The sequence below is a fragment of the Caulobacter sp. GW821-FHT09B08 genome, assembly GCF_059418225.1.
Window position 1 is genome coordinate 439,199 of record NZ_JBWKPL010000003.1, and the last position, 111,570, is coordinate 550,768.

A 111,570-nucleotide genomic window follows, 5' to 3' on the forward strand; every position below is an offset into this window, starting at 1 on the left:
GCGAGATGACCGAGCACCTGGCCGACCTGGGCCACACCCGCATCGGCTTCATCGCTGGCGACCAACGCTACGGCGCCAGCCAGGCGCGGCGCGAGGGCTATGTGGCGGCCATGGCGGCGCGCGGCCTGAGGGTCGACAAGGCCTGGATCCGCCAGGGCGACTTCACCTTCGAGTCCGGCCACAAGGCCGCCAAGGCCCTGTTGGCGCTCAAGGAGCCGCCGACGGCGATCTTCGCCAGCTCCGACGAGATGGCCGTGGGCGTTCTGGCCGCCATGGCCGAGGCCGACCTCTCCGCCCCCGGCGACATCTCGGTGGCCGGCTTCGACGACAGCCCCGTCTCGCGCCTCAGCCGCCCCCAGCTGACCACCGTCCGCCAGCCGCTGGTGGAGATGTCGACCCTGGCCGCCAAGATGCTGATCGACGGCGTGGCCCGGCACGTGGCGACCGAGCGCCGTGCGCCGAGGGACGAGCTGCTGCCGTTCAGTCTGATCCAACGGGCCTCGACGGCGCCGCCGCCCGGGGCATGAGCCGGGCGGCATAGCGGCGCGCCGGATCCAGGCCGCTTGCCAGACTAGGTGTTATAGTTATATATAACACCAGAGCAGCAATCCTGGTCAGCTCACGCCTCGAACGGTGGTCAGTCGCCGCTGGGGCGTCTATCCGGTGGAACGATGGATCCAGAATGGAACGACAGCCAGCCGATCTACCGCCAGATCCGCGACCGGGTGGTCGCCATGGTGCTTGAGGGCGTGCTCGCGGAAGGCGATCCGCTGCCGTCGGTCCGCGCCGTGGCGGCAGAGACGCGCGTCAACCACCTGACCGTGATGAAGGCCTATCAGCAGCTGGTCGACGAGGATCTGGTCGAGAAGCGGCGCGGCCTGGGCATGTTCGTGCGGACCGGCGCGCGCGAGGCGCTGCTGCGGGACGAGCGACGCCGGTTCCTGGACGAGCAATGGCCGGAAATCCGCGCCACGATCGTGCGCCTGGGCCTGGCGCGCGATCTGCTGGGCGGGGAGGACTGAAGCGATGTCCTGTCTGGAAATTCGCGGCCTGCGCAAGGCCTACGGCGCCACCCAAGCGCTGGACGGCGTCGACCTTCGCCTGGAGAAGGGCCGCATCCTCGGCCTGGTCGGTCCCAACGGCGCGGGCAAGAGCACGGCGCTGCAGGCCATCCTGGGACTGACCCGCTGCGAGGGCGAGATCCGCGTCCTGGGCCTCGATCCCTGGACGCAACGCGGACAGCTGATGGAGGACGTCGCCTTCGTCGCCGACGTCGCCGTGCTGCCGCGCTGGATGAAGGTCGGCCAGGTTCTCGACTACACCGCCGGGGTGCATCCCCGCTTCGACCGGGCCAAGGCGGAGGCGTTCCTCGCCAGGACGACGATCCAGACCGGAAGCCGCATCCGCGCCCTCTCCAAGGGCATGGTCGTCCAGCTGCATCTGGCGCTGGCCATGGCCATCGACGCACGCCTCCTGGTGCTGGACGAACCCACGCTGGGGCTGGACGTGCTCTATCGCAAGGCGTTCTACCACTCCCTGCTGACGGACTATTTCGACCACGACCGCACGATCGTGATTTCGACCCACGAACTGGACGAGATCCAGCACGTGCTGACCGACGTGGCCTTCGTCGACCGTGGCCGGGTGGTGCTGGACGTCAGCCTCGAGGACTTCGAGACCCGCTATGTCGAGGCCCTGATCGACCCCGCGCGGCTGGACGAGGCCCGATCCCTGGGACCGATCCACGAGCAGGCGGCCTTCGGGCGGACGGCGCTGATCTATGCCGACGTCGACCGCGCCCGCCTCGCCGGTCTCGGCGAGGTCCGCACGCCGAGCCTCTCGGACGTGTTCGCCGCCGTGATCGGCGCCGGGAGGCCGGCATGAACGCGTCCCTGAAAGCCAGAGCCCGGGTCTTCTACTGGCTGGTGCGCCGCGAGTTGTGGGAGCATCCGTCGCTGTGGATCGCCCCGTCGGCGGTGGTCGGCGCCGTCCTGCTGGGCTTCCTCGTCACCTTGCCGGGACTGCCGAACGCGGTGCGCACGGGCGGAGGGGTCGCCATGCCCTACAGCCTGGCGGCCTTCGCGACCCTGGCCACGGCCTTCGTCGTCGCCGGCCTCTATTGCCTGGCGGCCCTGCACGGCGAGCGACGCGATCGCAGCCTGCTGTTCTGGAAGTCGATGCCCGTGTCGGATTCCACGACCGTCGCGGCCAAGGCCTTCGTGCCCCTGGTGGCGGCGCCCGTGACCGCCCTGGTCGTCGCCCTGGCCGCGCAGGTGCTGATGCTCGCCATATCGACCCTCGTCCTGGCGGTGGCGGGCGTCGGCCCCGCCCCGCTGTGGGCCAGGGTCGACCTGCCCGACATGCTGGCGAACCTGTCCTATGGCCTCCTGACCCTGACCCTGTGGTACGCGCCGCTCTTCGGTCTGCTGCTGATGATCTCGGCCTGGGCGCGGCGCACGCCGATCCTCTGGGCCTTCACGCCTCCAGTGGTGCTGTGCGTGCTCGAGCGGGTGCTCGGCTCGACCCGCATTTTCGATTTCCTGCGACACCGCCTCTACGGCGGATTCTCGGAGGCCTTCAGCGGCCAGGGCGACGACTACGCCGCCGACCCCGCCAAGTATCTGGCGAGCCCCCAGCTCTGGATCGGCCTGGGGGTGGCCGTCGCCTGCCTCGTCGCGGCGGCGCGCCTGCGCCGGTTCCGCGAACCGATCTGAACCCACACTCGACCTAGCTGGACCAACCCAAACCTTCGGAGAGGAAGGTCATGACCTCGCTCGCCTATACCTCTGAGACAAACGCCCGCGCGACCGGCGACGGCGCGCTGAACGGCGCCGCCCGCTTCTGGCTGATCGCGACCATCGTCGGACAGGGCCTGTTCCTGTTTTACATCCTGGCCTTCTACCTCCCGTCGATCATCTCGGGGAACTACGAGACCTGGAACCACAAGGCCATGGTGATGAAGGCCTATGTGCCGGGCGACACGGCGGGGAACTTCGCCTTCGCCGTCCACGTGATGATGGCCGCCGTGGTCACCTTCGGCGGCGTCCTGCAGCTTGTGCCGTGGATCCGCGCCAAGGTCCCGGCCGTGCACCGCTGGATAGGCCGGGCGTTCCTGACCACCTGCATCGTCGCCAGCGTCATGGGGCTCTGGATGACCTGGATCCGGCTCGACCCCACCGAAGAGCTCAACAACACGCTGTCCATCAGCTTCGACGGCGTCCTGATCATAAGCTTCTCGGCCCTGGCCTGGCGCATGGCCGCCAAGCGGGACTTCGCCGCCCACCGGCGCTGGGCGATGCGGGCCTTCATAGTCGCCAACGGCGTATGGTTCCTGCGCGTCGGCATCTCGGCCTACGGCATGTTTCACAAGCTGAGCGGCGCCGGGCCGCGCATCGGGGCGGTGTACGACGTCTGGAGCTGGGGCTGCTATCTGGCGCCCCTGCTGATCCTGGAGCTGTTCATGCTGGCCAAGGCGAAGGGCGGCCCGGCGGTCCGCACGAGCGTGGCGGCGGTGCTCGTCCTGGCGACCCTGATCATGTGCGCCGGAATCTTGGCGTCCTGGATGGGCATGTTCGCCCCGACGCTGGCGCGGTTACAGACGGGCTGACCGCCCCTACCCCCGCACGAAGATGTTGCGCAGCCACTGCGACCCGGCCTTGGCCGCCACGCCCCAGTCCTCGCCGTCGTCGGGGGTGTCGGGCTTGTAGCCCCAGGGGTTGAAGACCTTCAGGCGATTGACCTTGAAGGCGGCGACCTGGCGGGTGACCAGGGTCAGGCCGTGTTCCAGGGCCGTGGCGGCCAGCAGGGCGTCGCGGGGGTCGGTCAGGGCAACGCGCGTGCGGGCGCGGACCACGGCGGCGTCGATGGGCAGGATGCGGCCCTCGAAGGCGGCGGCGACCTGTTTATCGAGCCAGGCGCGCAGGGCCGCGCCGGACGCCTTGTCGCGGCGCTCGGCCTGGGCGGCGGCCGTCTCCAGCTCCAGCAGGGTCAAGGCCGAGACGAACAGCCCGGCCTTGGGCGCACCGGCGGCCCAGGCGGCCAGGCCCGGATCGGTGGCGCCCGCCTTGGCGTTGCGCAGTTCGAAGACGATGTCGGTGTCGAGCAGGTACATCAGCCGCGCCGGTTCAGAAGCGTCGGTTCTGGGGGCTGTCCCAGGCCTCGTCCGACCGCGCCTGGGCGAGGTCGGCGGCGACGGGCGCGGCGATGGCCAGCAGGTCGACGATGGTCTCGGCCTGGCCGGTCAGCTTGCGCCAGGCCTCGATGCTCATCAGCACGTGGGTGGCCTTGCCCCGGTCGGTGACGAACACCGGCTCGATCCGCGCGGCGCGCTTGGCCTGGCTGACATCCTGGTTGAAGTCGCGACTCGTGATGACCTTCATTGCGCCTACATACCTACAATGACAAGGTTGTCTTGTAGGTACGTTACTACATTGTGTCGTTCCAGCAACAGGAAATAAGCCAGCAAAAACAATCTTCTGCCGAAACCCTCCGAAAACGGATTTTCGCTTGCGCCCTCAGACGCGTTCTGCGCGGCTTGAGCTCAACGGCGACCAACGCCGACGAAGATTCAACAAGGGGGGACACACGTGTCCGATATCATTGACAGCCTTGTCAGCACCGTGGCCGGCGTGCTCGGCCCGCACGGTCCGGCGACCAAGGCCGCCGCGCACAGCTATGCGCCGGGCGATTTCAGCATCCACTTCTTCCTGCAGCTGGCCGTGATCCTGCTGGCCTGCCGCGTGGTGGGCTGGCTGGGCAAGAAGCTGCTGGCCCAGCCCCAGGTGGTGGGCGAGATGATCGCCGGCGTGATCCTGGGCCCGTCCCTGCTGGGCCTGCTGTTCCCCGACTTCCAGCTGGCGCTGTTCCCCAAGGAGACCAAGAGCGTGCTCTACGCCGGCGCCCAGCTGGGCGTGGGCCTCTACATGTTCCTCGTCGGCACCAGCTTCCAGGCCGGCCACTTCAAGGCCAAGGCCAAGAGCGCCATGAGCGTGTCGTTCGCCGGCATCGCCGCGCCGTTCCTGATCGCGGCCATCATCACGCCCTTCCTGCTGAAGGTGCCGGGCCTGTTCGCCCCGACCATCAGCCAGGGCAACGCCACCCTGTTCATGGGCGCCTGCATCGCCCTGACCGCCTTCCCGATGCTGGCGCGGATCATCAACGAGCGGGGCCTCGCCAAGACCTCGCTAGGCACGCTGTCGCTGACCGCCGGCGCCTTCGACGACGCGGTGTCGTGGTGCGTGCTGGCCCTGGTGCTGGCCACCTTCGGCGGCGGCCCCGGCGTGGCGGTCCTGGCCATCGGCGGCGGCCTGGCCTGGGTGGCGTTCGTCACGATCCTCGGTCCCAAGATCCTGGCCCCGCTGGGCCGCATGGTCGAGCGCGACGGCGAGATGAGCCACACGGTGCTGGCCTTCGTTCTGCTGGCCTTCTGCCTCTCGGCCTTCCTGATGGACGCCGTCGGAATCCACGCCATCTTCGGCGGCTTCATCCTGGGCGTGGTCATGCCGCGCGGCCTGCTGGTCGAGGAGCTGAAGAAGAAGGTCGAGCCGGTCGCGGTGGTCCTGCTGCTGCCGATGTTCTTCACCTATTCGGGCCTGAACACCCGGATGGACATGGTCAACTCGCCCACCCTGCTGCTGATCGCCCTGGGCATCCTGGCCTGCTCGATCCTGGCCAAGTGGGGCGCCTGCTACGCCGCCGCCCGCTTCACCGGCGAGAACCATGCCACCGCCATGGGCATCGGCGCCCTGATGAACTCGCGCGGCCTGATGGAGTTGATCATCATCAACATCGGCCTGCAGAAGGGCATCATCGGCCCGACCCTGTTCTCGATGCTGGTGCTGATGGCCATCGTCACCACGGTCATGGCTAGCCCGCTGTTCGAGGTGGTCTACGGCAAGAAGGCCCGCGAGACGGGCGAACTGGACGCCGTTGACGGCGCGATCGCCAAGGCCGCCTGATCCAGCCTCAAAAGTCGCTTCCCTGGGCCCTCGCTCTCCTGCCGGAGCGGGGGCCTTTCTTTTAGGCCTGCTCCAACGTCCGGTCGAAGCCGAAGCTGTTGATCTGGGCGATCAGGTCGCGGTGGCTGGGCAGGTCCTGGGTGGCGCGGTCGCCGAAGGTCTTGATCTTGGCGAACAGCTTGTCGGCGGCGGCCACGTCCGGGAACTCGCTGCGGCCCGGCGACAGGTCGGTTTTGAAGCCCATGCCGTACAGGATGTACTGGTAGTTGAAGAAGGCGAAGGTCTCCAGGTCCAGGATAAAGTCGTAGCGGGTGGGCGGACGCCAGCGCCATTGCTCCAGCAGATCGGTCAGGCGCTCCGGGATCGAAGCCGGGTCGGCGTTGGCCCGCCAGAACGGTTCGGTCCGCTGGCTCAGGCAGTAGTGCAGCTTCAGGAAGGTGATGATGTTGTCGTAGCGGGCCGTCATCAGCTCGTTGAAGCGGAAGGCCGGGGCGCTGATCGGACCGTTGTGCGGGAAGAGCTCGGCGATGATGGCCACCGCCGCCTCGATCAGCACCACGCCCGTCGATTCCAGAGGCTCCAGGAAGCCGGCCGACAGGCCCACGGCGACGCAGTTCTTCACCCACTGCTTGGTGCGGTAGCCGGCGTCGAAGGCCAGGGCGCGGGGCGCGATATCCGCCCCCTCCCCCACATAGCCGCGCAGGATCGCCTCGGCGCGGTCGTCGCTCATGTGGTCGCTGGAATAGACGCAGCCGACGCCGCGCGCGCCGGCAAGGCCGATGTCCCAGGTCCAGCCGGCCTCGTGGGCGGTGGCGACGGTGAAGCTCTGGATCGGCGCGTCCGGGCGGTCGTAGGGAATCTTGCAGGCCAGGGCCCGGTCGGCGAACAGGATCGACCGCGCCGACTTGAACGGGGCCTTCAGGGCCTGGCCGATCAGCTCGGCCCGGAAGCCCGTGCAGTCGATATAGAGGTCGGCGTCCAGCCGCCCGTGCTCCTGCGAGATCACGTGGTCGATGGCGCCGGTCTCGTCCAGCTTCACGCCCGTCAGCAGGCCCTGCAGGTGGCGCACGCCCAGCTCCACCGCGCGCTCGGCCAGCACCTGGGCCAGCTTGGCGGCGTCGAAGTGGTAGGCGTAGTTCAGCGGGCCGGAGAAGTTGCCCTCGTGCGAGCGCTTGGGCGCGCGCTGGGCGTCGGCGACCCGGGCCTGGATGGTCATGGCCTCGGCGAAGGGGGCGCGGGTCTTCTCGTCCTGCAGCAGCCAGTAGGGCGCCAGCGACGCGCCGTCGGTCGAGAACGGCGCCTCGAACGGGTGGAAGTACTGGTGATGCTTGCCGTCCTCGGGCGCGCGGGCCCAGTCGACGAAGCGGATGCCCTGCTTGAAGGTGGCCGAGGTGGCGCGGATGAACCGGGCCTCGTCGATCCCCAGGAACTGCAGGGTGGTGCGGATGGTCGGGAAGGTCGCCTCGCCCACGCCGATGATGCCGACGTCGGGCGACTCCAGAAGCGTGATCTCCAGATGCGCCTGCTCGGCGATCCGCAGCGACTTGGCCAGATAGGCGGCCGTCAGCCACCCGGCCGTGCCGCCCCCGACGATCAGGATTCTACGTCTGCGATCCATGCGCCCTTGATAGCGCGCCCCGCCCCGAAAGCGGAAAGCAAAGTTACCGGCCCAAACCTATCGACCAGGACGCGCGAAGGCGGCCACGCGGGCGCGGGCCTCGTGCACCGGATGGCCCGCCGCCGCCGAACCCGTGCGGAAGCCGCTGACGTGGTTGGAGAGATCGGCGGCCTCGGCGCGCAGGGCGTGGGTGGCCTGGGCCGACTGCTGCACCATGGCGCTGTTGCGCTGGGTCACCTGGTCCAGCTGGGTCACGGCCACATTGACCTGGCCCAGGGCCGCGGCCTGCTCGTTGGCCGAGGCGGCGATTTCGTCGACCAGGCTGTCGATGGCGCCCACCTTCTGGACGATGCCGCGCAGGGCCTCGCCCGTCCGGCCCACCAGGTCGACGCCCTCGCCCACCTGGCGGCTGGAGTCGGCGATCAGGGTCTTGATCTCCTTGGCCGCGTCGGCCGAGCGTTGGGCCAAGGCCCGCACCTCTTGGGCCACCACCGCGAAGCCTCGGCCGGCGTCGCCGGCGCGAGCCGCTTCGACGCCTGCGTTCAGGGCCAGGAGGTTGGTCTGGAAGGCGATCTCGTCGATGACGCCCAGGATCTGCGAGACCCGGGCCGACGAGCTTTCGATCTGGGTCATGGCCTCGGCGGCGCGGGTGACCACCTCGCCCGAGGCCTTGGCGTCGGCGGCCGCCTCGCCCACCTGGGCCGAGACCTGACGGGCGCTCTTGGCGGTGCGGTCGACCGTGGCGGTCAGTTCTTCGACGGCTGCGGCGGTCTGCTGCAGGGTCGAGGCCTGCTGCTCGGTGCGCTCGGCCATGTCGTCGGCGGCGCGGGCGATGTCGTCCGTGCCGGAGCGGATGCTGAAGGCCCCGCGCGACACCGCGTTCATGGCCTTGTCCAGGGCCGTGGCGGCGTTGTCGAAATCGATCTTCAGGCTCTCGAACTCGGGCGCGAGGACGCCCTCGACGCGGGCCGACAGGTCGCCCGAGGCCAGCTTGGACAGGGCCACGCCCAGGGCCGCGACGGCGGCGGCCTGCTGCTGCTCGGACGCCTGGCGCTCGGCCTCCAGCCGGTCGCGCTCGTCCATCAGCACCTTGAAATAGGCCGAGACGGCCAGGTCCATGTCCAGGAACACCGCCTTGGTCAGGGCCGCCACCTGGTCGGCCGCCGCCTCGTCGGCCTTGCCGGCGAACAGGCCGCTCTTGGCCTTCTTGCCCAGCACCGCGTGGATCAGCTTGTCCAGCACCAGGGCGTAGCCGCCGATCGACCAGCGCGGCTCCAGGCCCGCCCGGGCGTTGGACTGGCCGATGCGCTCGACCGCCGCCAGATAGTCGGCGCCGTGATCGCCCGAGAACATCCGCCGCCAATGGGCGATCTGGCGCACCTGGGCGCTTTCCCCGCGTCCGCCCGAGAACAGGCCGCGCGTCTCGGCGAAGTTGCGAAGCTGCTCGTAGAAGCTCTCCAGCGCCGAGGGCGCCGCCTCGTCCAGCACCGGCTTGGCCGCCTGAAGCGCCGTCCGGGATCGATGGTCGAACCGCATGAAGCTCAGACGTTGGTCGAGCTGGTGGTTGATGCTCATGCGACGCCCCCGAGTCACTGTTCTGTTCTTAGGGCGATAGGCGTGACGGGAATTCATTAACCACGATTTAAGCGGGGCTGTTTGAGGGAGAGACTGTGGAAATCTTCCCTCTCCCCTTGCGGGAGAGGGTGGCCCGCGAAGCGGGTCGGGTGAGGAGTCGAAGGCAGGAACAGCCGCTTCAGCGGCAAGTTCTGGACGCCACGCCGACAGGTTTATCGACCCCTCATCCGTCGGCTTTGCCGACACCTTCTCCCGCAAGGGGAGAAGGAAAATCTACGCCGTCCAGCGATACCGCCAGGTCTCCGAGATCGCCTGCTCGCCCCGCACCAGCCGCAGCGACAGGTCCACGTCCGCTCCGGCCGGCTTCAGACCGAAGGCGGCGCGGGCCGCCGCTTCATCGGGATAGGGCGACAGGTCCTTCCAGGCGATGGTCCCGCCGTCGGCCGTGACCTCCAGCGACACCCCGTCCAGCCCCTCGGCCAGGGCGCCGCCCTGCAGGTCGACGGTGAAAAGGCGCAGGCCCGCTTGCGCATCGGCGCCGGTGCGGGTGCGGAACACCCGCGCGTCGGGGCTGGCGAACCGCTCCTGGCCCCAATAGAGGCGATAGCGCAGGTCGACCCGCGAACCCGCCGTCCACGGCGCCTCGGGCCGCCAGAAGATGGCGATGTTGTCGTCGGTTTCCTTGGTGGTGGCCAGTTCGGCCAGGTGCACCGCCCCCTTGCCCCAGCCGTCCAGCGGCTCGACCCAGAGGCTGGGCCGCAGGTCGTAGCGGGCCTGCAGGTCGCCGAAGTCCTCCAGCGCCCGGGCGCGCTGGACCAGGCCGAAGCCCTTGGGGTTCTCGTCCGGGAAGTTGGAAAGACGGTGGGCCTTGGGGTTCTGCAGGACGCGCCACAGGTGCTGGCCCTGCCCCGTCCAGATCGCCAGGCCGTCGCTGTCGTGGACGGCGGTGCGGAAGTCCTGGACCGGCGAGGGATCGGCCACGCTGAACAGGAACATGCTGCTCATCGCCGCCACGCCCGCCTTCGGCATCGACTGGCGCGGGAAGACGCTGGCGGTGACGTCGAACACCACGTCGTCGCCCGGCCGGATCGCGAAGCTGTAGACGCCCGTGCAGCTCACGCTATCCATCAGGGCGTGGACGGTCACCGCCTCGCCGCCGATGTCCGGCCGCTCCAGCCAGAACGCAACGAAGTCGGGGAACTCCTCGTTCGGCTCGCCCGCCCCGATGCCCAGGCCGCGCGCCGACAGGCCGTAGCGCTGACCGCGCCCCAGGCTGCGGAAATAGCTGGCGCCCTGGAACACGGCGATCTCGTCCATCTTGTCCGGATCGTTCAACGGCCACAGCAGGCGGAAGCCCGAAAAGCCGTTCCAGTCCTTGGCCACGTCGGCGTGCTCGCCGGGGATCTCGAACATGGCCGGGTCGAAGGCGATGGGCCGCGCCAGACCGCCGGCCACCTCGAAGATCGGCAGCGGGCGCGGATAGAGCCAGGCGGGCGGGAAGAACTCGGCCCGGAACGGCGGCTGGCGGTCCTTCCACAGGTCGGCCTCGCGCCGGAAGCGGATGCGGAAATAGTCGTCGTAGGACAGGCCCGTGATGGTGGGCGGGGCCGGCGGCTTGGCGAAGGGCGCGGCGGCCAGGGCGCGGGCCTTGTCGCGCAGCAGCTCGACGGAAAACGGCTGGGCGGCGTCGTCGGCAGCCTGGGCGGCGGGGCCTTGGGCGGCCGCCAGACGGGGCGCGAGCGCCAGGATCGCCGACAGCGACAGCTTGCCGAGCGCCGCGCGCCGGTTCACGGAACTGGAAAACATGCGCGCCTTTTAGAACGATCGGTTGTGCGAACGCCAGGGAACGCAGCCTGGGCGACATCGCTCCCGACCATTCGCCTCGATCTGGGCGATTGAACGGCGCGCCCCGTCTCTTTGCGAACAGAGGCCTCTTCGCAGACAAAAGGTTCTATCGGCGCGCCTCTGAAGTAGGCTCGTATCCGGACGGAGTCGTTCGCGGTCCGGATCAATGGCGCTAACATGGCGCTTGGGCTGGCGCGGCCGGGCGACGCCGAATATGTCTGACGGAAACAAGCTGCGCCTTGATGCGTTGCAGCTTGGATCGGGCCTGAGTTGGGGCTGGGAACGTCGGGAACAGGGACCAGCAAGGCTTAGATGGGCGCTCCGGCTGATTTCATCTTCCACGATCACGGCAAGCACCGCGTCGCCGTGCTTTCCGGGGAATGGACCGCGCGCGGCCTGGTCGACGCCGGCGAGCGCCTGGTCGCGGCCATGGACGGCTCGGACGCCGTCGACCTGGACCTGACCGACATCACCCGCTGCGACACCGCCGGGGCCTACGCCATCATCCGCGCCGCCGACGGCCGGGTGAGCGCCGGCAAGATCAAGGCCAACCAGCGCACCCTGCGCCTGCTGCAACTGGTCGGCGACGCCATCCAGGTCGAGCCCGAGGCCGCCCCGCCGCAGAAAGGCTTCCAGGCCCTGCTGGAGCGCATCGGCCGGGGCGTCTACGGCTTGGGCGACGACCTCTACAGCACCATGGCGTTCCTGGGTCACCTGCTGGTGGCCATCGGACGCTGCATCGCCAAGCCCAGCCGCATCCGCTGGGCGCCGGTGGTGTCGCTGGCCGAGCGGGCGGGCCTGGACGCCATTCCGATCGTGGCCACCACCACCTTCTTCATCGGCGCGGTCGTGGCCCTGCTGGGCGCCAACCTGCTGACCCAGTTCGGGGCCCAGGTGTTCGCCGTCGAGCTGATCGGCATCTCGGTGCTGCGCGAATTCAACATCCTGATCACCGCCATCCTGCTGGCCGGCCGCTCGGCCTCCAGCTTCGCCGCCGAGATCGGCTCGATGAAGATGAACCAGGAAATCGACGCCATGCAGGTGATGGGCGTCGATCCCTACGAGGCCCTGGTGCTGCCGCGCTTCGCCGCCATGCTGATCACCATCCCGCTGCTGACCTTCGTGGCCACCCTGGCGGGCCTGGCGGGCGGCATGCTGGTGACCTGGGTGGTGCTGGACCTGTCGCCGACCTTCTTCCTGCAGCGCATGCAGGACTCCGTCGGCGCCCAGCACCTGTGGATCGGCATGTCCAAGGCCCCGGTCATGGCCATGGTCATCGCCGCCATCGGCTGCCGCCAGGGCATGGAGGTGGGCAACGACGTGGAGTCCCTGGGCCGCCGGGTCACCGCCGCCGTGGTCCACGCCATCTTCGCCATCATCGCCATCGATGCCGTGTTCGCCCTGATCTACATGGAGCTGAACGTATGACGGCCTCGTCCACGGATATCGTCGGCGCGGCCACCGTCGAGGCCGACGCCCCCTCCACCGCCGAAGCCCCGCCGATCCGGGTCACGGGCCTGGTCTCGCGGTTCGGCGACAACGTCATCCACAATGACCTGGACCTGACCGTCAATCGCGGCGAGGTGTTGGGCGTGGTGGGCGGCTCGGGCGCCGGCAAGTCGGTGCTGCTCAACACCATCATCGGCCTGAAGATTCCCGACGGCGGCAGCGTCAAGCTGTTCGGCCAGGACATGGCCGACGCCTCGCGCACGCGCTGGAGCGTGATCGAGCGCCGCTGGGGCGTGCTGTTCCAGCAGGGCGCGCTGTTCTCGAACCTGACCGTGCGCGAGAACGTCGCCGCGCCGTTGCACGAGCACACGCGCCTGTCCAAGCGCGAGATCGATCATCTGGCCGACCTGAAGATCGCCCTGGTCGGCCTGCCCGCCCGGGCCGGTAACCTCAAGCCCGCCGAGCTGTCGGGCGGCATGCGCAAGCGCGCCGGTCTGGCCCGGGCCCTGGCCATGGACCCCGAACTGCTGTTCCTGGACGAGCCCACGGCGGGCCTGGACCCCATCAGCGCCGCGGCCTTCGACACCCTGATCAAGGACCTGTCCGACAGCCTGGACCTGACGGTGTTCATGATCACCCACGACCTGGACACCCTCTACGAGATCACCGACCGGATCGCGGTGATCGCCGACAAGCACGTGGTGGCCACCGGCTCGGTCTCCGAGCTGGAAAAGAACGACCACCCCTGGATCCAGGAATACTTCATGGGACCGCGCGGTCGCGCGGCGGCCGGGCAGTCCAAGCCCAAGCCGGCACCGAGGACGAGCTGAGATGGAAAGAAACGCCAACTACGCCCTGGTCGGTGCGGCGACCCTGATCCTGTTCATGGGTCTGGTGGTCTTCGGCGTCTGGCTGGCCAAGCTCAGCTTCAGCCAGGAGTACGACCTCTACGACGTGCTGTTCGTCGGCCCCGTGCGCGGCCTGTCGGACGGCGGCGAGGTGCACTTCAACGGCATCAAGGTGGGCGAGGTCACCAAGATCGCGCTCGACAAGTCCGACCCCAACCGCGTGATCGCCCGCGTGCGCGTCACCTCGGACGTGCCGATCAAGACCGACAGCTTCGCCACCCTGGAGCCGCAGGGCATCACGGGCGTGAACTACGTGCAGATCACCGCCGGCGCCCCGTCCAAGCCGCTGCTGAAGACCACCGTGCACGGCGGCGAGGTGCCGGTGATCCGCAGCCAGCGCAGCGCCCTGTCCGACCTCCTGGAAGGCGGCGGCACGGTGCTGACCCGCACCATCGAGGCTCTGGACCGCGTCAATCGCGTGCTGTCGGACGACAATATCAAGACCTTCAGCGCCTCGATCAGCGACGTGCAGTCGGTCACCGCCGAACTGCGCGAGCGCAAGGAGATCATCGCCGACGCCCAGAAGGCCCTGCAGAGCATCGAGGCCACCTCGACCCGCATCGGCGAGCTGTCGGACTCGGTCAACGGCCTGGCCAACGGCGACGCCAAGCGCACCCTGAAGAACCTGGGCGACGCCGCCGACGAGCTGAAGGCCACCGCCAAGGACGTGCGCGGCATGGTCGGCAAGCTGGAAGGCCCGACCAGCGACTTCGCCACCACCGGCCTGCCGCAGCTGTCGTCGGCCGTCGTCACCCTGCAGTCGGCCGCCGAGTCCCTGGACCGGCTGGTCAGCGAAGTCGAACAGAACCCGCGCGCCCTCGTGGGCAAGGCGCCGGCCAAGGAACTGGAGGTCAAGCCGTGAGCCTGTTGCGCACCACCCTGCGAACGCTGGGCGTCGCCGCCGCCGCGGTCGCCCTCACCGGCTGCATCAGCCTGTTCCCCAAATCGAACCCGGCGGGCCTCTACCGCTTCGGCCACGACGCGCTGGAGCAGTCGACCCCGGCCGCCGAGAAGAGCTTCGGGATCTACAAGACGCCCACCGTCTTCACCCGCGCGGCGATGAGCGACCGGCTGCTGTCGGTGACCAACGGCGAGGCGGCCTATATCGCCGACGCCCGCTGGGTGTCGCCGGCCATCGTGCTGTTCGACGAGGCCGTGGCCCGGGCCTTCGAGAGCGGCGGCAGCAAGGCCCGCCTGGTGACGCGCGGCGAGGCGGCCAAGGCCGTCGCCGCCCTGCGCCTGGAGGTCCGCTCGTTCGAGACCGACTATGTGAACGGCCCCAAGGCCGCGCCCGAGGTGCTGGTCGAGATCCGCGCGGTCGTCACCCGCAGCAACGACCGCGCCCTCCTGGGCGACAAGGTGTTCGTGGCCCGCGTGAAGACCTCCGAGAACCGCCTCTCGGCCATCGTCCCCGCCTACGACAAGGCTGTCGGTCAGGCGCTGTCGGAGATCGTCACGTGGGTCAGCGAGATCGGGGCCAAGGAGCCGAAGGCTTAAGGCCCCTCCCCGCTACGCCAGATAGGTCTTCCGCAGCTTCGCGATGGACTTGTCGGTCAGGCCGAAGCGGGCCTTGGCCAGGGCCACCGGGCCGCCGAACTTGGCGTCGATGGCCGCCAGGGCCTGACGCATGACGGCGGGGTCCGAACCCATGATCACGTCCAGCACCTCGGGCGGCATGCGGGCGAAGGCCTGCATCTGCTGAGGCGTCATGCCGGCGGTCGGGGCCCCGACCTTGGCCATCTGCGCGCGGTAGTAGGACGGCGGGGTGTAGACCTGGGTCAGGGCGTAGTCGGCGATCACCGTCTCGCGCGGCACGCCCAGCACCGACAGGATCAGGGCCGCGCCCATGCCCGTGCGGTCCTTGCCGGCGCTGCAGTTGAGGGCCAGCGGCCCCTCGTTGGCCACCAGGCGCGCGAAGAGGTCGGTGTAGTGCGGCGTCAGCATGTCGAGGAACTGGACGTAGGACTCGGCGAACACGTCCACGGCCTGGGCCTTGGTGGTCGCGCCGGCCAGCTTGGCCATCGAGGCGTTCATGTCGTAGTCGAAGGCCACGACCTTGGCCTTGCCGTTGGCCAGGTACGGCGTCGGCTCCCCGGCCCGTTCGTGCGGGTTGCGCAGGTCGCAGATCGTCTTGATCCCCAGGGCCGACAGATAGTCGAAGTCGGCGCTGGTCAGGCCGCTCATCACGCCCGAACGATAGATCTTGCCCCAGGCCACCTGGCGCCCGCCGGCCCCGCGATAGCCGCCGATGTCCCGGAAGTTGCGGCCGCCTTCCAGCGGCAGCAGGCGCTCGGCGACGCGCGTCTGGCGCCCGCCCTTCTCGGCCAGCAGGAAATAGGGGCGCGGCGTGACGGCGGCCGGCAGTTCGACGGCCCCGCCCACCACGTTGAGGCTGGCCGGCTTCAGGCCCCGGGCCGTGGCGGCGGGGTTGGACGACACATAGACCGAGGTCGGCTTGGCCTTGCCGTTCCACTCCAGGCGCACGGCCTGGGGCGAGACGCGCGTGGCGGTCCCGTCCAGCGGCGCGGCGGCGGCGGCGAAGGCGGCCGAGGCCACGGCGGCGGCGCCGGTGGCGACGCCGGCCAGCAGGAACTTACGACGGTCCATGATCTTGCTCCGAAAAGACGGACCGGGCGGCCTCCCCGCCACCCGATCCAGGTTGCAGGGGTTAGAATTTGACGTTCAGTTCGAAACCGTAGGTGCGCGGCTCGTTGTAGATGCCGTAGTAGCCAAGCACCCCGCCGTTGGCCCGCATGAAGGCGTGGGCCTCGTTGAGCAGGTTGCGCGACCACAGCGACAGCTGCAGCGCCGGACCGTCTTGCGTGGCCCGGATGTCGGTCAGGGCCAGGCGGCCATTCACGATGAAGCTGTCGTCGCTGAGCGTGTTGTCGGTGGTGTTGGCGTACTGGCCGTCGGCATAGGAGCCGTCCAGGTGGGCCCGGAAGGTGGCCCCGAAAGCCGGACGCTCGTAGTCGGCCGCGATGCTGTAGGCGTTCTTCGGCGTGAAGATCGGATAGATCGGCACATAGGCGCCGGTGAACGGGTTGAAGGCCTTGGACAGCTTGGTGTCGGTGTAGGCGTAGCTGCCCGACAGGGTCAGGCCCTCGACCGGCGTCAGGGCGAAGTCGGCCTCGAAGCCCTTGGTCTTGCCCGTGGCGGCGTTGGTGGTCTCCAGCGTGCCGCGGTTGTTGTTGAGCACGATGGTGTTGAAGTCGACCTGCACGTCCTTGAGGTCGCCCGAATAGGCGGCGACGTTCAGGCGGGCCCGGCGATCCCAGAACTCGGTCTTGGCGCCGACCTCGTACATCGAGACCTTCTCGGGATCGAAGGCGCGATAGGTCAGCGAACGCGAGTTGGCGCCGCCGGCCTTGTAGCCGGTGCTCCAGCGGCCATAGACGTTGACGTTGGGCGCCACCGCATAGGCCACGGTCACCAACGGGTCGAAGTGGCTCCACGACTCGTCCAGCGGGACGATGCCGGTGATCTTGTTGTTGTTGGCGTCGAAATAGACCGGCAGGGCGCCGTTGACGACCGTCAGGCCCCCCTTCCGCTCGTCCTTGGTCAGGCGGCCGCCCAGCGTCACGTGCAGGGCGTCGTCCAGGATCGGCGGGGTCCACACCGCTTGGCCGAACGCGCCGTAGCTGGTGGTCTGGGCGTGGCTGACGCGGTCGAACGGCACGGCGTTCAGGTTCAGCGACAGGGTGGTGTAGCCTGTGCCCGTGGCGTTCCACTGCAGGCTGTTGGGCGTCTGGGCGTTGTCGTTGACGTTTTCACGGAAGTAGAAGGCGCCGACCACGTAGTCGAGCCGCTCGGTCTTGCCGATAGCCTGGAATTCCTGGCTGAACTGGTCCTGCCAGGTGTTGGCGATGCTGTAGCGGGCGAAGGTGGCGTTGGGCGCGAACACGCCCAGGATGACGCCCGAATTGTCGTACTGGCCCTGCTTGAGGTCGCGGTACGAGGTGATGGACTTCAGCTCCAGGCCGTCGGCCACCTTCCAGTTCAGGTTCAGGCGGTGGCCCCAGGTGAAGCCCTCGCTCATGCGCAGCGGCACGCCGATCCGGGCCTCGCTGGCGCGGTCGGGCTGCGGCGGCGCGATCGGGGCGGTGGGATAGAGGCCCTTGCTCAGCAGCTGCACCAGGTACGGCGTGCTGGCGTCGTAGGAGTCGTCGAAGGCGTAGCTGGCGCTGAAGTCGTCGGTCGGACGCCACAGGGCTTCCACCTGGAAGCCGCGCTTGTCGTAGGCGTTGAAGTCCGGCTGGCCGCTGGTGGTCGGGTTCTTGGCCGTGCCGTCCCGCTTGCTCAGCAGGGCGTCGACCTTGACGCTGACATTGTGGAATTCCGGCAGGTTGATGTGGCTCTCGGCCTTGTAGGCATTGTAGTTGCCGTAGCCGAGCGTGGTGTTGACGCCGAACTCGCCGGTCGGGGCCTTGGTGACGATGCTGATCGCGCCGCCTTCGGTGTTGCGGCCGAACAGCGTGCCTTGCGGGCCCTTCAGCACCTCGATGCGCTCGACGTCGTACAGCGCCGAGCCCAGGCCCTGGGCGCGGCCCAGATAGACGCCGTTGATATAGACGCCGACGGCCTGGTCGCGGGCCGGCTGGTTGGCGTCGCCCGACGAGCCGATGCCGCGCATGCCGATGGTCAGGGCCGACTTGCGCGAGAAGAACGGCGCCACGCGCAGCGACGGGATCGTGCCGTCGCCCAGGTCTTCGATCGACTGGACGTGACGGGCCTTCAGGGCCTCGGCGTCCAAGGCCGAGATGGCGATGGGGGTATCCTGCAGGTTGGTCGTGCGCTTCTGGGCGGTGACCACCACCTCGGCCAGAGCGAAGGCGCCGTCGGCTTCCGGAGCCGCCGTCGTGTCCGCCAGAGCTGCGTCCGGAGCCGCCTTGGCCCAGGCCTGCCCGCTCACGGCCAGGATCGCCGCGCTGGCCAGCAGGCCGGCCCGCAGCGCCGTGTTGTGAATTCGCCGTCCCATAAGACACCCCAAAACTTTGCCGCTGCCCCTCGCAGCCGATGGGGTGGGTGCCTAAGCTCGGCGCGTGACCTTAGAACGAATGTTATGTTGCAATCCTGTGAAGCTCGCCGTTCTCCGACATCGGGCTTGCGCCGGTCGCCGCCGCTGCGGAGAATGCAGGATGGTTGTACGCCCGCCTTCGGCGACCTTCACGTCAAATATGTCGCAAACCCCGCAGTCGGGCGATGAAGATCGCCGTGTCGATCGCCTGGTCCTGGCCGCCGCCCAGCAGATTTCCGAGCACGGATTCGCCGGAACCTCGGCCCGCTCGGTGGCGGCCGCAGCCGGAGCGTCACCCAGCGCGATCAACTACAACTTCGGCAACATAGAACGTTTGTTACTAGCGGCGCTGGAGCACGGCGTCCGTCAGACGGCCGAGCGGCTCGAGACCTGGGAAGGCGAGATCGCCGCCCTGCCCGCCACGCCGGACGGCGCGGCCCGGGCGCTGGACCACGTGCTGACCGCCTGGACCCGCGACGCCCGCCCCCTGGCCCTGCTCTATCAAGAGGCCCTGGCCGTCAGCCCCGGCCAAGGTCCGGCGGCGGACTGGACCCGGCTGTGGCGCGACTTCTGGGTGCGCGCCGCCGCGACCTTCGGGCTGAACGAGATCGACGGGCGGCTGATGCACGCCTTCTTCGAGTCCGAGGCCCTGTTCCATCTGTCGGCCTGGTCGCCGGCCCTGGAGCGGGCGGCGTTCGGCGAGATGATCGACTATTTCGCCGCCGTCTGGCTGGGCGCGCCGGTCCGCCCCGACGGCGGGGCCTTCATCACGGCCGAGCGCGCCGCCGGCGCCCGCCCCCACGGCTCGGTCGCGCCCTCGGCCATGCGCATCGCCGAGGCCGCCGCCGAGGTGGTCCAGACGCGCGGCCTGGCCGGCCTGACCCACCGCGCGGTCGCCACCGCCGCCGGCGTGACAACCGGCTCGGTCACCCACCACTTCCGCAAGATCGAGGACCTGGTCGCCGGCGCGATCCGAGGCCAGGTGGCCGAACTCCAGGCCGAGGCCGAGACGGGTCCGGGCGCTCCGCCGCCCAACGACATCCTGACCATTCCCCGCCTGTTCGAGGGCACGCGCGAGCACGCCACGGCCGACGATCTCTCCGGCCCGATCATCCGCCGCCGCCACCTGTTCCTGGCCGCCCTGCGCCGCCCGGAGCTGGCGGGGGCGGCGGCGGTGATCCGCTTCTCGCTGGGCGGCACGGTGCGCGACTCGCTGCGCCAGCTGTTCGCCATCCCGCCCGAAGCCATGCCCCTGCGCGCGGGCCTGCTCTCGCGCCTGTTGTCCGCCATCTGGTTCGCCGGCGCGGCCGACGAGAATCCCCGCGCCGCCCGAGAGCGCCTGGCCGACGCGATCCAGGACCGGTTCATCGCGAGCTTGGAGCCGCTGTAACGCACCCCATCATCCGTCATCCCGGGCCTTGTGCCCGGGACCCCTGGTTCAGCTTTCACGTGAAGTGCATTGGCGCGCCAGCGCGCCACTCTTCCGCACCTGCGGCGGACAGAGGGGTCCCGGGCACAAGGCCCGGGATGACGAGGATTTAGGTGAGTTAGAGCGCCGAAAGCGGCTCGCTCACCTCGCCGTAGCCCGCGTCGGGCTGGATGCGCAGCGACGGGCCGTCGACCCAGGGCTCGACGGTGACCAGCGGCCGGGCGCGGGCCGTTTCGATGGCCGCTTCGGCGTCGGCGCTTTCGGCCAGCAGTTGCAGGTTCATCCGCGTGGGGAAGATCACCTTGCGCTCTCCCGACGCCGCCAGGGCCAAGGCGTCGGCGGGCGCGATCCATTCGGCGTCGACCGCCTCGTGACCGTCGCAGACCGCCAGCTGGGCCGAGGGGGCGTGGGCGACGTAGAACCAGGTGTCGAACCGCTTGGTCATCAAGGGCGGGGTGATCCAGCGGGCGAAGAGGGTCAGGGCCGCAAGGTCCAGCTTCAGCCCCAGCTCGCGGACCACGTCCAGGAAGGCCACGCGGTCCTCGGCCACGGCGGCGCGCACGTCGATGGCCGCCTCGCCGGCATAGACCGCGCCGGTCGCGTCGCGAGCCAGCAGCACCCCGGCCTCCTCGTAGGCCTCGCGAATGGCGGCGATGCGCAGGGGCGCGCCGTCGTCGCCGACGCTCTCCCAACCCGTGGCGTGGTCGACCCAGGTCGGATCGTGGTCGCCCGCATGGCTCTTGCCGCCCGGAAACACCAGGGCGCCGGCCGCGAAGTCGATCTGATGGTGGCGCTTGACCATCAGCACCTCGAAGGCGGGCTGGTCACGCAACAGCAGTATGGTGGCGGCGGGCCTGATCGGCTCTTCTGGACGCTCTGACATCGCACGAGCTTGGCGCCGGACGGCGCGATTGCCCAGAGGGATCGAACGGGCGTTCGGCGCCCTACCCCGCCTCGGCGATCCGGTTCTGCGACGTCAGGCGATCCACCCGGTCCAGCAGATAGTCGGTGTCCTCGCGCGACACCGCCGTCGAGGAGGTGAGGAAGCGCTGGATCATGTGCTCCTGGAAGCGCTCGCGGTCGCCGGGACGGCCGTCGTATTCCAGGGCGTGAAAGGCGTCGACGCCGGCGCGGAAGGCCGGCTGCAGGCGCGCCGGCAGGCCGGCCCGCTCGCAGATCGCCTTGAGGCCCAGGCTGCCGGCGTCGTGGATCATCAGCCAGGTGCGGTGATGCGGCACGCCGGCCAGCTCGGCCACGCCCCACTCGAAGAAGGTCATGTGGCCGTGGGCGAGAGCCCGCAGCAGCAGCGACGGCGTCAGGCGCTGGACGCTGTGCAGGTGGGCGACGAAGGCCTTGGCGTCGGCGGTGCGGCCGGCCTGGTCGATCAGGTCGATGGTGGCCCGTTCCTTGGTGTCCAGGATCAGGTCCAGGGTCCGCTCCGCCGACAGCGGGTGGGTGGCCAGGATGTGCTCGCGCAGCTGGTCGCCGACCATGTCGATCAGACGCTCGGTCACCGACAGCGGCAGGGCCGAGCGATAGGCCACCGCGCTCAGCACCTTTTCGGACTTGGCGAAGCGATCCAACGCCTTCTGCAGGGCGGTGTCGGCCATGCGCGCGTTGTCGTTGGCGCAGACGGCGGCGACCACGTCTTCCGAGCCCTGGTCGACCAGCAGGGTGGCGATCTTGGCCGACAGCTTGGGCCGCTTGGCCACGGCCATCTGGCGCACCGGCCCGCCCAGGCGGACGATCTCGGCCAGGTCGGCGTCGCTGAACACCGGCGAGAAGCTGATCACCGGCAGCGACACGCTCTCCACGTCGCGGGCCAGCTTGTTGGCGATATCGGGCGGCAGGACCGGCGAATTGCGCAGGGTCACGGCCATGGCGCGACGGACCAGCTCGGCGGCGTCGGCGGCCATCACGCGGAGGATGTCGCCGGCCAGGGCTCGCTGCTCGTCGTCGAGCTCGGCGCGGTCGATGGTGCGGCACAGCTTATGGGCGGCCAGCGCGCGCTCGTCGGGCGTGGCGCCCTTCACCAGCATGCGGATGTCGTGTTCGGTCAGCGCGGCGCGGGTGGTGGCCATGGTTCTCTCCATCCCCCCTTGGATGGCGTGGAATCGGATCATCCCTTGTTAGGCTTAACGATTGTTTTCCCCACAAACAGGCGGGGATTAACGATAAGCCGTAACCGGGCGCAAACCGTGATCCCCTAGGGTTTCGGCTCACCAGCCGAGGAATCGCCTCCTTGTTCGCCGAGCGCCGAGAAAACACCCCCGCGGACAGCGGCGCCGAGGCCCGTCTGGCGCTCGACGCCCAGCAGGCGCTGCTGCCCTATGCCCTCGCCGTCTTCGCCGTCAGCCTGCCGATCTATGTGTGGGCAAGCTCTTTCGCGGAAAACGCCGGCTGGATGGCGATCAGCTTCGCGGTGTTCGCGATCAACTGGGGCGCCTTCTACGGGGTGGTGGCCTGGCTGCGCGGCGAGGCCGCTCAGGACCTCTCCCGCCGGGCGCGGGTGCAGGTGATGTCGGGCCTGCTGTGGGCCGTGGCGGTGTGCCAAATGGCCGCGTTCGCCGACGGCTCGGGCGGGGTGCGCGAGACGCTGCTGCTGCTTTCGGCCGGCGCCGCCGTGGTCTGCATCTTCTTCTCGGCGCCGTGCCTGCTGGCCCTGCTGGTGACCGCGCCCGTGGCGGCGGCGGGTCCGCTGTACCTGCTGTTCTCGCATCCGCAGAGCGAGCCGGCCGGCGCCATGGCGTTCGGCGGCGTCTCCCTGGCCATGGCCCTGTCGCTGGTGCTGAACCGCATGCTGCGTCGCCAGCACGGCCTGGCCCTGGCCCACGAGGCCCTGCTGGAAGAGCGCCTGGGCGTGCTGGAGGCCGCCGAGCGCGCCGCCCGCTCCAAGTCCGACATCGTCGCCACTCTCAGCCATGAGATCCGCAACGGCCTGACCGGCGTGACCCACGTCCTGGCCGCCGCCGCCGGCAAGGGCGGACGCGCCGCCCCGTCGCGCGAGCAGCTGAACGCCGCCCTCGACGCCGCCCAGGACCTGGTCGCGGTGCTGAACGCCACCCTGGACTCCGAGACCGCCGAGAGCGGCCGCCTGGCGGTCGAGACGGTGGCCTTCGAGCCTGTCCGCCTGGTCCGCGACCTGGTCCTGCTGGACCGCCCCCACGCCGTGGCCAAGGGGCTGGAGCTGGTGGTCCACGTCGAGCCCGACCTGGAGCATCGCCAGCTGGGCGCGGCCATGGGCGACGCCCTGCGCACCCGCCAGATTGTCGCCAACCTGGTGGGCAATGCGGTCAAGTACACCGTGCGCGGCCGCATCGAGGTGCGGGTCGAGCGCCGCGAGGGCCTGATCGCCATCGAGGTGGCCGACACCGGCCCCGGCCTGTCGGCGGCCGAGATGGACCAGGCGTTCCAGGCCTTCCAGCGCGTCGAGCGCACCGGGGCGGGCGTCAACGGCGCGGGCCTGGGCCTGTCACTGTCGCGCCAGCTGGCCAAGCTGATGGGCGGGGCCCTGGACGCCTCCAGCGCCGTGGGCGTGGGCAGCTGCTTCACCCTGACCCTGCCGTTCGACGAGAACGCCCTGTGCGCCTTCGAGCCGGTCGGCGGCGAGGCCCCCGCCCCCGTCGAGGCCGCCGGCGCCCCGCCGCGCAACCTGCGCATCCTGATCGCCGAGGACGACGCCCTGAACGCGGCCATGCTGCGGGCCATTCTCGAGCAGCTGGGCCACCAGGTGGTCCACGCCCAGAACGGCCGCCGCGCCCTGGACCTGGCCCGCATCTGCGACTTCGACCTGGTGATGCTGGACGGCCGCATGCCGGTGCTGGACGGCCCGCAGACCGCCGCGGCCCTGCGCGCCCTGGATGGCGCCAACCGCGAGGTGGCGATCATCGCGGTGATCGGCGGCGACGCCGACGAGGCCCGCGAGTGCCTGGACGCCGGCGCCGACACCGTGCTGCGCAAGCCCGTCAGCGTCGCCGCCGTGGCCCGCGCCGTGGCCGACGCCGCCACGCTGGATCGCAAGAGCCTTAACGGCCAGGCGGCCGTCGCTTAAGGCGCTTCCCAACAGACGTTTAAATCGTCCACACTCCCCGCAACGAGAAAAGCGGGAGGACGGCATGCTGCGCGATCTGCGGGTCATCGAGCTGGCCACCTATATCGCCGCCCCCGGCGCGGCCGGGATCATGGCCGACTGGGGCGCCGACGTGATCAAGATCGAGTCGCCCGACGGCGACCCGGTGCGCGGCTTCTTCGACACCCTGGGCTCGGACCAGGCGGCCAATCCGATCTTCGAGCTGGACAACCGGGGCAAGCGCTCGGTCGCCTTGGACATCCGCAGCCCGGCCGGGCGCGAAGCCGTGCTGGACCTCGTGCGCACCGCCGACGTCTTCCTGACCAATGTCCGCCCCGCCGGCCTGGCGCGGGCGGGGCTGGACCACGAGAGCCTCAAGGCCGTCAATCCGCGTCTGGTCTATTGCAGCGTCACCGGCTACGGCCTGGAGGGCCCCGACGCCGACCGACCGGGCATGGACATCGCCGCCTTCTGGTCGCGGGCCGGGGTGGGGGCGATCACCGGCCTGAAGGGCGCGGAGCCCTGGCCGATCCGCACGGGCATGGGCGACCACGTCACCTCGCTGGCGACGGTGTCGGCGATCCTGGCGGCGGTGCACGAACGCCACCGCACGGGCGTGGGGCGGCTGGTGGAGACGTCGCTACTGCGCACCGGCGTCTACGCCATCGGGGCCGACATGGCCGTGCAGCTGCGGTTCGGCAAGCTGGCCTCCACCCGCGGCCGGCGCGAGGCGATCCAGCCCCTGGCCAACTTCTTCCAGACCCGGGACGGCCGCTGGATCTGTCTGCTGGCCCGCCAGGGGGCCACCGACTGGGCGCGGATCGCCGCCGCCGCCGGCCGGCCCGAGTTGGTCGAGGACCCGCGCTTTTCGAGCGCCCGCCTGCGCCGCGAGAACGGCCCGGCCCTGGTCGACATCCTGGACGAGGCCTTCGCGGCCATGGACTACGAGACGGCCAAGGCGGCGCTGGACGCCGGCGACATCACCTGGGCGCCCTGGCAGACGCCCCGCGACCTGGTCGCCGACCCGCAGGCCACGGCCGCCGGCTGCTTCGTGGACACCCCGGACGGCCACGGCGGAACCTTCAAGGCGCCGGGCGGACCCGCTCGGTTCCCGGGCGCGGAGGACGGCCCGCGCGGCCCGGCGCCGAAGCTGGGCGAGCACACGGCGGCTGTGCTGGAAGAAATCGGCTGGTCGGCGGAGAAGATCGCCGCGCTCGGGTAGCGCCTACCGCTTGGTCTTGTCGTTGGCGTCCGACAGCACGCGCAGCATCTCGGCCGAGAACATCGAGCTGGCCATGCGCTGGGTCGAGGAGCCGCCGCCCGAGCCGCCCATGCCGAAGCCGCTGGTGTCGACGTCCTGCGAGCCGCGCAGGATCAGATTGACCAGCGCCTCCTGCTGCTGGATCCGCTCCAGCCGCCGGCCGGAGGCGTACTGCATGAAGCCCGTATCGACCTGCGGCGCGGCCTGGGGCGCGGTGTCGGGAACCGCGTCGCCGCCGCCGCCCGTCTTGGTCAGGTTGGCGTAGACCTCGCTGACCGTGGCGGCGCGGCCGTTGCGATAGAAGATCGTGCGGTTGGCGGCGGCCGCGTCGGGGAACATGGCCGCGGCGCTGGCGCCGGGCTGGCTGTTGACGGCCTCGATCAGCCGGGCCGAACCCTGGGGACCCAGGAAATGGGCGGCGTAGAGCTCGCCGGCCGTGGGCGAGCGTCCCACCCGGCCGCGCAGATAGGAGGCGTGGTCGCTGGCCAGCTCGCCGGCCATCAGCGAGGCGGCGTGCGGGTCCAGCTTCAGGCCCAGCACGGCCTTGCGGGCCTCGTCGCCCGTGACCCGGTAACGGCCGTCCGAGCCCTGCTGGATCAGGTCGGCATAGCGGGCGTAGCCGTACTTGGCGCCGTGCTTCTTCAGCGTCGACAGCCAGGTCTGGTCCACGAACTGGAACAGGCCCGAGGCCGAGGACGTGCCGGCCTTGGCGTTGGGATTGTAGCCGCTCTCGCGCTTGGCGGTGCCCATCAGGAACGAGAAATCGACCCCCGTCGCGCTGGAGGCGCGCTGGATCGCCGACTCGACGACGCTGCGAAGGGAAGTGACGGTGGCCATGCGCGGAAGGTGAACGCGCATGGTTAATCGCGCCTTAACCACCCGGCAAAACTTGCCTGTGTCGGGGTGTCGCAGTTACGGATGTAAAAATTCTACGTCCGTAATATTTACAAACGTAATTCTCCGTGAAAAGCTCTGGTCATCGGCTCCCCTTCTCTCTCCCGGGGCCGACGCAAGGAGGTCGCCATGACTGCGTACGAAGGCTCGATCGGTTCCTACATCCCCGGCGTCGACACGCCCCGGGCCAAGCCGTCCAAGGCCCTGGTCGCGGCGCTGATCATCGTCTCGGCCGGCCATGCGGGCCTGTTCGCCTACCTGGCCTATCAGAAGTGGGTGGCCCCGCCAGTGGGCGACTACGAGGAGCCGCGGAAGATCCAACTCGATCCGTGGAAGGATCCGGAGCCCCCGCCGCCGAAGGCGGACGAGCCGCCTCCCCCGCCCCGGGCGCTATCCAACCCGCCCCAGACCCACAAGACGCCGATCCCGCAGATCCCGCAGGAGCCGTCGCCGTTCCAGCCCAACGAGGACGCGCCTCCCACGCGGCCGGGGCCGGTCACCGCCGAGCCGCTGCCGCCCCAGACCGGCGTCGTGGCCCCGCAGCCCGAGCCGCCCAAGGTGGTCACCCGTCCCAACTGGCTGAAGAAGCCGGGGGCCTCGGAGTTCAGCCGCTTCTACCCCGAAAGCGCCATGCGGCGGGGCGTGGGGGGCATGGCCACCCTGAACTGCACGGTGGCCGCCAACGGCTCGATCCAGGCCTGCAGCGTGCTGGACGAGACCCCGTCGGAGGAAGGGTTCGGCAAGGCGGCCCTGAAGCTGTCGCGGTTCTTCCGGATGAGCCCGCAGATGGAGAACGGCCAGGCCGTCGACGGCGCCAGCGTGCGCATCCCGATCCGCTTCAACGCGGCCGAAGGTTAGGAGACGTGTCCACACCGGTCGGGCGGCATGAAGCCCGGCCAGTGGTCTCATCGGTCGCGATGGAGCCGTCCCTCGCCGCGCCTTCCGGCGGCGGGGGACGGTCTTTTCGAACGAGGCCTAAGCAGCGCTCTTCCTGGCGGCGCCACGCCCCTGAAACACGCCCCGCAGGCCGATGGCGATGGGGATCAGCCAATAGGCCATGCCTGGCAGCCACGGCGCCCGGGCCATCGGGGCGAAGGTCAGCAGGACCGAGGCCAGGCCGGCGGCCGCGACGATCAGCCAGATCTCGAAGCTGGACCGGATCGACGCCAGGTCGTCCGACGCGACGCCCAGAACCTGCGGCCGGCGCAGGGCCTGCAGGAACAGGGTCGCGAACAGCCCCGCCAAGACGGTGAACCCCACGCCGTAGATGCGGAAGAGGTCGCGCAGGTCGCTCAAGGTGCGGATCACCTCCGCGCCCGACAGCCGCCCGCCCGAGATCCAGACGAAGCCGGACTCGATCAGCATCCGCAGCGGGAAGACGTAGATCAGCACCGTGAACACGATGGCCAGGGCGTTCAGGGTCGACAGCGTGTCGCGGCGCGGCACGTGGCGGCCGAACTCGCGATAGGCCATCCAGAACATCACCACCAGGGTGAAGGCGCCCAGCGAGGCCGGGATGCGCCCCAGCGCCCGCCAGAGGTCCTGAAGCGTGGCCGTCTGCTCGGCGCTGGCGATGATCAGCAGGGTGACGGCGAAGGCGAACGCCGCATCGACGAAGGCGTCCAGCCGCTTGCCTGTCTCGAAGTCCGGATCGCCCCTGTCCCTATCGCCCTTGTCCGTCATCTGCGCCCCCACGGTGACTGGACGGGGAGCATGCGGAGGTAGGCGGAGCTTGTCGAGCCTGTTGGGACCTTCTCCTCACCCGTGAAACGGGGGAGGTGGATCGGCGCGCAGCGACGAGACGGAGGGGGCGTCCGGCCGCCACACGACGCCCCCTCCGTCACGATGCGTATCCGCATCGCGCCACCTCCCCCGCCTTGCGGGTGAGGAGAACAGACGCTCCATCCCGAGCGGATAGTGAAGGAACTCCAGCGATTTCAATTGCTTGAATTTTCTCGACCGAACTTATCCCCACTCTCCAGACCGGCCGTATCCTGTACTCACCTCGACGCGGGAAAGGGCGCATGGCCAGCGACCGATGCGGCGGCGGGGGGTGATCGAGCGGGAAGCTCTGTCGACGGTCTTCTTCGGAGGACAACCTTGCGTCTCTGGTGCCGGTCGGGCCTCGAAAATAAACGACGTGACGTGAAGGGTCGATTGAGCAGCAGGCGAGCGGACGACGCTCGCGGTCCGGGATCAGGCGCGTTGGCCTGACCCGCCCGTCGCAGGCGCCGAGGCGTGGCTCCAACAGGGCCTAGCGTTTAGGGCTTGCGGATAACGGTCGCGCGGAGCGCTCTGGGCTTCGTCGAAACGGTATTCTTTTTCAAACTCCGGACGTCGTCCGGCGCTCCGCGTCCCTTTCCATCACCTCACAGCCGCTGGCGTGGGAGCGCACCCACTTGCCCCCTACGGACCGCTTCGCGGTCTGTCTTCCCCCGTAGGGGGAAGAGCCACGCGCTTTCGGCTCCGCCCCCTACGGGGGCGGACAGACCGCGAAGCGGTCAGGTGGGGGCAAGTGAGCGCCCACAAAGTTCCGTGAAAGGCCCCTCAATAGCTCTTCGGCAGGCCCAGCACCCGCTCGGCGATGAAGTTCAGGATCATCTCGCGGCTGATCGGCGCGATGCGGGCGATCATCGCCTCGCGGAAATAGCGCTCGACGTCGTATTCCTTGGCGTAGCCCATGCCGCCGTGGGCCAGCACCGAGGCCTCGCAGGCGTGGAAGCCGGCCTCGGCGCCCAGGTACTTGGCGGCGTTGGCCTCGGCCCCGCAGTCCTGGCCGGCGTCGTAGAGGGCCGCGGCCTTGAAGGCCAGCAGGTTGGCCGCTTCCAGCTCGGCCCACGACTTGGCCAGCGGATGGGCCACGCCCTGGTTCTGGCCGATGGGCCGGCCGAACACGATCCGCTCCTTAGCGTAGGTCGCCGCCTTGGCCAGGGCCGCCCGCCCCAGGCCGATGGCCTCGGCCGCGAACAGCACCCGCTCGGGATTGAGGCCGTGCAGCAGGTAGGAAAAGCCCTTGCCCGCCTCGCCCACCAGGTCCTCGTCCGGCACGAACAGGTCCTCGATGAAGAGCATGTTACACTCGACGGCCTTGCGCCCCATCTTGGGGATCGGCTTGGCCTCGATCTGGGCGCTGTCGGTGTAGAACAGGCTCAGCCCCTGGGTCGGCTTGGCGCACTGGTCCTTGGGGGTGGTGCGGGCGATGATCAGGATCTTGTTGGCGCGCTGGGCGCCGGTCGTCCAGATCTTGCGGCCGTTCAAGCGGTAGCCACCCTCGACCTTGTCGGCCCGGGTCTCGAGACTGGAGGTGTCCAGGCCCGAATTGGGCTCGGTCACGGCGAAGCACATCTTGTCCTGGCCCGAGATCAGGCGCGGCAGGTGCTTCTGGCGCTGCTCGTCCGTGCCGAACTTCACGATCGGCATGGGGCCGAAGATGTTGAGGTGGATGGCGCTGGCGCCCGAGAAGCCCGCGCCCGACTGGGCCACGGTCTGCATCATGATCGCCGCCTCGGTCAGGCCCAGGCCCGCCCCGCCGACGCTCTCGGGCATGGCCACGCCCAGCCAGCCGCCTTCGGCGATGGCGGCCACGAAGGCTTCGGGGAAGATCCCGGTCTCGTCGGTGCGCCGCCAATATTCATCGTCGAAGCCGGCGCACAGCTTGGCGATCCCGTCGCGGATGGCTTCCTGTTCCTCGGTCAGACCCAATCCGCTCATCCGCCCCTGCCCTGCTGTCGTTACGGCTCAGGTCCTCGAGAAGCGTCTCGCGTCCAGCGAAGCGGCGTCCGGGCCTGGGTTATCACCCTTCAGATACGACGCGACCAGACCGGCCACAAGCGGGGCCTGCAGCCAGCCGTTGCGCCGCGCGCCCGTCGCCAGCATCACGCCGGGCGTCGTGCTCCAGCCGACCAGCGGCAGGCCGTCGGCCGTGGTGGCCCGCACGCCGACCTCGGTGGTCAGCACCGCGTCCGCCAGCGCCGGCCGCAGGCGGATCGCCGCCGCCCGCAGGCCCTCGGTCGCCGAAGGATCGATCTCCAGGTCGTCGCGGCCTGTCTCCATGGTCGCGCCGATGGCGGGGCTGGCCCCTGGGCAGATATAGACCCCCTGCCCGCGAATGACCGGACCGGCGGCCGGTCCCCGGTCGGCCCGCAGGATCTGGCCCTTGACCGGGTCCAGGGCGATCAGTTCCGGGGCGAAGGCCGTCGCATCGGCCGCGCCCGTGGCCAGGACGACGGCGGAAAAGGCAGGCAGATCTTCCAGCGTGAAGGCGCGGGGCTCCAGGCGGCCTCCCAAGGCCTTCGCGGCGGCGCGCAGGGCGGCCAGGGCCGGTCGCGCTTCGATTCGCCAGTCCTCGGCGCTGAACAGGGCCTCGCCCTGGCGTTCGAAGGGAACGCCCAGGGCCTCCAGCCGCGCTGCGATCGCCTCTCGCCACGCGGCCTCGCCCTCGATCCTCAGGCCTTCGCGCAGGATGGGCAGGTCGAGGCCCTCGGCGAAGGCCGGCCACAGGTCGCGGGCCCGGCGCAGCAAGGCCAGGTGCGAGGCCGAAACGGGGTCGAACAGGGTCTCGGCCACCGGGGCCAGCATGCCCGCCGCCACGCCCGAGGCGTTGTCGCCCAGGGGCCGGGGATCGAACACCGTGACGTCCAGGCCGGCGCGCGCCAAACCCAGCGCCACGGCCGATCCGATCGCGCCGGCGCCGGCCACCGCCACCCGCGCGCGCAGCTTCGTCTCCATGGGGCGCACACACCCTCGCTCGCGCCAAACGTCAAGCCCGCCTGGACAATTTGCCGACGGGGCGGATGTGTCAGAGGCGTGACTAAGGCGACCGCATGGGTTTATCCTGTCTTAACCAAGCTGAACCGCACGCCCTGCCCCGCCATGCGGGCGCGCTCGCGGGAGGAACATGAAGCGGATGACCGAAAAACTGCCCGCCGACGTGGCTCACCCGGTCGATCTCTATGTCGGGGCCCGCCTTCGGATCCGCCGCAAGGTTCTGGGCCTCAGCCAGACCCAGCTCGCCGACGCCCTGGGCATCACCTTCCAGCAGATCCAGAAGTACGAACGAGGCGCCAATCGCATCAGCGCTTCCAAGCTGTACGAGGCCGCGCGCCTGCTGCAGTCGCCGGTGTCCTACTTCTTCGAGGGCCTGGACGAGACCGCTCAGAGCGGCGTCGACGACGGCTTCGCCCAGCGCATGACCCAGTTCGTGGCCACGCCGGAGGGGCTGGAGCTGGCGGGCCTGTTCCCGCGCCTGGACGACCGCCGCCTGCGCCGGCGGGTGGTCGATCTGGTCAAGGCCATGGTCGACGAGGAACCGGGCGCCGCGGCGACCTAAGGTCCCGCCTGGAGCCCGGGCGTCCGTCCGCGCGTTCCGTCAGGTCCCGGCCTTGGCCACCGCCTTCGGACCTTCATGCTGCCCCTGCTGGCCCTCTTCCTGATCTGCGTCGTGGTCACGCCCTCGGCCGGCGAGGCCCTGCGCGAGCGTCATCGCGCCGCCCAGAGGCGCAAGCGGATCGAGGCCTTCCTGCGCGACAGCCCCGTCGCCGACTATCATTTCGACTGATCGACCCAGGAGGCTCCGGCCGGGCGGGCCAGCGGCGCCGTGCCGCACCTTGGGGACCTTTCGCGAAACAGCGTTCGAGCGCAGAATCCACGCCAGGGAGCAGAGGCGGCCACGGCCGCCCGTCAGTCCGGGAGCGTAGAGGTGACAGCGTCTTCGAGGGCGGCCACGGGCCGTGTTCGATATTGGTGGCAGGCCCATCCGATGGCCGGCCTGACCGTGGGCTGGATCGCCATCGCCCTGGTCGCCTGGCGCCTCTGGGCCGCCTTCTCCGGACCCCACGCCTAGCCTCGGGGTCCCACCTTTCGCGCAACGAAAAAGCCCGGAGCGAGAGCCCCGGGCTTTTCGGTCTTCGACGATGGTACCACCTCTCGGGCTCGAACCGAGGACCTCTAGATCCACAATCTAGCGCTCTAACCAACTGAGCTAAGGCGGCGTATCGCGAGGCAGTGTCTTTAGTCGGACGCGCCCGCCGGATCAAGCGCCGAAACGGGGCATTCACACGAAAACGCCCCGAAGCCGTGAAGCTTCGGGGCGCTCGTTTCCTGGCGGGTCTCGCGTTCCCTAGCGGGGAACGTTGAAGACCAGCGGCACGGTGACCTGACCGCCTTCCACCGGAGCGCCGTCAAGCGTCTTCGGCTTCATGCGGAACAGCCGCGACATCTTCAGAGCAGCGTCCCCGAAGCCGTAGTCGGCCGGGTTCTCCGAAACCACCGAGCAGTTCTCGAGAGAACCCTTGGCGGTGACGGTGCACTGGATCGTCGCCCGACCGTTGACTTCCATCCGCTGCGCCCGATCCGGGAAGTAGCGGGCGAGGTCTTCGCCGGTCGGCTTACGCAGCCAGTCGGGACGCGTCACGACCGACGCGCGGACCGGCGGGTTCGTCGGAACCGGCGGCACGTTCGAGATCACCGGCGGCGCCGTTTGCTCGACCCGTTCCTTCACAGGCGGGATCGGCAGCGGCGGCGGCGGAGTCACGTCCGGCGGCGGAGCGATCGGCGGCCTCGGCTGCACCACCGCCGGAGGCGGAGGCGGAGCGTTGGTCGGCGGCGGCGGCGGGGGCGGAGGAGGCGGCGGCGGCGGCGGGGGCGGCGGAGGCAGCTCCACGTCCACGGCGTCGTCGTGATACTCCTTCATCACCGCTTCGAACTTCTGCTTCGCCAGATACGCGAACAAAGCAGCGTGTACGCCGACGACAACGAGCGTCGCGATACCGAAGGCGCCGAGGCCCTTCTTCTTTCGCGGGCCTTCCGAGGTGAGCGGGTCGTAGTGGCGATGCTCAGGCGCTTGTTGTTCAGCCATGCATCACCCCTAGCTGTTCTGATCCTTGCCGATGAGCGCCACGCTGTAGAAGCCGTTGTCCTGGAGGGTGTTCATCACCTCCATGAAGGCCCCGTAGCGCGTCTTTTCGTCGGCGCGGATATAGATGCGCTCCTTGGTGGGATCGCGACGACCGATATTCTTCGTAAGGTCCGCACCCATCTCGTCGACCGTAGTAGGGTCGTCGCCAATGAAGACCTTTCCAGAAGCCTTGATCGAAATGTAGATCGGCTTTGGCGGGCTCGTCGACGGTTTAGCGACCGCCGGCGGCAGGTTGACTTCGACCGACACGGAGGCGAGCGGAGCCGCCACCATGAAGATGATCAGGAGGACCAGCATGACGTCCACGAAGGGCGTGACGTTGATCTCACTGTTCTGCTCGACGTTAAACCTGTCGCCCCCACCGCCTGAGAGTTTGGCGGCCATCGGTCTTACGCCCCTTTGTCGAGCTGGCGCGAAATGGCGTTCATCAGTTCAGCGACGAAGCCCTCCGAGCGCGTGCCGTAGCCGGAGATGCGGGTCTGGAAGAAGTTGTAGAAGATAACGGCCGGGATAGCGGCGAACAGACCGATACCGGTGGCGAGCAGCGCCTCGGCGATGCCGGGGGCGACGACGGCCAGGTTGGTCGTGTTGGTGTTGGCGATGCCGATGAACGAGGTCATGATCCCGTAAACCGTACCGAACAGACCGATGAACGGACCGGCCGAGCCGACCGAGGCCAGGAACACCATGCCGCCCGACAGGCGCTTAACCAGCGAGGCTTGCACCGCGTTGATGGCGTAGGTGGCGCGCGACAGGGTCGAGTCGCGGTGTTCGCCGCCGACGGCCAGGCCGGCTTGGCGCGACAGTTCGACTTCTTGGGCGGCCGCGGCGGCCATGTCGGCCATCGGGTTGCCTTCGAATTCTTCCGACGAGCCGATGCGGGCGATGTCGGCGATCGAGCGAGCGCCGCGGAAGGCTTCCAGGAACTTGTCCGACTGCTTGTTCAGGGCACCGAACTCGAACAGCTTGGTGATCAGCAGGACCCACGAGAAGACCGAGGCCAGGATCAGGCCGATCATCACGACCTTAACCACCATCTGAGCCGACATGAACATGCCGATCGGGGTCAGGGAGTGGGACTTCATCTTCTCGGTCGCGGCGACGCCGGCGTCGAGCGGCTCTTCGGCCGGAGCGGCGGCGGGAGCCGGCGTGGCGGCCGGAGCGGCGGCTTCGGTGGTGGCCGGCGCAGGAGCAGCAGCGTCCTGGGCGAAGGCCGGGGCGCTCGCCATCAGCGCAACGGCGCCGACGAGAGCGATGAGGGGGGTTTTCCGTTTAATGTCGAGCATCTGTCGCCAGTTCCTGATTGGTCTAGCACGTTTGGACCGAGGGTCGTCGCGCGAGAGCGTCTCCACCCTAATTGAATAGCCTGCGGTCCACCGATCGCTCGGACGTCCCACAAACCCGCTTCGCAGCGCTCGACCCGTTACGCCCCCCAAGTCAGGCTCATGCCCGGCAAGAAGGATCGTTTCGAAGCGCGTGTGACCGCCTCCTCTTTCGAGGTGGCGATCTTACCGCAATGTTAGAATTGCGGCAGGGGTCCTTTGGCAACCCCTTTTCGTACCGTCAAGGGGTGACGGAGGGCATAAATTCACCGCCGCCTCGATGCCCCCCGCGCCCTTGCCGCACCGCACAAATGATAAATCAGGATTTGAAGGCGGTTTTTCCCTATCAAAGGGAATATGAATGTTGCGGCGCAACATGTCGACAAAACACCGGTCTCGAACACAGGACCCCGACGAGCATCCTGGCAAAGCGCAATCTAACCGCGAAATGAACGCCCTGAAGATCTGGCCTGTGCGATCCACGCTAGCTCGCTGGACCGGTTTCAAGAGCGCTTTTCTTGTCCCAGCCCCCTTCAATCCGGGGTTTTGAGGCAAGAATTGATCCTGTCGGTCAACGGGACCGAGTTCCCGCGCCGGACCGCCCGCGCTCTCGGTCGGCGAGATGCCCGGCCCGGCGCCGGAGTCGGATGCACCGTCGTATCCGTCGAAGCGGCCTGTCGCCTCGCCCCCTTCTTCGGACAGCCGACCTCCGACGCTCCGGCGGCCGGCTTCCGACAGGGCTCCGACGCTAAAATTTCACGGCTGCCCTGAGAGGGACGCCACTGATCAAAGCTGCGGCGCCGGAAGGCGCCTGACCTCTAAGACCCTAGTCGCCCACGACCGCCTGGGAGGGCGCCGTCTGGGCGATGAGCGGCCGCCCGTCGCGCTCGTGGGCCAGCAGGCCGGCGGTCAGGATTCCACCGGCGATCAGATAGGCGAGCCACAGGGCGATCGTCCTGACCTCCGCACGCGGATTCGGCGGACGCTTGGCGTCATGCCGGTCGAAATCGTTCTCGCCCCCGAACATCATTGGATCGGCCCCCCGGCTTCGAAGGCCAAGCTTTCGTCCGGCGGCGCGAGAGTCAACGCCAAACTCCCCACTTGGTGGAGCCGGATCGTTTTACCGCGAGGATGATGCGGACGAGCCAGAGAATGACCGCGCCGCGACCGCGACCGGGGTTCGAAGTAAGCCGTTTTCGATGTGAGGAAGTGGTGCCTGGGGGCGGATTCGAACCACCGACACGCGGATTTTCAATCCGCTGCTCTACCAACTGAGCTACCCAGGCCCTGGGCCTAAAGAGCGGTGGAAACCGCTCCGGCGCCCGCCCGACGGCGGGGAGCCGCGTCTATAGGGGAGGCTAAAAACGAAGTCCAGCCCCTCTTGAAACGATCTCGAACTATTCGCGCCCGAAGTCTGTGGACGGCGGATTTTCCTCGTCATCGTCGGCGCCGGGCACCACGTAGCGATCCGAGAGCCAGCGGTTCAGGTCGATGTCGGCGCAGCGCTTGGAGCAGAAGGGCTTGAAGGCCGGCTCCGTCGGTTTCTTGCAGATCGGGCAGGCGCTCATGAGGACGCGACCTCCAGGCGGTCGTTGGGCCAGTCGGCGACGACGGCCAGGGTGAATCGGCGGCCGATCTTGTCGGCCAGGGCCTGGTCGAGGGCCGCGAAGGCCTCGGCCACGGCGGGCGAGCAGCGGCCGGCCAGACGCCCCCCGGGATCGGCCCTGCCCTCGCGCTCGAAGGCCCGGACCAGCCGCAGAGCGCCGGCGCGAGCCGACAGAGCGCCCGACTCGTCCAGCAGACGGTCGAGAATTGGCTTGGCCCGGCGCGGCACGACCATCTCCAGCGCCCCGAACTTGCTGATCGCCCCGATTCCCACGCCGGGATTGTCGATGGCGAAGGCGTTGCGGGCGGCCGTGGTCAGGGCCGGGCCATCGTGGCCGCGCCCGACCAGGTCGAACACCACCAGCCCGGCCAGCCCCTTCAGGCGCAGGACCCGGGCGGCCGTCGTGAAGGCGGCCATGTTGGCGGCGCGGGCGGCCTTCTTGGAATCACCCTCGCGGGCGCCGAGATCGACATCCACGGCCACGAGGGCCCGGGTCGCCTCGATGCTGACGTCGCCGCCGCCCGGCAGGGCGAAGACCGTGGCCAGGGCCTCGGCCTCGGCGGCCTCGACCATCTCCAGGGCGCCCAGACCCTGAGTCGGCGAACCGGACTTCACCCAGAGGCGCAGCAGCTCCTCCAGGGTCGGGGCATGGGCCAGCACGCGGGGCTCGCCCTCGGCGGGGCCGACATAGCGGGCCACGCCCGACTTGCCGCACCGCGAGGGTTGGCGAATCTCGATCTCGACCACCTGGCCCTCGACCAGCTTGGGCATGTCGGGCTTGAGCGCCAGCAGGAGGTCCGCCCCACCCGGCAAAGCGACGAAGGCGGAGTTGAAGGCGCGCTCGATCTTCTTGACCCGGGCCACACCGCGAACGCCCTCGGCGTCCAGCGGATCGTCCCCGTCCCAGCGAGCGACCAGACGCTCGGGGCGACCGTCCAGGGTGACGACCCCGACGGTCTCGCCGATGCCGGTATAGAGGTAGGCGCGGCGCTCGCTCATTCTGGTTTCTTCCAGCCCAGGCCCGTCAGCAGGTTCATCGTCTCGTAGAGCGGCAGGCCCACCACCGAGGTGTAGGAGCCATGCAGGTCGACGATGAAGCCGCCCGCCATGCCCTGCACGCCGTAGCCGCCGGCCTTGCCGCTCCATTCGCCGCCGGCCAGGTAGTCGGCCTGCTCGGCGTCGGACAGATGCTTGAACTGCACGCGGGTCTCGACCAGACGCGAAGCCTCGCGGCCGTCCGGCGCGATCAGGGCCACGCCGGTCAGGACCTTGTGGTTGCGGCCCGACAGCAGCTTGAGGCAGCGGGCGGCCTGCTCTTGCGTCTCGGCCTTGGGCAGGATGCGTCGGCCCACGGCCACCACCGTATCGGCGGCCAGGACCAGGCAGCCGGGCGAGCGGGGCGCGACCGCCCTCGCCTTCTCGACCGCCAGACGCAGAGCATGACGCCGCGGGGTTTCGTCCCGCAGCGGCGTTTCATCGATATCGGCTGGATCGACCCGATCCGGGACGACGCCGACCTGCGCCAGCAGGTCCAGGCGCCGGGGGCTCGCGCTGGCCAGGACCAGCGGCGCGCGCTGGACGACCATTCGCCAGCCCTACTTGAAGCGGTAGGTGATGCGGCCCTTGGTCAGGTCGTAGGGCGTCATTTCCACGAGCACCTTGTCGCCGGCCAGCACGCGGATGCGGTTCTTGCGCATCTTGCCGGCGGTGTGGGCGATGATCTCGTGATCGTTTTCCAGCGTCACGCGAAAGGTCGCGTTCGGCAGCAGTTCGCTGACCGTACCGGGAAACTCGAGCAGTTCTTCCTTAGCCATCAGGCCTCTCAAAACGGGTTACGCCATGCCGGTAAAGCCCCCGCGACGATTGAGTCGGGAGGGCCAGCGCGGCTGCGAGGCGGGGCTTATAGCGCATTCACCCCCCGAACGTCGATGGCGCGCCGAAACGTTGTCGAATCGCCGTGGCCAAGGCGTCACGCACCTCGCGGTAGGCCGCCAACATGGCGTCGCGCGAGCCGTCCGCAAGGGTGGGGTCGTGGGTCGGCCAATATTCGATGTCGGTGGCGCGGTCGCGGGCCAGCTCGACGGCCCGGTGCTGGGCCTCGGGGGTCAGGGAGATGACCACGTCGAAGCTGTCGTCCTCCAGCTGGGCGAAGCTCTTGGGCTTGTGTGTGGTGACGTCCAGGCCCAGCTCGTCCATCACCACGGCCACGAACGGGTCGACGCCGTCGTCGGAGGGGTCCGGCTTCAGCCCGCACGAATCGACGAAGGCCCGGGTGCCGTAGAAGTGCTTAAACAGCGCCTCGGCCATCGGCGAGCGCACCCGGTTGTAGTTGCAGGCGAACAGCACCGCGTCCGGAAGCACCGACAAGGCCCCTACCCCCGCCAGTGCAGCGCGCAGATCAGGGTGAACAGCCGGCGGGCGGTGTCGAGGTCGGTCTTCACCTTGCCCTCCAACCGCTCGCGCAGGAGGTTGGAGCCGTCGTTGTGCAGCCCCCGCCGGCCCATGTCCAAGGCCTCGATCTGCTGGGGCGAGGAGTTGCGGATCGCCGAATAGTAGCTGTCGCAGATCATGAAGTAGTCCTTGATCACCCCCCGGAAGGGCGACAAGGACAAAAGGTGCCGGCGCTCATAGTTCGGCCCGGCGATATCGAAGGCCAGGCGGTTCTCGATCAGCGACAGCTTCAGCTCATAGGGTCCGCCCGACGCCTCGACCGGCTCGAAATAGTTGCCGTCCAGCAGGTCGAAGATCGCCACCTGCCGCTCCTGCTCCTGGTCCCGCGAGGCGGCGGCCAGACTATCCTCGTCGATGAGGATGGACTTGAGGAACTGGGAGGACTTCGGATCGGACATCGTCGGGAGATTTGCCCCTTAAGGCTTGGTTGGCAATCGAATGGATGCGGAGAGCGCGTGGGCCGGCAGGCCCTCGGCCTCGGCCAGGGCGACGGTGTGCGGCCCCAGGATCGCGAACGAGGCCGCGTCGCACTTCACGATCGAGGTGCGCTTGAGGAAGTCGTAGATCGACAGGCCCGACTGGAAGCGCGCCGCGCGGCTGGTGGGCAGCACGTGGTTGGAGCCGGCCACGTAGTCGCCGATGGCTTCCGGGGTTAGGCGGCCCAGGAAGATCGCCCCGGCGTGGCGCACGCGATCGGCCAGGCGCTCGGGCTCGTCGAGAGCGAACTCGACGTGCTCGGGCGCTAGCAGGTCCACGAGGCGCGGGCTCTCGTCCAGGGGGCAGAGGATGATCGCCCCGTGGTCGCGCCACGACAGGGCCGCGTCCTCGCCGGTGGCCAGGGTCTTCAGCCGGGCGTCGACCGCGTCGGAGACGGCCTGGGCGAAGGCCTCGTCGTCGGTGATCAGGATCGACTGGGCGGCCGGGTCATGCTCGGCCTGGCTCAGCAGGTCGGCGGCGATCCAGTCGGGATCGTTGTTCCTGTCGGCCACCACGACGATCTCGGACGGACCGGCCAGGGCGTCGATGCCGACCACGCCGTAGAGACGGCGCTTGGCGGCGGTGACATAGGCGTTGCCGGGGCCGACGATCTTGTCGACCGGCTGGATCGGCCCGGCGCCGTAGGCCAGGGCGGCCACGGCCTGGGCCCCGCCGATGCGCCAGATCTCGGTGACCCCGGCCTCCTTGGCGGCGGCCAGCACCGCCGGCTGCAGCTTGCCGGGCGGGGTGACCATGGCGATGCGGTCGACCCCGGCCACCTGGGCGGGCACGGCGTTCATCAGCACGGTCGAAGGATAGGCCGCCCGGCCGCCGGGCACATAGACGCCCACGGCTTCCAACGGCGTCCAGCGCCAGCCCAGCGAGACGCCGGCCTCGTCGATCCAGCTCTGGTCCTGCGGCTTCTGGCGAGCGTGGAAGGCGCGGATGCGGGCGGCGGCGAAGGCGATGGCCTCGCGGACCTCGGCCGAGCATTCGGCGGCGCCGGCCGCGATCTCCTCGGCGGTGACGCGGATGGTGTCCTCGGTCAGGTCCACCCGGTCGAAGCGGCTGGTGAAGCTGAGCACGGCGGCCAGGCCGTCGGTCCTGACGGCGTCCAGCACGTTGCGCGCGGCCGCGTCCACGTCCTCCGGCGCGCCCCGGCGCTCGTCGAGGAAGGCCTTGAAGGCGGCGGGGAAAGACGGGTCGGAAACGTTGAAGCGGCGCATGCGGCCTAGATGCGGGTTTTTGGACAAGACACAAGAGGTTTGGTGCGGCGACTGCTTGCCCCCTACGGACCGCTTCGCGGTCGTCTTCCCCCATAGGGGGAAGAGGTGCGATAGCGCGGCGTCCTCCGCCCCCTCCGGGGGCGGACAGACCGCGAAGCGGTTAGGTGGGGGCAAGGGAGTGCGATCCCACGCCAGCGGCTGTGAGAAATGGGAAGGGTGCGAAGCGCCCGGGCCTCGCCCGGATGATTTGCAGTTATGTGTACCGTTTCGACGAAGTCCGTGCGCTTCGCGTGGACCGTTTTCCAGAAGCCTTCGGATCGCGGATTTTTAACCCGCTCCGATGGAGGCCCCCGACGGGCGGGATACTGGCTGCATCCCGGACCGCAGAGGCGATTTCAGCCCCTGCCTGTCGCGCATCGTCTTTCGGCCCCGTGGGGGTGCTCCCCTCGTCCGGCCGGCCCGCCGCGAACCCAATCCAAGGCTCCGACACGCCGACCGGCCCGAAAGGCCCCACGCAACCGGCCAACGGACGCTTCCCGCTCGACCACCCCTGAAAGCCGTTCGGTCGCCGGCCGGACGCCCTTCCCATGCTTTCAGGTGACATCAGGATACGGCCGGTCCGACACCCTGCTGGGAATAAAGATTTAGCGTAGTGATTTCAGTGGATTGCCCCCCCACCAAGCCGGGGACATGCACTTGTGCGTGTCCCCATCAGCATCCCGAACGCCTCAAGAAACCAAACACGGCGAGGCGGTTGGGGACACGCACAAGCGCATGTCCCCGGCCCTGGCCGCGCCTCCACCCACGATAAAAACGCGCGAGGTTGTCGACAAACCCGCCCCTCGTTCGTCATCCAGATACGACCCACCGCCCGGAGCCGCCCGATGAGCCCGACCATCACCGCCTTCGAACGATCCCCCGACCGGGGCCGGGGCCTGGCCCGCGACATGCGGGTGCGCTGGGCGCTCGAGGAGGTCGGCCGACCCTACGATGTGCGGCTGGTCTCGTTCGCCGCCATGAAAGAGCCCCCGCACCTGGCGCTGCACCCGTTCGGCCAGATCCCGACCTACGAGGACGGCGACCTGGTGCTGTTCGAGTCCGGCGCCATCGTCCTGCATATCGCCCAGAACCATCCGGGCCTGCTGCCCGACGAGGCCGCGGCACAGGCCCGGGCGATCTCCTGGATATTCGCGGCGGTGGACACGGTCGAGCCGCCGATCTTCGAGTTCAGCCTGGCGGGCGTACTGGAGCGCGACAAGCCCTGGTTCGAAGAGCGACAGGCCATGCTGGAGGACCGTGTCCGAGGCCGGCTGGACCAGCTTTCCGCTCGCTTGGGTGACGCCGACTGGCTGGACGGCGCCTTTAGCGCCGGCGACCTGATAATGGTGACGGTGCTGCGCCGGCTGGGCGCCTCGGGGCTGCTGGGCGCCTATCCGACCCTGGCGGCCTATATCGCCCGAGCCGAGGCCCGCCCCGCCTACCAGCGCGCCTTCGCCGACCAACTGGCGGTGTTCACGAAGGCTGAAAACCCTCTCTCATAGAGAGAGGGAGGGGCCCACCGCGCAGCGGTGGGAGGGTGAGAGGTTTCACCGCTGGCCGGAAAGGCTCTGCGGCCACCGCAGGGGACATGCTCTCACGGCAGTGCCTCGCAGACTGATCGACGACCGTGGGGTGAGTGCGTGTCCCCACCTTCGGCCACAACGCTTCCAAGCTCGGCGGACGACTTTGGGGACACGCACTCACATCGAACGCTCTGCGAACCACCGCTCGCCTTGCCGTGAGAGCATGTCCCCTGAACAGCCGTGACCCATCCTGAGAGTTTGTTACCTCTCACCCTCCCATGGCTTCGCCATGGGCCCCTCCCTCTCTCAAAGAGAGAGGGATTTGGCGGCCCCGCCCCCGACCCGCATCGCCGTCACATAGACCGCCGCCGCGATCGCCGCTCCGACGAACCAGGCGTAGTCGTAGAGCCCCGTCCATGGCGCGCCGATCCCCGCCGCCGAGGGCAGGCCGGCCGCCTTCAGGAAGCCCGGCAGGTTGGGCGCGACGCCGATCAGGAAGGCCGCCACGGCCGCCAGGTTCCAGCCCTTGAAATAGGTGTAGCGCCCCGTCCGGTCGTACAGGGCCGCGACGTCCAGCCGGGCGCGACGCAGCAGCCAGTAGTCGGCGATCAGGATACCGGCCACCGGCCCCAGCAGGGCGCCGTAACCGGTCAGCCAGACGAAGATGTAGCCCTGGGTGCTCTCCAGCAGCTTCCACGGCATGATCAGCACGCCGATCCCAGCCGTGATCCAGCCGCCCGTGCGATAGCTGATCCTGGACGGCCACAGGGCCGAGAAGTCGTAGGCCGGCCCCACCAGATTGGCGGCGATGTTGCACGAGACGGTGTCGAGGCTGATGATCAACAGGCCCACCAGCACCGCGATCCCGCCGATGTTGCCCGACAGGGCCACCGGGTCCCACACCGGCTTGCCGTAGATCAGCACCGTGGCCGAGGTGACGATGACACTCATGGTGGCCAGCAGAGCCATCGGCCCGGGCAGGCCTATCGCCTGACCCACGATCTGGTCGCGCTGGGTGCGGGCGAAGCGCGTGAAGTCCGGGATGTTCAACGCCAGGGTCGCCCAGTAGCCGGTCATGGCGGTGACGGCGGGGCCGAAGTCCTTCCAGAACCGGCCGGCCTTGGCGCCGCCAGGGTCGTAGGCGCTGGGCTCGTGCAGGATCGGGCCGATGCCGCCGGCCTTGCTGAGCGCCCACCAGACCAGCAGGCCGCAGACGATCACCTTCACCGGCGCGGTCCAGGTCTCCAGCTTGCGCACCGTCTCCAGGCCCTTGGTGACGAACAGCAGCTGGATCGCCCAGAAGGCGGCGAACGACAGCAGCTGGCCCACCCCGATGCCCAGCACCGGCACCATCGGCCCGACCAGGCTCTTGCCCACCATCACGCCCAGCAGGGTCAGCAGAGCCCCGCCGCCGATCCAGGTCTGGATGCCGTACCAGCCGCACGCCACGATGGCTCGGGCCAGGGCCGGCGCCCGCGCGCCGCGCCAGCCGAACGAGGCCCGGGCCAGCACCGCATAGGGCACGCCCCACTTGGCCCCCGCATGGCCGATCAGCAGCATCGGGACCAGCACGATCAGATTGCCGGCCAGCACGGCCCACACCGCCTGCCCCGCCGACATCCCCTGCTCGATCAGGCCCGCGGCCAGCATGTAGGCGGGCACGGCGATGACCATGCCCAGCCACAGGGCCGCGAAGTGCCGCGCCTTCCAGGTGCGCTGCTCGGCCGTGGTCGGCGCGAGGTCGGGATTCCAGAGGGTGCTGTCGGCTCGGTCGTTCATCTCGCCCCCGCGATGCGTCGTGGGCGGACCATCGACCAGCGTTCGGCGGAGGTCACGCGGAAACTTCGCCCTCGCGCCCCGGTCGGTGAATCGCCTTAATCCCTGGCGTGTCAGGGGGACCGGTCATGAAAGAACTCGTCGCATCCGTCCGTAGCGGCTTCACCGGCCTGCTGCGGTTTTCAGGGCGGGACACCGCCAAGCGCTTCTGGCCCTATGCCGGCCTGGTGATCGCCCTGTTCTTCCTGGCCACGTTCGCGATCATGGCCCCGACCATGATGTCGAGCTTCGCCAAGATGCAGGCCTTCGCGGTCGCCCATCCCGACCAGGCCACCGTCACCCAGGGTCCGGGCTCCTACTCGATCGAGATCCATGGCGATCACCCCGAGCTGATGCCCGACCTGACGCCCTTCTTCGCGGTGCTGCGGGCCAGCTGCGCGGTGGCGGTCGCGCTGCTGGCGGCGGCCGTCACGCGGCGACTGCACGACCGGGGCCGGCGCGGCTGGTGGGGCCTGCCGCCGCTGGTCTTCCTGACGACCGGGATGATCCTGTTCCCGCCTCTCTTCCAGACGATGATGCGGCAAAGCGACGTTGCGCCGGAAACGCTGGCGATGTTCGGCCTGATGTTCGTCAACAACCTGCTGTACCTGGCCTCGCTGGGGCTGCTGGTCTTCCTGCTGGCGGGCGCGAGCCAGCCGGGCGAGAACCGCTTCGGCCCGCCCGCGCCCTGAGCGGTTCAGCCCATCCCGGCATAGGCCAGGGTCGCGAGCCCGGCCCCGAACACCAGGACCATGGCCACGATGCCCACGCGGCCCCACTGGATGCAGGGGCCGGCATGCCGAAGCTCGGCGGACTCGGGCTTGTTGATGTCGCACTTGTTGAAGAACACAGGACGCGCACGGACGCGCGTCGCGAACACGGCGTCAGCCATGGCGATAGTCTCCCTAACGAACCCGCCTCTCTGACGGAGGCGTACAGTCAGGGTTAACACGAAAACTCGCCCAACGGGCGAATTTCGGAGCGTTTTCGGTCGGAAATCGACTCAAAAATCGCGTTTTCGACGCCAAAAACTGTCAAAGACGTCGAAAAACGCGAGATTTTCGAAAATCGGCTATTTGACGATGCCGTCCACCGTCTGCCGCGTGACGGCATGATAGAGCGGCCGGGTCGTGGCGTAGAGGTCCTTGGCGATGGGCTGGCCCCACTCGCCCTGGGCCATCAGGTCCTTGAACAGCGGGGCCACGAACTTGCGGCGGCCCTGCTCGGTCAGGAAGGCCTTCAGCGACGGCACGGCCGGGTCGTAGCGGTTGGCCACGGCCAGTTCCAGCCAGACGAAGCGGATCTCGCTGTTGCCCTGGGCCGACAGGCCGAAGGCGGCGTCCAGCTCGGCCAGGCGCTCGGCCGACAGCTGGCGCGGCAGGCTGGCGACGAAGCGGGTGCGCTCGGGCGTGCTCCAGGCCTTCCACTTGGCCAGCGGCGCTGCGCCGCCCTTGGCGTAGGCGGCGGCCAGGGCGTCCACCGCCGGGAAGGCGGCCGACTTCACGTGGACGGCGTTGTCGGGCAGGCCCACGTCATAGACCCACTTGTCGATGCCGATCTCGGCTTCCAGCTTGGGATCGCCCTTGATCAGATTGGCCCGCAGATCGGCGACGAAGCCGGCCGTGGTCTGGCTCTGGAAGGCGTGGCGGGCGAAGTAGTCCTTGAGGTAAGCGTCCCAGCGCTCGCGGCCGACGGCCTTCTCGATGGTGCGCAGGAAGGTCGCGCCCTTCTGATAGGCGATGTCGGTCATGCCGTCGTCGGGATCGCGGCCGGTCAGGTCCAGATGCAGGCGGGTGTCGGCGCCGGTGGGACCGCCGGCGTCCTTGATGGCGTCCTGCAGGTCGCTCCAGCCCAGGTCCGCCAGCATGTCGGCGCGGGCCTTGCCGTAGAGCTTCTCCATGATCCGGTTTTCGAAATAGTCGGTGAAACCCTCGTTCAGCCAGAAGTCGGACCAGGTGGCGTTGTTGACGAGGTTGCCCGACCAGGAGTGGGCCAGTTCGTGCGCCACCAGGCTGACCAGCGAGCGGTCGCCGGCGATGATGGTGGGCGTGGCGAAGGTCAGGCGCGGGTTCTCCATGCCGCCGAACGGGAACGACGGCGGCAGCACCAGCAGGTCGTAGCGGCCCCAGGCATAGGGGCCGTAGAGGCTCTCGGCCGCCTCGACCATCTTCTCGACATCGACCAGCTCGTTGGCGGTCTTCTTCATCACCGACGGCTCGGTATAGACGCCGGTGCGCTTGCCCAGGGGCGTGAAGGTCAGGTCGCCGATGGCGATGGCGATCAGGTACGAGGCAACCGGCTTGTCCATCTTGAACCGATAGGCGCGGCCGCCGCCGGCCACGGGCTCGCCGTCCGGGGTCAGCATCTCGGCGCTCATCACGGCCTTCAGCCCCTCGGGCGCGACGATGCGGGCGGTCCAGGTCTGGCGAATGCCGGGGCTGTCCTGGGTGGGAATCCAGCTGCGGTTGAGGATCGCCTCGCCCTGGCTGAACAGGTACGGCTTGACCTTGCCCGCCGTCTGCGAAGGCGTCAGCCATTGCAGGGCCGCGCCGCCGGGCGCGCTGTCATAGCTGACCACGATGCGGCGGGCGCCGTTGAGGGTGACTGTCAGGGGCGCGCCCAGGTGCGGGTCGCTGGCGCCCAGGGTCCACGGCAGGGCCGCGCCCTTGTCGTCCGTGATCGACTTGATCACCAGGCCCTTGCTGTCGAGCACCACCTCTTTCGCGTCCGGCGCGGCGGCGATGTCGAGGGCGGCCGTGCCGGTCATCTTCTGGCCGGCGAAGTCGGCGGTCAGGTCCAGGTCCACGTGGGTCACGCGGGCCACCAGCGGCTGGGCGTAGGAGTGGATGTCGCGCGCCTCGGGCGTGGCCAGGATGGCGGGCAGCGGCGGAGTCGTCTGGGCCAGGACGGGCGCGGCGGCGGTCGACAGCAGAAGCGCCAGCAGGGCGGCGCGGGTGGTGGTCTTCAGGGACATGGACCGGTTCCGTGTTCGCAAAAAGCGTTGGGTCCGTCTTAGCCCAGCGCGAGACGCGGTCCACCCTCAACTGTCATCCCGGACGCAGCGAAGCGAAGATCCGGGACCGACCCGAAGCGCCGAGTTCCAAGTCGGTCCCGGATCGGCGCGCTGCGCGCTTGTCCGGGATGACAGTCCTTGGGGCTGCTTAAATGTAGTCCAGCAGGCTGGTCCCGCCGGTGTTCACGCTGCCGTCGCTGTTGAACAGCGAGTTGAGCTTCTCCGACAGGTTCTGCATGGCCACCATCTTGTCGTAGAGGGCCGGGGTCCAGCCGGCGGCCTGGCGTTCCTCGTCGCTCATGGCGGCGTACTGGGTGATCAGGCTCTTGCCGAAGGCCGAGCTGTCCGCCCCCTGGGTGCTCTTGTAGGCGTTGGAGACGCTGTCGCGGTTGCGGGCCTTCACCTCGGTGGCGGCCTGGGCGATCTCGTGCTCGGAGAACTGGCCGCCCTTGTTCAGGGCCACGGCGGCCAGGGAGCGGTCGTCGAACTTGGAAAAGTCGATGGTCCCGTCGTCGGGGCCGGTGGCCATGCCCTCCCCGGTCGCCGAGGCGTACTGCTTGTCGAGCACCGAGCGGACGTCGGAGGCCACGGCGGCGATGTCGCGCGTGCGCGGGCTGGCCACCACCCCGCCGGTGTCTTTCAGGTAGGCCGCGACCGGGTCGCCGTCGATGCCCGTGGGCTGAACGCCGGGCTTGTCGGTGGCCTGCTTGAGACCCTCGGTCAGGGCGGCCTTGTCCTTGGACCACTGGGCCATGGCCTTCTCTTCCGGCCCGGCGGCCTCGAGATTGGCCAGGGCCGCCTTGTAGAGCCCGGCATAGTCGCCGGTCACCCGCATGGCCGAGGCCGAGGCCGACAGCGAGGCGTCGCGGTTGGCCTTCATCTGCAGGGTGGCGACCACCTGCTCCTCGATGGAGAACTTGCCGCCCCTGTTGCTGGCGATGGCGTAGAGGCTGCGGCGATCCAGGCCCGAGACGTCGATGGTCGCCTTGCCATCCTTCAGGGCGCTGGAGGCCTTGGCGTCCGACAGCAGCTTGTCGAGGCTGGAGCGGGCCGAGGCGACCACCGCGTCGGTGGTGCGGTTATCGGTCTGGGCCGCCAGCGCCGCCTGGGCCTCGGCCGACAGGGTGACGTTGACGCTGGCGCTGGTGGTCGCGGCGGCGCTCGCCGACTGGCCATAGGCGTTGGTCGCCGTCGCGGCCGACGTCGCCTGGGACGAGGCGGTGTTGAGCAGGGCGTAGGCGGTCGAACCGTAGCCGGTGACGCTGCTGACCATGGCGGACCTTTCTGCCCGCCGCGAAAGATTGGGAATCGCGACGGCGGTGAAACACGCCGCAACCAAGCCGCATCATGGTTAATCCGCGATTAACCATGATGTCGCCTCTCCGTCTCAGACCGCGTCGGCCGCGTTTTCCTCCCAGGCGAAATCGTAGAACACCCGCAGCACGTTGCCGTCGGGATCGTGCGCCAGGAACTCGTAGAGCTTGTAGGGCTGGGCCTGCGGAGGCTGGACGATCCTGGCCCCAGCCGCCGACCATTCGGCGTGCAGCGCATCGACCTCGGCGCGGCCGTCGAGATTGATCCACAACGCCAGCGGCCCCTGGTTTCCCAGGGCCGACCGGTAGTCGGCGTTGGCCATGAACAGCCGGCTGTCCCCGCGCGAGACGCAGGCCAGGCCGATGTCGTCGGCGGACCAGTCGACGGAAAAGCCCAGCCGGTCGCGATAATAGGCCAGGCCCACGTCCAGGTCGGACACGGGGATCTCCGGGCAGGCTGCCGGGAACCGCATCGCCGCGCCCCCTCAGGCCAGGGCGCTGACCTGGATCACCGGCTGGATGGTGGTGAAGTTGGCCACATCGGCCCGGATCTCCTCGCCGCGCGGGCCGCCCATGCTGGCGCCCAGGGCCTCGGGGCTTTCGAAGGTCAGGTGGGCCATGGCCACGAACGGCGCGGGGCCGCCGTCGGCCGCCGACAGGCCGTGGAACACCTTCACGTCCTTCAGGCCGGTGGCGCCGAAGGCGTCCTTGACCATCGGAATGTGGGTGGCGTCGTAATAGGCCTGGTCGAAACTGGCGCCGGCCGTGGCCGGATAGAGCACGCTGACAACAACCATGTCGCCCTCCCTGGGATGCGGCCTCGCCGATCGCGCGCCGTCTTTCCGACAGTTAAGCACGCCGAGGGCCGTCCGCCACGCGTGACGCGACGGCGCCTCAGCCCGCTTTGGGCCGACGCCGCAACAGCCGCCCCAGGAAGCCCAGGTCGACCGCGTTCAGCGCCTCGGCCCACAGCGCGCCGGCCAGATCGGGGTCCAGGTGATGGTCGCGAGGATCGGGGTTGCGGTAGATCGGGGCGATGACGCCCGTGGCGCCGTCGATCATCCGACCGGTGACATCGACGAACGGCAGCTTCCGGCCCGCGGCGGCGGCCTTCAGCCGGGTGTTGTAGGCCAGGGTCAGGTCGGTGCGCTGGCGCAGGCTGGTCGTGACCTCGCGCCGGGCGTTGGCCACCTCGCCCCAGTCCTGGCCGTCCCGGATGGTCGGCAGGGTCGCGCCCGTGATCACGACCTTCGCATAGCCGCCGGCCAGCAGTTCATCGACGAAGGCGAAATAGGCGGCGATGGATTGGTCGAGCTGGACCTCGATGCTCTCGCCGTACTTCTGGGCCCGGTACCAGATCACGAAGCCGCAATCGACCTCGCCCAGATGGATCACCGGCGTCACCCCGGGCGAGACCGGCAGCAGCGCGGCGCGATAGGCGCCGATCGCGTCGGTCAGCGAATTGGGGTTGCGCAGCCCCACCGCCGTCGCGCCGCCCACCTCGGTGAACAGGCAGGGCCGGTCGATCAGCCCCTTCTCGGACGCTTGCCGAAAGGCGTTGACGTGGCTGTCGCCGACGATGTGCCAGAGCCGCATGCCCACCCCGGACGCCCGGCCGCTACGCCTCGTGCCCCGGCCGGCGCGGGGTGGACCAGCCGTCGGAGACGTCGGCCAGGATCACGTCCAGGCAGTCGACGGTCACCTTGAGGTCGCCGCCGCCCGCGAAGGTAAGCAGCACCGCGCCGCCCGGCGCCTCGCCCGGCTCGAAAGCCACCGACAGCAGCTCGACCACCGCGTTCTTGGCGTCGCGGCGCAGCTTGCGGGCCTGGACGCCGGTGACGTCGCCCAGCTGCAGGGCCGAACGGATGCGCTCTCCGCCCTTCTTCTGGACGCCCTTCTCCCAGCGGAAGCGGTTGCAGGCCAGGGTCAGGGTGCGCGCCGAGGCGTCCCAGCGGATGTCGCCGATCTTGGCGACCGCGTCCTGCAAGGCGGCCGAGATCACCGCCAGGTCGTCGGCGTCCTGGGCCAGCAGCTTCAGGGCAGGCGCGTCAGTCATGCTCGGGCTCGCTCTCGGCCTCGCCCTTGATCCGGCGCACCTGGGCCCCGCAGGCGCCCAGCTTCTCTTCCAGCCGTTCGAAGCCGCGATCCAGGTGGTAGATGCGGCTGACCGTGGTCTCGCCGCGCGCCACCAAGCCCGCGATCACCAGGCTGACCGAGGCGCGCAGGTCGGTGGCCATGACCTCCGCCCCTTCAAGACGTTCCACGCCCCGCACCACGGCCTCGCCGCCCGACACCGAGATGTCGGCGCCCAGGCGCATCAGCTCCGGGGCGTGCATGAAGCGGTTCTCGAAGATGGTCTCGCGGATCCGGCTCTCGCCCTTGGCCGTGGTCATCAGGGCCATGAACTGAGCCTGCAGGTCGGTGGCGAAGCCCGGATAGGGCTGGGTCTCGACGTCCACGGCGTTCAGGCGCGTGCCGTTACGCTTGATGATCACGCCGTCCTCGGTGCGGACCACGCCGGCGCCGGCCTCTTCCAGCTTGACCAGCAGGCTGTCGATCAGTTCGGGACGAGCGCGGGTCAGCTGGACCTCGCCGCCGGCCATGGCCGCGGCCACGGCGTAGGTGCCCATCTCGATCCGGTCAGGGATCACCGAGTGCGTCGCGCCGTGCAGCTTGGCCACGCCCGTGATGGTGATGGTCGGGGTGCCCGCCCCTTCCACCTTGGCGCCCATGGCGTTCAGGCAGATCTGCAGGTCCAGCAGTTCGGGCTCGCAGGCGGCGTTGTGGATGTGGGTGACGCCGTCGGCCAGCACGGCGGCCAGCATGGCGTGCTCGGTGGCGCCCACCGAGACGAACGGGAAGGTGATCTCCGCGCCCTTCAGGCCGCGCGGGGCCTGGGCGTAGACATAGCCTTCGTGCAGGTCGATCTTGGCGCCCAGGGCCTCCAGGGCCTGCAGGTGCAGGTCGACGGGACGCGCGCCGATGGTGCAGCCGCCGGGCAGGCTGACCTTGGCCTGGCCGGTGCGGGCGATCAGCGGGCCCAGCACGTTGAACGAGGCGCGCATCTGGCGGACCAGGTCATAGGGCGCGAAGCCGCTGGTGATCTCGGCCGCGTGCAGCACGGTCTCCGAACCATCCGGCCCCTCGCGCTCGTCGACGTTCGCGCCCAGGCGCGTCAGCAGCTTGCCCAGGAACTTGGTGTCGGCCAGGCGCGGCATGTTGGTCAGGCGCAGCGGCTGATCGGTCAGCAGGCTGGCCGCCATCAGCTTGATGGCCGAGTTCTTGGCGCCGCTCACCGGGATGACCCCGTTCAGCTGCGCGCCGCCGGTGATGGCGATACGATCCAATGAAAGTCCCTCGTCGCCCGGCTGGGGGAATGTCGCCGCGCGGTCATATGTGAAGGGGCGGTTCTAGCGGTTGCAAGAGCCCGCGCAAGGGCTTGCACGGATTCCTCACGGCTCCTGCTCAGTCCCCCGCTCAGTCCGAAGAGGATTCGTCGGTCTGGGCGGGCGATTCCGTCTTGGACGCCGCGGCGGGGGCGGCTTTCCTACGGCGGAGATTGGTTCTCAGCGCCTGGGCAAGTCGCGCTTCGCGCTCGGCTTTTTCGTTTGTGGGCTTGGGGTTCCGGCTCATCTTTCCACAGGTGAAAGCGGTGCGACGTTCGGTCAAGACGATTTTGGCTTTGCCAACCGCGTTTGGTTCGCTATACGCCCCCTCCTCGTCGCCGCCGTAGCTCAGTGGTAGAGCGCATCCTTGGTAAGGCTGAGGTCGGCAGTTCAATCCTGCCCGGCGGCACCACGGGGACCCAGGCTTCCAAAAGGCCTGGGTCCCCGCCAGTTTCCTGGCAGACGAGACTTCCCCAAATCCCATACTTCCAAGCTCAAGCGTCCTTGCGCCTGCTCAGCAGCGCCGCGCCCAGCAGGGCCGAGGCCAGAGACCCCAGCAGCACGCCGATCTTGGTCTCCTCCATCAGGCTCGGATCGTCGAAGGCCAGGCCGCCGATGAACAGGCTCATGGTGAAGCCGATCCCGCACAGCACCGCCACGCCGTAGAGCTGGAACAGCGACGCCCCGCGCGGCGCCCGCGCCCAGCCCAGCCGGATCAGGCTCCAGGCGACGCCGAAGACGCCCAACTGCTTGCCCAGGAACAGGCCCAGGGCCACGCCCAGGGTCACCGGATGGGCCAGGGTCGCAAGGCCGATCCCCGCGAACGACAGGCCGGCGTTGGCGAAGCCGAAGATCGGCGTCACCCCCAGGGCGACAGGCTTGTGCAGGGCGTGCTCCAGCCGATGCAGCGGCGAACGGCCGTCGGGCCGCAGGGGAATGGTCAGGGCCAGGGCCACCCCGGCCAGGGTGGCGTGGATCCCCGACTTCAGCACCAGGAACCACAGCACGACGCCTAGCAGCAGATAGGGCCACAGCGCCGCGACCTTCAGGCGGTTCAGGGCGACCAGGACCAGCAGCACCCCGCCCGCCCCGGCCAGGGCCGCCATGTGCAGCTGGTCGGTATAGAAGAGCGCGATGATCACGATGGCCGCCAGGTCGTCCATGATGGCGATGGCCGTCAGAAACACCTTCAGCGAGGCCGGGACGCGCGGTCCCAGCAAGGTCAGCACCCCCAGGGCGAAGGCGATGTCGGTGGCCGACGGGATCGCCCAGCCGGCGACGCTGGCCGGATGCTTCAGATTGAAGGCCAGATAGATCGCCGCCGGCAGGATCACCCCGCCCAGCGCCGCCGCGCCCGGCAGGATCACGTCGGCGGCGCGCGACAGCTGGCCCTGCAGGACCTCGCGCTTGATCTCCAGCCCCACCAGCAGGAAGAACAGGGCCATCAGGCCGTCGTTGATCCAGTGCAGGACGCTCTCGTCCAGACGCACGGGTCCCAGGGCGAAGCCCAGATGCCGGTCCAACGCGGCGAAATAGGCCGGCGCCAGCGGGGAATTGGCCACGACCAGGGCCAGGGCGGCGGCGGCCATCAAGGCGTAGCCGCCCGAGGCCTCGTGCGTGATGAAGGCGCGCAGCGCCGTGTTCGAAGTCCTGACGAATTTGCCCAGCATCGGTCCCTGCCTTCCGAAGGCGAGGGACGGGCTTGGCGGATCAAACGCGATCGACGCGACCCGCCACGAGCACATCCCTCGAGATGTTTCGTGGCGCCAGGTTATCGACGGACGCCGGACTGGATTCGCCGGGCGGCGCCAGCCTGGTCGCTGAGCGACCCGATCTCTGCGACCTCAATTAAGGCCTGGGCCGTCCCGCGCAACAACAATCGGAAAACGGCCGCCCGGCTTGGTTGCAGACATGCGAACCACACTTGCTTGACGAGTTCGATGCGCTATACCTTTTAGCAACCTATGGGGGAAACACCATGATACGCACGTCGAGCTGGATCGTGGGCGTCGTCGCCGCCCTCGCCGTCGGGCCCTGGGCCCAGGCCGCGCCGAAAGTCTACGCCTTCGAGCCGCCGCCCACCCTGACGGCGCCCGCGCCGGAAGGCTCCCAGGCGCTGGCGCTGACGGCGACCTCGCAGCGGTGCAACCCCAAGGGCTCGTTCATGCGCGACGGCGACGTCGTCTCGGCCAAGCTGAACCTGGTCATGGCCGACTTCACCATCAACAACCCCGATCCCAGCGATCCGCAGGGCGGCGACGACCCCGTCCGCCTGCGCTCCTACGGCGGCTGCAAGTCCGGCCCGGTGATGGAGGTCAAGCCCGGCGACACCCTGCGGGTCGAGCTGAACAACGGGCTCGACAAGAACGACCCCACCTGTATCGACAACCCGCCCGCGGGCCTCAGCCTGCCGCCCGGCGTCGGCTGCTTCAACACCACCAACCTGCACACCCACGGCCTGCATGTCTCCCCGGCCGGCAACAGCGACAACGTGCTGCTGAACATCGCGCCGCAGACCAGCTTCCCCTATGAGATCAACGTGCCCCGCGACCACCCGTCGGGGACCTTCTGGTACCACGCGCACCGTCACGGCTCGACGGCTGTGCAGGTGGCCAGCGGCCAGTCGGGCGTGCTGCTGATCCGTGGCGACCGCCCCTACCGCGCGCCCACCAAGCTGAACCCGCATCCGATCGCCGACATCGACACCATCCTGCACGACGCCAAGGGCGTTCCCCTGCCCGAGAAGGTGTTTCTGTTCCAGCAGATCGCCTACGCCTGCTTCCTGGACGATCCCAAGGCCCAGGGCGGCCCCTGGCAGCAGATCTTCACGACCGCGGGCCTCTACAACGTCAACAGCACCGGCGCCTCGGCCAACGCGCCGTGGACCTGCCCCAAGTCGACGCCCAGCGCGCCCGTCACGCGCGGCGCGATCGAGAACTTCTCGCTGCAGCTGGACTCCCCCACCATCTGGGACACCAACGGGCGCTTCACCAGCATCAATGGCATCGTCCAGCCCACCATCACCGTGCCGGCCGGCGAGATCCAGCGCTGGCGCTTCATCCACGCGGGCATCCACGACACGATCAACATCCAGGTCGTGCGCGCCAATCCCGTGCGCGGCCTGATCCAGGCCTCGGCCCTCAGCGGCAACCGTCAGGAGCAGAAGGCCGACCTGCTGGCCGCCTGCCAGGCGACGGCCGCCAACCTGATCCCGCAGTTCGAGATCGCCTCGGACGGCCTGACCCGCGTCAAGGTCCGCACCGTCCGGGCCGACGCCTCGGCGGGCATGACCGAGTCCAACTACCTGCAGCCCGGCTATCGCAGCGACATCCTGGTGGTCTTCCCGACCGACGGCGACTACTGCCTGCTCGACCAGGCCGCCCCGCCGCAGGAGCGGGCCGGCAACGGCAGCGGCCCCGGCGGCCAAGGCCCTTCGACCCCGCAGCTCCTGGCCTATGTCCACGTGCGCGGCGGCAAGGCCGTGACCACCGACCTGAAGGCCTATGTGCTGAACAGCCTGGCGGCCGCCAACCCGACCCTGCCGGTCAAGGTGCGCGACGGCCTGCGCAAGGGCGACATCTCGCCCTGGGCGGCCTTCGTCGGCGTCCTGGCCCCGCCGGCCCCGAACAACACCACGCCGCAGACGGCCAACTTCGCGATCACCGGCCCGCCCCCGGGCGCCAACAACCCGCTGTTCCAGATCAACGGCGCGTCCTACGACCCGGACACGGTGAACTATACCCGCCAGGTCAATACGACGGACGACTGGCTGCTGACCTCGCAAGGCGAGCCGCACATCTTCCACATCCACATCAACCCGTTCCAGGTGATCGACATCACCACCAAGAACGCCGCGGGCCAGCAGGAGTCGATCTTCGACAAGGACGGCAAGTGCAAGCCCCTGGCCAACCAGGACAGCCAGGGCCTGGCCAACCAGTATTGCGGCCTGAAGGACGTCTACAAGGACACTCTGTTCGTCGAGAACGGCTACAACGTCCGCGTCCGCACCTACTACGACCGCTACATCGGCGAATACGTCATCCACTGCCACATCCTCGACCACGAGGACGGGGGCATGATGGCCAACATCGCCATCGTCCCGGACCTCAGCGCTCCGGGCGGCGGCCTGGGCATGGCCGGCATGAAGCACGGCGCCAACGGCGGCGGCGGGCATAGCCACTAGGCCCAACTACTGAGCCTGGAGGCCGCCCTCTCCTCCCGGAGGGGGCGGCCCTGGCTCGGTTCCGTCGTTCCCATCTCCGGGACACGCGCGCCGGATCGCAGGATGCCAGAAAGCAAGCTGCTTCACTGCAGGTGTCGGCATGGGTGCCGGACCTTCGCGCGGGTCACCTACTGGGATTGCGGCTGCGTCGATGTGAAGATTCACAACGATCAGCTTGCCGGTTTCGATTGTTCCGACTTCTCCGGCATGCGCGAGTCCTGCCCAAGACCTGGCCGCCCGCCGCACCGCGAGAGGCACGAGCCGCGCGAACGGCCCGAGCGACGTGAGCGGCGTGAGCGGCACGAGCAACGTCCCCAAAGATCGAGGTCGGACAGGCGCTCTTCCTCCTCGCGCTCATCCTACTCACGCTCATCCACGTCCACGTATAGCGGCGGCGGCACGTCGGCCAGCGGCTGCCTTGGAACGCTCCTCGTGATCGGTTTCGTCGGATACCTGGTGACGACCGCGGCAGCGTGGGTAGACGCCGGCTCGCTATGTTCCTTCAATCAAAGAAGCGACTACTGGCGACCCTATTATTGTGGCCGAGCTCGGATGGGCTATTGGGCGTTCTTCTTGAGCGCGGGCAAGCCGATGCCGCCTGGATGGGAAATGAAGGACGGCCGTCCGGTCCCGTCGCGGTAAGGCGCCCGACCGTGCGCGTCGGGGTGTCAGCCGCCTTCGCCGCCAAGCGGCTGGGCAGACCCGTCCGGAAGAACCTTCAACATCTGGACGGCCTCGCCGCGAGGTCCGCGACACGGCTGAGACGAAGGCGGGCGCACCACGATGATGCTTCGTGAAACGTCTACGGAACTGCCGCTCGGACAGCGGTAGCTGCCCGCCACGACCTCGCGGCGCGAGGTCCAGCTCCAGTGGTGGTCGGCGGCCTGGGCGAGGTCCGCGTTCGGATCGATCCCGAGCCGCTTCAGAAGATCGAACTTCTCCGACACCCAGGCGGGAGCAGCAGGCGCCCTAGGCTCGCCACAGCCGGCGAGCGCCATGGCGGTCAGCGCAAGGAGGGCGAAGTTCGGCTTCATGCGGCGAACCTACGCCCTCAAGATTGCAAGTCGGCTAAGGGTGGTTCTCGGACCTTGCAGAGCAGCGTTGGTAGGGCATTGATGAGGCATGGAAATTGAAGCTTTGGCCGAACGGGTGCGGGAGCACTACCTTGAGCAGTTCAGCGCCTTCGCGGCTGAACAGACGCGGACAAGTACAAAGTGCGCATCAGAGGTGAAGCTGCAGCTCCGTGCAGACAGTGAAATCTTTCAGCAGCTGTATTGCGTCGACTTCATAAAGAATGACCCGCCGGAAATCATCGAGCTTAAACCTGATCGCATCCTAAGCTTTGAGCCATTTTTCGTCAGCTTCGGCGATGCGGAGCTGCGTATCGAGCATCTGCGATGGGATGATGTGTTGATCTATCACGATGCGAGAAAGGCTTTGGAAGGTATAGACCTTTGGTTTTCTCGATGGTTCGACCTTGAGGAGAGGCGCTTGGATGTCGGAGCTGAGTTCTCGAACGCGATCCACTCGCTGCTTCTCCAACCCAGTCAACTGAGCGTAGATTTTGGCAGCGCTCCCTCCGTGGCATTCCGTGAGCTGCTCGACTTGCTGGAAAAAGCAGACGCAAAGAACATTCGGGTGACCAGCTCGCGGGCCGAGGCCGACAACGCCTAGAGTCCGCTCAGGGTCGAGACTCGCCCCAGCCCCCTCGCCCTACCCCGCCACATCCACCGGTTCGGGCGCCTGACGCCGCGCCCAGAACGGGCTGTCGGGCCAGCGGCGTTCCAGGCCGTAATAGTGGGCCAGGCCCTCCGCGTAGCCTTGCTGCTCGTTGTGGGCTACCGCCCAGAAGCGGGCCAGGCCCGTGAGGTCGCCCCGCACGAAGCGGTCGGCCACGGCATAGGCGGCGAACAGGCCCGAGCGCAGGGCCTTGGGCACGCCGACCGCGCTGATGGGGTCGAAACAGGCCGCCGCGTCGCCGACGCACAGCAGGTCCTGCGGGGTCGGAGCGGCCAGACGCCGCGCGCCGGCCGGCCAGACCATCGGCGCCTGGTCCGCCGGCGCGGGTCCGACCAGGGCGGACACGTAACGGGTCTCCGCCAGCGCCCGGCGCCAGCCCTCGGCCTCGCGCAGGCCGCGCGCCCGAGCGATGTCCGGATCGGTCAGGCAGACGACCACCCTGCGCCCCTCCGGCAGGGCGGCGGTGTACCACCAACCGTCGCGGGCGGCCTCGATCACCAGTTCGTCGGCGTCGCCGGGGACGGCGTCCAGGTGCAGGGCATGGGCGGTCAGGCGGTCGCCGCCCACCTGGGCCAGGCCCAGGCGCCGGGCCAGGGCGGCCGAGCGACCGGTGGCGTCGATGACGAAGGCGGCCGTGAACCGCCCGGCGGGACCGCAGTCCACCGTCCAGCCGTCGGCCTCGCGCCGCAGGTCGGCGACCTTGTCACGCACCACAGCCTGGACCCGCGCCCCGGCCTCGTCCGCCAGCCAGCGGTCGAACCGCGCCCGGTCCACGCGCCAGGCCGGTCCCCGGGCCTGGAGGATGAACTCGCGGGGCGTCAGGGCGTCCTCGCCCCAGGCGCTGTAGGCGCGATGCGAGGGGCTGTGCCCCTGGGCCAGGAAGGCGTCCCATAGACCCAGCTCGGTCAGGATCGGCGCGATCACCGGCGACAGCACCTCGCCCAGCCGGGGCCGGGGATCAGACGGCGCCGCGACCAGGCAAACCCGCAGGTCGGGCGCGACCTTGGCCAGGGCGATGGCCGCCGCAGCCCCGGCGGGGCCCGCCCCGGCGATCAGGACGTCGAACGCCGCCGGCGCCGGGGCCTTCTGGTCGCCGCCGGACGTCTCGCGCCCCTGCCCTTCGCGACCTGGCGTGTCGTCTTCGCGCGAACCGGCCACCACCTCGCGCAGACGCTTAGTCTACCCGGACCGCGTAGAACGAGGCCACCACGCCGGCGGGGTTCACCGTGCCCGGCGAGCTGCCCGAATGGGGGATCGTGCGGATCACCGAGCCGACGATGGCCGGGCGCTGGTCGACGCCGTTGGGCCACGCCGGGACCAGATAGCCCTGGTAGTCGTAGATCCACTTCTCGCCGCCGACCACGCCCACGCCCTGGAAGCGCGCCTGCATCGGCGAGCCGTAGGCGCGCGAGCCCTTCAGGGCCAGGGACCAGCCGGGACCGCCGATCACCCCGACCAGCTGGTCCACCGGCGCCTCGGCGATCTCGATGGTCCCCCGGCCGAACTCCAAGTCGTTGAAGGCCGTGTCGACGTCGGGGTCGTTGAGCAGGCTGCGGTAAGTCCACTTGCCGACGAAGGGGTTGTCGTTCATGGCCGTCCCTTTCTGGATGTCCGTGAGGCTGGTGTGCGTGGTGTGGGCGGCGCTCGTCAGGAGCGCTCGACGCTGATGTATTTCTCGTTCAGCAAGTCCGCCGGCTGGAGCTGGGGGCCCTCGTAGGGGTTGCGGATGATGAAGCCGAGCTTGGACCACTCGGTGACCATCTTAAGGTCGCCGGCCGAGGTCTGCTGCACGCCCCGGCTCCAGTCTGTCCAGACATAGGTCCCCGGATTGCCCTTCGCGTCGGGCTTGGTGACCAGTTCGTAGGACTGCAGCGGCCGGTGCGCCGGCCACCACAGGGTTTCCCAGACCCGCTTCTCGGCGGCCAGGCGGGCGTTGTTCCCGCTCTTGGGATTGATGGCGTTCCAGTCGCTGAAGGTGACATCGATCGTCTGGGTGGTGCACTCGTTGAAGTCCGCCTGCCAGGGCAGGGCCGAATACTTGGTCAGGTCGCCCGGCTGCAGGCCGACCTGGAAGTCGGTGTCCTGGCTGAGGGTGTCGCCGACATTGAAGGTGTAGTCCGCCGAGACCGTGCCGTGGAACTGGTTGGCCTGGGCGGCGCTCTGCAGGAAATCGGAGACCGAACGGTCGGCCTTGATGCGATAGGCGTCCCAGTAGATCGACGGGTTGCGCATGATCCAGCCGATCTCGCCGCCCGGACAGAAGGCGCCGCCCAGCACGTTGCTGAGCACGCCCCGATCCAGCTCGCGCGCCGTGGCCGGCGGCGTCTGAGGATAGGGCAGGAACGGCGAATAGCCCTCCGGCAGCCAACCCTCGGCCATGTCGTCGATGAAGCAGCCGTCGGCCCATTGGCTGAGCAGGAAAAGCTGGGTGTCGGTCAGCCGCAGGAACTTGCTGGGCGCGACGTTGGACAGCGGATTGTCGCCGGCCAGCAGCGGCATCAGCGGCAGGTCGTGAATGCGGCTGCCCACGCGGTCGTCGACGTGGAAGGCGTTCTCCTCGCCGCTGCGGCGCAAGAGGTCGAACAGGAAGCGGCGCATCGGCCCGTAGGGGTCGCGGACATGGGCGTCGACGTGACGGGCCTTGGTGTCGACGATGGCCTCGCCCTGGCTGGCGTCGCGCCGCAGGTGCGCGGCCGTGGGCGGCGGGGTCGCGGCGGCCGATTGCGGCCCCTCGGCGGCGTTCTCCTTGGCGGTCGCGATCTTGATCTCGGCCGCCACCTCGCGGGGTGAGCCCGGCGCGATGCACAGCTTGTAGGGATCGAAGGTGCCGCGCTTGGCTTGGTCGTGCGGATAGTTCGACTGCTGGAGGATGCTGGTCAGGTAGCGGAACTCGTCGGGCCGGAACAGGATCGGCCAGATGTCGCGGAAGAACCACGGCCGGTAGGCGCGGTTCCAGGCCAGGCGACCGGCCTGCCAATGCAGGATCGCCCCCTCGTCGCGGAACGGGATCGTGGGCGGGTTGTCGAACGAACCGAGCTGGCCATAGAGGCTGGTCTCGGTCGCGAACTGGCGGATGAACAGGTCCTGCAGCACCTCGTCCATGGTGATCATGTCGAGGATCTGGGGCGCGAAACGCGGATAGCCGACGACGGCCCAGGCCGGATATTCCACGTCGATGTAACGCGTCTGCGTCACTTCCTTGGAATACATGATCAGGCGGGCCATCACCGGGCCGTCCGAGGTGTCGTCGTACCAGCCGTCGGTATTGGCGTAGTCGTCGATGCGCGGCTGGCCCGGGCCGGAAAGCTCGGACCCCGAGCGCCCGTGGCCGCCCAGCACGATCAGCCGGCCCTGGTCGTCGGTGACCAGCTCGCCCAGGGTGTCGATCGAGAACGGCTGGGTGTCCTGGGGCGGGAAGGTGGTGGCGTAGGCGTTGGCCCCCTCGCGGTCGAAGCGGGCGCGGCGACGGTCGGTGGCGTTGACGATGCGCGGGCCGGGATCGATGACCAGCCGGTCGCGGTCGGTCTCCGAGGCGTTGCGGCGCGGGTGGTCGTCGGGGTAGCCGTGCTCGCCCTCGGTCTGCTTGAAGGTGTACCAGGAGGCCTTCTTGTTGGCCAAATAGACGCGCCACTGGATGTCGACCAGCACGCCGTCGTTGCCGCCGCCTTCCACCGTATCGCCCAGCTTCAGCGGCCGCCCCTCGGGCGACTCGTCGTCATAGACATAGATCTGGAAGCGCGCGCCCTGGCGCTTGACCTTGCCCTGGGCGTCCTTGAACGCGCTGACCGGCAGGGGCGTGATCCCGTCGGCGGCATAGACCGGATTGCCATAGGCGTCGCACGCCTGGGGCATGCCCGCCGCTACCTCCGGGGCCAGGTAGAAATCGGTTTCGCTGTTGCCTAGGCGCGCGATACCGATGCCCGGGTGGATCTTGTAGGTGGCCATTGGCGCCTCTCCCGGCTCAGTCGAAGAAGCCGAGGGACACGCCCTCGAGTTTGAGAAGATCGGTCTCTTCGTGGTAGTCGCCGCCGATCACCACCAGCGTGATCTGCAAGGCGTCCGCCTTGGCCAGCAGCGCCTTGGCGCTGGCGGTGACGTCGATGCGATGATTGCGCGGGGTGTTGTGGCTGCGACCGCGCAGGTCGTAGTCGCGCGGTCGCGCCGGCGGGATATCGCAATGGCCCGGGCCGCCGTAGCAGGCGCCGTGGCCGAAGATCGAGATATAGCCGGCATAATGCGGATTGCCCGACAGCGGCGTCGAGGCGTTGGCCTTCGGATCGTTGAGGAAGGCGCGCACGAAGCACGAGCGGGAGAGCTGGGGCACTTCGTGCAGGCGGATTTCGGCCCGCCTGAAGCCCTTGGCCCGGTCGCCGACCGGAATGGGCGCCGAGACGAAGCGGTCGATCGTGGCTTCCAGCCCGACCGGCATGAAGTGCGAGCCGCGCACGTATTCGTAGCCGAAGCGCGACATGTCCAGGGTGTCGCGCACCGTGTAGTTCCACGGCGACAGGACGGCGGCCTGGTCGACCGGCTCGGCGTTGGGATTGAGCGTCTGCCACTCGTGCCAGACGCGGTCGATATTGACGTGGATGGGCCAGAACACCGGGTCGTAGGACGCGGTCAGGTTGCTGAACATGTCGCCGACGGAGGGCTGGGAATAGAGGTCCTCGCGGGCGTGGAACCGCCGACCGCCGACCTGGGCCATCAGGTTGCGCTTGCGCCCCAGGTCCGAGACGGCCGCCAACGCCGCCGGGCTCGCCGCCTTCGGGTCGCAGGCGAAGGCCGGCAGCACATTGCCGTCCGAATCCGTCTCCGGATTATAGCCGCCGGTCCAGATGTGCATGGTGTTGTGCGGGTTCTGGTCGAGGAAGCCGAACGCCGCGTCGTAGATCGGCCCGCCCCCGAAGTCCCGGAAGTTGTTCAGGCGCATGATCTGCGCCATGTCCTCGCCGGACGGGTAGTGGTAGTGGATCGCCTGATTGATGGTCTTGCCGCGGTACTCGGCCGGATAGCGCAGCGGGTACCAGAGCGGGTTGGACGCCAGCAGGGCGTCGATGCAGGCCCGGCGGTTGGGGTTCTTCTCGCTGGGCGTGATGTCGGTGTAGCCGATCTTGCCGATCAGCTTGCAGAAGAACGCGTGCTGCGAGTTGAACAGCTCGCCGTCCTCGGCCATGCGCATGATGGCCTTGGCCTGGGCGCCGTCCGGCCGGGGCGACAGGCTCTCGATCAGGGTCTTGGCGGCCTCGGGCGTCAGATAGGCCTTCAGCGCCTTGGGGATGACCCAGCCCTTGTCCGGCTCGTGCGGTCGGTACTGGGGCATGGTCCAGTCCCAGTAGGGCAGCATGACCCCGGGCTCCAGGTCCTGGAGGTTCTGCTCGAACTCGTAGAGATAGGCCCGGTGCCAGGGCAGGAAGCGCTCCCAGCCGTGCTGGCAGTGGTTCTGGTGGACCAGGGCCTGGTTGTTGTAGCTGCGCCGGTCCTCCGGCCAGTGGTTCAGGTCGTACGCCTTGCGGAAGCCCCGGCGCAGGCGCTCCACCTGGGCGTCGCTCATGAGGTCCAGATTGGCGCGCTGGCGCGGTTCGCCCGGACGCGGCGCGGGGCGTTCCTGGTCGTCGCCCAGCGCCGGGAACTCGGCGATCTCGGTGACGCGGATCAGCTCGCCGCCGCGCTTCTGCTCCTTCAGCGGACCGGCGTCGAGCAGCACCTCGCGATCCTTGGCCGGACAGTCGTCGTCGATCCATTCGCTGATGAAGTCGATGTCGGCCGGCGCGACCGGCTTGCCGCCCCACGGCAGCGGCGGGAAACGGCCGCCGTCGAACGGCGCCTGGCCCCGCAGGCCCTTGACCAAGCCCGAGGCGGCGCCCCGGCCCTCGCCCTTGCCGCAGCAGCTGCCGCCGGTCGCCGCCGGGGCGATCATCGGCACGCCGTAAATCGTGGCGGACTTGAAGTCGTCGAGATCCAGGTCCCAGAACCGCCCCGCCCCGCCGTAGTCGGCGGTGCTGTCGGCGGCGGCGGCGTCCAGTATCGAGCGAACGCGCGCGTATCGCGTTTCCACCATGTCTGCCTTGCCCCTTCGATGGGTCGACGCCCGCCCCTGTTCCCCGCGCTGGACGCGCGTTGCCCGCGCCGTCGGAGCCCGTCGAACGGGCCACCCAACACACACGGGAACTTCAGGTAAGCACAACTCATAGTGTCATACAACACCTGAGCTTGCTCCCTCTTGCGAATGAACGTGATGGTCGCTATTGACTAAATGGTCAGTCAATAATGGTGTCGAGATGATCGAGCGCACGCATCGGCGGATGCCCCCCGAACTTCGCCGCCAGCAGATCCTGGAGGAGGCCATCCGGCTAATCGGCCAGCTGGGCTATCACGGCTTCACGGTGCAGAACCTGGCCCAGGCCTGCGGCCTGACCAACGGCGGCCTGCTGCACTATTTCGGCTCCAAGGAGCTGCTGCTGGTCGAGATCCTGCGCGAGCGCGACCGGCGCGAGGCCGCCATCATCCCCGCCGACCTGAACCTGGAGCCGCCGACGCAGGCGGGCTATCCGCGGGAGACGGTCCTGCGGGTGCTCCACGCCATCGCGGCGCGCTCGGCGGCCCAACCCGAGCTGCTGCGGCTGATGACCGTCCTGCAGTCCGAAGCCCTGAACCGCGACCACCCCGCCTTCGACTATTTCCTGAAGCGCGAGGCGATGGTGCTGACCGAGTTCGCCAGCCTGCTGGCCGGCCACGTCGCCGATCCCCGCCGGGCGGCCCGCGCCGTCCTGGCCCTGATCGGCGGGCTGGAGCAGCAGTGGCTGCGCGCGGACCAGGGCTTCGACCTGGCCGCCGAGTGCGACGCGGCGATCGCCGCCCTGCTGCCCGCCGAAACCTGATCCGACAGGAGACCGCCATGCCCTTCCAGCTGGACCGCCGCACGCGCCGCGACGCCGACCGCCGCCACATCGCGCCCGCCGCCTTCTTCGCCGAGACCTTCCCGCGCCTGGCCGCCGCCCACGGGCGCCTGGCGGCCGACGGCGCCCGCGCTCTGGACGCCCCGCCCCTGACCGTCGAGATCGACGGCGCGGCCTGGTCGATCCTGCCCGACGGCGACACCCTGGTGGCCCGCCCCGGCGCCGCGCCGGGCGCCCTGCGGATCGCCCTGTCGCCCGAGCAGTTCTCGGACTGGGCGCAGAACCAGGTCAGCTTCAACGGCTTCGGGGTCATGCGCGCCCTGCAGGTGCTGGAGGGCGACCGCACGGCGGTGTCGATCTGGGACTCGCTGTGGATCGCACTGCTGGAGGGCTGGCCGGTGGTCGAACCGGCCATCGCCTTCCTCGACCGCCACGGCGCGCCGCTGGACCTGAACGCCAGCTTCACGCCTGACGACGATCCCGCCGACATCGCCCACTTCCTGCGCGAGGCCGGCTATCTGCACCTGAAGGGCTGGCTGGATCCGGCCGACACGGCCCGCGTCGTCGCCGACATGGACCGCGCCCTGCCCCACTACGCCGAGGGCGACGGCCAGTCGTGGTGGGCCACCCTGAAGGACGGCGCGCGCTGCTGCGTGCGGATGCAGTCGTTCGTCGGTCATTCCCCGGCGGCGGCGGACCTTCTCTCGGGCCCGGCCTGGAAGCGGCTGCGCGAGGTGATCGCGGATCAGGACCTCCTGGCCGACCCCGCCAACGAGGCGCGGACGCTGGAGGCGCTGTACAAACCCGTCGGCGTGGTCGCCGGCCCGTCGGACGTCACCTTCCACCGCGACTGCCACCTGGGCCGCCACAGCTACGTCTGCGCCCGTCTGACCATCGGCGTGCCGCTGACCTCGACCCCGGCCGAGAACGGCGGCCTGCGCGTGATCGCCGGCTCGCACCGCGTGGCCATGCCGGTCGAGATCGCCAAGACCCGGCCCTACCTGCCGGTGGTGGCCCTGACCACGGCGGCGGGCGACCTGACGGCGCACCTGTCGTGCACCCTGCACGAGGCCACCCCGCCGGTCTTCGCCGAGCGCCGGGTGATGTACACCGAGATCCCCCTGGCTCCGCCCGCCGAGGTCGAGGGCGTGGTCGACACCTCGGTGAACGCCATCCGCGAGCGGATGGACGAGCTGCACCGCGCGTCCTAGCCGACGGTCTCCAGGGGCCGTTCCGAGGGCGCGCGCTCGGCCCTGAGGGCTTGGTCGTAGGCGTCCGTCAGCTGGACCACGCGCTCGCGCCAGACCTTCACGCCGGCCTCCTTGACCGGGCCGTAGCCGGCGATGGCCGAGGCGGCGGCGGCCAACTGGGTTGCGATGGGCAGGGCCTCGTCGGTCACGGTCTCGACCAGCGACAGGATCAGCGCTTCGTACTCGCCGATCAGCCGCCGCTCCATCCGCCGTTCGGCGGTGTAGCCGGCCACGTCCAGCGGCGTGCCGCGCAGGCCCTTCAGCCGGGCCAGCAGGCGAAACACCGGCAGGATCCAGGCCCCGACTTCGATCTTGCGCGGCCGTCCGGTCTTGGCGTCCTTGCGCCAGGCCAGCAGGGGCGGCGCCAGGTTCAGCGAGATCCGGAAGTCGCCGTCGAACTGGGCCTCCAAGCCCGCCCGGAAAGCCGGCAGGGTGTAGAGGCGCGCCACCTCGTACTCGTCCTTGTAGGCCATCAGCCGGGCCAGCTGGTCGGCCACGGCGGTGAGGAACGGCTCGATGCCGCCGACGCCGCGCGCGCGCAGCCGCTCGCCCGCCCGGGCCACGAAGTCCTGGTAGCGTCGGGCGTAGGCTTCGTCCTGATAGGCGGTCAGGTGGCGAGTGCGGCTTTCCAGCATCGCGGCCAGCGTGCGGGGCTTGGGCGAGGCCGCTTCGCCCGCCAGGCCGGCGAAGGTCAGGAGCTCGTCCGGGAACTGGGCCGCGATCCGGCCCAGGGTCAGGGCCTGGAGGTTGGCCTTCACCGCCGTGCCGTTCAGCGTCACCGCCTCTTCGACGGCCGCCAGACCGACCGGCAGCAGGCCCTTCTGGGCGGCGAAACCCACCATCATCAGGTTGGTGAAGATGGTGTCGCCCAGCAGCTTGCCGGCCAGGGCGTTGGCCTGGACGAGATCGATCTGCCCCTCGGCCACCCGCTGCTGGAGGGCGGGCAGGAAGACGGAAGGGCTGAGATCGACGTCCTGCCTGGTCTGGAACTCGCCGGTGGGCACGACGTCGGCGTTGGCGATCACTCGCGTGTCGGGCCGCACCGTCCTGGCCACGTCCGCGCCCGAGGCGACGATCAGATCGCAGGCGATCAGCAGATCGGTCTGGCCCACGCCCAGGCGCGCGCTGGGGATCTGGTCGGCGGCCGCGCCGAACCGCACATGGCTCATCACCCCGCCGCCCTTCTGGGCCATGCCTGTCATGTCCAGCACCTTGGCGCTCTTGCCCTCGATGTGGGCCGCCGTGCCCAGGATCGCGCCCACGGTCAGCACGCCGGTGCCGCCGATGCCGGTGACCAGCATCGAATAGCTGCCGGAGACGTCCGCGACCTTCGGCTCGGGCAGCCGGTCGATCCAGGGCTTCAGCGCGGCCAGGTCCAGCGCCCGCTTGGCCAGCTTGGCGCCGCGCACATTGACGAACGACGGGCAGAAGCCCTTCACGCAGCTGTAGTCCTTGTTGCAGTTGGACTGGTCGATGGCCCGCTTGCGGCCGAACTCGGTCTCCAGCGGCTGGATGCTGACGCAGTTGGACTGGCGCGAGCAGTCGCCGCAGCCATCGCAGACAGCCGGATTGATGAACAGGCGCAGGTCGGGATCGGTCGCGGTTCCTCGCTTGCGACGGCGGCGCTTCTCGTTGGCGCAGGTCTGCTCGTAGACGATGGCCGAGACGCCCTTCACCTCGCGCAGCTCGCGCTGGACGGCGTCGAGGTGATCGCGGTGCAGGACCCGCACGCTGGCCGGCAGCCGCCCGCCTTCGAAGCGTTCGGGCTCGTCGCTGACCAGCACCACCGGCGACACGCGCTCGGCCAGCAGTTCGTTCACGATCAGGTCGACGCTGACATTGCCCTCCAGCGGCTGGCCGCCGGTCATGGCCACCGCGTCGTTGTAGAGAATCTTGAACGTGACGTTCGTATTGGCCGCCACCGCCGCCCGGATCGCCAAGATACCGGAGTGGGTATAGGTGCCATCGCCCATGTTGGAGAAGGCGTGCTTCGTCTCCACGAACCGTTGGGCCGCGACCCAGGGCATGCCCTCCGCGCCCATGCCCACGACGTTCATGGTCTTGCGCTCGGGCATGAAGGCGGCCAGGCCGTGGCAGCCGGTGGCGCCCATGGCGAAGCTGCCGTCCGGCACCACCGTGCTGGAGTTATGCGGGCAGCCCGAGCAGAAATAGGCCGGACGGATCGCCGAGGTCGCGGCGACGGCGGCGTTGTCCAGCGCCTCCAGTTGCGCCGCGCGGGCCCGCAGGGCGTCGTCCGCCAGGCCCAGACCTTCGAGCCGCCGGACCAGGGCGCGGCGCACCATCCCCGCGTCCAGCACCCCGTCCAGCGGGAACAGCGCCCTGCCCTGCTCGTCGCGCTTGCCCAGGATCGCCGGCCGCTCGCCGGCCATGCCGTAGAGGGCGACGGCCAGTTGCTCCTCGATGACCGGACGCTTCTCCTCGACCACCAGCAGCTCGCGGGCGCCGGCGCAGGTCTGGCGGATGAAGTCCTGGTCCAGCGGCCAGGTCATGCCCAGCTTGACCAGGCCGATGCCCAACGCCTGGCAGCGGGCCTCGTCCAGGCCCAGATCCTGGAGCGCCTGGCGCACGTCCAGATACGACTTGCCGGCAGTGACCAGGGTCAGCCCGCGACGCTCGGGGTCGATGATGTGACGGTTCAGTCCATTGGCCCGCGCGAAGGCGACGGCGGCCGGTAGGCGCTCGTTGACGACCAGCGCTTCCTGCCGCAGCGCCGGCAGGCCGCGTTGCAGGTTCAGATCGACGCCACCGATCCGGTCGGGGCGCACGACGGAAAGCTCGGGCAGGATCACCGACGAGGTCAGGTCCAGGGTGTCGGTGACGGTCTTCAGGCCCACATAGAGCCCGCTGTAGCGCGACATCTCCCAGCCCAGTTGACCATAGGCCAGGATCTCGTCGGTGGTCGACGGCGCCAGGATCGGCAGGAAGCCGACGATCAGGGTGTGCTCGGACTGGTGGGCCGAGGCCGAGGACTTGGCGGCGTGGTCGTCGCCGGCCACCACCAGCACCCCGCCGTGCGCGGCCGTGCCCTCGAAATTGGCCAGCTTCAGCGCCTCGCAGGCTCGGTCGACGCCCAGGCCCTTGGCGTACCACATGGCGAAGACGCCCTGGAATTTCGACTTGCCGAACCAGTGCAGCTGCTGGGTCCCGCGCAGGCTGGTGGCCGCCAGCTCTTCGTTCAGACCGGGCTCGAAATGGATGTCGTGGGCGCCGAGCAGTTTCTCCGAGGCCCACAGCTGGGCGTCCAGCGTCGTGATCGGCGAGCCGCGATAGCCGGTGACATAGCCGCCGGTGACCAGCCCCGCCGCGCGGTCGCGCCGGGCCTGGTCCAGGGGCAGGCGCACCAGGGCCTGCATCGACGACAGAAAGACCTGGCCGGACCGTTGCTCGAAGCGGTCCGCCAGCGAAACGACGGTCTTGGTCACGCCTTACGACGCTTCCAGTCCGGGGTCTTGGGCGGCATGGCCATGTACTTGTCGACCGCCTTCTCGAAGTGGCGGATGCGGATCTCCTGATAGTTGCCCAGGGTCAGGCCGTGCTTGGCGCTGGCCTCCAGGCCTTCCTGCTGGGCGTAGAGATTGTCCGTGTCCTGATCGAGGATTTTGCCGAAGCCCGGGTCCATGCCCTCGGCCTCGGTGAAGGACTGGGCGTCGGTCAGCACCACCGGCTCGGCCGGCATCGGGCGCGGGCCGTCCAGCGGAACCGGGCGCATGAACATCACCTCGTAGATGCAGCGGCGATGGTCCTTGGGGTCGGGCCGGAAGCGGTAGACCATCGGCAGCGAGATGCCCGGGAAGACGTAGGTGTTGGGGAAGACGGTGTAGGAGAAGCAGTCGAGGATCTCGGAGTCCGAGACCTTGGAAAGGTCGCTGTTGGTGGCCTGCTCGAACATGCCCCGGAACATGTCGGCCATGGCCTGGCGCGCCGTGCCTTCACCGACGGACGGACGATCTGCGCCCAGCATCGTGCCGTCGCCGACCGTGAACTGGTCCAGGATGTCCTGCTCGCTGTACTTGCCCTCCAGGTGCGGGCTGCACACGCCCAGCGGCGAGATGAAGCGGTTCACGTGCTCGCCATAGACGTCGTACTGCGAGTTGGCGTCGGCGTTGGAGGGCGCCACCTGCGGGTGGGTCTCGATGACGTGATAGGCCTCCAGGAACGCCTCGACCGTCAGCTTCCAGTTGGCCGGGAACGACTTCTGGACGTGGACGTGGATGTAGCGGTCCTCCAGCTTCCAGGCCTTGAAGTGGGCCAGTACCTCCTCGCCCAGATAGTCCTCAAGGCTCGGCGCCTCGGGGTCCATGTTGATCCAGACGAAGCCGCCCAGGGTCTGGACGCGGGCTTCCGGCAGCTTGAACTGCTCGGGGTCGGCGTGCGGGAAGTCCCACGGGCAGACGATGCGCTTGTTGCTGCCGTCCAGGTTCCAGCTCCAGCCATGGAACGGGCACTGGAACTCGCTGGCGCTGCCTTCGGTGCCCGACGGGCGCAGCTTGGTTCCACGATGGAGGCAGGCGTTGAAGTGGGCCTTGATCTCGTGCTCGGCCACCCGGGTGACGATGAACGAATACGGCCCGATGTCGTAGACAGAGTAGTCGCCGACCTGCGGGATGTGCTCCTCGCGGCAGGCGAACTGCCAGGTGCGGGTCCACAGCCGCTCCATCTCGGCCTTGGCGAAGGCCGGGTCGATATAGCGGTCGGTCGAGATGTCCTCGTCGCCCAGGAATTCGTAGGACTCCGAGCGCACCCAGCCGGGGGCCGCGACCTTGTCCTTGGCGATGATCTCCTGGGTGCTGACGGCGGGACAGCGGGCTTCGCCGGGCTGCAGCTTGCCGACCTGGATGTTCATGTGTGGTCTCCGATGTCCAAGCGGGGCTTAAGCCGCGGCGCTGCGCCGGGCGGCGCCGGTGTCGTTCTTGTGGACCTGGCCGTCCTTCATGATCAGCGCCAGGCGATCGTGGTCGGTGAGGACGGCGATGTCCTTCAGGGGATCGCCGGCGACTAACAGCAGGTCGGCCAAGGCGCCCTCGCGGATCACGCCCAGGTCGCCTTCGCCACGCATCGCCAGGCCGCCGTTGCGGGTGGCGCAGACCAGCGCGTCCTGCGGCGTGTAGCCGTAGTATTCGACGAAGAACTGCAGATCGCGGGCCTGCTCGCCCTGCCGGCTCCAGCCGAAGCCGTAGTCGCCGCCGATCAGGTGCCGGATGCCCCGCTTGCGCAGCTCGGTGTGGGTCTTGATCGAATTCTCGAGCAGGTCGGGGATGTTCATGTAGCCGCCGACTTCCGGCGTCAGGCCGTGGGCCGAGGCCTCGCCCTTCATGATCTGGTGGAACAGGCCGACGGTCGGGACCACGAAGATGCGGTCCTTGGCCTCCTCCATCAGGTCCAGCAGTTCGTCGTCGGAGTATTCGACGTGGAACAGGCCGTCGACGCCGGCCCGGACGCAGGACTTGGAGCCCTCGATCGACCGGGTGTGGGCGTTGATCTTGCGACCGTAGGCGTGGGCGGTTTCGGCCGCGACGCGGATCTCGTCGAAGGTCATCGGCGTCGTGTGGCCGGGGGTGTTCGGGTAGAAGGGGTCGCCCGAGACATCCAGCTTGATGTTGTCCACGCCCTCGCGGCAGTGCAGCCGCACCGCGCGGCGCATCTCCTCCACCCCATCGACGATGGTGGCCGGACCGACGCGCGGATTGTGCTCGAAGCTCTCGTCGCCCATGGCGCCGGTGACGCTGATCTCCAGCCCGCCGGCGCGGATGCGCGGCCCCGGCAGTCGTCCGGCCTCGACCTCCTTGCGCACGGCCACGGCCAGCCGCAGCTTGGCCTCGGACGCGCCATAGGCGCTGGTGAAGCCGGCGTCGATCAGCGCCTTGGCCCCCCGGGCGGCGGTGAACACCTGCTCCTCGGGCGAGGGCTTGATCAGGTCCTCGGTGGCGCAGACGTTCTCGAACGACAGATGGGCGTGGCCCTCGGTCATGCCGGGCATCAGGAACAGGCCCGCCCCGTCGATGACCTCGGCGCCGGCCCCGGCCAGTTGCCCCGGCGCCCGCGAGACGGCGCGGATACGATTGCCCTCAATCAGGACATCGCCGGCGAAGGCGCCCGCCCCGCTCGCGTCCCAGATCGTCGCGCCGGCGATCAGCGTGTTGCCCATTGGCTCGTTCCTCGTCTCTTCGCACTGGTCGGCGAATTCGAGTTGGAGGATACCGCCAGGGGCCCCGGCGCCTGAATGATCGGGCATGCACCCGCATTTGTCTGGGTCTGCTAGCGCCCCTCCGCGCCGTTGTCCGACCAGAGCAAGTTCGCCATCGTCCGCCGGGCAAGAGCGCCGCTTCAGGGCGCCGGGAACAGGGGCGGACACGCGATGATCACAGGCATCCACCACGTGGGGATCCACGTCCGCGACCTGGACCGCATGATCGCCTTCTACCGCGAGGCCTTCGGCTTCGAGACCGTGGGCGACATCTATGTGTGGGAGAAAGAGCCGGTCATCGACCAGATCATCGACGTGCCCGGTTCGGCCGCGCGCACGGTGATGATGCGGGCGGGCACCTGCTACATCGAGCTCTTCGAGTTCGCCGCGCCGGCGCCAACCGTAACCAAGGCGCTCGATCCCTACGACAAGGGCTACACCCACTTCTGCGTGGACGTGACCGACATCGCGTTCGAGTACGAGCGCCTGAGAGGCCTGGGCATGACCTTCGGCTCGCCGTGTCCGGTGGACGCGGGGCACGTGAAGTCGGTGTACGGACGCGACCCCGAGGGCAATGTGATCGAGGTGCAGGAGACGGCGCCGGACTGCGGGTTCCGGTTGGACAAGCTGCCGGCGCGGTAGGCCCCCTCCGGCCCTCTGGGCCACCTCCCCCAAAGGGGGAGGATTTGCGCCGTGCAATGCTCCCCCTTTGGGGGAGCTGTCGCGTAGCGACTGAGGGGGTCTTCAGCGCCTATCGGTACCGCGCCCTGAGCACCTTCTTGTCCGGCTTGCCCACCGGCGTCAGCGGGATGGCCTCGACGAACTCCACCGACTTGGGCGCCTGGTAGGAGCCCTTCCTCGCCGCCACCGCCGCGACCAGCTCGCCCTCGTCCGCCGACTGCCCGGGCCTCAGCACCACCAGCGCCTTGACCGCCTCGCCCCACTTGTCGTGCGGCACGCCGATCACCGCCACCTGCGAGACGGCCGGGTGCTCGGCGATGATGTCCTCGATCTCGCGCGGATAGATGTTGAAGCCGCCCGAGACGATCATGTCCTTGGTGCGGTCGACGATGCGCAGGAAGCCGCCGGGATCGCGCACGGCGACGTCGCCGGTGTGCAGCCAGCCGTCGCGCAGGGCCTCGGCAGTCAGGTCCGGGTCGCGATAGCCGTCCATCACCAGCGGACCGCACACGCACACCTCGCCGGGCTCGCCGTCGGGCACGGGGCGGCCCTCGGCGTCCAGCAGGGCCAGGCGGATCCACGGGCTGGGCCGGCCGCAGCTGGCCAGGCGGCGCGGGTCGGTCACGTCGTGCTCGGCCTTGCGCAGGGTGGTGATGGCCATCGGCGCCTCGGCCTGGCCGTAGAACTGGCTGAACACCGGCCCGATCCGTTCGATGGCCTCCTTCAGCCGCGCCGGCGAAATCGACGAGGCGCCGTAGAACACCGTCTCCAGGCTCGACAGGTCGAACTCGTCGAAACGCGGGTGGTCCAGCAGGGCGTAGATCATGGTCGGGACCAGCAGCATGCAGTTGATGCGGTGCTCCTGGATCGCCTGCATCACCGCCACGGGCTCGAAGGTCGGCAGCACCCGCAAGGTGCCGCCCAGCAGCAGGGTCGGCATGAACAGCGCCCCGCCCGCGTGGGTCAGGGGCGCGCAGGCCAGGACGTGCGGCGGCTGGGGCCACTCCCAGTCGGTCATCATCAGCTGCAGGGTGGTGATGGCCGTGCGGTGGCAACTGGGCAGGGCCTTGGGCTTGCCGGTGGTGCCGCCCGAATAGCCCATGCGGACGATGTCGTGCGGGCCCACGCGCGGCGGGACCAGCGGCTGGGGTTCGAAACCTTGGGCCAGTGTGAACAGGTCCTCGCCCAGCGTGCTGTCGCCGAAGGCCAGCAGGCGCAGGCCCGGAACCGCCTCAGCCAGCTCACGGGCACGAACTTCAAAGCGCTCGACGTCGAAGATCAGCACCTGCACGCCCGCGTCACGGATCACGTGCAGGTGGTCGGCCAGGCCGCTCAGCGGATGCAGGGGCACATAGACCGCCGCCAGCATCTGGGTCGCGTTGGTCACGTGCAGACATTCAGGCCGGTTGGGCGAGATCATCGCCACCCGCACGCCCTGGACGACACCCAGGCTGGCCAGGGCCTGGGCGTATCGGCTGGCCGCGTCGCGGACCTGCGCCACCGTCAGGGTGGGGCCATCCTTCAGGTGCAGCAGCGGGCGGTCGCCGCCGTTGTTCAGGGCGTTGGCCAGCACGTCGCCGGTGTAGAGCGGGCGATGCAGGTCGTCTTCGTCGTCGATCATGCGCACAGCCTCCACGCGGCGCGCGGGATGACAACCGCCCTCGGTGTCCTGGCCACGCGGTATCGGGCGGGCGCTAAATCAGACCCGCGCGACCGTAACCCGCAGCCCGTCGAGCTCCGGCTCCAGACGGACCTGGCACGACAGGCGACTGCCCGGGCGAAGGTCGTCGACCATGTCCAGCATCTCGGCCTCGATGGCGTTGGGCGGACCGACGCGGTCCTGCCAGTCGGGATCGACATAGACATGGCAGATGGCGCAGGCGCAGGCCCCGCCGCAGTCGGCGAGGATGCCCTCGACGCCGTTGGCGCGGGCCACCTCCATCAGGGTCTGGTTGGGGCCGATGTTCTGGATGGTCCGGACCGTTCCGTCGTCCTGGACCAGCGTCACGGTGATGCCGCTCACCCCTCGTCCTCGCCCCCGAGCACGCTGGCCTGGACCGCCAGGATCTCCTCCAGGTGGTTGACGCTGTCACCGGCCGAGATGCCGCCGTCGACGGGCAGGATGGCGCCAGTGATCTGGGCCGCGCGGTCGCTGGCCAGGAACAGGGCCGCCTGGGCCACGTCGGCCGGCACGCCGTCGCGCTTGAGCGGCTTGTTGGAATCCCAGACCGGGGCCAGGGCCGCCTGCAGGCGCGCGCCGACGTCGTTGGACAGCTCCTGCGTCGTCATCACGTGGATCGGCGTGCGGATGTGGCCCGGCGCCAGGCAGTTCACGCGAATGCGGTGCTTGGCCAGGTCGATGGCCAGCGACTTGGTCAGGTGGATCACCGCGGCCTTGGAGGCGCGGTAGCTCATCAGCGCCTGGCCGGCCATGATCCCGGCGATGGAGGCGTTGTTCAACACCACCCCGCCGCCGTTCCTGGCCATGTGCCGCGCCGCCCGCTGGGTCCCGATCATCACCCCGTAGAGGTTGACGCCGATCACCGTGTTGAAGTCCTCCAGGTCGTCGTCGAGGAAGTGCGGATGGCGCCCGCCGGAGATGCCGGCGTTGTTGAACATCACATGCAGCCCGCCGAACCGCTCGACGGCCAGATCGACCACCGCCTGGATGTCACCGGCCTTCGAGACGTCCACCCGGTGGAAGACCGCGTCCTTGCCCAGCGACTTGGCCAGCGCCTCGCCCGCCTCGACATCGACGTCGGCGATGACCACCCGCGCGCCCTCGGCGACGAAGGTCTCGACCGTGGCCTTCCCGATGCCGCCCGCGCCGCCGGTGACGATGGCGACCTTGCCCGATAGTTCCTGCCCCAAAGCCAGCTCCTAGCGGCGCGTGAAGGTGATCGGCAGCCGCTCGATCGAGTGGGTCGCCACGGTCGGCAAGTATTTGATCTCCTCGACCGGGATGGCCAGCTTGATGTCCTTCAGCCGCTTGACCACCTCGCGGGCCGCGACTCGGATCTCCATGCGGGCCAGCGACAGGCCGATGCAGCGGTGCGGGCCGCCGCCGAAGGCCAGGTGCTTGCCGAGATTCCCCCGATTCAGGTCGAAGTCGCGCGGGCAGGCGAACTGCGTCTCGTCGTCATTGCCCGAGGCGTACATCAGCAGCAGGTGCGCGCCCTTGGGCAGCAGCTTGCCGCCCACCTCGACCTCGCGGGTGGTCATGCGCGACAGGCCCCGCACGGGCGGCTCGATGCGCAGAAGCTCCTCGACGAAGCGATTGAGCAGACGGTCGTCGTCCACCGAGTCCTGCAGCACCTGGGCCACGTCCGGCTGGGTGGCCAGGATGAACATCAGATTGGTCATGGCCGTGGCCGTGGTCTCGTTGCCGGCGATCAGCAGGGCCCGGACCAGCGACACCACCTCGTGGAAGGTCAGCTTGGGGTTTTCCGGATCCTCGGTCGTGGCGTGGACCATGTCGGAGATCATGTCCTCGGCCGGATTGGCCTCGCGGTCGTGGACGTGGCCGATCAGATAGTTCTGCAGGTCGCAGATCTCGCGGGCGTTATCGAGCATCTGCTCGCGGTTCTGCATGCGGCCGATCTGGGCGGTGACCGCCAGGGACCAGCGCTGGATCTTGTCGGCGTCGCCGTCGCCCAGGCCCAGTTGCTCGCAGATCACCCGGATGGTGACGGGCACCGAGAAGTCCTTGACCGCGTCGGCCGCGCCCTTGGCGGCGAAGCTCTCGATGACCTCGCCGACGATGGTCTCGATCTCGGGCTCCAGCTGCTTGACCCGGTGGGCCGAGAAGGCGTGGTTCATCAGGTTGCGGATGCGCGTGTGGTACGGCGGATCCGTCATGATCGCGTCGGGGAAGAAGCCGCCGCCGTCGCGGATCAGGATCTCCTTGAACTCGGCCGCGAAGCCCTTGGCGTACTGTTCGCTGTAGCCGTGCTCGACCGAGAAGGTGACCGGGTCGCGCTGGACGGTCTGGATGTCGTCGAAGCGCGAGACCAGGTACATGCCCAGCTTCTCGTCATAGTGCACCGGGTCGTCGGCGCGCATGGCGTCGTAATAGGGCTTGGGACGCGCCGAGATTTCCGGGTCGGTCAGCGAGCCCCGGGCCAGCAGCGTGGCGGCGTCGGCGCCGCGCATCGGGCAGGTCGCCGGCGCGACTGTTTCGGTTCCCGTGGAAGCCATGATCGTCCCTCCCCTACTCGGCCGCTTGCGGAACGCGCTCGGCCATCAGCGCCTCGACGCTGAGGTACTTGGTGGTGGCCCAACCGCCGTCCAGCGCGATGGTCTGGCCGTTGATGTAGCTGCCCTGGTCCGACGCCAGGAAGAAGATGGCGTTGGCCACGTCCTGCGCGGTGCCCTCGCGGTCGAAGGGCGTCATCTCGTGGTTCAGCCGGCGGAACGGCGCGGCCTCCCAGTAGTCCTTGGTCATGTCGGTCTTGATGATGCCGGGCGCGACCAGGTTGGAGCGGACGCCGATGGCGCCGTACTGGGCCGCCAGGGTCTGGGTCAGGCCGATCAGCCCCGCCTTCACCGCACAATAGGCCCCGCCGTCCAGCCCGCCCAGGATGCCGAAGGTCGAGCCCACCGTGACGATGGACGAGCCGGCCTTCATCTCGGCCAGGGCCGCCCGGCAGAAGCGGAACGGCGCCTTCAGGCTGATCTCGATCACCTCGTTCAGCGTCGCGTCGTCGGTCAGATGGACCGGGGCCCATTTGCCCGAACCGGCGTTGTTGACCAGGCTGTCCAGGCGACCGAACCGCTCGATGGCCAGCTTCACCGCCTCCTCCGGTGCCCCCGGCGCGGCGACGTCGACGGCCAGAGTGGCGACCTCGGTCAGGCCCGACAGCTCGGCGGCCAACTGGTCCAGCGGCGCCTGGCGGCGGGCCACGGCGACGATGCGGAAGCCGCCCTCCGCGAACCGCCGGGCGGTCGCCGCGCCGATGCCGGCGCTAGCCCCGGTGATCAGGACGACCGGCTTGCCGGCGGCGTCCGTCCCATTCGTTCCGCCCATGTCTCTTCCCGCTGGTTGTGTGGTTTGACGCGCTCTTCGGGCGTTCTCTGGCTCGCCTCTTAGCGTCGTTGTCTCACGCTCCGCCAACGGCAAAAGCCGGGATCAGAGGCGGTCGCGGTCCTGATCAAGTCGGATGACAATTTGCGGCAAGCGGCCCGGCGCAGCGGTGCGGAGAGCCCGGGCCTTGCCCCTGCTGGCGCCCCCGCTTGTCCGGGCTGGAAACCGCACCTCCAGGCGCGTCGCGTTGCCTGCCCAGACATTGCCGTCGGCGATCCGCCGTCGCCGATATGCCCCCGAATGCCAACGACATAAGCGCCGCGGGGCCCCTCCTGGACCCACGTGGCCAGGGGGAGAAACATCATGACTTGCCGTCAAAGCCGCCGCCTGCTGCGGACACTGGTCCTGTCCAGCTCGGCCCTCGCCGCCCTCGCCCTGACGCCGGCCGGCGCCTGGGCCCAGGCCACGACCACCGCCCAGGCCGACCAGCCCGCCGCCGTGGACGAGGTGATGGTCACCGCCCGCCGCCGCAACGAGAGCCTGGCCCGGGTGCCCATCGCCGTCACCGCCGTCAGCGGCGAGCAGCTGACCCAGCGCTCGATCCACACCGACTCCGACCTGCAGGCCGGCGCGCCGGGCCTGACCATCCGCCAGACCCAGGGCAACAACTCGCTGACCTATTCGCTGCGCGGCCAGACGGCCGACACCTTCAGCGGTTCGCCCTCGGCCGTGGTCACCTATCTGAACGAAGTGCCCCTGACGGTCAGCGGCGCCTCGACCTTCTACGACCTGGACTCGGTGCAGGTGCTGAAAGGGCCGCAAGGCACGCTGTTCGGCCGCAACGCCACCGGCGGGGCAGTGCTCTACACCTCGGCCAAGCCGACCAACGAGGTCTCGGCCCTGGTGCGCGGGCGGATCGGCAATCTGAACCTGCGCGAGGTCGAGGGCATGCTCAATGTGCCCATCGTCGAGGACAAGGTGCTGCTGCGCGGGGCCTTCGACATCATCCGCCGCGACGGCTACATCCATAACCTCTACGACGGCGAGGACCTGGGCGAGACCAAGCGCGAGGGCGGCCGCCTGTCGCTGACGGTCAAGCCCAGCGAGGCCTTCAGCAACACCACCATCGCCCAGTACGGCCACACCCACGGCACCAATACCGGCGCGTCCTACACCTACAGCGTCTACGGCTGCGGCCAGACCAACAACGGCTTCGCCCTCACCTGCTCCAGCGGCCTGCTATTCGGGCCTGGACTGGACTCGGTGGCCGGCGCGGGCTCATGGGCCGCTTATCTGGCCGCCCATCCCAAGGCCTATGCCGGGGGCCTGCTGGCCTATGTCGACGAGCAGCGGCGGCTTGGCCCGTACGTCACCAACCACCCCAGCGGCGCCAGCCATCGGGGCGAGGACTGGTCGGTGTCCAACACCAGCACCTATGCCGTGAACGACGACATCCAGATCAAGAACATCTTCGGCGCCACCAAGTCGGACGTGATCTCGCAGCAGCCCCAGCTGGGCGCACCGTTCGTGACGATCCTGACCCAGAACGTCGCCACCGGCGAGACCGGCAACGAGCAGCACGTCCGCTCGATCTCCGACGAGATCCAGCTGCAGGGCAAGGCGGCCGGCGGCGACCTGAGCTATATCGTCGGGGCCTATTTCCAGAGCCAGCGCACCGACACCATCTGGCCCCAGACCTATTTCGACGTCAGCCCGGTCATCCCGCCCTCGCCGGTCACCAACGCCTTCCGCCTGCGCAACAAGACTCAGGCCGTCTACGCCCAGGGCACCTATGATCTGACCTCCAAGGGCCTGACCGACGTGAAGATCACCGCGGGCCTGCGCTACACCCGCGAGCACGTCGAGATCTCGCAGCTGCCGCGCGCCACCTACACCTACGGCGCGCCCGACCAGGCCCGCACCTTCAAGGACCCCAGCTGGGAAGTGGGCGTCGAGTACCAGGCCTCGCCTGAGCTGTTCGCCTATCTGAAGACCCGGGGCAGCTTCCGCAGCGGCGGCTTCAACGGCGCGGCCCCGCCCGTGAACGCCGACGCGACCGGCGGCGGCAACCAGTTCGACTCCGAGCACACCCAGGACATCGAGGGCGGCCTGAAGTACCACGGCCAGGCCTTCGGCCGTCCGGCCAGCTTCGCCGTCGCCGTCTACAACCAGTGGATCCAGGACGTGCAGCGCGTCGAGTTCCCCGATCCGGACGGCCCCGGGGGCCTGGCCTCCATCGCCGTGACGGCCAACGTGCCCAAGTCCGTCGTGCGCGGGTTCGAGGCCGAGGCGACGATCAACCCAACCGACTGGCTGCAGCTGGGGGCGTCGGGCGCCTATACCAAGGCCAAGTTCACCGACGGGAACATCACCCTGTTCGGCACGCCCTATCAGTACGGCCCGGTGGGCGACACGCCCAAGGCCTCGGGCTCGGCCTACGCCCAGATCGACTTCCCGACGCCCGACGCCGTCGGCGAGATCAGCCTGCGCGCCGAGGTCTACAGCCAGGGCGCCCAGTACTTCTCCAACGCCGCCGGCTCCATCGCCCCCGGCACCCGCCTGCCCGGCTACACCCTGCTGAACGGCCGGCTGAACTGGAACGGCGTCATGGGCTCGAAGGTCAATGCGGCGCTGTTCGGCAAGAACCTGACCAAGGAGGAATATTTCGTCGGCGGCATGACCCTGGCCGCGGCCCTGGGCCACAACGCCGCCGCCGTGGGCGAGCCGCGCACCTACGGCCTGGAGCTGTCGGTCCGCTTCTAGGTTCAACCGTTCCGGGGGCGGCTCAGGCCGCTCCCGATGACCGCCCCGGGGGCTTTGAATCCCGGCGTTGGAACCCCACCCGGCCTCGCGGCGAAGTGATCGCGGGGATCGGGATCTGATCGCCCGAGCGATGCGGCGGCCCGATCCGGTTATAGGCGTTTTGGCGTGTTATCGTCCCCTCAGCAGACGCCGTAAGAGCGCGCCCAGGGAGACGAACCCCAGATGCCCGTGCTGGCCTTCGACATGACGACCGCGAACCACGAAATGCGGCGCTACGAGTTTCGCGGCAAGAACAACGTCGACTACTACGACGGCGACCTGACGCCGCTGTCGACGCGCGAGGTCGACATGCGGATCGAGAAGAGCCTGGCCGGCGAGTTCTCGATCTACAAGCTGACCTCCCAGGCGGGCCTGGCCTTCCGGCGGTCGTGGGCGCACATCCGCAACGACAAGACCAACGTCACCGTCTTCTGGTTCGTGCGGCACGGCCAGATCACCGTTTCGCACGGCGGCGGGCGCTATTCGATCAATCCGCACGAATGCGCGATCACCCGCTCGGCGCGGCCGTTCTACATGGAGCTGACCCCCGACGACAGCGGCTATCTGGAGGCCATGCACGTGGTGGTGCCCTCCCACAAACTGCACTCGCTGATCAGCGAAAGCGTCGAGGTGGGCCGGCCCTTCCCCAGCGCGGCCGGCGACGTGTTCCTGGCCGAGCGGGTCTTCACCCTGCTGTTCGAAGAAGACGGCCTGATCGACCCCGAGGTCGCCGAGCAGTTGGTCCAGGCCCTGCTGAACGGCCTGGGCAAGACCATCGCCCGCATCACCGGCGACGTGGCCCCGCGCAACTCGATCGGCGACCGCCGGGTGGCCGACATCACCCGCTACATCAACCAGCATTTCTCCAACTGCGACCTCAACGCCAAGATGGTGGCCGAGAGCTGCGGGATCTCGCATCGCTATCTCTGCCACGTGCTGAAGAAGACCGGCCTGTCGTTCTCCAACATGGTCTGGGACAAGCGGATCGAGACGGCCCAGGCCTGGCTCAAGGACGAGCGCATGCAGCACTATTCGATCTGCGAGATCGCCTATCTGGCCGGCTTCAAGAGCAGCGCCCACTTCAGCCGCATGTTCAAGACCCGCTATGCGACGGCCCCGCGCGAGTTCCGGGCGCTGAACGCCACGGCGGCGGGAGCGGCCTAGGCGCCCACCTCGATCCACCCGTCGACCACCCGCACCGCATAGACCGCGATGGGCCGGGTGGCCGGGGGGTTCTTGGCCGCGCCGGTGGTCAGGTCGAAGCGGGCGCCGTGGACCGGGCAGGCGATCCAGCTGGCCGACATGCGGCCGCATTCCAGCTTCTCGTCGGCGTGGGAGCAGATGTTGGAAATCGCGTGGACCTTGCCGCCCGTGTGGCACAACAGGACCGGCTTTCCCCCGATCTCGACCACCTTGCGACCGCCCGCCGGCAGTTCGCTTTCCTGGAGGACCCGGGTGAATGGCTCTGACGTCATGGGGTGTCCGCACGCTTCTGGAGCCAAGCTCGTAGCACGCTGGCCGGGGCGCCGAATGACGCGGCGCGCAGTCGATCTTGACTGGAAAAACGCCCGGCGATCCGCGTGCGCGAGCCGCGCTAGGCGCTGTGTGCACCCCGTCTTGCCGCAGATTGCAGCGCCTCTCGCGGACGCTTGCGGCCCCTCACGCCCAGGCCTAGCCAGGATCGCAAAGGCGAACGCAAGGCCAGTTCAGCGGAGGATCGATGACTCGTGGGCCCCAGCACGCGGGAGGCGGCAAGGGCAAGCCGAGCGCGAACCCCGACCTCCGGAAACCTTTGGGGCGCGAACCGGCCGAGCCGATCGACCTGGGCATCGCCCTGTCGGTCTACGGCAAGACCCCCTGCGGCGAGCTGGTCGAGATCGACGCCGCCAGCCCCGTGCCGCCCGAACTCACCACCTGGTCGACCGAACAGTAGCCCTGAAAGGATCCGCGCCATGTCCTTCGAACTGAACAAGCGCCTGGCCGCCAAGCGCGATCCGCTGCCGACCACGGTCAACATCGACCCGGTCACCGCCAGCATCATCCGCGGGGCCATGGAGACGGTCTGTTTCGAGGCCGCGACCTTCCTGGGCCGGGCCGCCTCGTCGCCGATCATCAACCAGTCCAACGAACGCAACGCCGCCGTCATCGACGCCCACGGGCGCCTGGCCGCCGTGTCGATCGGCACCCCGCACCTGACCTTCGTCTCGCAGCTGACCGTGCGCTATGGCCTGGACCTGTTCGACGAGTACGAGTGGGGTCCCGGCGACGTCTTCGTGGGCAACGATCCCGACTACGGCGGCGGCCACCTGCCCGACTACAACGTCTACGCCCCGGTGTTCGACGACGACGGCCAGCTGGTGCTGATCCAGGCGCTGCAGGCCCACCAGGGCGACACCGGCGGCAAGGACCCGGGCGGCTTCACCCTGGAAGCCACCGACATCTTCACCGAGGGCCTGGCCATCCCCTGCCTGAAGCTGGTGCATCGCGGGGAAAAGCGCCGCGACGCCATCAAGCTCCTGGAACGCAACAACCGCTTCCCGTCGTTCTCGGGGGATCTCGCGGCCATGATCGGCGGGGTGCAGCACTCGGCCCGCCTGCTGCAGAACATCATCCACAAGTGGGGGACCGACACGGTCCGCGCGGCGATCAACTACAACATCGACTACACCGAAAAGCGCTTCCGCGAAGAAGTGTCGAAGTGGGCCGATGGTGTGTACCACGCCGACGTCCTGATCGATCACGACACGCTCGGCACCAAGGACATCAAGGTCCACGTCGCCTGCACGGTGAAGGGCGACCAACTGACCGTCGACCTGACCGGCACAGACGACCGCCAAGACCTGGTGGGGGTGTGGAACACCTTCGCCAACAGCCGCGGCTACATCATGACCCAGATCGCCGCCTCCATCGATCCGGCCATCGTCAAGAACGAGGGCCTGTTCCACGGGGTCGAGATGATCATCCCGGAAGGCACCATCGCCCATCCGCCGCCCAACAAGCCCGCCGCCCTGGGCTCGTTCCACCCGGCCTGCGAGATCACCGAGGCCGTCTGCGTGGCCCTGGCCCAGGTGGCCCCGGATCGCTCGGCCCCGCAGGTCTACAAGATCGGCATGCCCAACGCCGTCATCGGCTTCGACAAGACCGGCCAGATGTGGATGGACCAGGGCGTGGACGCCCGCACCATGGACGTCTCGGCCGTGCAGGGCATCGACGGCTGGGGTTCGTGCCCCGTGGGCCTGGGCAACCTGCTGCTGGCCCAGGCCGAGGACGCCGAGGCCCGCTTCCCTGTCGTGAACCTGAACCGCGAAATGACCCAGGACTCCGAAGGCGCCGGCCGCTGGCGCGGCCAGCCGGGCAGCCTGAACGTCAAGAAGGTGCTGGAGCCGACCTTCGCCATGGCCTGGATGGTGTCGTCCGACCACCCGATGAGCGGCCTCCTGGGCGGCGACGACGCCAGCCCCTATTCGAACCATTTCGAGGTCGGCACGCCCAACGAATACAAGATCGACCTGACCGCCCGCGCCCAACTGCCGGCGGGCGCGGTGATCGCCTACCAGCACGGCGGCGGCGCGGGCTTCGAGCCGGCCCTGCTACGCGATCCCGAGGCCGTCAAGGAAGACGCCCTGGACGAGATCGTCAGCATCGGCCGGGCGCGCGACAAGTACGGCGTGGTCTTCACGGGCCGCGTCGAGGACTACGACCTGGCGGTCGACGTCGCCGCCACCCAGGCGCTGCGCGCCCGCATGGGCCAGGGCCAGGCCGCCTAAAGCCGACAAAGCGTATCGAGGGGATATTTATGGGTTATCGCGTCGGCATCGACATCGGCGGGACGTTCACCGACTTCGCGTTGCTGAACGGCTCCAAGGTGGTCTTGCACAAGAACCTGAGCACGCCGGAGGACCGCTCGCTGGGCGTGCTGACGGGCCTCGGCAAGCTGGCCGAGATCGAGGGGCTGTCGCTGGAGGACTTCCTGGGCCGCTGCGACGCCATCGTCCACGGCACCACGGTGGCCGACAACACCCTGATCGAGATGAACGGCGCGGTGACCGGCCTGATCACCACCGAGGGCTTCCGCGACGAGATGGAGTACCGCCGGGGCTTCAAGGAAAGCATCTGGGACGTCCGCCTGGAGCCGCCGCCCCAGATCACCCCGCGCCGCCGCCGCCTGACCATCCCGGAGCGCGTCCTGCACGACGGCAGCGTCTACAAGGACCTCGACGAAGACGCCGTGCGCGAGGCCTGCCGGCGGCTGAAGAAGCAGGGCGTGGAGTCGGTGGCGATCTCGCTGCTGTTCTCGTTCGTCAATCCCGACCACGAAAAGCGGGTGGCCGCGATCGTCGCCGAGGAGATGCCCGGCGTGCAGATCTCGACCTCGCACGAGGTCCTGCCCCGCGCGCCCGAGTACGAGCGCACCAGCACCACGGTCGTGAATGCCTATGTCGCCCCCAAGGTGACCTCGTACCTGGAAAAGCTGGTCACCCGGGTGAAGGACGCCGGCTACGCCAAGCAGCTGATGGTCATGCAGGCCAGCGGCGGGGTGATGACCAAGGACTATATCGAGGGCTCGCCCATCCGGGTGCTGGCCTCGGGTCCGGCCGGCGGGGTGATCGGCTCGGCGCACGTGGGCGTGGCCAAGGGCCATTCCAACATCCTGTGCGTCGACATGGGCGGCACGTCCTACGACATCTCGGTGGTGCTGAACGGCGCCGCCCCCGCCGAAGCCGGCTGGAACATGCACCACCGCTACCTGGTGGGCGTGCCGATGGTGAAGGTCGAGACCCTGGGGGCCGGCGGCGGCTCGATCTGCCAGGTCGACAACGGCGCCCTGCAGGTGGGCCCGGCCTCGGCCGGCTCGGACCCCGGTCCGATCTGCTACGGGCGCGGCGGGACCCAGCCCACCATCACCGACGCCCTCTTGATGCTGGGCATCCTGTCGGCCGAGTCCGACTTCGCCGGCGGCAGCTTCTCGCTGAGCAAGGCCGGCGTCGTGGAGGCCTTCCAGGCCATCGGCGACCAGATGGGCTACAGCGCCGAGGACGCGGCGTTCGACTGCTGGCGCGTGGTGAATGCGGGTATGTCGCAAGGCGTGCGTCGGATCACCGCCGGCAAGGGCATCGACCCGCAGGACATGGTCATGCTGGCCTATGGCGGCAACGGCCCGGCCTTCGCCGCCATCCAGGCCGAGGACCTGGGCATCGCGCGCGTGCTGGTCCCCAAGGCCTCGCCCACCTTTTCGGCGCTCGGGACCCTGGTGGCCAATCCGCACATCGACGAGGAACGTTCCTACGCCGCCCCCGCCAATGCGCTGGACACCGGCAAGATGCAGGCCCTGTGGGGCAACCTGGCGACGCGCGCCCAGAAGTACTTCACCGACGCCACCTTCCGCGCCGACGAGGTGGTGGCGCGCTACCAGGTCAATATGCGCTATCCCGGCCAGAACTGGGCCCTGACCTTCGACCTGCACGAGGCCAAGGGCCTGGGCGACCTCGACTTCGTCGACGCGGGCCTGGGCGCCCAGGCCATCGAGGCCTTCAACCGCCGCCACATGGAAGAGTACGGCCACATCCGCGAGGGCGAGGTTCCGGAGGTCACCGGCGTGCGCCTGTCGGCCTCGGTGGTCACCGCCTCGCCGGTGGTCGGCAAGGGCGTCACCGCGCCCCGCGTCGCGCCCAAGGCCGACAAGACCCGCCGCGCCAATCTCGGCCTCGGCTACCAGCCCACCGACATCTTCCTGGGCAAGGGTTTGAACCCCGGCCACGAGATCGTCGGCCCGGCCATCGTCGAGGAGACCTTCACGACCATCGTCGTCTATCCCGGCTGGAAGCTGCACGTCGACGACGCGGGGGATTACGAGCTGACGCGGGTGCGGGCTTCCTAACTGTCCATGACCCTTCCCTTTTGATCCGTCATTCCCGCCCTTGTGGCGGGAATGACGGATCGATTGAGAATGCGATAGCCGCGCTCACGCGAACGCGTACGGGCCGCCCTTCGCCAGCGCCGCGCGATAGGCCGGTCGCGCCTGCGCCGCCGCCAGCCACGCCGTGGTGCTCGGCCGCCCCTTAAGTCCGCCGGTCCGCGCCCCGGCGAACTCGACGGGAAAGCTCATCATCACATCGGCGGCCGTGAACGCCTCTCCGGCGAACCACGGCCGCGTCGCCAGTTCGGCCTCGATGTAGTCCAGGTGCGCGTCGAGCATCGGCTTCAGCCGCTTGGCCACCGCCTTGCCGAACATCGGCACGCGCTCCAGGACCAGCAGCATCAGCAGGGCCGGCATCACCGAGCCCTCGGCGTAGTGGATGAAATATCGGTAGCGCAGGGCCTCGGCCCGGGTCGGCGGCGCGCCCAGATAGCCGCCGGCCTTGTCGACCAGATATTCCAGGATCGCCCCGGTCTCGGCGACGACGACGTCCCCTTCCTGGATGATCGGCGACTTGCCCAGCGGATGGACCTGCTTCAGCTCGGCCGGCGCGGCCATGGTCTTGGCCCGCTCGTGGCGGCGTACCTCATAGGGCAGGCCCAACTCCTCCAGCAGCCAGAGGACCCGTTGCGAGCGGGAGTTTTCCAGGTGATGGACGACGATCATGGGGCCTCGCGAAGACAGCGGCTCAGCGCCGCGCCGAAGTCGCGCACGCGCCAGAGGTTCAGGAAGTTGGTGGCCATGTGCAGCTGGGTGCGCGCCGCCTCGTTGTCGCGAAAGCGGGGGTCACGGCGGTCTGCGACGGTGTCTAGCTCCGGGACCCAGGCCTCGATCAGGGCCGGCGCGTCCATCAGCCAGGCCAGTCCCATGTTGGCGACGAACAGATCCAGGCGCAGGCCCAGGGTCGCCACGTCCAAGGCCGGTCCGCCCTGGGCGCGGTATTCGGCGGCGAACAGGGCCAGCAGGTCGTCGAGATGGGCCTCAAGCATCGCCGGCTCGGCGGCGCTGAGCGCGCCCCACAGGGCCAGGGCGACGTTCATCTGGCCCACGCGACCCCAGTCCATCAGCCCACACTGGAGCGCGCCGTCGTCGCCCCGCCAGAACCAGGCGTTGTCGACATTGGCGTTCCAATGGCACAGGGCGATCAGGTCGGGGGCGGCGTGCAGGAACCGCTTGATGGCTCGCTCGTGCTCCAGGAAGCGCGGCGCCTCGTCCTTCAGCCTGGCGATGAAGGCCGGGTCCGCCAGGACCTCGGGGACCAGCCCCGGATGGCGAGCCGCGAACTCGCCCCAGCGCGACAGCCGGTTGCCGATCTGGCGGGCGTCGTGGCGGATCGGATCGCTCGCCTCGGCCGCCGCCCGGTCGAACGGAAACAACGCATCGACATCTCCGGTCAGGCGTCCGGCCCTGTGCGCTCCGGCGAGCCGAGCCACCGCCCGGACCAAGGCGCGGTAATGACCAGGCGGGTCCGGCATGGTTTCGTCCAGGCACTTGTCGTAGTGCCGCTCGACCGCCCCCACCCCGAACGCGATCTTCTCGGTGATCAGGAGACCCGTCTGGCTCTCGGCGTGATGGTCGGCGAACAGGCACGCCGGCACGGCAATGGGAAAGCCCCGCGTGCGCGACAGGGTCGCCAGCTTCACCTCCCCCGCCATCTGGTCCTTGCCCCGGTCGCGGATCGGGTCGTCGAAGTCGCGCGAGAACTTGACGAAGAGCTCGGTCGGCAGGTCCGTGCCCGGCCGGTCGTAGGCCACCGACAGGAACAGCTTCCGCCCGGTGCTGCCGCCGGGACAGTCCGCGACGGCGACGATCCGCGCGACGGCGTTGTCCAGCGCCAGGGCGCCGCTGGTATGGAAGGCGTCGGTCAGGAAAGCCGCCCCGCCCTCGCGCAAGGCCTCCGGCGTCGCTGGAATGCCAAGCCCATTGGCGTCGCCTCGAACCCAGGCCATCACCGAGCCAAAGCCTTGGCCAGCCGATGGTCGGGCGCGATCCATTGCGAGGTGGCGTAGATCGGTTCGATGGCGGTGGCGGCGTCCAGCTCGGCGAGGTCCTCTGGCGTCAGCGCCACGTCGACCGCGCCGAGATTGTCCTCCAGCTGATGCAGCTTGGTCGCGCCCAGCAGCACGCTGGTGACGCCCGGCCGGCTCAGGACCCAGGCGATGGCGACCTGGGCCACGGTGGCCGAATGCGCCGCCGCGATGCGGCGCAGGACCTCGACCACCGCGAAGCCCTTGTCGCGGTCGAAGCCCAGCATGTCGAAACTGGAGAACCGGTTGTCGGGCCGCGCCAGGTCCTCGCGCGTGTAGGCCCCGCTCAGGAACCCGAAGGCCAGCGGGCTCCAGACCGTCAGGCCCAGGCCGTAGCGCGCCATCATGGCCAGGGCGTCGCGCTCGATGTCGCGGCCCAGCAGCGAATAGTACATCTGGCCGTGGGTGAACGGCGCCAGGCCGCCCGCCTTCTGGATCTCCAGCGCCGCCGCCGCCTTCCAGGCCGACCAGTTGGAAAAGCCGATATAGCGGACCTTGCCCGAGCGGACGACAGCGTCGAACGCCTCCAGCGTCTCCTCCAGTGGCGTGAAGGGATCCTCGCGGTGGGCGACATAGAGGTCGATCCAGTCGGTCCCCAACCGCCTGAGGCTCTGATCGACCGACCACAGGATGTGGCGCCGCGACAGCCCCGCGCGATTCAGGTCGCGGTCGCCGCCCCGATTGCCGACCTTGGTGGTCAGCACCACCTTGTCGCGATGCGGCTTCAGGGCCGCGCCCAGCAGGGCCTCGGACTCGCCGTCGGCGTAGACGTCGGCCGTGTCGAACAGGGTCACGCCCGCGTCCAGCGCCAGGCCGACCAGTTGGTCGGCAAGGTCGGCGCCCACCTTGTAGACCGCCCCCAGGCTGCGATTGCCCTGGGTGAAGGTCAGGGCGCCGAAGCCCAGGCGCGAGACGGCCAGGCCGGTCTGGCCCAGCATGGCGTACCGCATGGCCTCAGCTCTTGGCCTTGCGGCCGCTCTTGCTCAGGCGGAAGTCGGGCGGGAACTGGCTGTCGTTGTCCTTGACCGCGTTGTTGACGCCCTTTTCGAAGGTGTCGTCGCCCAGGGTCAGCTCGTCGCCGTCGTTCTTCACCAGCGGCAGCATCGACTCCATCCAGCCGGTCAGGATGCTGCCCATATATTCGCCCTGCTGCTGCTTCATCACCTCGAAGAAGGTCTTCTGCATGAAGACCACGTCGCTGGGCCGGGTGCGGCTGCAGGCCAGGGCGTACTTCTCGACCTCGGCCTCCAGCTGATCGCGCGGCACCACGCTGTTGATGAAGTTGCAGTCCTGCATCTCCTTGGCGGTGAAGGGACGGCCGGTGAACACCATCTCCTGGAACTTGCGCAGCCCCATGGTCTGGGCCCACTGCCACATGCGCGGCCCCCAGCCCACGTAGCGGAAGGCCGGGTGGCCGAAGAGCGCGTCGTCCGACGAGATCACCAGGTCCGCGTCGCCCGCCTGGTAGAAGTGCCAGCCGTAGCAATAGCCCTTCACCTCGACGATGCTGATCTTCTTGAAGTCCTGCAGGCTGCGGCAGCCGAAGTTGGAATTGGCGTAGAGCTGGGTCAGCGAGGCCAGGTAGCGATAGGAGTCCTTGGGCGGATACCTGACGTCCTCGTCGTCGCCGATCTCGAACTCGCGCAGCAGCGAGACCTCGGCGGTTTCCGACAGCATCTCGGCCTGTTCGGGCAGGTCGGCCCCGCCGCCCAGGTTATTGCCCACGCCCCGGATCACCAGCACCTTCACGTCGTCGTCGATATTGGCCCGGTGCAGCAGCTTGGAATAGCGTAGGCGCGCGGCGATGGTCGGGGCGTTCAGGTGGTCGGGACGATTGAAGGTGATCGTGGCGATCTTCGTCTTGGGGTCCTTCTCGTAGAGGATAATCTCCTCCGGCGGCGGACGATCGTCAGCTTGGGCCATTTCCTTCTCCGCGAATGATCGGGCGCGCTTCACGTCGCCTTCGAAGCCAGATAGTAAGAGCGCGAAATCTGATGGAACAAGATTGTGGAACAATCTGACGGAAATAGCCGCTCGGGCGATGAGATGGGCGCGGCGGCGGCCTCGCGGCGGGTGTCGCGCGGGATCATGCAGGCGCTGGAGACCCAGCGGCTGATCCCGGGCCAGCGGCTGGTGGAGACGGACCTGGCCCGGCAATACGGCGTCGGCCGCAACGCCGTGCGCGAGGCCGTGCAGTGGCTGGCGGCGCACGGTGTGATCGACCTGACCCGCCACCGCTCGGCGGCCATCCGCCAGCTGGACGCCGCCGAGACGGCCGACGCGCTGGACGTCGCCGAGCCGCTGGTCGGCCTGATCGTGGCGACGGCGGCGCGGCGCTATCGGGCGGAGGACCATCGCCTCGTTCTGGAGGCGGCCCTCGCCGAGCTGGAACACGGCGCCCACGCCCACGCGCCCGGCGCCTTCGCCCGGAGCCGCCGCCGGTTCTATCGGGCGCTGATCGAGATCGGCGGCAATGGCGAACTGCAGCGGCTGTTCCGACCGCTGGGGCTACACATCGTCTACGCCCAGCACCGCTCGCCGGGGCTGGAGCAAGGACGGCTGGCCGACTTCCAGGCCATGGCGGCGGCGGTCGCGGCGGGGGACGTCGAGCGCGGCGACGCGGCCGGGCGGGCGCACTTGGCGGCGGTGCGGGAACAGGTCTCCCTCTCCCAGGGGGAGAGGGTCGGGGTGAGGGGGTAAGGCGCCGGCCGGCGTGCCGGCACGCCGGTTGGCGGCGTAACCCCTCACCCTCGCACCGCTACGCGGCGGGTCCCTCCCTCTCCCTCTGGGAGAGGGTGATGCGCCTACCGGATCACGCCCGCCGCCATCAGCCGCTCGCGCTCCTCGGCCGGCATCCCCAGGATGTCGCCGAATACATAGGCGTTGTGCTGACCCAGGGTCGGCGCGCCATCCGCGATCTGCGCCGCGTCCGACATCCGCCAGGACGGCCCGATCACCGAGCGGCTCTCGCCCGAGGCGTCGGTCACCTCGGGATAGAACCCCCTGCCCCACAGGTGGGCGTCGGAGACCAGGTCGACCGAGGCCGCGCTCTTGGCCGCCGCGACGCCCGCCGCCTGCAACGTCTCCGCCAGACCTCCGGCGTCCTGGTCGCGGGTCCAGGCCGCGATCAGGGCGTCCAGCTCGGCCTCGTGGGCCTTGCGGTCGGCCAGGGTGGCAAACCTCGGATCCTCGGGCCGGCCCATCGCCTCGGTCAGCGCCCGCCAGGCCGCGTCGGAAGACACGGCGATGGCGATCCAGTCCTCGCCGCAAGGATAGACCCCGTGCGGCGCCATCTCGGCGTGGCGGTTGCCGTCGCAGGCGGCGACCCGGCCGTTCAGGCTGAAGTCCATGACGCTGTCGCCGATCATGCTGGTCATGGTCTCGACCGCCGACACGTCGATGAACTGGCCCTCGCCCGTCCGACGCCTGTGGACCAGGGCCACCAGGGTCGCGTAGGCGGCGGCCGTGCCGAAGGTGGAGTCGGCGTAGCGCACGTTCATGCCGGCCGGCGCCTCGCCCTCGTAGCCGACCAGGGCGCTGAGCCCCCCCAGGGCCACGAAGCACGGCGCGTAACCCGTCTGGTAGGCCAGCGGCCCGTCGGCGCCGTACATGCCCATCGACACGAAGATGATGTCGGGCTTGATCGCCCTGACTGCCTCGTAACCCAGGCCCAGCCGCTCGATGGCGCCGGGCCGCAGGTTCTCGATCAGCACATCGCACCGGCCGATCAGATCCTTCAGCAGGGCGATCCCGTCCTTGGACTTCATGTCGATCTGGGCGCTCAGCTTCTGTGGATTGACCGCCCGGAACCCCGGGGCCTTGTCGATGTCGTCGACGCCGAAGGTGCGGGTGACGTCCAGCGAGCCCCGGCTCTCGACCCGGATCACCTCGGCCCCGAGGAAGGCCAGTTGCTTGCCCGCATAGGGACCGGCCCAGACCTTGGTCAGCTCCAGAACCCGCACGCCCTGCAACGGGCCACCGCGTGGGGTCGTCATGCGAAGGCCTCCGCGCCGTGCTCGCCCAGCAAGGGCGCCGCTCGCTCGATCCGCGCCGGCGTCCGGCTGAGCTTGTAGGGCACGGTCGGATAGAGCGCCGCCCCCAGCACCGGATGCTCGACCCGCGCGAAGAAGCCGCGATGCTTGTACTGCTCGGACCCGACCAGATCGCCGGGATCGTTGACCGGCACCAGGGTCAGGCCCAGCGTCTGGGCCGCCGCGGCGACGTCGTTCTTGTCTTGCGTCTTCAGCCAGTCGCCGACATGGCGGCGGCACTCGGCGATGCGCTCGGGCGTCAGGCCACGCTCCAGCCAATTGTCGGGGAAGGCCGCCATCCATTCCGGCTGGCCCAGCAACTGGCCGATGGCCTTCCAGTGCGAGGGGGCCGACATCCACAGATAGACGAAGCCCTGGCGGCACGGGAAGATCCCGGCCGGGCCGCCCAGGTCGAAGCGCGCGCGGCCGGTGTCGACATCCATGTCGCCGGCCACCATCTGGCCCAGTACATAGTCGACGCGCGAAGCCAGGACCTCCTGCTTGGAGATGTCGATGGCCCGGCCCTTGCCGGTCTCCTCGCGGCCATAGAGAGCGGCCACCACGCACATGGCCGCCTCCAGCCCCGCCTCGTAGCTGGCCAGGAAGCGCCCCGCCCCCTTCAGCGGCGGCCGCGCCGGATCGGCGCCCGTGGGGGTGTGATAGCCCCAGCCGCTGGCCTGGATCACCGTCAGGTCCTCGGCCTGGGCGCGCTCGGGCGGGGCCGACTGGCCGAAGGGCGTGACCGAGCACACCACCAGCTTCGGATGGCTCTGCCGGGCCGCCTCCAGGCCCAGTCCCAGACCATCCAGCCAGCCGGGCGCGTGGTCGTCGATCACCGCGTCGGCGCGGGCCAGCAGGCGCTCCAGCATCTCGCGGCCGGCCGGGGTCTCCAGGTCCAGCACCACCGAGCGCTTGTTGGTGTTGAGATAGGCGAACAGGCCGCTGCGCTCGGGGCCGGCGACGTCGTCCTTGAACGGCCCCAGCGCCCGGGTCGGACTGCCGCCCGGCGGTTCGACCTTGATCACCTCGGCCCCGAAATCGGCCAGCAGCTTGCCGCAGTATTCGCCCGACACGCCGTGCGCCAGCTCGACGATCCGATAGGGGCTCAAGGCGGACATGCGGGCTCCGAAGGCGGCGGTCTTTCGATCCGACATACTCTTCCTACACCGCCGCACTTGTCTGCGATGGAAGCCCGAACTGTCGCATCCGGCACTCCGGCGATCGGCGGTCGAAGCCCGAAGGGCCGCCCGCTAGCGTGCCGCCAAATCACAAGTATCGGGGAGCGAGATGGCGCAGACGCATGACGTGATCGTGGTGGGGTCGGGATCGGCCGGCATGACCGCCGCCCTGCGGGCCCGCGACCTGGGCCTGGACGTGCTGATCGTCGAGAAGGCCCACAAGTACGGCGGCACCTCGGCCACCTCGGGCGGGGTGGCCTGGATTCCCAACCACGGCCTGGGCGGCACCACCGACACCCGCGAGGAGACCCTCACCTACCTCAAGGCCGTCACTCAGGGCCCGCTGAACCAGGAGCGCCTGGAGGCCTATGTCGACACCGGCGCCGAGATGCTGAGCTATCTGGGCGAGCAGGGCATCGATTTCATGCCGATGCCCTGGCCCGACTACTTCTCGGAATCGCCAGGCGCGCGCGCCGACCGCTCGCTGGTCCTGCCCATGTGGGACGGCGGCAAGCTGGGCGAGGCGTTCCCGCTGATGCGCGAGCAGTACCCGCGCTTCAAGCTGTTCAACCGCTATGCGATGAACCTGGAGGAGACCTTCACCATCGCCGCGCGGGCCAAGGGCTGGAAGCGGATGCTGGCCCGGGTGGTGGGCCGCTACTGGGCCGACCGCAAGACCCGGGCGGTCACGAAGCGCGACCGCTGGTTCACCTCGGGCGCGGCCCTGATCGGTCCGCTGATGGAGCAACTGGCCGCCAAGGGCGTGGAAATCCGGCTGGAGACCAAGCTGGACGAGCTGCTGTTCACCGACGGCCGGGTTTCGGGCGTGAAGGTCTCCAAGTTCGGCACGCCCTACGAGATCCACGCGCGCCACGGGGTGGTGATCTGCGCCGGCGGCTTCGAGTGGAACCAGGAACTGCGCGACCGCTTCTACCCGATCAAGACCTCGATCTGGTGGGGCAGCACCCCGCAGGGCGGCAACGACGGCCAGGCCCTGCTGGCGGCCGAGAGGATCGGCGCGACCACCGAATACACCGAGGCCGGCTGGTGGGCGCCGACCATGGTCATGCCCAGCCAGAGCGCGTCGAACTTCGAGGAGACCCACCAGGCGGTGTTCGACGTGGGCCGGCCCTACAGCGTCTGCGTCAACCGCAACGGCGACCGCTTCGTCAACGAGAGCTGCAGCTACGACCTGTTCGGCAAGGCCATGGTCGACGACCAGCTGAAGACCGGCGCCAACACCCCCTGCTGGCTGGTGTTCGACAAGACCTTCCGCGACAAGTTCACGGCCGGCGGCTTCCTGCCCGCCGCGATCATGGCCGACAAGTCGATCCCCGTGGACTGGTGGGACCACTACATCTTCAAGGCCGACACCATCGGGGCGCTGGCCAGGAAGATCGATCTGGATCCCGCCAAGCTGACCGGCGTGGTGAGCCGCATGAACGACTACGCCGCCAAGGGCGAGGACCCCGAGTTCGGTCGCGGCTCCAGCGGCTATGACCGCGGCTTCGGCGACCCGACCGTGACGCCCAATCCGTGCCTGGGCCCCATCGCCGTGGCCCCCTTCTACGCCGTGCCGATCAATCTCGGGGATCTGGGCACCAAGGGCGGACTGAAGTGCGACGCGCGAGGCCAGGTGTTGGACGGCGCCGACAAGCCGATCACCGGCCTCTACGCCGCTGGCAACGCCACCGGCAGCCCGTTCGGCATCTGCTATCCGGGCGCGGGGGCGACCATCGGCCCGGCCATGGTGTTCGGCTACATCGCCGCGAACGAGATCGCGGCGCGGGCGACGAATGGGGAGGTGAAACCGAAGAAAGCGGCGAAGGCGTCGGCCTGAAAGCATCCCTCTCCCCTTGCGGGAGAGGGTGGCCCCACGGAGTGGGGTCGGGTGAGGGGTTGAAGAACGCAAAAGCGGCGACCGGCCTTTCGACTGATCGCGGCTTTGATGTCTATCGACCCCTCATCCGTCGGCTACGCCGACACCTTCTCCCGCAAGGGGAGAAGGACTAGTCGAGCGGCACCGGCGCCCCCGTCCCCATGTACTCCGCCAGCACGCGGTGGAAGTTCGTCACCCCCCGCTCCTGCACCGGGTTCGGACGCGGCCCCGGAAACCCCCGCGATTTGATCCCCTGCTGCACCGCTTCCATGTTGGCGAAGTCCTGGCCCAGCACCTTGCGCCAGGCGGCCTCGTCCTCGATGGGCACGAAGCGGTTCTCCGGCTTGGGTTCGGCGCCTTCCGGATAGCGCTCGATCACATAGACCTCGAAGATGCAGCTATTGGGATCGGCGCCCTTCGGACGCGCCCGATAGCAGAGGGCGAAGGTCGGACCCTGGATCACCACGGTGTTGGGGAACAGGTGCCAGACCGTGCCGGCCTTGGCGAAGTGGGCCGGGTCGATTCTAGGCCAGAACACGCCGCGCGCCGCATCGGCCTTGGCCGCCTCGGTCATCAGATGGATCTGCACCTGCTGGGGCGGGGTGTCGGCGGGCAGTTCGTCGACCAGGCGGTTGGCGACATCGACGATGGTCTGGGTGGTGGTGGCGTTGACCTCCTCCCACAGCTGGCCCAGCACCTCGGCGAGCGCGACGCGCATGTCGGTCGCCTCCCCCGCCCCGCCCGAGGCGCCGCCGAAGCCCTTCTGGGCCGCGCCGGGACCGAACACGCTGTGGCGGCCGTGGGCCTGGCTCCAGGTCGACTTGGCGCCGTACTTGGTCAGCTGCGGATGGGTGCCGGGCACGTGGTAGCCCTCGACGAAAGCCTCAATGGCGACCTTCCAGTTGCACGGAAAGGTCAACCACTGACGCCAGCGATAGCGCATCCGGTCCAGCTCGAATGGGTCGAGCATCTCGGCGGCCACGCCCAGATAGTCGCGCAGCGGTTCGGCGTCCGGGTCCATGCTGACAAACACCCAGCCGCCCCAGATGTCGACCTTCACCGGCTTCATCCGCAGGCTCTCGTCGCTCAGCGCGCCTTCCCAGTCCTCGCGGGCCAGGGCCTCGACATTGTTCCCCTCCAGGTCCCACTTCCAGCCGTGGAAGCGGCAGACGAACCGCTTGGTGTGGCCGCAGCCCGAGGTCAGCCGGCGGCCGCGATGGAGGCAGACATTGTAGTAGGCGGCGATGCGGTCGGGCGCGACGCGGGCGACGATGATCGACTCTTCGAAGATGTCGTAGGTCACGTAGTCGCCGACCTTGGGGATCTCCTCCTCGCGGCACGCCACCTGCCAGACCTTAGCCCAGAGGCGGTCGTCCTCGGCGCGGGCATAGGCCTCCGACACGTAGGATTCGACGCCGATAACGACGGGGCGTTCGGTGATGTCGCGGACGGTCATCGCGGGCTTTTCCTCTCCAGCACACAGAGGTGAACCGGCGCGTCACGCGCGCGCCTTTCGCCCACCGACAGCCTGGGTCGGTCGCCCGCGAAAAGCTGTCAATCGAGCCTCCGGCGGGCGGCAAGACCGCGATCATCTCCAGACAATTGCGCCGCCGCCGGTCGGCGGAAGGGCCGTGGAATGGACCCGTGAAATCGGTTTCGTCCAACCTACGAACCGATAAACCGAGGCGCTCTCGGTTTTTCTTGACACACCCTTCCGATGGGGTCAGCCTGCTGGAAAATATAAGGGGAGGCGTGATGTCCACCGTTCTCGACAGCAACAAGGCCAAGACCGCTCGCCGCGTCGTGGAAGTGCTTGAGTTCTTCGACGAGCATAACCGTCAGGCCACGGTCATGGATATTGTCCGCCGATACAATCGACCCCAGTCGAGCACCTCGGAATTGCTGGCCAGCCTTGTGGAGCTTGGCCTGCTCTATCGCGAAACCGGTTCGCGCTTCTATTCCCTGACCCCGCGCGCGGCGATCCTGGGCTCGCTGTCCCAGCCCAACTTCATGCGCGACGGCAGCCTCTCGACCCTGATCGAGCGCCTGGTCTCGCAGACCGGCCTGGGCGTCGCCCTGGTGGGCATGGTGGGGCTGAACGCCCAGATCTTCCGCTGGGCCGCGGGCTCGAAATACTTGCCGCGCGTCCAGGGCGACCTGCGCAACGGCGAGCAGGACGCCCTGTGCGGCTCGGCCGCCGGCCAGCTCCTGCTGTCGACGGTGCGGGCCGAGCGCCGGGCCGGCGTGATCCGCCGCCTGAACGCCGAGGCGCCCGACGAGCGCAAGTTCAGCTATCCCGACATGAGCCTGCACATCCAGGACCTGGCGCGGCAGGACTTCGCCATCGGCCCGGCCTCGTTCGGCAGCAGCGCCCAGATGGCCGCTGTCCTGATGCCCGTAGAACTGGGCGAGCGTCCGATGGTGCTGAGCTTCATCCACGAGCCGAACGCCGACATCGATCCCCAGGCCCTGGTCGCCCTGCTGCAGAAATCGGTCCAGCGCAGCATCGCTCCGGCGATCGAAGAGGACGCCGAGGCGCAATCGATTTCGAGCGCCGCCTGACGGGGCGCATCCTGCCGCCCGTCGCCTAGACCGCCACCAACCCAAGCGCGCCGCGCCGGGCAGACGCCCGAGCGCGGTCGCCCTATGGCCGCGCTTCACCGCACCGATCCGTCTGGAGAGTTTTGGATGTCCGACACCGCCGCCGCCATCGACAAGGTCGAACTGGACACCAGCGACGTCGACAAGTGGGTGGGCAAGCCCGTCATCTTCGCGGAGATGTGGGACCCCTGCAACGCCACCGACATCCGCCGTTGGGTGCAGGCCCTGGACTACGCCAACCCGATCCACTGGGACGAGGAATTCGCCAAGGCCTCGAAGTTCGGCGGCGTGGTCGCCCCCCAGTCCTTCACGGTGGCCATGGACTACGGCCACGGCTGCCACCCGGCCTGCGTGGGCAAGGTGCCGGGCACCCACCTGATCTTCGGCGGCGAGGAGTGGTGGTTCTACGGCAACGAGATCCGCCCGGGCGACAAGCTGTTCCAGGAGCGCCGCTTCGACGGCTACAGCGTCAGCGACACCTCGTTCGCCGGCCCGACCATGTTCTCGCGCGGCGACACCACGCACCGCAACCAGCATGGCGCCCTGATCGCCAAGGAGCGCGCCACCGCCATCCGCTACCTGGTCGAGGAGGCCAACAAGCGCGGCGTCTACGGCAAGAACCGCCGCGCCCCCAAGCGCTGGACCTCGGAGGAACTGGCCGAGGTCAATGCCCTGCGCCACCAGTGGATTCTGTCCAACCGCGAGGGCGTCTCGCCGCGCTACGGCGACGTGAAGGTCGGCGACAAGCTACCCCGCCGCGTGGTCGGTCCGCACTCGGTGGTCACCTTCGCCAACGAGTGCCGCGCCCACCGCCAGAACATCTGGGGTACCTGGCGCTGGAACCCGCCCGAGGGCGTGGTCGATCCGGCCAAGGAGGACGCCGGCTTCGGCGAGTCCATGACCTACGACCACGAGGCCTCGAAGATCGACCCGCGCATGCACGACGGCCTCTATCACGGCCCGTCCAGCGGCCACATCAATGCCGACAAGGCCGAGAAGATCGGCATGGGCGGGGCCTATGGCTACGGCGCCTCGATGAACGCCTGGCACCTGGACACCATCGCCTACTGGGCCGGCCACGACGGCTACATCTGGCACTCCAAGACCCAGTTCCGCAGCCCGGCCTTCGAGGGCGACGTGACCTATATCGACGCCGAGGTGGTCGAGAAGATCGACGTCTCGCCCTATGGCGGGCCGATGGTGGTGGTGTCGCTGCGCATGACCACCCAGGAGGGCGAAACGATCCTGACCGGCAAGGCCGACGTCGGCCTGCCCTACTAGGACCGACGGCGATGACCATCACCACCGCCCGGCCGTCCATAGTCCATGGCGCGCCGCTCTCCGACGAGCCGAACCTGGGCCCGCTGACCATCGCGGGCTATGTCCGCGAGGTCACGCGCCGCCACGCGGGCAAGGAGGCCCTGGTCATCCGCCTGCCGGACGGCGAGCGCGTGGCCTGGAGCTATGACGACCTCTGGAGTCGCTCGGTCGAGGTCGCCAAGGCCCTGGTCGCCGCGGGCGTGGGCAAGGACAGCCGCGTCGGCGTCTTGATGACCAACCGGCCCGAGCACCTGTCCAGCCTGTTCGGCGTCGCCCTGGCCGGCGGGGTGACGGTGTCGCTGAGCACCTTCTCCACGCCCAACGAGCTGGAATATCTGCTGCAGGCCGGCGGGGTCTCGATCCTGCTCTACGACCGCCAGGTGCTGAAGAAGGACTTCGGCGCCATGCTGGCCGAGCTGGAGCCGGCGATCCTGACCGGCGCGCCCGACAAGATCGCCTCGACCAAGTTCCCGTTCCTGCGGCGGCTGGTGGCGCTGGACAGCGTGACGGCCGGCAGCGGGACGCCCGCCCCCGACGGCGCGGCGGTGGAGACCTGGGCCGACTTCCTGGCCGGCGGCGCGGCGGTCGCCGACGCCACGGTCGAGGCCCGCGCGGCCACCGCCAAGCCCTCGGACGCGGCGGCGCTGTTCTTCTCGTCGGGCACCACCAGCCTGCCCAAGGGCATCGTCCACACCCAGCGCGCCTTCGCCATCCAGTGGTGGCGCTGGCCCCGGATCATGGACCTGGACCCGGTGAACTTCCCCGTCCGCTGCTGGACCGGCAACGGCTTCTTCTGGTCGGGCAACATCTCGCAGGTGGTGGGCTACGCCCTGACCACCGGCGGATCGGTGGTGCTGCAGCCGGTCTTCCAGGCCGAGGAGGCCCTGGACCTGATCCAGCACGAGCGCGTCAGCTTCGCCATCGGCCGCCCCCACCAGTGGGCGCGGCTGGAGGCCTCGGAGAAGTGGCCTGGCGCCGACCTCTCCAGCCTGCACTACGTGACCTATGGCTCCAAGATCTTCGAGCACCCGACCTACCGGAAGACCGACTGGAAGATGTGCCCGGCCTTCGGCACGACCGAGACCCTGACCATCAACACCGCCGTCGAGGCCAACACCCCGTTCGAAGAATATCGCGGCAGCTTCGGCCAGCCGCTGCCGGGCAACATCCTGAAGGTCTTCGATCCCCTGACCGGCGCCGTCGTGCCGCGCGGCCAGCGGGGCGAGATTGGGGTCAAGGGTCCGACCCTGATGCTGGGCTATGTGGGCAAGACCCTGGACGAGACCTTCGACGACGAGGGCTTCTTCCACACCGGCGACGGCGGCTATGTCGACGAGGACGGCTACCTGTTCTGGGAAGGCCGGCTGAGCGACATCATCAAGACCGGCGGGGCCAACGTCTCGCCGCTGGAGGTGGACGCGGTGCTGGCCGCCTATCCGGGAATCAAGCGCGCCCAGACCGTGGGCGTGCCCCACGACGACCTGGGCGAGGTGGTGGTGGCCTGCATCGTGCCGCACGACGACGCCCGGCTGGACGGCCGCGCGGTTCAGGACTTCCTCAAGGAGCGCTTGGCCAGCTTCAAGGTCCCGCGCGAAGTGCTGTTCTTCCGCGAGGACGAGTTCGCCGTGACCGGCAGCGAGAAGGTCAAGACCGGCGCCCTGCGCGAACTGGCCGCCGCCCGCCTGGCCTAGGGGCGGCGCTCACCGCCTGGACGATGTCCGGCGGCGGGGCGGAACCCGACGGCTCCTGAAGCTCTAGTGATGCGAGCCCGAGGGAGACGATCGATGCCCGCTGCCAAGCCGCCCGTGCCCGACGACGTGCAGGACGCCATCCGCACCCTGATCCGCTGGACCGGCGAGGATCCCGAGCGCGAGGGCCTGGTCGACACCCCCTCGCGGGTGGCGCGGGCCTGGAAGGAATACTGCGAGGGCTATGACGAGGACCCCGGCGTCCACCTGTCGCGGGTGTTCGAGGAGGTGGGCGGCTACGACGACATCGTGCTCTTGAAGGACATCCCCTTCCAGTCGCACTGCGAGCACCACATGGCCCCGATCATCGGCAAGGCCCACATCGCCTATCTGCCCAAGGACCGGGTGGTGGGCATCTCCAAGCTGGCGCGGGTGCTGCACGGCTATGCTCGTCGGCTGCAGGTGCAGGAGCGCCTGACCGCGCAGATCGCCGACTGCCTGTGGGACAATCTGAGGCCCCTGGGCGTGGCCGTGGTCATCGAGGCCAGCCATGCCTGCATGAGCGGCCGCGGCGTGCGCACACCGGGCGTGGCCATGAAGACCAGCCGGATGATGGGGGTGTTCCGCGACGACGAGCGCTCGCGGCGCGAAATCCTGTCGCTGATGGGGTTCTAGTCTAGGCCTGGGCGGCCGCCCGGGCGTCGCGCACGCCCAGCTCCAGGATGCGCGCCTCGGCCTTCAGCAGGCCGTGGATGTGCTCGACCGGATCGTCGATCGACAGGCGCGAGAAGTTGACGTCGGTGGTCACGGTGATCAGGCGCTCGATGCTGGTCAGCAGCACCGTGGCCATGGCGGCCGCCGGCGAACGCGGCACGGCCGGATCGCCGCCCATCTGTTGCACCAGCAGCCGCATCAGGGGCTGGGCCACCTGGATCCGGAACTCGCGCATGCGCACGTCGTTGGCGTCGGCGAAGCTGTTGCGCAGGTGCAGGATGCGCGTGTGGCGCTGCCAGAACGCGTGATAGGACTCGACGAACTCCACGCAGTGCTCGGCCAGGGTCTCGTCGGGCCAGTGCTGGCGCAGATGGGCGACATAGGAGTCCTCGGCCGAGGCCATGATCGGGTCCAGCACCGCCAGCAAGAGCTCGGTCAGGTCGCTGAAATAGAGGTAGAGGGTCGTCATCCCCAGCGACGCCTCGCGCGCCACGGCGGTCAGCGAGATCACCGCGTCGGGCTCGGCCAGCAGGCGGTGGGTGGCGGCCAGGACGCGCTCGCGGGTGACGCGACCTTTGCTGCCCAGCTTCTGGCCATCCAGATTGTGGCTGAGGGGCGGCTTGGTCGCGGCAGTCGCCATCTTGGAAAAGCTCCCCTCGGATCCCGATCGATCACGGTACGGCCTGTTCTATCATCGGGCGGACGGCGGGCTAAACGGCAATTGCCCCGCGCCCGGCCTTCCCGCCTGGCCGATCAAATCCATCCTTCAAGTTCCATTTTACGGGACAATATCTCGACATATGAAATTCGTTGCCAGGACGCGGCCCGGCCGATATTCCTGCGATCCTGACAGCGCGACGAAGATCGCAAGCTTGGGAGGCCGCGCCGTGACGATGCATAGACGCGCCGTCCTGGCCGCCATCGCGGTCGCGCCGGCGATCCCGGCCTGGGCGGCGGAGGCGGTGAAACCGATGCAGGCCTGGGCCTTCGACTTCGGCGACGACAAGCTCGCCCCTGGCCATGTCCGCGTGTCGCGGGGCGTCGCCTACGACCCCGCCGTCGGCCACGGCTTCGAGCCCTCCCCCGCCGGCGGGCCGTTCCTGTTCTCGCTGGCCGTGCCCGAGGGCGACTACCGCGTGACCCTGGAGCTGGGCGGCAAGGCCGCCTCCGACACCACGGTCAAGGCCGAGTCCCGGCGGCTGATGGCCGAGCGGATCACGGCCAAGGCGGGCAAGACGACGACGGTCGAGTTCATCGTCAACGTCCGCACCCCCGTCCTCATCGCCCCGCCGCCGAACGCCCCGGGCGGCACGCGGGTGGCGCTCAATCCGCGCGAGGAAGGCTCGTACGACTGGGACGACAAGCTGACCCTGGAGTTCTGCGGTCCCACCCCGGCCCTGCGCCGCCTGCGGGTCGAGCCCGTGACCGCGCCCGTCGTATATCTGGCCGGCGACTCCACCGTCACCGACCAGCGCTTCGAGCCGGCGGCCAGCTGGGGCCAGATGCTGCCCCGGTTCTTCAAGCCCGAGGTCTCGGTGGCCAATCACGCCGAGTCCGGCGAGACCCTGAAGGCCTTTCTGGTGGAACGGCGTCTCGACAAGCTGCTGAGCCGCATCAAGCCGGGCGACTGGCTGCTGATCCAGTTCGGCCACAACGACCAGAAGGCCAACTGGCCCCAGACCTATGCCGAGGCCGCCACCACCTATCGCGACTATTTGAAGGCCTACATCGGCGAGGCCCGGCGACGGGGCGCCAAGCCCGTGCTGGTGACCTCGATGCACCGGCGCAAGTTCGACGCGGCCGGCAAGGTGGTGAACACCCTGGGCGACTATCCAGAGGCCGTCCGCGCCGTGGGCGCCGAGACCGGCGTCCCGGTGATCGACCTGAACACGATGAGCGCGGCCTTCTACGAGGCTCTCGGTCCCGACAACGCCTGGAAGGCCTTCAACGACGGCGGCAAGGACGCCACCCACCACAACAACTACGGCGCCTATGTGCTGGCCCAGTGCGTGGTCGCGGGGATCCGGACCCAGGTTCCGGAGCTGGCCGCCCACCTGGCCGACGGCCCGCCGTTCGACCCGGCCAAGCCGCCCTCGCCCGATACGTTCGTCCTGGCGGCCAGCGCCGCCCATAGTTCCGAGGCTCCGCGTGGAAACTGATCGTCGCTCGCTGCTGGGCCTGGGCGCCCTGGCCGTCGCCGCGCCCGCCGTCGTCCGCGCTCAGGCCCCGGCCATCGAGGCCATGGACCTGTGGCCCGGCAAGCCGCCCGGCGGCGAGAAGGTGACGGTCACCGAGCAGGTGATCCTGCGCAAGCCCGGCGGCGATCCCAACGACACGGCCTATCTCAACGTCACCAGGCCCTGGCTGACCATGCGCCGGCCGGCCAAGCCGAACGGCGCGGCGATCCTGATGATCCCGGGCGGCGGCTACATCCGCGTGGCGGTGGGCAAGGCGGGCGGTCCCATCGACGCCTGGATCGCCGACCAGGGCGTCACCGCCTTCGTCATGGACTACCGCCTGCCGGCCGACGGCTGGGCGGCGGGGCCGGACGTGTCGCTGCAGGACGCCCAGCGGGCCATCCGCCTGATCCGCGCCAACGCCGGCAAGTGGGGCCTCGACCCCGAACGGATCGCCGTGACCGGCTTCTCGGCCGGCGGCCACGTGGCCGCGCGCCTGGCCACCCAGTTCGGCCGCGAGACCTATGCTCCGGTCGACGAGGCCGACAAGCTGTCCACCCGGCCGAACGCGGCGGGCCTGTTCTATCCGGTCGTGACCATGACCGCGCCGCACGCCCACGGCAGCTCGCTGAAGTCGCTGCTGGGCGCCAATCCGACCGAGGCCCAGCGCCTGGCGGTCTCGGCCGAGCACGACATCCCCGCCGACGCCCCGCCGACCTTCATCGCCGCGGCGGCTGACGATCGCGTGGTGCCGATGGAGAACAGCCTGCTGATGTTCCAGGCCCTGCGCGCCAAGAAGATCGCCAGCGAGCTGCACGTCTTCGAGACCGGCGGCCACGGCTTTGGCCTCACCGGACCCGGCGGCGTCGCCATGCCCTGGCCCGCCCTGCTGAGCGCCTTCCTCAAGCGCCACGGGCTCTACGCGTGACCTTCGACGTCCGCACGTTCGGCGCGCGGGGGGATGGCGAGACCCTGGACACCGACGCCATCAACGCGGCGATCCAGGCGACCCACGCGGCGGGCGGCGGCGAGGTGGTTCTGCCGGCCGGACGCTGGCTTTCGTTCTCGATCCGGCTGCTGAGCGGCGTCACCTTGCGTCTGGACGAAGGCTGCGTGCTGGAGGCCGCCGATCCGGTCCGTCACGGCGGGGCCTACGACCCGCCCGAGCCCAATCCTTTCGACCTCTACCAGGACTTCGGCCACAGCCACTGGCGCAACAGCCTGATCTGGGGCGACGGGGTCGAGGACGTGGCCGTCGTCGGTCCGGGAATGATCGACGGCGCGGGCCTGACCCGCGAAGGCCCCGGCTCGCGCTGGACGCGCCAGGCCGGCGAGTTCCCGGTCAGCATGGCGGGGCTGTCGGCGCAGGCCATGGCCATCCTCGTGCCCGAGCGCGAGGCGATGATCGGCCAGGGCAACAAGGCCATCGCCCTGAAGAACGCCCGCCACGCGCGGCTGGAAGGCTTCACGATCCGTCGCGGCGGCCACTTCGCGGTGCTGGCCACGGGTTGCGAACGCCTGACGATCCGTGAACTGACCATCGACACCAACCGCGACGGCCTGGACATCGACAGCTGCCGCGACGTCGCGATCACCGACTGCCGGGTCAACACCCCCAACGACGACGCCATCGTGCTGAAGAGCTCGCTGGCCCTGGGCGAGGTGCGCTCGACCGAACGGGTCGAGATCGCGCGCTGCCAGGTCAGCGGCTTCGACGAGGGGACGTTGCTGGACGGCACGCTGGGTCGCACCCAACAGCGGGCGCCCGACCAGGACCGCGTCACCGGCCGCATCAAGCTGGGCACGGAGTCCAACGGCGACTTCCGCCAGATCGTCGTCCGTGACTGCACGTTCGTCCGCTCGCGAGGCCTGGCCCTGGAGACGGTCGACGGCGGCGTGATCGAGGACGTGACGATCGAGAATGTCACGATGCGCGAGGTGACCACCGCGCCCCTCTTCCTGCGCCTGGGCCATCGGGGCCGTGGGCCGGAGGGGACGGCGCCGGGCGGCCTGCGGCGGATCAGGATCCGGGGGCTGACGGCCCTCGAAATCCTGTCCGACTACGCCGCCATCCTGGCCGGCCTGGAGGGCCACCGGGTCCAGGACGTGGACCTGAAAGACATCCGCCTGGTCTATGCCGGCGGCGGCGAACCGGCCTGGGCCGAGCGGCGACCGGGCGACATGGCCGACGCCTATCCCGAGCCCAGCATGTTCGGCCCCACCCCGGTCCACGGCCTGTGGGCGCGGCATGTCGAGGGCCTGACGCTGGACAACGTCCGCATCGAGACCGCCACGCCCGACCCGCGCCCGGCGATCCTGCTGCAGTCGGTCCGGCGCGCGGCGCTGGGCGGGCTGGACGCCCTGGAGGAAGACTGATGGACCGTCGCACCCTGCTTTCCGGCCTCGTCGCCCTTCCCGTCTCCGCACCCGGCCGTCGCCTGCACGCCGACGACTTCCACCGCCTGGACCGATGGACGCTCGAAGCCGAGAAGCCCGCCAAGGTGAGCGTCCGGGGCGGCGTGCTGGACATCGACACACCCGCCGGCCTGACCCTGTGGTTTCGGCCCGAACTGGTCGGTCCCGTGGCCATCGAGTACCAGGCCCAGGCCGTGTCGGCCGGCGGTCCCAATGACCGGGTCAGCGACCTCAACGCCTTCTGGATGGCGCGGAACGCCGACGGGACCAGTCCCCTCACCGCGCCGCGCACAGGCGCCTTCGCCGACTACGACACCCTGAAGACCTACTATGTGGGCCAGGGCGGCAACGGGAACACCTCGACCCGCTTTCGTCGCTATGTGGGACGTCCGGGCGACCGGCCGCTGCTGCCGCAGCACGATCACGCGGGCGCTGACGAAATGCTGGTTCCCAACCGCTGGCAGACCGTGCGCCTGGTCGCCGATGGCGGCCTGATCCAGTACTGGAACGACGGGCGCAAGCTGTTCGCGCTGGACGACACCGAGCCCTACACGCGCGGCTGGTTCGGCCTGCGCACCACCCAGAGCCACCTGCGGGTGCGGCGGTTCCGGGTGTTGGCCCTGGCCTGACCCTCAGTCGCCGGGTTTCCGCTTGCCCGACAGCAGGGCGTAGATCGCCATGCTGTGGCCGTGACCCAGGCCCAGCTCGCCCTTGCCCCATTCCACCACCTGGCCGGCCTTCACCCCGGCCTTGAGCACCCCGCCCTCCGACAGGCCCAGGGCGTCGGCCCGAGCCTTCAGCGCCTCGGCGTCGAGGCCGGTCTTGGCCTGGATGGTGTCGAGATAGGCTTGGAACGACATCGGCTTGTCCTCGCTTGCTGGGTGCTGCCTCGAGGACGGACGGGACCACGCCGTCCCGACAGGCCCAACCCAAAAACGAAAAGGCCGCGCCGGGATCCGGCGCGGCCTTCCGATAAGGTTCGATCCCGAAGGACCCGATCCTAGAACTTCGCTGTCATGCCGACGAAGAAGCGGCGACCGAAATAGGCCAGTTCGGTCAGGCGGATGTCGCCCGCGGTCGAACGCTCTTCTTCCTTGGTCAGGTTCTTGCCTTCGACGAAGAACGACAGGCCGGGCGCCCACGAGAAGCCGGGCTTCACGGTGACCTTGCCGTCCAGGTAGCCGGTCGGGTCGCGATAGACCGGCTGGCCCGAGGTGTCGGCGGCCGAGACCAGGTACTTGGAGCGGTAGTTGTAGGCCAGGCGAGCGTTGATCGGGCCCTTGTCATACCAGACCGTCAGGTTGGCGCTGTCCGAGGACAGGCCCGGGAACGGCAGGGGCGTTCCGTCCAGCACCGAGTAGAGGCGGACGTTCTTGGCCTTCTGGTAGGTGTAGTTCACGTCGACGCCGAGGCCCGACAGGAAGCCCGGCAGGAAGGTGAAGGCCGTCTTGGCCGTCAGTTCCACGCCCGACACCTTGGCGCCGTCGCCGTTGATGTAGGTGTTGTAGTTGTAGAGCTGGCCGTCGCCGTAGACGTCGCGTTTGCCGACCAGGGTGCGCGACGAGACGTAGAACGACTCGATGTCCTTCTTGAACAGGCCGACCGACACCTGGGTGTCCTGGTTCGGATAGTATTCGAAGCTCAGGTCGTACTGGTTGGCGCGATAGGGCTTCAGATCCGGGTTGCCGGCCGTGCAACTGGGCTCGTCGAACTCGCCGTTGGCGTCGGGCGAGTTGTCGGTGGTGCAGCTGACCGTCGGCATCAGGAAGTCCATGCGCGGACGGGCCATCAGCTGGGCGAAGCCGGCGCGGGCCGACAGCTTGTTGGGGATGAACCACAGGCCGACGTTAAAGCTGGGCAGCCAGACCGTGTAGTCCTTGGTCATGGTCGAGACCGAGTTGCTCAGCACGTAGGTGGTCGAGGTGCCGCCGTTGGTCGCCGAATAGGTGGCGCTACGGGTCGAGGCCCCGGTGCCGGTGGTCTGGGTGTGGACCCGGCGCCAGCCGAAGTTGCCGTCGATCTCGTACGAGAAGAGCGGGAAGTTGTAGTTGAACTTCAGGTACTGGGCGTCGGTCTTTTCCTGGATCAGATACGGGATCTGATTGTAGGTCTTGCCGTCGTTGCCGACCGTGGTTTCGAGGTTGTTGAGGTTGAAGTGCGAGGTGTCCAGGTACTGGGCGACCTTGTTGAAGTCGGGGTAATTCCAGCTGGTCGGCAGGTTGCCGCCGCCGAAATAGAAGTTGCTGGGCAGGCCGGTCATGGCGTTGGCGAACACGCTGTTGGAGAACGCGCGCGACCAGTTCTCGGTCGTCGACCAGTAGCCGGTGGTGTAGGCCGCCGTGCCGTTGACCGGGTTGGTCTGGTCGGCCACCTGGCTGTTGAGCACCGTCGCCGTCGAGTTCACCGCGTTCGAATAGATCACGATGTCGTCGGTGGTCGAATACGGGTTGCCGCCGCCGTCGATGATGAAGCCGCCGTAGCCGTAGCCCTTGGTCGAGAAGTCGGTGGCGCGGCCGCCGAACTCGATCTTCTTGATGAACGGCAGGTTGGTCTCGTAGTCGAAGTCCAGCTTGTACTGCTCTTCCTTCGAGCCCGAGTTCGACGGACGGTACTGGATCACCCACTGGCGGATCGCCGAGGCGTCGCTGGGGCTGTAGCCCGGAGCGAAGACGAACGACGGATTGCCGGTCGACGGGTCCAGCGTCACCGTCATGCCTGGCGTGTCGAAGCCGACGCTGACGTTGTTGGTTTCCGACACGGTGCTGGTGTCGGCCTTGGAGCCCTGGAACTCGATCTGCAGGCGCTCGCCGCGATAGTTGGCGCCGAAGTTGTAGTAGTTGCTGGTGGAGTCGTAGGCGAAGTCGCGAGCGCTGATGCCGAAGCCGTTGTTGCCGCCGGCGCTGGCTGTGTTGAGGCAGTTGCCCAGCGTATAGCCGATGACGTTGTGGTTGGCGTCGACCTTGACCGAGCTGCCGGTGGTGTCGGTGGCCGAGCAGGTGGTGGCGGTGGCCGTGTTGCGCAGGCGGATCGCCGAGGTGAAGTCGGTGCCGTAGTTGATGTCGTTGAGGGTCTGCTTGCGCTCGTTGCGGTTATAGCTGACCCAGGCGTCGATCTTGTCGGTGAAGCGGTACTGGGCGGTGAACTCCGCCGAGATGCGCTCGTCGTTGCGGGTCCAGACGCCGTAGCGGGCGGTGCGCGGGGCGTAGTCGTACCACTGCGACGAACAGGCCGTGCGCAGGTTGGTGGTCGAGATTTGGGTCGCGTCGGGCGTCGTCAGGGCGGCGCAGCCGGCCTGGGTGGTGACGTTGCGCGCCAGGTCGTTGATCTGCTGGTTGTAGGCGGTGCTGTAGTAGTCGACCGTCTTGTCGGCCGAGGCGTCGAAGTCGGCGAAGCGGCCCCACGAGCTGTTGCGGACATAGTCGCCGCGCGTATCGACGTTGTCGTAGGTGACATTGGCCATCAGGCCCAGGCGGTCGTCGAACAGGGTGGTGGCGGCGAACAGGTTGCCGCGCGGCTTCCAGCTGTCGGCGGTGTCCAGGTTCTGGGCCGAGGCGGTCAGCGACAGGGTCGGCTTGCGGAAGTCCAGGGGCTTGCGGGTCTTGACCGACACCGTGCCGCCCACGCCGCCTTCGGTCATGTCGGCGGTGAAGCCCTTGAACACGTCGATCGACTGGACCAGTTCGGAGGCCAGTTCGCGGAAGTCGTTGGAGCGGCCGCCGCCGCCGTAGACCTGCAGGTTGCCGGCGGTCGACAGCGTGCTCATGCCGTTGATTTCGACGCGGTTCAGGTCGGGCTCGACGCCGCGGATCGAGACCGCATTGCCTTCGCCGAAGTCGCGGGCCAGCTGCACGCCGGTGATGCGGCCCAGGGCCTCGCCGACGTTCTTGTCAGGGAACTGGCTGATGTCTTCGGCGACGATCGAGTCGGAGATGGTGCCGTTGCGCTTCTTGCGGTTCATCGCCGACTGCAGGCTGGCGCGCGTGCCGACGACGACCACCTCCTCGACGGCGCTGGCCTTGTCCTCGACCGGCGCCGGAGCCGTCTGGGCTTGGGCGGCGCCGCAGGCGAGGCCCGCCGTCAGCGCCAGCAGAGATGCGGTCGCGACAGCCGAACGACGGCGGTTGGTGAATGCAAGCATGGGTTCCCTCCCTCTAACCGTGACCTAGAGGCCTCCCGACGAGAGGTCCCCTGGGCGCTTGACCGACACCGGTGACAACCCGCGAGGGCTGACTTCGGCGCACGGCTGCGCATTTCTCATACAATATCCATAGTTCCACATTCTGAGATGTCAACGCATTTTGTGGGAAGACAGAAGATTGTTTCCGTGATGTAAGCTCAAGCCATCGCTCGCGAGGCGGCTTCTAGGCCGACCCGAAGACCGCGCAGAATGGTCGTCGCGAGCCGGAAAACGGGGAAATCAAAGGGATTCGACGCATGATCGAGCGTGGAAAAAACCGCAGCGCCCGGGCCGTCGCGGCCGTCTTGCTGGGCGCGACGGCGCTGTCGTCCATGGGCGGAACAGCCCTGGCCAAACCCGGGATCGCCCCCCGCCAGATGGAGGCCCTGGACCGCGGCGTGGTCGCCGTGCCGTCCGTGGACGGCGGAATCCTGGTCAGCTGGCGGCTGCTGGGCGACGACTCGCCGAAGATCGCCTTCAACCTCTATCGCGACGGCGCCAAGCTGAACGCCAAGCCCCTGACCGGCCCCACGAACTTCGTCGACAAGACCGGAACCCCGGCCGCCGCCTACGAGGTCCGCGCCGTGGTCGGCGGCAAGGAGGCCCCCGCCGGCAAGCCCGCCAAGGTCTGGGCCGAGGGCTATCTGAGCATCCCCATCGAACCGCCGCCCGCCGGCGTCACCCCGGCGGGCGAGGCCTATTCCTACACCGCCAACGACGCCAGCGTCGGCGACCTGGACGGCGACGGCCGCTACGAGATCATCCTCAAGTGGGACCCGACCAATTCCAAGGACAACGCCTTCGGCGGCTATACGGGCGACGTATTCCTCGACGCCTACACGCTGGAGGGCCAGCGCCTGTGGCGCATCGACCTGGGCCGCAATATCCGGGCCGGGGCGCACTACACCCAGTTCCAGGTCTATGACCTGGACGGCGACGGCAAGGCCGAGGTCGCCCTGCGCACCAGCGACGGCACGGTGGACGGGACCGGCAAGGTGCTGGGCGATCCCGACGCCGACTGGCGCGAGACCGGCGGCGAACGGCCCCAGGCCGACCGCACCGGCGCCACGACCCTGCCGGACGGGACCAAGGTGGCCCGCGTGCAGGGCCGCATCCTCAAGGGTCCCGAATACGTCACCGTGTTCGACGGCCTGACCGGCAAGGCCCTGGCCAGCGCCCCCTACTCGCCGCCGCGCGATCCGCGCACCGACGCGCCGAGCATCGAGCAGATGACCGAGACCTGGGGCGATGGCTACGGCAACCGCTCCGACCGCTTCCTGGCCGGCACGGCCTATCTGGACGGCCAGCGCCCCAGCCTGATCTTCGCCCGCGGCTATTACGGCCACACCACCCTGGCGGCCTGGGACTATCGCGACAGCAAGCTGACCCAGCGCTGGCTGTTCGACAGCACCACGCCCGGCAACGAGAAGTTCGGCGGCCAGGGCAACCACCAGCTCAGCGTCGCCGACGTGGACGGCGATGGCCGCGACGAAATCCTCTACGGCTCGATGGCGGTGG

Annotated in this window: 98 protein-coding genes and 3 tRNA genes (2 of these 101 only partly in view); 41 read left to right on the forward strand and 60 right to left on the reverse strand. The window is 68.9% G+C overall.

The annotated features are described in order from the left end of the window. From AC07OA_RS12675 to AC07OA_RS12695, 5 genes are all read left to right on the forward strand, one after another. On the forward strand, nt 1–527 hold the 3' portion of the coding sequence (locus AC07OA_RS12675; RefSeq protein WP_494664164.1) for a LacI family DNA-binding transcriptional regulator. Its footprint begins 535 nt before the window's first position; the window shows 527 of its 1,062 coding nt (coding positions 536–1,062); its start codon lies off the left edge, out of view; it ends in the stop codon at nt 525–527. A 144-nt stretch (nt 528–671) separates the two neighbouring features. Continuing rightward, entirely contained in the window at nt 672–1,022 is a 351-nt protein-coding gene (locus AC07OA_RS12680) for a GntR family transcriptional regulator (protein ID WP_494664165.1), read from the forward strand. Between the two features lie 4 nt (nt 1,023–1,026). Beyond that, the gene (locus tag AC07OA_RS12685) at nt 1,027–1,884 is read left to right on the forward strand and encodes an ABC transporter ATP-binding protein (RefSeq protein WP_494664166.1); all 858 of its coding nucleotides are present in this window, start codon (nt 1,027–1,029) and stop codon (nt 1,882–1,884) included. Then, the gene (locus AC07OA_RS12690) at nt 1,881–2,714 is read left to right on the forward strand and encodes a hypothetical protein (protein WP_494664167.1); all 834 of its coding nucleotides are present in this window, start codon (nt 1,881–1,883) and stop codon (nt 2,712–2,714) included. Before AC07OA_RS12685 ends, AC07OA_RS12690 begins: the two co-directional genes overlap by 4 nt. A gap of 50 nt (nt 2,715–2,764) precedes the next feature. Next, nucleotides 2,765–3,607, forward strand: coding sequence for a DUF2306 domain-containing protein (locus AC07OA_RS12695; protein WP_494664168.1), 843 nt, complete (start codon nt 2,765–2,767; stop codon nt 3,605–3,607). Between the two features lie 6 nt (nt 3,608–3,613). Here the strand turns inward: AC07OA_RS12695 and AC07OA_RS12700 are convergent, their stop codons facing one another. After that, on the reverse strand, nt 3,614–4,111 hold the full coding sequence (locus AC07OA_RS12700) for a PIN domain-containing protein (protein ID WP_494664169.1): 498 nt from the start codon (nt 4,109–4,111) through the stop codon (nt 3,614–3,616). A gap of 13 nt (nt 4,112–4,124) precedes the next feature. Further along, the gene (locus tag AC07OA_RS12705) at nt 4,125–4,379 is read right to left on the reverse strand and encodes a type II toxin-antitoxin system Phd/YefM family antitoxin (protein ID WP_494664170.1); all 255 of its coding nucleotides are present in this window, start codon (nt 4,377–4,379) and stop codon (nt 4,125–4,127) included. Between the two features lie 207 nt (nt 4,380–4,586). Between AC07OA_RS12705 and AC07OA_RS12710 the strand changes: the two genes are divergently transcribed. After that, nucleotides 4,587–5,957: a cation:proton antiporter gene (locus AC07OA_RS12710; protein WP_494664171.1), complete on the forward strand. Its 1,371-nt coding sequence runs from the start codon at nt 4,587–4,589 to the stop codon at nt 5,955–5,957. A gap of 61 nt (nt 5,958–6,018) precedes the next feature. Here the strand turns inward: AC07OA_RS12710 and AC07OA_RS12715 are convergent, their stop codons facing one another. The 3 genes from AC07OA_RS12715 to AC07OA_RS12725 form a co-directional block, all read right to left on the reverse strand. Next, a complete protein-coding gene (locus AC07OA_RS12715; RefSeq protein ID WP_494664172.1) occupies nt 6,019–7,575 on the reverse strand; it encodes a tryptophan halogenase family protein in 1,557 nt (518 codons plus the stop codon). A 57-nt stretch (nt 7,576–7,632) separates the two neighbouring features. Next, complete coding sequence (locus AC07OA_RS12720; RefSeq protein ID WP_494664173.1) at nt 7,633–9,150, reverse strand: globin-coupled sensor protein; 1,518 nt, start codon at nt 9,148–9,150, stop codon at nt 7,633–7,635. 273 nt (nt 9,151–9,423) lie between these two features. Next, entirely contained in the window at nt 9,424–10,956 is a 1,533-nt protein-coding gene (locus AC07OA_RS12725; protein ID WP_494664174.1) for a glucan biosynthesis protein G, read from the reverse strand. 351 nt (nt 10,957–11,307) lie between these two features. On the opposite strand from AC07OA_RS12725, the gene AC07OA_RS12730 reads away from it, so the two are divergent. Genes AC07OA_RS12730 through AC07OA_RS12745 form a run of 4 tightly spaced genes read left to right on the forward strand, consistent with a single transcriptional unit; the run spans nt 11,308 to nt 14,849 of the window. Next, entirely contained in the window at nt 11,308–12,423 is a 1,116-nt protein-coding gene (locus AC07OA_RS12730) for an ABC transporter permease (RefSeq protein WP_494664175.1), read from the forward strand. After that, complete coding sequence (locus tag AC07OA_RS12735) at nt 12,420–13,274, forward strand: ABC transporter ATP-binding protein (protein WP_494664176.1); 855 nt, start codon at nt 12,420–12,422, stop codon at nt 13,272–13,274. Before AC07OA_RS12730 ends, AC07OA_RS12735 begins: the two co-directional genes overlap by 4 nt. Nucleotide 13,275: 1 nt before the next feature. Continuing rightward, nucleotides 13,276–14,214 carry an MlaD family protein gene (locus AC07OA_RS12740; RefSeq protein ID WP_494664177.1) on the forward strand — a complete coding sequence of 313 codons (939 nt, stop codon included), beginning with the start codon at nt 13,276–13,278 and terminating at the stop codon, nt 14,212–14,214. Beyond that, nucleotides 14,211–14,849 carry an ABC-type transport auxiliary lipoprotein family protein gene (locus AC07OA_RS12745; RefSeq protein ID WP_494664178.1) on the forward strand — a complete coding sequence of 213 codons (639 nt, stop codon included), beginning with the start codon at nt 14,211–14,213 and terminating at the stop codon, nt 14,847–14,849. The genes AC07OA_RS12740 and AC07OA_RS12745 overlap by 4 nt, the downstream gene beginning before the upstream one ends. A gap of 12 nt (nt 14,850–14,861) precedes the next feature. Here the strand turns inward: AC07OA_RS12745 and AC07OA_RS12750 are convergent, their stop codons facing one another. Together AC07OA_RS12750 and AC07OA_RS12755 are read right to left on the reverse strand one after the other, a co-directional pair. Further along, the gene (locus AC07OA_RS12750; RefSeq protein WP_494664179.1) at nt 14,862–15,959 is read right to left on the reverse strand and encodes a tyrosine-protein phosphatase; all 1,098 of its coding nucleotides are present in this window, start codon (nt 15,957–15,959) and stop codon (nt 14,862–14,864) included. A gap of 61 nt (nt 15,960–16,020) precedes the next feature. After that, a complete protein-coding gene (locus AC07OA_RS12755) occupies nt 16,021–18,330 on the reverse strand; it encodes a TonB-dependent receptor (RefSeq protein WP_494664180.1) in 2,310 nt (769 codons plus the stop codon). Nucleotides 18,331–18,529: 199 nt separating this feature from the next. Between AC07OA_RS12755 and AC07OA_RS12760 the strand changes: the two genes are divergently transcribed. Further along, entirely contained in the window at nt 18,530–19,759 is a 1,230-nt protein-coding gene (locus tag AC07OA_RS12760; RefSeq protein WP_494664181.1) for a TetR/AcrR family transcriptional regulator, read from the forward strand. 157 nt (nt 19,760–19,916) lie between these two features. Here AC07OA_RS12760 and AC07OA_RS12765 read toward each other — a convergent pair whose 3' ends face one another. Both AC07OA_RS12765 and spbR read right to left on the reverse strand, forming a co-directional pair. Continuing rightward, on the reverse strand, nt 19,917–20,681 hold the full coding sequence (locus tag AC07OA_RS12765; RefSeq protein WP_494664182.1) for an NUDIX hydrolase: 765 nt from the start codon (nt 20,679–20,681) through the stop codon (nt 19,917–19,919). A gap of 61 nt (nt 20,682–20,742) precedes the next feature. Next, nucleotides 20,743–21,879, reverse strand: coding sequence for a pole-localized protein SpbR (spbR, locus tag AC07OA_RS12770; protein ID WP_494664183.1), 1,137 nt, complete (start codon nt 21,877–21,879; stop codon nt 20,743–20,745). Nucleotides 21,880–22,040: 161 nt separating this feature from the next. Here spbR and AC07OA_RS12775 point away from each other — a divergent pair, with 161 nt between their 5' ends. Together AC07OA_RS12775 and AC07OA_RS12780 are read left to right on the forward strand one after the other, a co-directional pair. After that, complete coding sequence (locus AC07OA_RS12775; protein ID WP_494664184.1) at nt 22,041–23,849, forward strand: ATP-binding protein; 1,809 nt, start codon at nt 22,041–22,043, stop codon at nt 23,847–23,849. Between the two features lie 64 nt (nt 23,850–23,913). Beyond that, nucleotides 23,914–25,089 (forward strand): CaiB/BaiF CoA transferase family protein, encoded by a 1,176-nt coding sequence (locus AC07OA_RS12780; protein ID WP_494664185.1) that lies wholly within the window; start codon nt 23,914–23,916, stop codon nt 25,087–25,089. A 3-nt stretch (nt 25,090–25,092) separates the two neighbouring features. On the opposite strand, the gene AC07OA_RS12785 is transcribed toward AC07OA_RS12780, so the two are convergent. Continuing rightward, entirely contained in the window at nt 25,093–25,965 is an 873-nt protein-coding gene (locus AC07OA_RS12785) for a transglycosylase SLT domain-containing protein (RefSeq protein ID WP_494664308.1), read from the reverse strand. 186 nt (nt 25,966–26,151) lie between these two features. Here AC07OA_RS12785 and AC07OA_RS12790 point away from each other — a divergent pair, with 186 nt between their 5' ends. Further along, entirely contained in the window at nt 26,152–26,880 is a 729-nt protein-coding gene (locus AC07OA_RS12790; RefSeq protein WP_494664186.1) for an energy transducer TonB family protein, read from the forward strand. A 117-nt stretch (nt 26,881–26,997) separates the two neighbouring features. Here the strand turns inward: AC07OA_RS12790 and AC07OA_RS12795 are convergent, their stop codons facing one another. From AC07OA_RS12795 to AC07OA_RS12805, 3 genes are all read right to left on the reverse strand, one after another. Further along, a complete protein-coding gene (locus tag AC07OA_RS12795) occupies nt 26,998–27,705 on the reverse strand; it encodes a TMEM175 family protein (protein WP_494664187.1) in 708 nt (235 codons plus the stop codon). 864 nt (nt 27,706–28,569) lie between these two features. Then, nucleotides 28,570–29,733: an acyl-CoA dehydrogenase family protein gene (locus AC07OA_RS12800; RefSeq protein WP_494664188.1), complete on the reverse strand. Its 1,164-nt coding sequence runs from the start codon at nt 29,731–29,733 to the stop codon at nt 28,570–28,572. A gap of 27 nt (nt 29,734–29,760) precedes the next feature. Beyond that, nucleotides 29,761–30,750, reverse strand: a complete 990-nt coding sequence (locus AC07OA_RS12805) for an NAD(P)/FAD-dependent oxidoreductase (RefSeq protein ID WP_494664189.1) — start codon at nt 30,748–30,750, stop codon at nt 29,761–29,763. 178 nt (nt 30,751–30,928) lie between these two features. On the opposite strand from AC07OA_RS12805, the gene AC07OA_RS12810 reads away from it, so the two are divergent. From AC07OA_RS12810 to AC07OA_RS12820, 3 genes are all read left to right on the forward strand, one after another. Further along, a complete protein-coding gene (locus tag AC07OA_RS12810) occupies nt 30,929–31,351 on the forward strand; it encodes a helix-turn-helix domain-containing protein (protein ID WP_494664190.1) in 423 nt (140 codons plus the stop codon). A 75-nt stretch (nt 31,352–31,426) separates the two neighbouring features. Next, entirely contained in the window at nt 31,427–31,579 is a 153-nt protein-coding gene (locus tag AC07OA_RS12815) for a hypothetical protein (protein WP_494664191.1), read from the forward strand. 141 nt (nt 31,580–31,720) lie between these two features. Continuing rightward, nucleotides 31,721–31,864 carry a hypothetical protein gene (locus AC07OA_RS12820; RefSeq protein WP_494664192.1) on the forward strand — a complete coding sequence of 48 codons (144 nt, stop codon included), beginning with the start codon at nt 31,721–31,723 and terminating at the stop codon, nt 31,862–31,864. A 71-nt stretch (nt 31,865–31,935) separates the two neighbouring features. Here the strand turns inward: AC07OA_RS12820 and AC07OA_RS12825 are convergent. From AC07OA_RS12825 to hisD, 13 genes are all read right to left on the reverse strand, one after another. Further along, nucleotides 31,936–32,012 (reverse strand) — tRNA-His (locus tag AC07OA_RS12825). A gap of 128 nt (nt 32,013–32,140) precedes the next feature. Next, nucleotides 32,141–32,878: an energy transducer TonB gene (locus tag AC07OA_RS12830; RefSeq protein ID WP_494664193.1), complete on the reverse strand. Its 738-nt coding sequence runs from the start codon at nt 32,876–32,878 to the stop codon at nt 32,141–32,143. Between the two features lie 9 nt (nt 32,879–32,887). Then, nucleotides 32,888–33,322: a biopolymer transporter ExbD gene (locus AC07OA_RS12835; RefSeq protein ID WP_494664194.1), complete on the reverse strand. Its 435-nt coding sequence runs from the start codon at nt 33,320–33,322 to the stop codon at nt 32,888–32,890. A 5-nt stretch (nt 33,323–33,327) separates the two neighbouring features. Further along, a complete protein-coding gene (locus tag AC07OA_RS12840; protein WP_494664195.1) occupies nt 33,328–34,224 on the reverse strand; it encodes a MotA/TolQ/ExbB proton channel family protein in 897 nt (298 codons plus the stop codon). 862 nt (nt 34,225–35,086) lie between these two features. Beyond that, nucleotides 35,087–35,290, reverse strand: a complete 204-nt coding sequence (locus tag AC07OA_RS12845) for a hypothetical protein (protein ID WP_494664196.1) — start codon at nt 35,288–35,290, stop codon at nt 35,087–35,089. A 180-nt stretch (nt 35,291–35,470) separates the two neighbouring features. Beyond that, a tRNA-Phe gene (locus tag AC07OA_RS12850) sits at nt 35,471–35,546 on the reverse strand. A 111-nt stretch (nt 35,547–35,657) separates the two neighbouring features. After that, nucleotides 35,658–35,828 (reverse strand): DNA gyrase inhibitor YacG, encoded by a 171-nt coding sequence (locus tag AC07OA_RS12855; RefSeq protein ID WP_494664197.1) that lies wholly within the window; start codon nt 35,826–35,828, stop codon nt 35,658–35,660. Continuing rightward, a complete protein-coding gene (locus tag AC07OA_RS12860) occupies nt 35,825–36,865 on the reverse strand; it encodes a ribonuclease E/G (protein ID WP_494664198.1) in 1,041 nt (346 codons plus the stop codon). The genes AC07OA_RS12855 and AC07OA_RS12860 overlap by 4 nt, the downstream gene beginning before the upstream one ends. After that, nucleotides 36,862–37,452, reverse strand: a complete 591-nt coding sequence (locus AC07OA_RS12865) for a Maf family protein (protein ID WP_494664199.1) — start codon at nt 37,450–37,452, stop codon at nt 36,862–36,864. Before AC07OA_RS12865 ends, AC07OA_RS12860 begins: the two co-directional genes overlap by 4 nt. A gap of 9 nt (nt 37,453–37,461) precedes the next feature. Next, nucleotides 37,462–37,680, reverse strand: coding sequence for a translation initiation factor IF-1 (infA, locus tag AC07OA_RS12870; RefSeq protein ID WP_008261544.1), 219 nt, complete (start codon nt 37,678–37,680; stop codon nt 37,462–37,464). A gap of 97 nt (nt 37,681–37,777) precedes the next feature. After that, nucleotides 37,778–38,233: an arsenate-mycothiol transferase ArsC gene (locus AC07OA_RS12875; RefSeq protein ID WP_494664200.1), complete on the reverse strand. Its 456-nt coding sequence runs from the start codon at nt 38,231–38,233 to the stop codon at nt 37,778–37,780. Between the two features lie 5 nt (nt 38,234–38,238). Continuing rightward, the gene (locus AC07OA_RS12880; RefSeq protein WP_494664201.1) at nt 38,239–38,715 is read right to left on the reverse strand and encodes a UPF0262 family protein; all 477 of its coding nucleotides are present in this window, start codon (nt 38,713–38,715) and stop codon (nt 38,239–38,241) included. A gap of 18 nt (nt 38,716–38,733) precedes the next feature. Further along, nucleotides 38,734–40,020, reverse strand: a complete 1,287-nt coding sequence (hisD, locus tag AC07OA_RS12885; RefSeq protein WP_494664202.1) for a histidinol dehydrogenase — start codon at nt 40,018–40,020, stop codon at nt 38,734–38,736. Between the two features lie 884 nt (nt 40,021–40,904). Between hisD and AC07OA_RS12890 the strand changes: the two genes are divergently transcribed. Then, nucleotides 40,905–41,561 (forward strand): glutathione S-transferase family protein, encoded by a 657-nt coding sequence (locus AC07OA_RS12890; RefSeq protein WP_494664203.1) that lies wholly within the window; start codon nt 40,905–40,907, stop codon nt 41,559–41,561. A 327-nt stretch (nt 41,562–41,888) separates the two neighbouring features. Here AC07OA_RS12890 and AC07OA_RS12895 read toward each other — a convergent pair whose 3' ends face one another. Further along, nucleotides 41,889–43,361: an NCS1 family nucleobase:cation symporter-1 gene (locus tag AC07OA_RS12895; RefSeq protein ID WP_494664204.1), complete on the reverse strand. Its 1,473-nt coding sequence runs from the start codon at nt 43,359–43,361 to the stop codon at nt 41,889–41,891. A gap of 125 nt (nt 43,362–43,486) precedes the next feature. Here AC07OA_RS12895 and AC07OA_RS12900 point away from each other — a divergent pair, with 125 nt between their 5' ends. Beyond that, nucleotides 43,487–44,089, forward strand: a complete 603-nt coding sequence (locus AC07OA_RS12900; RefSeq protein ID WP_494664205.1) for a DUF805 domain-containing protein — start codon at nt 43,487–43,489, stop codon at nt 44,087–44,089. A gap of 5 nt (nt 44,090–44,094) precedes the next feature. On the opposite strand, the gene AC07OA_RS12905 is transcribed toward AC07OA_RS12900, so the two are convergent. From AC07OA_RS12905 to murA, 8 genes are all read right to left on the reverse strand, one after another. After that, complete coding sequence (locus tag AC07OA_RS12905; RefSeq protein WP_494664206.1) at nt 44,095–44,289, reverse strand: hypothetical protein; 195 nt, start codon at nt 44,287–44,289, stop codon at nt 44,095–44,097. Nucleotides 44,290–44,469: 180 nt separating this feature from the next. Further along, nucleotides 44,470–46,371, reverse strand: a complete 1,902-nt coding sequence (locus AC07OA_RS12910; protein ID WP_494664207.1) for a M1 family metallopeptidase — start codon at nt 46,369–46,371, stop codon at nt 44,470–44,472. A gap of 187 nt (nt 46,372–46,558) precedes the next feature. Beyond that, on the reverse strand, nt 46,559–47,683 hold the full coding sequence (locus AC07OA_RS12915) for a hypothetical protein (protein ID WP_494664208.1): 1,125 nt from the start codon (nt 47,681–47,683) through the stop codon (nt 46,559–46,561). A gap of 114 nt (nt 47,684–47,797) precedes the next feature. After that, nucleotides 47,798–48,163, reverse strand: a complete 366-nt coding sequence (locus AC07OA_RS12920) for a VOC family protein (protein ID WP_494664209.1) — start codon at nt 48,161–48,163, stop codon at nt 47,798–47,800. A gap of 45 nt (nt 48,164–48,208) precedes the next feature. Beyond that, nucleotides 48,209–48,520 (reverse strand): EthD family reductase, encoded by a 312-nt coding sequence (locus AC07OA_RS12925; RefSeq protein WP_494664210.1) that lies wholly within the window; start codon nt 48,518–48,520, stop codon nt 48,209–48,211. A 97-nt stretch (nt 48,521–48,617) separates the two neighbouring features. Beyond that, a complete protein-coding gene (locus tag AC07OA_RS12930) occupies nt 48,618–49,319 on the reverse strand; it encodes a hypothetical protein (protein WP_494664211.1) in 702 nt (233 codons plus the stop codon). 22 nt (nt 49,320–49,341) lie between these two features. Continuing rightward, complete coding sequence (locus tag AC07OA_RS12935; RefSeq protein ID WP_494664212.1) at nt 49,342–49,779, reverse strand: DUF2948 family protein; 438 nt, start codon at nt 49,777–49,779, stop codon at nt 49,342–49,344. Beyond that, nucleotides 49,772–51,070 (reverse strand): UDP-N-acetylglucosamine 1-carboxyvinyltransferase, encoded by a 1,299-nt coding sequence (murA, locus tag AC07OA_RS12940; protein WP_494664213.1) that lies wholly within the window; start codon nt 51,068–51,070, stop codon nt 49,772–49,774. Before murA ends, AC07OA_RS12935 begins: the two co-directional genes overlap by 8 nt. Nucleotides 51,071–51,446: 376 nt before the next feature. Here murA and AC07OA_RS12945 point away from each other — a divergent pair. Further along, nucleotides 51,447–51,521 (forward strand) — tRNA-Thr (locus tag AC07OA_RS12945). Between the two features lie 82 nt (nt 51,522–51,603). On the opposite strand, the gene nhaA is transcribed toward AC07OA_RS12945, so the two are convergent. Further along, nucleotides 51,604–52,779 carry a Na+/H+ antiporter NhaA gene (gene nhaA / locus AC07OA_RS12950; RefSeq protein WP_494664214.1) on the reverse strand — a complete coding sequence of 392 codons (1,176 nt, stop codon included), beginning with the start codon at nt 52,777–52,779 and terminating at the stop codon, nt 51,604–51,606. Nucleotides 52,780–53,087: 308 nt separating this feature from the next. On the opposite strand from nhaA, the gene AC07OA_RS12955 reads away from it, so the two are divergent. After that, nucleotides 53,088–55,292, forward strand: a complete 2,205-nt coding sequence (locus AC07OA_RS12955) for a multicopper oxidase family protein (protein ID WP_494664215.1) — start codon at nt 53,088–53,090, stop codon at nt 55,290–55,292. A gap of 707 nt (nt 55,293–55,999) precedes the next feature. On the opposite strand, the gene AC07OA_RS12960 is transcribed toward AC07OA_RS12955, so the two are convergent. Next, on the reverse strand, nt 56,000–56,365 hold the full coding sequence (locus tag AC07OA_RS12960; protein ID WP_494664216.1) for a hypothetical protein: 366 nt from the start codon (nt 56,363–56,365) through the stop codon (nt 56,000–56,002). Between the two features lie 88 nt (nt 56,366–56,453). Here AC07OA_RS12960 and AC07OA_RS12965 point away from each other — a divergent pair, with 88 nt between their 5' ends. Then, nucleotides 56,454–57,005, forward strand: coding sequence for a hypothetical protein (locus AC07OA_RS12965; protein WP_494664217.1), 552 nt, complete (start codon nt 56,454–56,456; stop codon nt 57,003–57,005). Between the two features lie 39 nt (nt 57,006–57,044). Here AC07OA_RS12965 and AC07OA_RS12970 read toward each other — a convergent pair whose 3' ends face one another. The 4 genes from AC07OA_RS12970 to AC07OA_RS12985 are packed head-to-tail and all read right to left on the reverse strand — an operon-like array spanning nt 57,045 to nt 63,129. After that, nucleotides 57,045–58,229, reverse strand: coding sequence for a tryptophan 7-halogenase (locus tag AC07OA_RS12970; RefSeq protein WP_494664218.1), 1,185 nt, complete (start codon nt 58,227–58,229; stop codon nt 57,045–57,047). A 16-nt stretch (nt 58,230–58,245) separates the two neighbouring features. After that, nucleotides 58,246–58,662 (reverse strand): hypothetical protein, encoded by a 417-nt coding sequence (locus AC07OA_RS12975; RefSeq protein ID WP_494664219.1) that lies wholly within the window; start codon nt 58,660–58,662, stop codon nt 58,246–58,248. Between the two features lie 56 nt (nt 58,663–58,718). After that, nucleotides 58,719–61,016, reverse strand: coding sequence for a LodA/GoxA family CTQ-dependent oxidase (locus AC07OA_RS12980; RefSeq protein WP_494664220.1), 2,298 nt, complete (start codon nt 61,014–61,016; stop codon nt 58,719–58,721). A 16-nt stretch (nt 61,017–61,032) separates the two neighbouring features. After that, a complete protein-coding gene (locus AC07OA_RS12985) occupies nt 61,033–63,129 on the reverse strand; it encodes a tyrosinase family protein (RefSeq protein ID WP_494664221.1) in 2,097 nt (698 codons plus the stop codon). Between the two features lie 244 nt (nt 63,130–63,373). On the opposite strand from AC07OA_RS12985, the gene AC07OA_RS12990 reads away from it, so the two are divergent. Further along, the gene (locus AC07OA_RS12990) at nt 63,374–63,949 is read left to right on the forward strand and encodes a TetR/AcrR family transcriptional regulator (protein WP_494664222.1); all 576 of its coding nucleotides are present in this window, start codon (nt 63,374–63,376) and stop codon (nt 63,947–63,949) included. A gap of 17 nt (nt 63,950–63,966) precedes the next feature. Beyond that, entirely contained in the window at nt 63,967–65,178 is a 1,212-nt protein-coding gene (locus tag AC07OA_RS12995) for a phytanoyl-CoA dioxygenase family protein (protein WP_494664223.1), read from the forward strand. Here the strand turns inward: AC07OA_RS12995 and AC07OA_RS13000 are convergent. The 3 genes from AC07OA_RS13000 to AC07OA_RS13010 are packed head-to-tail and all read right to left on the reverse strand — an operon-like array spanning nt 65,175 to nt 71,383. Continuing rightward, nucleotides 65,175–68,660 carry an indolepyruvate ferredoxin oxidoreductase family protein gene (locus AC07OA_RS13000; protein ID WP_494664224.1) on the reverse strand — a complete coding sequence of 1,162 codons (3,486 nt, stop codon included), beginning with the start codon at nt 68,658–68,660 and terminating at the stop codon, nt 65,175–65,177. The genes AC07OA_RS12995 and AC07OA_RS13000 overlap by 4 nt on opposite strands. Beyond that, nucleotides 68,657–70,081, reverse strand: coding sequence for an aromatic ring-hydroxylating oxygenase subunit alpha (locus AC07OA_RS13005; RefSeq protein ID WP_494664225.1), 1,425 nt, complete (start codon nt 70,079–70,081; stop codon nt 68,657–68,659). Before AC07OA_RS13005 ends, AC07OA_RS13000 begins: the two co-directional genes overlap by 4 nt. Nucleotides 70,082–70,108: 27 nt before the next feature. Beyond that, nucleotides 70,109–71,383 (reverse strand): metal-dependent hydrolase family protein, encoded by a 1,275-nt coding sequence (locus AC07OA_RS13010; RefSeq protein ID WP_494664226.1) that lies wholly within the window; start codon nt 71,381–71,383, stop codon nt 70,109–70,111. A gap of 210 nt (nt 71,384–71,593) precedes the next feature. On the opposite strand from AC07OA_RS13010, the gene AC07OA_RS13015 reads away from it, so the two are divergent. After that, nucleotides 71,594–72,064: a VOC family protein gene (locus AC07OA_RS13015; RefSeq protein ID WP_494664227.1), complete on the forward strand. Its 471-nt coding sequence runs from the start codon at nt 71,594–71,596 to the stop codon at nt 72,062–72,064. 109 nt (nt 72,065–72,173) lie between these two features. Here AC07OA_RS13015 and AC07OA_RS13020 read toward each other — a convergent pair whose 3' ends face one another. From AC07OA_RS13020 to AC07OA_RS13040, 5 genes are all read right to left on the reverse strand, one after another. Further along, entirely contained in the window at nt 72,174–73,724 is a 1,551-nt protein-coding gene (locus tag AC07OA_RS13020; RefSeq protein WP_494664228.1) for an AMP-binding protein, read from the reverse strand. Nucleotides 73,725–73,802: 78 nt separating this feature from the next. Continuing rightward, nucleotides 73,803–74,126: a 2Fe-2S iron-sulfur cluster-binding protein gene (locus AC07OA_RS13025; RefSeq protein ID WP_494664229.1), complete on the reverse strand. Its 324-nt coding sequence runs from the start codon at nt 74,124–74,126 to the stop codon at nt 73,803–73,805. Further along, on the reverse strand, nt 74,123–74,974 hold the full coding sequence (locus AC07OA_RS13030) for an SDR family NAD(P)-dependent oxidoreductase (RefSeq protein WP_494664230.1): 852 nt from the start codon (nt 74,972–74,974) through the stop codon (nt 74,123–74,125). The genes AC07OA_RS13025 and AC07OA_RS13030 overlap by 4 nt, the downstream gene beginning before the upstream one ends. Before the next feature lie 9 nt (nt 74,975–74,983). Further along, on the reverse strand, nt 74,984–76,300 hold the full coding sequence (locus AC07OA_RS13035) for a cytochrome P450 (RefSeq protein ID WP_494664231.1): 1,317 nt from the start codon (nt 76,298–76,300) through the stop codon (nt 74,984–74,986). Between the two features lie 13 nt (nt 76,301–76,313). Further along, nucleotides 76,314–77,129, reverse strand: coding sequence for an SDR family NAD(P)-dependent oxidoreductase (locus AC07OA_RS13040; protein WP_494664232.1), 816 nt, complete (start codon nt 77,127–77,129; stop codon nt 76,314–76,316). 360 nt (nt 77,130–77,489) lie between these two features. On the opposite strand from AC07OA_RS13040, the gene AC07OA_RS13045 reads away from it, so the two are divergent. Further along, nucleotides 77,490–79,889, forward strand: a complete 2,400-nt coding sequence (locus AC07OA_RS13045; RefSeq protein WP_494664233.1) for a TonB-dependent receptor — start codon at nt 77,490–77,492, stop codon at nt 79,887–79,889. Nucleotides 79,890–80,111: 222 nt separating this feature from the next. Next, a complete protein-coding gene (locus AC07OA_RS13050; protein ID WP_494664234.1) occupies nt 80,112–81,092 on the forward strand; it encodes a helix-turn-helix transcriptional regulator in 981 nt (326 codons plus the stop codon). Here AC07OA_RS13050 and AC07OA_RS13055 read toward each other — a convergent pair. Beyond that, nucleotides 81,089–81,403 (reverse strand): Rieske (2Fe-2S) protein, encoded by a 315-nt coding sequence (locus tag AC07OA_RS13055; protein ID WP_494664235.1) that lies wholly within the window; start codon nt 81,401–81,403, stop codon nt 81,089–81,091. The two genes, AC07OA_RS13050 and AC07OA_RS13055, sit on opposite strands and share 4 nt — an antisense overlap. Nucleotides 81,404–81,648: 245 nt before the next feature. On the opposite strand from AC07OA_RS13055, the gene AC07OA_RS13060 reads away from it, so the two are divergent. From AC07OA_RS13060 to AC07OA_RS13070, 3 genes are read left to right on the forward strand one after another with little or no spacing between them, the layout of a single operon-like run. Continuing rightward, complete coding sequence (locus AC07OA_RS13060) at nt 81,649–81,861, forward strand: hypothetical protein (protein ID WP_494664236.1); 213 nt, start codon at nt 81,649–81,651, stop codon at nt 81,859–81,861. 19 nt (nt 81,862–81,880) lie between these two features. Then, complete coding sequence (locus AC07OA_RS13065; RefSeq protein WP_494664237.1) at nt 81,881–83,695, forward strand: hydantoinase B/oxoprolinase family protein; 1,815 nt, start codon at nt 81,881–81,883, stop codon at nt 83,693–83,695. Between the two features lie 29 nt (nt 83,696–83,724). After that, complete coding sequence (locus AC07OA_RS13070) at nt 83,725–85,806, forward strand: hydantoinase/oxoprolinase family protein (protein ID WP_494664238.1); 2,082 nt, start codon at nt 83,725–83,727, stop codon at nt 85,804–85,806. 84 nt (nt 85,807–85,890) lie between these two features. Here AC07OA_RS13070 and AC07OA_RS13075 read toward each other — a convergent pair whose 3' ends face one another. From AC07OA_RS13075 to AC07OA_RS13090, 4 genes are read right to left on the reverse strand one after another with little or no spacing between them, the layout of a single operon-like run. Next, nucleotides 85,891–86,511: a glutathione S-transferase family protein gene (locus tag AC07OA_RS13075; RefSeq protein ID WP_494664239.1), complete on the reverse strand. Its 621-nt coding sequence runs from the start codon at nt 86,509–86,511 to the stop codon at nt 85,891–85,893. Beyond that, entirely contained in the window at nt 86,508–87,794 is a 1,287-nt protein-coding gene (locus AC07OA_RS13080) for a hypothetical protein (RefSeq protein WP_494664240.1), read from the reverse strand. The genes AC07OA_RS13075 and AC07OA_RS13080 overlap by 4 nt, the downstream gene beginning before the upstream one ends. Next, complete coding sequence (locus AC07OA_RS13085) at nt 87,794–88,822, reverse strand: aldo/keto reductase (protein ID WP_494664241.1); 1,029 nt, start codon at nt 88,820–88,822, stop codon at nt 87,794–87,796. Before AC07OA_RS13085 ends, AC07OA_RS13080 begins: the two co-directional genes overlap by 1 nt. 4 nt (nt 88,823–88,826) lie before the next feature. Then, entirely contained in the window at nt 88,827–89,795 is a 969-nt protein-coding gene (locus tag AC07OA_RS13090) for an enoyl-CoA hydratase/isomerase family protein (protein WP_494664242.1), read from the reverse strand. Nucleotides 89,796–89,879: 84 nt separating this feature from the next. Between AC07OA_RS13090 and AC07OA_RS13095 the strand changes: the two genes are divergently transcribed. Next, on the forward strand, nt 89,880–90,572 hold the full coding sequence (locus tag AC07OA_RS13095) for a GntR family transcriptional regulator (RefSeq protein WP_494664243.1): 693 nt from the start codon (nt 89,880–89,882) through the stop codon (nt 90,570–90,572). Nucleotides 90,573–90,676: 104 nt separating this feature from the next. On the opposite strand, the gene AC07OA_RS13100 is transcribed toward AC07OA_RS13095, so the two are convergent. Together AC07OA_RS13100 and AC07OA_RS13105 are read right to left on the reverse strand one after the other, a co-directional pair. Continuing rightward, nucleotides 90,677–91,867 carry a CaiB/BaiF CoA transferase family protein gene (locus AC07OA_RS13100; RefSeq protein ID WP_494664244.1) on the reverse strand — a complete coding sequence of 397 codons (1,191 nt, stop codon included), beginning with the start codon at nt 91,865–91,867 and terminating at the stop codon, nt 90,677–90,679. After that, entirely contained in the window at nt 91,864–93,021 is a 1,158-nt protein-coding gene (locus tag AC07OA_RS13105) for a CaiB/BaiF CoA transferase family protein (RefSeq protein WP_494664245.1), read from the reverse strand. The genes AC07OA_RS13100 and AC07OA_RS13105 overlap by 4 nt, the downstream gene beginning before the upstream one ends. Before the next feature lie 169 nt (nt 93,022–93,190). On the opposite strand from AC07OA_RS13105, the gene AC07OA_RS13110 reads away from it, so the two are divergent. Continuing rightward, nucleotides 93,191–94,921, forward strand: coding sequence for an FAD-dependent oxidoreductase (locus AC07OA_RS13110; protein WP_494664246.1), 1,731 nt, complete (start codon nt 93,191–93,193; stop codon nt 94,919–94,921). 169 nt (nt 94,922–95,090) lie between these two features. Here AC07OA_RS13110 and AC07OA_RS13115 read toward each other — a convergent pair whose 3' ends face one another. Continuing rightward, nucleotides 95,091–96,416, reverse strand: coding sequence for an aromatic ring-hydroxylating oxygenase subunit alpha (locus AC07OA_RS13115; protein WP_494664247.1), 1,326 nt, complete (start codon nt 96,414–96,416; stop codon nt 95,091–95,093). 299 nt (nt 96,417–96,715) lie between these two features. Here AC07OA_RS13115 and AC07OA_RS13120 point away from each other — a divergent pair, with 299 nt between their 5' ends. The 4 genes from AC07OA_RS13120 to folE all read left to right on the forward strand — a co-directional run bounded on the left by AC07OA_RS13120 (nt 96,716) and on the right by folE (nt 101,244). Continuing rightward, nucleotides 96,716–97,522 (forward strand): helix-turn-helix domain-containing protein, encoded by an 807-nt coding sequence (locus AC07OA_RS13120; protein ID WP_494664248.1) that lies wholly within the window; start codon nt 96,716–96,718, stop codon nt 97,520–97,522. A gap of 126 nt (nt 97,523–97,648) precedes the next feature. Continuing rightward, a complete protein-coding gene (locus AC07OA_RS13125) occupies nt 97,649–98,842 on the forward strand; it encodes an FAS1-like dehydratase domain-containing protein (RefSeq protein WP_494664249.1) in 1,194 nt (397 codons plus the stop codon). Between the two features lie 11 nt (nt 98,843–98,853). Then, the gene (locus tag AC07OA_RS13130) at nt 98,854–100,572 is read left to right on the forward strand and encodes a class I adenylate-forming enzyme family protein (protein ID WP_494664250.1); all 1,719 of its coding nucleotides are present in this window, start codon (nt 98,854–98,856) and stop codon (nt 100,570–100,572) included. 93 nt (nt 100,573–100,665) lie between these two features. Continuing rightward, complete coding sequence (gene folE / locus AC07OA_RS13135; RefSeq protein ID WP_494664251.1) at nt 100,666–101,244, forward strand: GTP cyclohydrolase I FolE; 579 nt, start codon at nt 100,666–100,668, stop codon at nt 101,242–101,244. Between the two features lies 1 nt (nt 101,245). Here the strand turns inward: folE and AC07OA_RS13140 are convergent, their stop codons facing one another. Next, a complete protein-coding gene (locus AC07OA_RS13140; RefSeq protein ID WP_494664252.1) occupies nt 101,246–101,923 on the reverse strand; it encodes a TetR/AcrR family transcriptional regulator in 678 nt (225 codons plus the stop codon). 253 nt (nt 101,924–102,176) lie between these two features. On the opposite strand from AC07OA_RS13140, the gene AC07OA_RS13145 reads away from it, so the two are divergent. From AC07OA_RS13145 to AC07OA_RS13160, 4 genes are read left to right on the forward strand one after another with little or no spacing between them, the layout of a single operon-like run. After that, nucleotides 102,177–103,442: a rhamnogalacturonan acetylesterase gene (locus AC07OA_RS13145; protein WP_494664309.1), complete on the forward strand. Its 1,266-nt coding sequence runs from the start codon at nt 102,177–102,179 to the stop codon at nt 103,440–103,442. Continuing rightward, nucleotides 103,432–104,388: an alpha/beta hydrolase gene (locus AC07OA_RS13150; RefSeq protein WP_494664253.1), complete on the forward strand. Its 957-nt coding sequence runs from the start codon at nt 103,432–103,434 to the stop codon at nt 104,386–104,388. The genes AC07OA_RS13145 and AC07OA_RS13150 overlap by 11 nt, the downstream gene beginning before the upstream one ends. Beyond that, nucleotides 104,385–105,836, forward strand: a complete 1,452-nt coding sequence (locus AC07OA_RS13155; protein WP_494664254.1) for a rhamnogalacturonidase — start codon at nt 104,385–104,387, stop codon at nt 105,834–105,836. The genes AC07OA_RS13150 and AC07OA_RS13155 overlap by 4 nt, the downstream gene beginning before the upstream one ends. Next, nucleotides 105,836–106,504: a DUF6250 domain-containing protein gene (locus AC07OA_RS13160; RefSeq protein WP_494664255.1), complete on the forward strand. Its 669-nt coding sequence runs from the start codon at nt 105,836–105,838 to the stop codon at nt 106,502–106,504. Before AC07OA_RS13155 ends, AC07OA_RS13160 begins: the two co-directional genes overlap by 1 nt. A 3-nt stretch (nt 106,505–106,507) precedes the next feature. Here the strand turns inward: AC07OA_RS13160 and AC07OA_RS13165 are convergent, their stop codons facing one another. Both AC07OA_RS13165 and AC07OA_RS13170 read right to left on the reverse strand, forming a co-directional pair. After that, nucleotides 106,508–106,735, reverse strand: a complete 228-nt coding sequence (locus tag AC07OA_RS13165; RefSeq protein ID WP_494664256.1) for a DUF4287 domain-containing protein — start codon at nt 106,733–106,735, stop codon at nt 106,508–106,510. A 140-nt stretch (nt 106,736–106,875) separates the two neighbouring features. Beyond that, nucleotides 106,876–110,013, reverse strand: a complete 3,138-nt coding sequence (locus AC07OA_RS13170) for a TonB-dependent receptor (protein WP_494664257.1) — start codon at nt 110,011–110,013, stop codon at nt 106,876–106,878. Between the two features lie 296 nt (nt 110,014–110,309). Here AC07OA_RS13170 and AC07OA_RS13175 point away from each other — a divergent pair, with 296 nt between their 5' ends. After that, nucleotides 110,310–111,570: the 5' portion of a rhamnogalacturonan lyase gene (locus AC07OA_RS13175; protein WP_494664258.1), read on the forward strand. 722 nt of this gene lie beyond the right edge of the window; only the first 1,261 of its 1,983 coding nucleotides appear in the window; it begins with the start codon at nt 110,310–110,312; its stop codon lies off the right edge, out of view.

What these genes read in the sequence shown, in the direction of transcription:
- AC07OA_RS12700 (WP_494664169.1), bottom strand. Translation starts at nt 4,111, where the DNA reads ATGTACCTGCTCGACACCGACATCGTCTTCGAACTGCGCAACGCCAAG.
- AC07OA_RS12910 (WP_494664207.1), bottom strand. Translation starts at nt 46,371, where the DNA reads ATGTCCCTGAAGACCACCACCCGCGCCGCCCTGCTGGCGCTTCTGCTG.
- AC07OA_RS12795 (WP_494664187.1), bottom strand. Translation starts at nt 27,705, where the DNA reads ATGACGGACAAGGGCGATAGGGACAGGGGCGATCCGGACTTCGAGACA.
- AC07OA_RS12855 (WP_494664197.1), bottom strand. Translation starts at nt 35,828, where the DNA reads ATGAGCGCCTGCCCGATCTGCAAGAAACCGACGGAGCCGGCCTTCAAG.
- AC07OA_RS12785 (WP_494664308.1), bottom strand. Translation starts at nt 25,965, where the DNA reads ATGGCCACCGTCACTTCCCTTCGCAGCGTCGTCGAGTCGGCGATCCAG.
- AC07OA_RS12990 (WP_494664222.1), top strand. Translation starts at nt 63,374, where the DNA reads ATGCCCCCCGAACTTCGCCGCCAGCAGATCCTGGAGGAGGCCATCCGG.
- AC07OA_RS12915 (WP_494664208.1), bottom strand. Translation starts at nt 47,683, where the DNA reads ATGGTCAGCAGCGTCACCGGCTACGGTTCGACCGCCTACGCCCTGCTC.
- AC07OA_RS13110 (WP_494664246.1), top strand. Translation starts at nt 93,191, where the DNA reads ATGGCGCAGACGCATGACGTGATCGTGGTGGGGTCGGGATCGGCCGGC.
- AC07OA_RS12720 (WP_494664173.1), bottom strand. Translation starts at nt 9,150, where the DNA reads ATGAGCATCAACCACCAGCTCGACCAACGTCTGAGCTTCATGCGGTTC.
- AC07OA_RS12865 (WP_494664199.1), bottom strand. Translation starts at nt 37,452, where the DNA reads ATGGTCGTCCAGCGCGCGCCGCTGGTCCTGGCCAGCGCGAGCCCCCGG.
- AC07OA_RS12935 (WP_494664212.1), bottom strand. Translation starts at nt 49,779, where the DNA reads ATGACTGACGCGCCTGCCCTGAAGCTGCTGGCCCAGGACGCCGACGAC.
- AC07OA_RS13160 (WP_494664255.1), top strand. Translation starts at nt 105,836, where the DNA reads ATGGACCGTCGCACCCTGCTTTCCGGCCTCGTCGCCCTTCCCGTCTCC.
- AC07OA_RS12755 (WP_494664180.1), bottom strand. Translation starts at nt 18,330, where the DNA reads ATGGGACGGCGAATTCACAACACGGCGCTGCGGGCCGGCCTGCTGGCC.
- AC07OA_RS13065 (WP_494664237.1), top strand. Translation starts at nt 81,881, where the DNA reads ATGTCCTTCGAACTGAACAAGCGCCTGGCCGCCAAGCGCGATCCGCTG.
- AC07OA_RS12805 (WP_494664189.1), bottom strand. Translation starts at nt 30,750, where the DNA reads ATGGAGACGAAGCTGCGCGCGCGGGTGGCGGTGGCCGGCGCCGGCGCG.
- AC07OA_RS12780 (WP_494664185.1), top strand. Translation starts at nt 23,914, where the DNA reads ATGCTGCGCGATCTGCGGGTCATCGAGCTGGCCACCTATATCGCCGCC.
- AC07OA_RS12880 (WP_494664201.1), bottom strand. Translation starts at nt 38,715, where the DNA reads ATGTCCGATCCGAAGTCCTCCCAGTTCCTCAAGTCCATCCTCATCGAC.
- AC07OA_RS13055 (WP_494664235.1), bottom strand. Translation starts at nt 81,403, where the DNA reads ATGACGTCAGAGCCATTCACCCGGGTCCTCCAGGAAAGCGAACTGCCG.
- AC07OA_RS12705 (WP_494664170.1), bottom strand. Translation starts at nt 4,379, where the DNA reads ATGAAGGTCATCACGAGTCGCGACTTCAACCAGGATGTCAGCCAGGCC.
- spbR (WP_494664183.1), bottom strand. Translation starts at nt 21,879, where the DNA reads ATGGCCACCACCCGCGCCGCGCTGACCGAACACGACATCCGCATGCTG.
- infA (WP_008261544.1), bottom strand. Translation starts at nt 37,680, where the DNA reads ATGGCTAAGGAAGAACTGCTCGAGTTTCCCGGTACGGTCAGCGAACTG.
- AC07OA_RS12765 (WP_494664182.1), bottom strand. Translation starts at nt 20,681, where the DNA reads ATGTCAGAGCGTCCAGAAGAGCCGATCAGGCCCGCCGCCACCATACTG.
- AC07OA_RS12955 (WP_494664215.1), top strand. Translation starts at nt 53,088, where the DNA reads ATGATACGCACGTCGAGCTGGATCGTGGGCGTCGTCGCCGCCCTCGCC.
- AC07OA_RS12715 (WP_494664172.1), bottom strand. Translation starts at nt 7,575, where the DNA reads ATGGATCGCAGACGTAGAATCCTGATCGTCGGGGGCGGCACGGCCGGG.
- AC07OA_RS13125 (WP_494664249.1), top strand. Translation starts at nt 97,649, where the DNA reads ATGTCCGACACCGCCGCCGCCATCGACAAGGTCGAACTGGACACCAGC.
- AC07OA_RS12760 (WP_494664181.1), top strand. Translation starts at nt 18,530, where the DNA reads ATGTCGCAAACCCCGCAGTCGGGCGATGAAGATCGCCGTGTCGATCGC.
- AC07OA_RS13145 (WP_494664309.1), top strand. Translation starts at nt 102,177, where the DNA reads ATGCATAGACGCGCCGTCCTGGCCGCCATCGCGGTCGCGCCGGCGATC.
- AC07OA_RS13105 (WP_494664245.1), bottom strand. Translation starts at nt 93,021, where the DNA reads ATGTCCGCCTTGAGCCCCTATCGGATCGTCGAGCTGGCGCACGGCGTG.
- AC07OA_RS12830 (WP_494664193.1), bottom strand. Translation starts at nt 32,878, where the DNA reads ATGGCTGAACAACAAGCGCCTGAGCATCGCCACTACGACCCGCTCACC.
- AC07OA_RS12890 (WP_494664203.1), top strand. Translation starts at nt 40,905, where the DNA reads ATGAGCCCGACCATCACCGCCTTCGAACGATCCCCCGACCGGGGCCGG.
- AC07OA_RS13050 (WP_494664234.1), top strand. Translation starts at nt 80,112, where the DNA reads ATGCCCGTGCTGGCCTTCGACATGACGACCGCGAACCACGAAATGCGG.
- AC07OA_RS12900 (WP_494664205.1), top strand. Translation starts at nt 43,487, where the DNA reads ATGAAAGAACTCGTCGCATCCGTCCGTAGCGGCTTCACCGGCCTGCTG.
- AC07OA_RS12975 (WP_494664219.1), bottom strand. Translation starts at nt 58,662, where the DNA reads ATGAACGACAACCCCTTCGTCGGCAAGTGGACTTACCGCAGCCTGCTC.
- AC07OA_RS12895 (WP_494664204.1), bottom strand. Translation starts at nt 43,361, where the DNA reads ATGAACGACCGAGCCGACAGCACCCTCTGGAATCCCGACCTCGCGCCG.
- AC07OA_RS12810 (WP_494664190.1), top strand. Translation starts at nt 30,929, where the DNA reads ATGACCGAAAAACTGCCCGCCGACGTGGCTCACCCGGTCGATCTCTAT.
- AC07OA_RS12965 (WP_494664217.1), top strand. Translation starts at nt 56,454, where the DNA reads ATGGAAATTGAAGCTTTGGCCGAACGGGTGCGGGAGCACTACCTTGAG.
- AC07OA_RS12680 (WP_494664165.1), top strand. Translation starts at nt 672, where the DNA reads ATGGATCCAGAATGGAACGACAGCCAGCCGATCTACCGCCAGATCCGC.
- AC07OA_RS13035 (WP_494664231.1), bottom strand. Translation starts at nt 76,300, where the DNA reads ATGGCTTCCACGGGAACCGAAACAGTCGCGCCGGCGACCTGCCCGATG.
- AC07OA_RS12835 (WP_494664194.1), bottom strand. Translation starts at nt 33,322, where the DNA reads ATGGCCGCCAAACTCTCAGGCGGTGGGGGCGACAGGTTTAACGTCGAG.
- AC07OA_RS13075 (WP_494664239.1), bottom strand. Translation starts at nt 86,511, where the DNA reads ATGATCGTCGTCCATCACCTGGAAAACTCCCGCTCGCAACGGGTCCTC.
- AC07OA_RS13170 (WP_494664257.1), bottom strand. Translation starts at nt 110,013, where the DNA reads ATGCTTGCATTCACCAACCGCCGTCGTTCGGCTGTCGCGACCGCATCT.
- AC07OA_RS13115 (WP_494664247.1), bottom strand. Translation starts at nt 96,416, where the DNA reads ATGACCGTCCGCGACATCACCGAACGCCCCGTCGTTATCGGCGTCGAA.
- AC07OA_RS12985 (WP_494664221.1), bottom strand. Translation starts at nt 63,129, where the DNA reads ATGGTGGAAACGCGATACGCGCGCGTTCGCTCGATACTGGACGCCGCC.
- AC07OA_RS12980 (WP_494664220.1), bottom strand. Translation starts at nt 61,016, where the DNA reads ATGGCCACCTACAAGATCCACCCGGGCATCGGTATCGCGCGCCTAGGC.
- folE (WP_494664251.1), top strand. Translation starts at nt 100,666, where the DNA reads ATGCCCGCTGCCAAGCCGCCCGTGCCCGACGACGTGCAGGACGCCATC.
- AC07OA_RS13060 (WP_494664236.1), top strand. Translation starts at nt 81,649, where the DNA reads ATGACTCGTGGGCCCCAGCACGCGGGAGGCGGCAAGGGCAAGCCGAGC.
- AC07OA_RS12905 (WP_494664206.1), bottom strand. Translation starts at nt 44,289, where the DNA reads ATGGCTGACGCCGTGTTCGCGACGCGCGTCCGTGCGCGTCCTGTGTTC.
- AC07OA_RS13040 (WP_494664232.1), bottom strand. Translation starts at nt 77,129, where the DNA reads ATGGGCGGAACGAATGGGACGGACGCCGCCGGCAAGCCGGTCGTCCTG.
- AC07OA_RS13090 (WP_494664242.1), bottom strand. Translation starts at nt 89,795, where the DNA reads ATGGCCCAAGCTGACGATCGTCCGCCGCCGGAGGAGATTATCCTCTAC.
- AC07OA_RS13100 (WP_494664244.1), bottom strand. Translation starts at nt 91,867, where the DNA reads ATGACGACCCCACGCGGTGGCCCGTTGCAGGGCGTGCGGGTTCTGGAG.
- AC07OA_RS13165 (WP_494664256.1), bottom strand. Translation starts at nt 106,735, where the DNA reads ATGTCGTTCCAAGCCTATCTCGACACCATCCAGGCCAAGACCGGCCTC.
- AC07OA_RS12860 (WP_494664198.1), bottom strand. Translation starts at nt 36,865, where the DNA reads ATGAGCGAGCGCCGCGCCTACCTCTATACCGGCATCGGCGAGACCGTC.
- AC07OA_RS12735 (WP_494664176.1), top strand. Translation starts at nt 12,420, where the DNA reads ATGACGGCCTCGTCCACGGATATCGTCGGCGCGGCCACCGTCGAGGCC.
- AC07OA_RS12930 (WP_494664211.1), bottom strand. Translation starts at nt 49,319, where the DNA reads ATGCGGCTCTGGCACATCGTCGGCGACAGCCACGTCAACGCCTTTCGG.
- AC07OA_RS12750 (WP_494664179.1), bottom strand. Translation starts at nt 15,959, where the DNA reads ATGGACCGTCGTAAGTTCCTGCTGGCCGGCGTCGCCACCGGCGCCGCC.
- AC07OA_RS12845 (WP_494664196.1), bottom strand. Translation starts at nt 35,290, where the DNA reads ATGATGTTCGGGGGCGAGAACGATTTCGACCGGCATGACGCCAAGCGT.
- nhaA (WP_494664214.1), bottom strand. Translation starts at nt 52,779, where the DNA reads ATGCTGGGCAAATTCGTCAGGACTTCGAACACGGCGCTGCGCGCCTTC.
- AC07OA_RS12725 (WP_494664174.1), bottom strand. Translation starts at nt 10,956, where the DNA reads ATGTTTTCCAGTTCCGTGAACCGGCGCGCGGCGCTCGGCAAGCTGTCG.
- AC07OA_RS12695 (WP_494664168.1), top strand. Translation starts at nt 2,765, where the DNA reads ATGACCTCGCTCGCCTATACCTCTGAGACAAACGCCCGCGCGACCGGC.
- AC07OA_RS12685 (WP_494664166.1), top strand. Translation starts at nt 1,027, where the DNA reads ATGTCCTGTCTGGAAATTCGCGGCCTGCGCAAGGCCTACGGCGCCACC.
- AC07OA_RS12790 (WP_494664186.1), top strand. Translation starts at nt 26,152, where the DNA reads ATGACTGCGTACGAAGGCTCGATCGGTTCCTACATCCCCGGCGTCGAC.
- AC07OA_RS13120 (WP_494664248.1), top strand. Translation starts at nt 96,716, where the DNA reads ATGTCCACCGTTCTCGACAGCAACAAGGCCAAGACCGCTCGCCGCGTC.
- AC07OA_RS13005 (WP_494664225.1), bottom strand. Translation starts at nt 70,081, where the DNA reads ATGAACATCCAGGTCGGCAAGCTGCAGCCCGGCGAAGCCCGCTGTCCC.
- AC07OA_RS13045 (WP_494664233.1), top strand. Translation starts at nt 77,490, where the DNA reads ATGACTTGCCGTCAAAGCCGCCGCCTGCTGCGGACACTGGTCCTGTCC.
- AC07OA_RS12815 (WP_494664191.1), top strand. Translation starts at nt 31,427, where the DNA reads ATGCTGCCCCTGCTGGCCCTCTTCCTGATCTGCGTCGTGGTCACGCCC.
- AC07OA_RS13070 (WP_494664238.1), top strand. Translation starts at nt 83,725, where the DNA reads ATGGGTTATCGCGTCGGCATCGACATCGGCGGGACGTTCACCGACTTC.
- AC07OA_RS12995 (WP_494664223.1), top strand. Translation starts at nt 63,967, where the DNA reads ATGCCCTTCCAGCTGGACCGCCGCACGCGCCGCGACGCCGACCGCCGC.
- hisD (WP_494664202.1), bottom strand. Translation starts at nt 40,020, where the DNA reads ATGCGCCGCTTCAACGTTTCCGACCCGTCTTTCCCCGCCGCCTTCAAG.
- AC07OA_RS12690 (WP_494664167.1), top strand. Translation starts at nt 1,881, where the DNA reads ATGAACGCGTCCCTGAAAGCCAGAGCCCGGGTCTTCTACTGGCTGGTG.
- AC07OA_RS13015 (WP_494664227.1), top strand. Translation starts at nt 71,594, where the DNA reads ATGATCACAGGCATCCACCACGTGGGGATCCACGTCCGCGACCTGGAC.
- AC07OA_RS12730 (WP_494664175.1), top strand. Translation starts at nt 11,308, where the DNA reads ATGGGCGCTCCGGCTGATTTCATCTTCCACGATCACGGCAAGCACCGC.
- AC07OA_RS12925 (WP_494664210.1), bottom strand. Translation starts at nt 48,520, where the DNA reads ATGGTTGTTGTCAGCGTGCTCTATCCGGCCACGGCCGGCGCCAGTTTC.
- AC07OA_RS13020 (WP_494664228.1), bottom strand. Translation starts at nt 73,724, where the DNA reads ATGATCGACGACGAAGACGACCTGCATCGCCCGCTCTACACCGGCGAC.
- AC07OA_RS12840 (WP_494664195.1), bottom strand. Translation starts at nt 34,224, where the DNA reads ATGCTCGACATTAAACGGAAAACCCCCCTCATCGCTCTCGTCGGCGCC.
- AC07OA_RS13010 (WP_494664226.1), bottom strand. Translation starts at nt 71,383, where the DNA reads ATGGGCAACACGCTGATCGCCGGCGCGACGATCTGGGACGCGAGCGGG.
- AC07OA_RS12960 (WP_494664216.1), bottom strand. Translation starts at nt 56,365, where the DNA reads ATGAAGCCGAACTTCGCCCTCCTTGCGCTGACCGCCATGGCGCTCGCC.
- AC07OA_RS13140 (WP_494664252.1), bottom strand. Translation starts at nt 101,923, where the DNA reads ATGGCGACTGCCGCGACCAAGCCGCCCCTCAGCCACAATCTGGATGGC.
- AC07OA_RS13130 (WP_494664250.1), top strand. Translation starts at nt 98,854, where the DNA reads ATGACCATCACCACCGCCCGGCCGTCCATAGTCCATGGCGCGCCGCTC.
- AC07OA_RS13085 (WP_494664241.1), bottom strand. Translation starts at nt 88,822, where the DNA reads ATGCGGTACGCCATGCTGGGCCAGACCGGCCTGGCCGTCTCGCGCCTG.
- AC07OA_RS12800 (WP_494664188.1), bottom strand. Translation starts at nt 29,733, where the DNA reads ATGAGCGGATTGGGTCTGACCGAGGAACAGGAAGCCATCCGCGACGGG.
- AC07OA_RS12740 (WP_494664177.1), top strand. Translation starts at nt 13,276, where the DNA reads ATGGAAAGAAACGCCAACTACGCCCTGGTCGGTGCGGCGACCCTGATC.
- AC07OA_RS13080 (WP_494664240.1), bottom strand. Translation starts at nt 87,794, where the DNA reads ATGGCCTGGGTTCGAGGCGACGCCAATGGGCTTGGCATTCCAGCGACG.